Origin of the sequence: Spongiibacter pelagi (assembly GCF_014705705.1) — a bacterium.
Lineage (GTDB): Bacteria > Pseudomonadota > Gammaproteobacteria > Pseudomonadales > Spongiibacteraceae > Spongiibacter > Spongiibacter pelagi.
This window is the reverse complement of sequence record NZ_JACXLD010000006.1, coordinates 1-115343: the sequence shown is the minus strand read 5'-3', so window position 1 is coordinate 115343 and position 115343 is coordinate 1. Positions and strand designations below refer to the sequence as shown.

Below are 115343 nucleotides of genomic sequence, written 5' to 3'. Positions count from 1 at the left end.
TACCGGAACCCGCACGTTTTCAAATACCAATTCTGCGTGGCCGATAGGCGCATCGTCATAACCCATCGTGGTCAGCGGGCGAATAATTTTCAGACCGGCGGTATCTTTCGGCACCAAAACCTGAGTCTGTTGTAGGTGGCGGCTTTCGTTATTGGGGTCAGACTTACCCATAACGATGAAAATTTTAGTGCGCTCATTCATCGCGCCAGTGATAAACCACTTGCGACCATTCAGCACCCACTCATCGCCTTCCTGCACAATACTCAATTGCACATTGGTGGCATCGGAGCTGGCAACCTGTGGCTCAGTCATCGCATAAGACGAGCGAATCTCACCATTGAGCAAGGGCTTCAGCCATTTTTCTTTTTGCTCCTTGGTGCCGAAGTTCATAAACACTTCCATATTGCCGGTGTCTGGCGCGTTACAGTTAAACACCTCGGGCGACCACAATACTCGACCCATCAGTTCACAGATTGGCGCGTAATCCAAAAAGCTCAGACCACCGTGCTCGCAATACTCGGCGTGGTCTTCCTGCACAAACAGATTCCACAGACCGGCGGCCTTGGCCTTGTCTTTCAACTCATCCATCAACGGCATCACCGCAAAACGGTTTTCTGCGTGATGCAGTTGTTCCGCATAGGCTTGCTCATTGGGGTAAATATGCTCGTCAAAAAACACCTGCAGTTTGGCGAGAATTTCCTGGCCCTTGGGCGAAGTAGTCAGATCCATGGCAATTTCCTTTGTTCTATTCAGTGAAAAAATAACTTATGTGTAGGTGATCAAATTACGATACTGCGGGTTATCCAAATGAGACACCGTATTAAAACTATTGAGTTTAAAGCGGCCATTTTTACAAAAGTAATAGCTCACGGCGGTATTGCGGGCCTGTAAATTCAACTCAATCATGGTCGCCACATCCACGCCTAATACCGTGCGCAAAATCGCGCTACTGGCACCGCCAGACGTTACCACTAGCACTCGCCCCTGCGGCTCAGCAATGGCGGAAAGCGTGCTTTGTACGCGCTGCTCAAAGCTGTCCCAGCTTTCTGGAATATCGCTCAGCTCACCGCGACTCCAGGCCAACATCGCTTGGCGCAAGGCCTGATAAAAGATACGCGGATCGCGCTGATCAATGATTTCACCCACTAGCCGGCCGTAGCTGGACACCATGGTATGAAAATCATATTCGTTCAGACCCGGCAACTCGGTCGCTACCGGCAATTCAGCAAAGGATTCAGAGATGCCCGATAAGGTCTCGCGGTGACGGCGCATATCGCCGGTAAAACAAGCATCAAATTGATACCCCGCCTCGGCCAGAAACGCGCCTAAAACACGAGACTGCTGCCAGCCAGTTTCAGAAAGGCGGTCGTAGTCATCGGTGCCAAACGAAGCCTGACCGTGACGAACAATCAAAATTTCCGACATGGAACATCCTTTATCACCGCCCCGAACACGCTTAATAACGTGCGAGACGTATTAAAAACAGCGCCCATGCTAGCGCGGGCCAAAGCATTATTAAAATTTATTATTTCAATATACAATTATCACTCAAACTTATTATTTTGATTGCGCACTATGAGCAAAGTTGACCTCAATTTATTCGCGGTATTTAACGCTATTTATAGCCAGCATAACCTGACTCGGGCCGCAGAAATATTACATGTAAGCCAACCCGCCGTTAGCAATGCACTGGCGCGGCTGCGAGACCTATTTGACGATCCCTTATTTGTACGCAGCCCCGGTGGCGTTAGCCCCACCCCGTTGGCCCGACAATTGATTAACCCGGTAAGACAGGCGCTAGAAACACTGGACGACTGTGTTAAGGCTCGCCTGGATTTTGACCCCGCCACCAGCAATGAAACGATACGCCTGCACGCCGCCGAACAGGCCAGCGCCCTGCTGCTGCCTAAATTACTGCCTAAATTGATTGAACAAGCGCCGCACCTGCGACTGGAGATTCAGTTTCAAAACCGTAGAGATGTGCCACTGGCACTGGCTGCGGGCGATTTGCAGCTCGGTATTGATGCGCCGCTGCTAAGCAGCAACGAATTACTGTCACAACCCTTAGCGCAAGAAGATTATGTTTGTGTGATGCGCCGGGATCACCCGCTGTCGAAACAGCCGATTAGTCTTGAGGATTTTCTGGCCGCACCCCATATTCAGGTTTCCAGCCGGGCTCGGGGCGCAACCCCGATCGATATTGCCCTGCGCTCGCTGGGCCAGCAGCGGGAAATTGCACTGCGTATTCCGCACTACAGCCTACTGCCCCAAGTGATTGCCTCAACTGATTATCTTGCTGCCGTGCCTCGTATAATGGTGAGCGGCTGGCAGTTGCACCACTGCCCGCTGCCGTTCCCGGTGCCGCCCCTGGAAATGCACCTGTTTTGGCATAAGAACAGTGATCACGATCCGCTCAATCAGTGGCTGAGAGAACTCATCACAAATCTCTTAAAAATCTAGGCGCAGTAATTAATCTCCTCAAATATGTAGAACGTCTCGATAACCGGCTACTGACACACAATAGTCCTTTTTGCATAGGTATTCGCGCTGAGCCTCCAGCGCTTCGGCCTCGCCGTGCACCAGATGAATTTGGGTGTTTTTATCCACCTCAGACTGATCTAACCACTGACCAATCTCTTCATAATCCGCATGGCCAGACAGGCCATGTAAGACTTCTACCGAGGCTTTAAGTCGATACCATTCACCGTGAATTTTGACCGCATCTACGCCCTGCTGCATTTTTGCACCACGGGTACCACCCGCCTGATAACCGGTGAATAAAACCACGGTATTGGGTTTGCCGAGTAAACGTTTGAAGTGATGCAAAATTCGCCCGCCGGTAGCCATACCGCTGCCGGCGATAATGATGTGGGGGAATTGAATTTCTGACAGCGCCTTTGATTCATCGACTTCGCGAGTCTGGGTGGCAACCCCGTTCATGCGCTGGCATTGGTTTTGGTCGAGCCGGTGATTATCGGTAAAGCGACAGTAAATTTCTGAAACATCAATCGCCATCGGGCTATCTAGGTACACCGGCAAATTGGGGATACGTCCTTGATCCATTAAATCCCGCAGCAACAACTGTATGGTTTGCGTGCGCCCCACTGCGAACGCAGGAATCAGCAAGACGCCGCCACTTTTCGCCACTCGGGTGACAATCTCCTCAAGTTGCTCGTGGCTGTCGCCCTGGTGATGCCGGCGATTACCGTATGTAGATTCCAGCAGTAGATGATCGAGTTTCGGCAGCGCTTTCGGCGCCAAATTAATCTCATCATTCAGGCGACCAACATCCCCGGAGAAGCCAATGGTTTTACCATCCACTTCTGCAATCACGCTGCTGGCACCCAGAATATGGCCTGCGGCTTGTAAGCGGAAATGGATATCGCCCACGGACCAGCGCTGTTCAAACTCTACCGTTTTAAACAGCGACAGCGATTTCTCGGCGGTATGGCGATCGTAAAGTGGCTCAGGATTTTGGTGTTTACCGATTTTATGGCGGGCGTAAAATCGAGCGTCTTCTTCCTGAATATGGCCGCTATCGGTGAGCAATACCTGACACAGTGCTTTGGTAGCAGGATGGCAGTATACCGGGCCGCGATAACCGCGCTTGTACAAGACTGGCACATAACCGGAATGATCGAGATGGGCGTGGGTCAAGATCACCGCATCAAGGGAATCCATATCCAATGGCAGGGTTTGCCAATTGCGCTCCCGCAGCCATTTATAGCCCTGATATAAGCCGCAATCGATCAATACACGGGTGGTATCGGTTTCCAATAAGTATTTGGAGCCGGTGACCGTTTCCGTACCACCCAGAAATATCAGCTTTGCCATTTTAATTATCCTTTTCTTCCATCATCTGCTCTGCAAATCTTAGTCGAACTGGGCAGCAATGGGCGATAGGGATTTTATGCAAGCGCCTCTACTTGTACGGGTACACCACTCATAAAGGCCTGATTACTGAGCTTTTCATAACTGCCGGGGCCGGTTGGTAGTAACTGGTTTACGTTGACGCCGGGATATTGCTGGGCAACCGACAAACCAAAGGAGCGCTGATTTCCCCAGCCGTGGGTCATCGCCACCGCACCGGTATGCAGGCTGTCATCAAGCTTAATTTCAGCGGTGATTTCACCCCATTGATTGCTGACTTTCACCGTCTGCTCATCCGATAAATTCAAACGCTCGGCATCGGCTGGTGAGATATGTAAAGGGTTACGCTGATGCGCGGGGCGCTTCAATTTCTGCACATTTTGGAACCAACTATTGTGCATATAAGGCGTTCGTAAATTGATTAGGCGGAGCTGCGTGTCCGCCGTGGATTCCTCAAAAATTTTGCGCGCCTCGTCAAACGCAGGCTCAAACAAGGCCGGCGCGCAATCCACTCGCTGATCGGCAAACTGCAGCCCCTCGCTAAATAATAATTCCGGTGCGGGCACATCGCAGACTTGAGTCTGGGCCGATTTCTCCAGCAAGGTTTGACGAGTCAAACCCGCCATAGCCAATAGCCCATCGATTTTACGCAGGGGTTGTGGCTCGTCAGCATCCAATAGCGAAGGCAGGCCCATGGCTTGATTAATGGCTGCCAGAATCCACCACTCGGGTTTACGCTGATCGCGGGCGGCAACCACGGCTTCTGTGTAATGAACGAAGGGCTGCGACTGCATACCGACCCCAGTCATATTAATATCTTCGCGCTCAAGCCAATCGGTTGCGGGCAACAGATAATCGGCATATTCCGCCGTGGCGCTGCGATAAATATCAATCACCACCAGCAATTCCAGCTTTGGAAACGCCTCGCGCAGGCGCACTTCTCCGCCCACCGACAATAGCGGATTACCGCCGACGACAATCAGCGCTCGAATCGGCTGCTGCTCATCGTGAATATAATCGGCCAGCAAATTACCGGGCAGATTGCCGGCCACCTCGCGAAATTCACCCTGCGCACTCTGCTGCCAGGGATTAAACCCCTCGCTATTGCGCAGCGCACCAAACTGGGTGGACGGATAAAAACCCCGGCTATAAATATTGCCGCCCTCTCGCCCCAAGTTACCGGTAACAAAGCTCAGCATTTGCACCAGCCAATAGCACAGGCTGCCCTGCCGCCCCATATTCACACCGGTAGACATATGCACCGATGCCCGAGGCGCGGCCATCCAATCCTGTGCAATTTGGCGAATTTGCGCCGCCGGAATGGCGGTAAGTTCGGCTACGGCTTCAGCAGTGTAAGGCTGAATAAAGCGGCGCAGGCCCTCAATATTTTTGCCGTGACGGGCGATCACCTGCTCATCAAAGCCGCCAGCGGCATCGATGGTATTGAGCAAGGCGGCGAGAAAATACAGATCGGAATCCGGGCGGATTGGCTGCCATTCACCGGTGGCTGGACTGACCGATTCAATCTTGCGCGGATTCACATAAATCACTCGGCCGCCGCGACTGATAACACCACGCAACAGGCTGATGGGATCGGCCACCGAATAAAAACTCATATGGGAAACGCGGGGGTTTTCTCCCAAACACAGGAAGTAATCGGTGTTATCCAAATCCGGAACCGGATGCAAATTGCCGCTGCCGTAAATCACTTCGCTGGCGGCTAGCTTATTGGCGCAATCCTGTGTCAACGCGCTGAAAAAGCGGCCATTCAGACCTTTGAAAAAACCGGGAATTTCCAACTGGCCAGTGCTGTTAAAAGCCATGGGATTACCCATATATCCGGCGATGGATTTATCGCCATAGCGTCCACGAATCGCGGTCAGTTTGCTGGCAATTTCACCAATAGCACTATCCCAATCGGTTTGCGCAAAGCTCGCAGGCAATTCCGCACGGGAATTTTGGCGCTTTAGCGGAAAGCCCAAACGGTCTGGATCGTTGTGAACATCGAGAAAATTAATGCCCTTGTGACAGGCAAACCCCTTGGTAACGGGATGCGCTTTGTTAGGCCGGAGTCGGGTGACGGCTCCATTTTCTACATCGGCCAGAAGACCACAAGAAGGTTCACAGATACGGCAAAAGGTCGGCACGGATTGCGTCATTATTATTTTCCCCAAACTCGAAAAATGCTTGCGCCCAGTATGGCACAAGCATCATTTCAGAATTTGCCCGAGGCGTCACCGAAATGACAAACCCCGCCACAAACAATGCCGGTTTATGAGCCCTTACAGATAATGACTGGCGTACTCTTCACGCAGAGGCACTTTCAGCAATTTACCGGTAGCCGTATGTGGCAGCCCGTCACGGAAGACCACATCATCGGGCATCCAGAATTTGGCTAACTGAGGCTCAAGGAAAGACAGAATATCTTCCTTACTCGCTTCAGCGCCATCTTTCAGTACCACCAAGAGCAGCGGGCGTTCCTGCCACTTTTCATGTGGAATACCAATAACACAGGCTTCGGCTACCGCAGGATGGCCCACGGCAATGTTTTCCAAATCGATAGAGCTGATCCACTCGCCGCCGGACTTAATGACGTCCTTGCTGCGATCCACAATCTGCATATAGTTGTCAGGGTCGATGGTCGCCACATCACCGGTATCGAACCAACCGTCTTCCAAGGCAGTTTTACCGGCTTTGTAATAGCTCTCGATAATCCACGGACCGCGTACCATCAAGCGACCAAAGGCTTTGCCATCGCGGGGCTGTTCATTGCCCTCATCGTCAATAATTTTCAGTTCCACACCGAAAATGGGACGGCCCTGCTTGGTTTGCAGCTTGTAACGTTCTTCCTTGGGCATGGCCATGACTTTCTTAGTCGGCACATTGGCGGTACCCAGCGGCGACATTTCAGTCATACCCCAGCCCTGACACACAAAAGCGCCGTGCTTTTCATCAAAGGCACGAATCATCGACAGCGGCGTAGCCGAACCGCCGATCACCACGGTTTCCACCGAATCCATACGCGCGCCAATGCTATCCAAATGCTGAAGCAGCCCCAGCCACACGGTTGGCACACCGGCGATAAAATCTGGCTTCTCTTCATCGATCAATTGCCACAGGCTGGCACCATCCATGCCCGCACCGGGGAAAATCAATTTCGCGCCGGTCACTGCCACTGAGTACGGCAGGCCCCAACAATTCACATGAAACATTGGCACCACAGGCAAAATGGCGGAATCGCGGCTCAAGGAGAAACCCTGCGCGTGCAGCGTGCCCATGGCGTGCAATACGCTGGAACGGTGGGTGTACATCACCCCCTTGGGGTTACCGGTGGTGCCCGAGGTATAACACAGCGAGCAACCGCTGGTTTCCGGCACTTCTGGCCACTGAAACTCCTCGCTTTCAGCGCTCAACAATTCTTCATAGCACAGCAGATTTTTGAAACCGGACTCGGCGGGCATATGCGCCCGGTCGGTCATCACGATCACGGTTTCCAGCAAAGGCAGCTTGTCTTTCAGGCTTTCCAGAATCGGCACAAGGTTGAGATCGACAAAACAAATACGATCTTCGGCGTGGTTAAAAATGTATTCCAGCTGTTCAGGAAACAGACGCGGATTGACCGTGTGACAGACCGCGCCACTGCCGGCAACCGCAAAGTAAATTTCATAATGGCGCCAGGTATTCCACGCCAGCGTGGCGACGTTTTCGCCCAGCTTCACATTCATTTTTGCCAGCGCATTGGCCAGTTGCTTGCTACGCTTGGCGGCGTCTAATTGGGTATAACGGTGGATTTCGCCATCTTCTACCCGGCGGCTAACAATCTCCGCCTCTGGGTGGTCGCGCAGACCAAACTCCAGCATGTCTGAAATTAATAGGGGGCGTTCCATCATTGTTGGAATCATTAGGGTCTCCGCATCAATCAAGGTTATTTTTATTTCAGAACAGGGCTTTTGCGAATGTATTAACCAACATTCAAAGCACTGCTGACAAAGATTCTCAGAGTGAAGTTAACCCGGATTCAGGAAAAAATCACCTAACTAAAGATCGGCTAAAAAAGCCTAAAAAAATGTGCTCCTTCTTATTTATGAGCTGCAAGATTATGAGCGCAGTAGCTAATATTGATTCTTTTTAGTTCGTGCAGTGGGTATTGCCTCTAGCGGATCATCCGGCCACGGATGCTTGGGATACCGACCCTTCATTTCTTTTTTCACTTGTTCGTAACTCCCCCGCCAGAAACCGGCCAGATCTTGAGTAATCTGCAAGGGCCGCCGAGCGGGTGACAGCAAATGAATCATTAGCGGCAACCGGCCACCGGCAAGTTGAGGGCTTTGTTCGCAGCCAAACATTTCCTGCAGTTTCACCGCCAATACCGGCGGATTTTGCCGGTAGTCTATTCGCACCGATGATCCAGAGGGGACGGTAATACGCAGTGGCAATTCACTGTCCAAGTGTTGTTGCTGCGACCACTCAAGGCGATTTTTTAAATAATCGTGAATCGGCAATTTCTGCAGCGCGGACAAACTGTTTACCGGCCCCAGATACGGCCCCAGCCAATCTTCAAGCGTATCCAGCAATGCCGTATCCGACCAGTCGGGCCAATGTTCACTCCCCTCTAGCGCTCTCATCACCGCTACCCGTGCGCGCAGCTCTTCACTCTCATCGAGTGGCAACACTGACAAACCCCGGCGACGAATTAAGGCAGTTAAAGCCTGGCTTTTGTCCGCCTCGGGAATGGCGGGCAAGGCCTTACTGCTGAGTAGTAATTCACCGACCATACATCGCTGTTCTGCCACAAAGCGCTCGCGACTATCGTCCCAATCGCAGAACATTTTCTCTGCCACCAAGGCTTGTAGGCGCTGCTGAAATTCACTGGGATTAAGCGCTGCGGCGCGATAAATACGATCTCGATTGCGGCCCTGCTGCCCCCCCAACTCGGCCACCAGCAGCCACTCGGTTCCCGCCAAATTATCTGCCTCGTCTAACACTACCCGGCGGCCATTGGCCAATTGATAATCACCACGCGCCTTACCGCATTTAGCAATTCGATCTGGATAAGCCAGCCCGAGCAAAGCCGCAATCGGCAATTCGCTGATATTTTCCGGCTGAATTTTCGGCGCGTTCATCAATTGCAAAAATTGGCGAGTTTGTTTTTTCAGGCGATCCAATACCCCGCGCTGAGCTTGGCTTATTCGGTATTGGCCGCGCAGTGCCATCAGTCGCAACTCGATATCTGCACCGTGCCCCAGTAAAAAATCACGTTCAGATAAAAGTGCCGCCAATTCACAGGCAAGGTACAAACTACCCGGCAAGTCGGCGTCCCACTGCTGGGCACGGAGCAACATATTCGCCAGCCGTGGATGAACCGGCACATCGGCCATGGCCTCGCCATGCTTATTGAGCTTGTGTTCGGCGCTCACCGCACCCAGTCGTGCTAACAAATCCAGCGCCTGCTGGTAATGCGCGGCGGGAGGCGCATCTAACCAAGAAAGCAGAGTGGGATCAGCCACACCCCAGCGCAATAATTGCAGGGCCATTGGCGCCAAATCGGCCTGCAGTATTTCCGGCTCACTGAATTCGGCCAAGCCAAGTTGTTCGGTTTCATTCCACAGCCGATAACAATGGCCGGCCTCTAAACGACCAGCCCGACCGGCGCGCTGGGTAGCCGAGGCCTTTGAAATAGGCTTGGTTTGCAATCGGCTCATGGCGGTGTTGGGGTCGAATACACTCTGCCGCTGCAGACCGCTATCGACCACTACCGAGACGCCCTCAATGGTTAAACTGCTCTCCGCCAATGTGGTTGCCAGTACCAGTTTACGCTGCCCCGGCGCAGGCGGCTGAACTGCCAACCGTTGCTGATCCAAACTGAGATTGCCGTAAAGCGGATAAATGAGAATCTGAACTTCTGAAGAGTCTTGGTATAGCTTCTCGCGCAACAGACTTTCACAGCGCAGTATTTCTCCCTGCCCCGGTAAAAAGGCCAAAACACTGCCGCTGTGCTGCGTCCAAATCTGCAGCAAGTTTTCAGCCATTCGCTCGGCAATAGGCCGTGGATCTCGAAGCGAGCCGGTGTAGTGAATATCTACCGGATATTGCCGCCCCTCACTACGCAACACCCCTTCAGTATTCAATAGACCCGCGATTCGTCCGCCATCCAGCGTTGCCGACATTACCAGAATTTTCAGCGGTGCTTCGCGCAAGTCAGAAAACAAGGCGCGGGACTCCAACGCGAGGGCCAGCCCCACATCCGCATCCAAACTGCGTTCATGAAATTCATCGAAAATCAGCAGGCCGACATCCTCTAGCGCAGGGTCGTCTTGCAATATGCGGCCGAGAATACCTTCGGTAATCACTTCGATGCGAGTATGTTTTGAAACCTTGCTTTCCAGCCTTACCCGATAACCCACTCGCTCACCCAGTGGTTCACCCAAGAGATCGGCCATGCGTTGGGCCGCCCCTCGAGCAGCCAAACGCCGAGGTTCCAACATCAGAATTTTTTTATCGCCCAACCAGTCGCTATCCAGCAGAGACAGGGGCACTAGGGTGGTTTTACCGGCACCGGGCGGCGCCTCCAAAACCAGCTCGTCATGATCATGCAACCACGCCGCAATCTCCGGCAGAAGATCACAGATAGGCAAATTGATTGAATCTTGAGGGTTTTGACTTGGCATGGAGCAGCATTTTACCCGATGCCAATATAGAAGCGTTTAAATTCCGTGGGAGCGCAGCCATTGCTGAAATTGTGCCGGCGGCAAGGCCCCACTTTGCTGCGCGACAGCCTGCCCGTTTTTGAAAATCATGAGCGTGGGGATACTGCGAATTTGCCATTGCTGTGCAGTGGCAACGGCGCGTTCGGTATCGAGTTTTACAAATCGAGCACGTGTCGACAAATCCGCCGCGGCTTGTGCAAACACTGGCGCGAAGCTGCGACAGGGCCCACACCAGCTAGCCCAGAAATCTACCACCACCGGCAATTGCTCTTTTTGAATAAAACGCGAAAACTCCGCATCACCAAGCTCAATCGTTTGACCGGGAAGCAAGGGCTGATGACAGCGGCCGCAGTTTGGCGCTTCTTTCAATCGCGTTGAATCAATCCGATTTACCGCCGCACAATGTGGACACACAGACTGAATTTTTTGTGCCTCTGCCATAGCTTGCCCCTGAAAAATGACGAAGAATTAATTTCTAACTTAAACCCAGATATGGCGGCGCTTTGCCATTATTCAAGCCACTTCAAGCTAGGTACTTATCTCTACCGGCTGGGAACTTGGCTTTACAGCCCATGTTTCCAGCGATTACATTCAGGCACTAGACACATAACCGTAACGGTTAAAAAAACCGTGGAGAGGTTTCATGAGCAGCTTTAACGATAATCTTGCATCCGTTCAGAAAAATTCTGATACGGATTTTTCAGTGACCATTCCCGAGGATTGGTTGCAAGGCCGCACCGCCTTTGGTGGCTTGAGTAGTGCCGTGATTGTTGAGGCGATGCAAAAAGTCGTTTCCGCCGATCGCCAACTGCGCAGTATGGCGGTGAGCTTTGTTGGCCCAGCGACACCGGGTGAGCAAAAAATTGCGCTGCGTTTACTGCGCGATGGCGGCTCCGTTACTCATATTCAAGGTGAGCTAGTTTGCGATGGCCAAGTTGCCACAGCGGTTAACGCCGCCTTTGGTAAGGCCGTAGCCAATCCTGCCAAGGTAGTCGCCGCCTCTATCCCCAAGGACCTTCCCGCGCCGGAAAGCTGTCCATCGGTTCCCTATGTCGAGGGCTTCACCCCCGCCTTTACCCAGCATTTTGAAATGAAATTTGTCTACGGCCAACCACCCTTGGCTGAAGCCGACAATGCGGATTACGGGGTATGGTTGCGCTTTAAACAGCCCACGGAAATTAGTACCTCATCACTGATCGCCATTGGCGATATGCCACCGCTACCGGGATTCAATTTGGCTAAATTTCCGGCGCTTGGCAGCTCGCTGACCTGGTATCTGGAATTTCCTACTGAATTAACAGACATCGACCCGGAAGGCTGGTGGTATTACGACTATCGCTGTCAGGCGGCAGGCGATGGCTACTTCAATAATTTTGGCACCATCTGGGCCCCCGATGGCCGCGCCGCAATGTTCACCCGCCAAGTGGCCATGGTTTTTCAAAAATAAGGGTCTTCCAAAAGTAGGGGTTTTCCAAAAGTAGGGGTTTTCCCAAAATAAGAGAATAGCCTTTGATTAATGTAGTGAGTGCAGCAAGGCTGCAAACTCACTAATTAATCACCGCCGGTTAGCTGAAACGCCGCCCAAGATACCGGATGCGGATATTTTTTAATGGCGGCAATTTGCGCCGCCTGCATCGCCGAACGAATGTCCATGCTATTCAAGTTTTGATAGAGACTGATCATCAAATCTTTCGTTGGCTCATCGGGCACTTCCCACAGGCTCCCCACAATCGCCTTGGCACCGGCATACAGAAAACCTCGGTTCAATCCCACCACATCATCGCCATTGGTGACATCACCCAAGGCGGTTTGGCAGGCTGACAGCACCACCATGTCGGCATTCAATTGCAGATCATAGATTTCAGGCACGGTTAGATAACCGTCATTTTCGCTATCGGCCGATAGCAACATTCGCGAGTTCAGCGGATTTTGCGAATCAAACTGGCCGTGGGAGGCAAGATGCAAATACTTAAATGCACTTGCTGAATTTTTAATCACTGTCTCAGAAGCAAATTGGCGAAGCACCACTTTACTGTCAGGCCACAACGCCGATATGGCACGGGCTTCCTCTTGTGCACCGGGTAGGTCTAAGGCGCTGTCATTCAGGTCAGGATTTCCCAGCACCAATAAATTTTGACTTGGCGCTGTGCCCTTGTTGAGAAACTTCATCACCGAGGCAGATGGCAACATGCGCACAGTATGCTGCTCGATTAAAAATTGATTATTCGCCGCTCGTAAAACATTGAAGGGTAAGTAGTGAAGCGCGCCGTGGGGCACAATGGTCAGATGGGTTTTTCCGGTCAGGCTTTTTGATAGCGGTTCAATCAAACGCTGATACAGTGCCAAAGCGCCATCCTGCCAAGCCTCCCCTTCGCTATTGGCGATCGCTTGACGAAGTTCTCTCACCTCGCCGTCAAGCCCCTTGGCATTCAGTGACACCGCTTGTATCTGCCCCGGTGTCACGACAAAAGCAAAAAGCTGCTCGGCCTCTCCCCGCTCAGGGCTGTGATAAAAATATTCAATAATGGCTTCGTCGTTGCGCAGTAGCTGCTGAATTTCTGAAGGGTTCTCAGTGCTCACCGAAACTAGCGAAGCGACCTCCGGTGCCTCCTGCTGCAGGGTTTGCTGTATCCGTTTAAGGCCGCGCTTTTCTGCCCCCACTGCGCCTGCGTCTACTGGCGCAGATTCAAGACTGGCAAGCTGAAGTTGATCCAGTTCCGCCAGTGCCTGATTCACCTCGGCGCTGTTACGGCCAGCAAAGGATTTCTTCGACGCCAGCAAATCAACCAGCGCTCGCGCCTTGCCCCGTTCGGCATATTCAAAGGCTCTTGCCGCTTGGCCTGATGTCACCAAGGCCGACACGAGATCTCGATACACCGCCTGTTTGTCACCAACAAAACCTATTTTTGCGGCTTCGGTATTAATGGTAGAGCGCGCTGACTCCAGCGCATCAACCGCCTGTTCAAAATAGTTAATCGCGCTTTCGATATCGCCCTCTTGCTGACTGATCAAACCAAGGTGATGATAAACATGGAAGTTGAAGTTTTTTTGCTGGTTAAAAATGGGCGATTTAAGCAGCTCGAGATACTGTTCTTTAGCAATGCTGTTTCTACCGGTTTTAAACGCTGAGTAGGCGCTGAGGTTGGCAACATTAAAGCGCTCGTTATCGTATTCGCCCGTTGCTTCATACAGCAGGGTGCCTCCGGTGAGCATACCGGCGGCTTGAACAATGCTGCCAATGCCAAATTGATAGCCCCGGGTAATTTCCTCATAGGCTTTTTCGTAATCATTTTGCGCAACCGCCAAGCGCGCCAGCAGGGTTTTCATCTGCATATTGACGTCACTCATGCCCGCCGCCCAGCGTTGATTTCGCCTAATTTTGGCTTCTAAGTTTTTCGACAACAGCAGTGCATTATCAAATTCCTTGTGCTTACCAGAAAGCTTGGCCGCAACCAGAACAGGCATAATCGCCTCGAAGGCGTTGACATTTTGGGCCCCTAATTCACCCCAATTTGCAGTAAAAGCACCAAGGAGATTTCCGGCAAGGCTTGCGCCGTTTTCAATATTGCGCTGGTAAATATCGAAGAGCAGATCATAGGCCTCGGCGTAGCGCCCGATTGCAATCAGGTACTCGCCGTACATGATATTGATGGCGTCGCGCCGGAAAACGTAGTCTTTTAGCTCGCTCTGCGTCACGCTCATAAACTGATCGCGGCAGGTTAAAAACTGGGAGAAATTGCGTAATTTATTATGGGCCCGGCAAATATAGTAAGTCTGACCGGGATAACCCTGCGCAAATTGCGCAATAGGCATACTTGAGCTGCTAAAGACATCCAGATTGCTCTGGAACTTCAGATTATAGTCTCGAGTATAGAATTTGTTTTCGTCGTAGGGCGATGCGGCACAGCCCGAGAGTAATATCGCCGCTATAAACACCAGTGATCTAGAGCGCAATAAGCGATGAGCCGCCGTGAAGATCCTTTTGAAGTGAGCTAACTGTCTCATATCTCTCCCTAAGCACGTAACGGTCTGCTGTTCTTCTGAAGTAAAAGCCGTGACAAATAGCATACTGAATTGAGTTCACAATTCCAGTCGCTATTGGCATTAAGAGAGTAGAGAGATTTATAAGGAACCTCTGATTAATAGTGCGAATGCAGGAAGTAATCAAAGGTTCTTTAAGTAACGATTTAGTCGCGTTTTAGCAAAGTTCGATAGCCACTGCCGTGGCTTCACCACCGCCAATACACAGGCTGGCGATACCGCGCTTCAAACCCCGTGCTTGCAGGGCGTGAATCAAGGTCACCAAGATACGTGCACCCGAGCAGCCCAAAGGATGGCCCAAGGCACAAGCGCCGCCATTCACATTGATTTTTTCCAGCGGCACACCCATCAGTTTATGCGGCAATAGTGCTACCAAGGCAAAAGCTTCATTCAATTCATACAGATCAACGCTATCTGCTGACCAATCCAGATTTTCCAACAGCTTCTTAACCGCATGAACCGGCGCAACAGGAAATTGCTCCGGCGCACCGGCGTAACGCACACAGCCTTTAATCTCAGCCAGTGGTTCAACCCCCAGCCCCGCCGCCCCGATTAATAAAGCGGCGGCACCATCAGAGATCGAGGAGCTGTTCGCCGGCGTTAATACCCCATCTGCCGCAAAAGCAGGTTTTAATTGACGAATTTTTTCAGGGCGAGCATTGCCGGGTTGCTCGTCTTTAGCAATACCATCAACCGCTACAATCTCATTATCAAACGCGCCTGACTCCTGCGCTGCCAGCGCCCGCTCTAATGACAACAGCGCGTAATCATCTAGCTCTTCGCGGGTAAAGTTGTATTCAGAGGCTACCTGTTCCGCGACCTGCCCCATCAGCTTGCCGGAATACGCATCTTCCAAACCATCGACAAACATGGCATCGCGCACTTGCTTGTGGCCAATGCGATAGCCCCCGCGAGCACCATCCAGCAGGTAAGGCGCGTTGGACATACTTTCCATACCGCCGGCAACCACAAGCTGACTGCTGCCAGCTTTAATCTGGTCTACTGCGGTAATCACCGCCTGCATACCCGAGCCACAAACTTTGCTAATGGTTACCGTGGGGGTGTTTTCACTTAGGCCCGCCCCCAGAGTCGCTTGTCTGGCTGGTGCTTGACCCACACCGGCGGAAATTACATTGCCCATCAGCACTTCATCAGGGGCGATATTTAAGCCCACTTCGCAGGCCGCACGAATGGCTGCAGCGCCCAGCTCGGGGGCAGAAAGTTTGGCAAAACCGCCATTAAGACCGGCCAGTGCGGTACGTTTTGCTGAGTAAATAAATGCCATTTTGATTCTCCTAAAAGGATTAAACCGATAATTTGTTGCGCGCGATAATCAGCCGCTGAATTTCGCTGGTGCCTTCGTAAATCGAGGTAATTCGTACATCGCGGGCAAAGCGTTCCAGCGGGTATTCGCGGTTGTAACCATGCCCACCCAAAATTTGCTGTCCGGAATAGCAGGCGCGGTTGGCCGCTTCAGTCGCAAACAATTTAGCCATAGACGCTTGCATGGCAAAGTCCTTGCCGTTTTCTTTCAAGCTCGCCGCCTGCATCAATAATAAGCGGGCCGCCTCCAGCTCGGTGTACGCATCAGCCAACATCCACTGCAGGGCTTGGAAATTAGAAATCGCCTGACCAAACTGCTCGCGTTCCAAGGCGTAATCGCGGGCATAATCCGTGGCCGCCAAACCCACGCCCAAGGCCAATGAGCCGATACCAATGCGACCACCGGCCAATTCGCCCAGCGCCACTTGATAACCGCGATTAAGCTCCCCCATCAACGCCGAAGCGGGAATCCGACAATTATCAAAATATACCGGATTAGTCGCTGAGCCTTTCTGACCCATTTTGTGTTCTGCTGGGCCAACTTCCAGCCCTGCCGTTTCACGCTCGACCAAGAAACAGGAAATGCCTTTACCGCGTTTGGCATCTTTATCAGTCACTGCCCACACTACAAATACGCCGGCAAATTCGCCGCTGGTGATATAGGCTTTGGAGCCATTCAACACCCACTCATCGCCATCTTTCACTGCGCTAGTACGCATTCCCGAAGGGTCTGACCCTGCACCTGGCTCGGTTAAACAAAATCCCGCCGCCGGATATTCACCGCTGCAGATTTTTGGCAGGTAATAGCTTTTTTGCTCTTCCGAAGCGACCGCTTGAATGACCTCTGCCACCATATTGGTCACTGAAGTCGTTACCGCCGTGGAGGCACAGGCGCGGGCAATTTCAGTAATCGCCAGACTAAACGCGACCGTACCCACGCCGCTACCGCCGTAGCGCGGGTCAATATTCAGGCCCATAAAGCCCAGCTCGGCCAGTGCATTTAAATTGGTAAAAAACGCATCCTGTCCTTCACCGCAATCCAGTGCGGCAGCATTAGCAGCCAGTTCGCGCTTGGCAAAATCAGCGGCGGTATCACGAATAAGTTGCTGCTCTTCGGTCAATTCAAAATTCATGGGGTATTACCCTCTACTTGGTTTTATCTAAGATTATTTTGCCGGATTGCGCCGAAAATCCCATGATGCGCCTAACGCTTTTTTTGACATTTTGTTATAGTCATTAAAGTCAAAAACAACCAAATCCGCATGAATAAATCCTCGCCCAATTACTTTGCCCTTGCGGCCTTAAAACATCTGCCGCCCCGCTTAAAAGAAGCCGTGCTGATGCAGAACGGGCTTAGCGAGCAGGGATTACAAGATGATGCAAAAGCACTGGATGGCCGTCTGCATGCCAACCTGGTGCGAGACATTATGTTGGCCTGTGATGATGAGCAGATCGGCTATGGACAGGAACCCCAACCGCTTGGCAGCTGGGCAACCATGACCCAGCTCTGTCTAAGCGCGGAAAATCTTGGCGAAGCCCTGCGCCGACTGGCCCGCTTTTATCGACTGGTACCTTGGGGAATAGAAACTCGATTGGAGACCGGCGAGCGCGAAACTCGCTTTATAATGCGCCCGGTAAAAAATACCGCCTTTGAGCCTTATTTATATGAGTCGTTTTTGTTTTATGTCTATCGATTCAGCAACTGGCTAATTAACCGGCAGATTCCGCTAAGCAAGGTGGAGTTCAACTTTCCCGTCCCGCCACAGCGCAATCAGTATCGCTATTTATTTCATATCAGCCGCTTTGAATTTGATCAGCCACAGAGCCAATTCAGCTTTCCCAATAGCTATTTCAAAGAACCGATAAGGCAAGATGCACAAAGCCTGAAACGATTTTTGATGCATACCAATCTGCATATGATTGTGCAGGATTTCAGCCACAATAGCTGGCAATACCGAGTGCAACAAAGCTTGAGTAAAAACCTTGCCGACAACCCCGGTATTGAACAGATCGCGGCTAGCTTGGGCGTGCATCCGCACACGCTGCGCCAACGACTGCAATCGGAAAGCAGCCAGTTTCACGAGATTAAACAGAATCTGCGCAGCGAGCTGGCCTGTGACCTACTGCGCAACAGCAAACAAACAATAGAAGCGATTGCCTGCCAACTTGGCTTCTCAGAAACTAGCGCCTTTAGCCGCGCATTCAAAAGCTGGACTGGCAGCTCTCCCCTGCGATATCGGCAAGCCAACTCAATTTAAAGCTACTCAATTAGCGACTTATAAAGGCTCTTCTTGGGCGCTGCCATCACCCGGCGCACCATCGGTTCAAATAACGACAGTGACAGTTTCGGCTTGGAGGTATCAAAAGCGGGGTTGTCATATAGCGAGACAAAACGCGCAGTGCGCTGGAAATGCTCCGAGTCGGCAAACTGATCGCGCATATTACGATCCATACCGATATGGTGGAAAAAATTATAGCCCTGAAAAATCGCGTGATGCTTGATCATCCAGTGATTGGCCTCAGAAACGAAAGGCTCAAGAATGACCGCCGCCACATCGGCGTGATTAAAACTGCCAAGCGTGTCGCCAATATCATGCAGCAGAGCGCAGACAATATACTCCTCGTCTTCACCCCCTTCTGCGGCTAACTCGGCAGTCTGTAAGCAGTGCTGCAATCGGTCGATGGGAAAGCCACCGAAGTCACTGCCCAGCAGCTCCATATGCTGCAAAATCCGGTCGGGCAAGCCGGACATAAACTGCATTTGCTCACCAACGATAACTTTCCAATCGTCCGGCGTGCTTTCAACCATGGATTTAAATTCGGTTTTCATTATTGTTGTCCTCGCGATTAAATTACCGAGAAGTTACCGCTTTTATCTGCGGCAAACTGTCACCCAGACGACAGTTTTATTTTGGGGGAATGGCGTAAGTCCCCGTTGCATGAGCGACAGGCTCATCATTGCCCACCGAGTAAATCGTCACTTCGCCAATCGCCAGTAATTTACCGAGTTTAATCAAACGGCAATCGGCAATAATGTCCTTGTCGGCCGAGGGCTTGCGGAGAAAGTTAATATTCAAATTGGTGGTTACCGCGAGGGCAACCGGCCCCAGCTCTGACAATATCGCGGCATACAGGGCGGCATCGGCCATCTCCATCATCACCGGCCCCGAGACCGTTCCACCGGGGCGCAAATGGCGTTCATCAATGGGCTTACGCAGGCGCACAAAACCACCGCCCGCCTGCTCAATCAACACTTCCGCCTGAGGAAATTCTTGTTTAAAAAATACCGCGAGTTGCTCGGCATTCATCGGTGATCGCGCATTACTCATTATTATCATCCAATATTGCTTGGGCGCAGCCGATCAATCCGGCGTGTTGCCGCTGGGTAATGGCCAGCGGAATTTGCTCACAAATAGGTCGGTAGCGCCCTTTACTTTCAAATCGTTGTCGCAGCAGCTTAACATCAATTAAGCCCTGCATTTTTTCCAACATTCCTCCCGACAAAAACACGCCACTATAGGCGCCCATCATCAGAGCAACATCGCCCGCCGCTGAACCCAATATGCCAGTAAAATCTTGAACAGCCTGCAAGGCAATGGGGTCACCACCACGTGCTTTTTGCGTGATTTCTGGGGGCGTGAGTTGTTGTTCTTGCTTGCACAACACACTGTTTGCCCAGTACAAATTCGACAAACCCATGCCCGAGAGTACACGCTCTATCGACACTCGCTCATAGTGCTGCCAAAGTAAATTAAGCAGTGCATATTCATGCTCATTTACCGGCGCAAAACTGATATGCCCACCTTCGGAGACCAGTACCGAACCATTGGCCAATAGACCCGCCACACCCAAGCCGGTACCCGGCCCTAAAATGGCTTTCGTGTTTCCCGCAGGTACGCTTGGGCTTTCCACAAAGGGATTTCGGCTACCTAGCAACTGGCAGTCCTGAGCGCTAATCGACTTAAGCGACAAAGCCTGCGCATTGAAATCATTGATTAATTTAATGGGAAAGCCCAACGCCGCTTCGAGTTCAGCCGCGCCGAAACGCCAGCCTCGGTTGGGCATATGGAATTGCTCACCAACAAGAGGCGCGGCAATGGCAAAGCAGGCTGAAATTGGCGATTCGTCTAACTGATCGAGATAGGCTTTGATTAAATCAATAAGTGATGAAAATTCGGCACAGGAAAAATCATGCGACTCAGAGAGCGCCAAGCTACCCGGCGACACGCGGGCAAAGCGACCATGAGTGCCGCCAATATCGGCAACGATATGCAGAGGTTTAACCGTGGGTACTTTCATTGTAAAAACAGCATTGTAGGAACGGCATTATTTGAATTGCATAATGGGAACCACATAAAAATCAGCGCTAGCTTTTCAGCGCTGCGGCCTCGCTGGCCAGTTTTTCGATAAGCCCCCAATCCTTACTGGCAATGGCTTTTGCATCTAACATCCAACTGCCACCGACACAGGCGACATTGCTCAGTGCCATATAAGATTTAGCATTACTCAAATTAATACCGCCGGTTGGGCAAAAACGCAGTTGCGGCAGAGGTCCACCAATCGATTTCAACATCGCCACACCGCCCGCGGCTTCTGCGGGGAAAAATTTTAAATGGCGCTGACCTTTTTCCAATAAGGCCATCGCTTCACTCGGTGAATTAACCCCCGGCAGAAAAGGCATTTGTTCGGCCATTGCCGAATCAAACAGTGCCGGAGTACAACCCGGACTCACCAAAAACTCCGCGCCAGCGGCTTTGGAACGAACGACATCATCGCCGCTTATCACCGTTCCAGCGCCAATAATGGCATCGGGTAAGGCACTGCGCATTTCGGTAATTGCGGCCAAGCCCTGCTCGGTTCTCAAGGTCACTTCCAGCACCTGCAAACCACCTTGATACAACGCCCGCGCAAGGGGCACGGCATCGGCAATATCCTCAATCACAATGACCGGAATCACCGGGCTGCGGGTCAAGATTTGTTCAACATCACGCACGGGCGTTATCCTAATTTTAGCAATGGGTTAATACGTTCAGGGCGACCAATACACATTCAGCTGCACTTCGGAAGATTGTAGAAAGGCGCGAATGGGCATGTCTTCTATCGGCCCAGCTTGCAATGCCGCAGTATAGGCTTGTCGTTTCTGCTCGCCATTAATCAGCAGAAAGCTATGTTTCGCTTTGCTCAGATACGAAAAATTCAAGCTCATTCTTTCGGTGAACTTCCCAGTCACCTCTGAGCGCTGTGCACAAATAGCGACACAACGCTTGGGACTTTGGTTTTCTAAACCAGCACTCAAGCCCTGCGCATAGGGAAACAGGGATGCCGTGTGACCATCATTGCCCATGCCGAGCAAACAAACATCGGGCTCAGCAGGTAGCGTTTGCAGTATCTTTTCACAACTTGCCTGCCCTTCTTTGGCCGTCGCTGCCGCATTTTTTAAGCCGATGAAACGCGTATTCTCTGCGTTGTTTTTCAGCAAATGTTGCGAGATAAACGCCGCGTTACTGGCGGGGTGATCCAAACTAACCCAACGCTCATCCACCAACACCACAATAATTTTATCCCAGGCCAGCGGCATGTCAGAAAGTCGTTCATAAACCGGTTTAGGACTACTCCCGCCAGAGACTAAGAACACCGCCTGACCATGAGCCTCGACAGCCAAGCGCAATTGTTCGGCGATACGCTCAACCAAGGCATCAAGCAATAACGAAGTTTCTGGAAAAAAATGCTCACTCACCATTTTGAGCATTCCTTAAATGGTGTGTCATTCATAGGCAATCACCGAAGCCCCCGCCTCGGCATCGCTGACCAGCTTGCGAAAGCCGGAAAATAATTCTCGTCCGGTGCCCTGCTCATGCCCACCTTGATAGCTCGCCGCATCACGCACTAAGGCGGCATCATTCAACACCCGTAACGTGCCCTGCTCCGCATCCAACTCCAGCATATCGCCATCTTGTAAGCGCGAAATTGGCCCAGCCTCTAAGGCTTCGGGAATCAAGTGAATAGCTGCGGGGACTTTGCCTGAAGCACCAGACATGCGCCCATCGGTGACGAGCGCCACTTTAAAACCGCGATCCTGCAATACCCCCAACACTGGCGTCAGCTTGTGTAACTCGGGCATCCCATTGGCTTTTGGCCCCTGAAAACGCAGTACCGCAATAAAATCTCGATCTAACTCCCCCGCATCAAAGCGGGTTTTGATTTCATCCTGCTCTTCAAAAATAATCGCCGGCGCACAAACAACACGATGCTCGGGTTTTACCGCCGAGGTTTTAATTACCGCACGCCCTAAGTTACCCGTCAGCAAACGCAGGCCGCCCTCAGCACTGAACGCCTGCGCGACCGAGCTAAGCACGGCGGGATCTAAACTTTGCTCTGGCGCAGCACGCCATTCGATTTTTCCTTCAGGATTCAAAAACGGTTCTTCACAATAGCGACGCAAACCACCCTCGCCCATAACCGTAGCAACGTCATCGTGTAAAAGGCCGTTATCCAGCAGCTCACGAATCAACAACGCCATACCGCCAGCAGCCTGAAAATGATTCACATCGGCCTGACCGTTAGGATAAATCCGACACAGTAAAGGCACCACCGATGAGAGATCGGCCATATCCTGCCAGTTGATCAAAATGCCCGCAGCGCGAGCAATCGCGATTAAATGAATAGTGTGATTGGTCGAGCCGCCGGTCGCTAATAAGCCAACAATGCCATTAACAATACTCTTCTCGTCGATCATCTCGCCCAGCGGCATAAAGCCATTACTGAGGGGGGACAGTTCATCGAGGCGCTTCACCGCCGCCTGTGTTAAAGCCGCTCGCAGGGGCGTATTGGGATGCACAAAAGCACTGCCCGCCAATTGCATCCCCATAATTTCCATCAGCATTTGATTGCTGTTGGCCGTACCGTAAAAGGTGCAAGTGCCGGCGCTGTGATAGGACGCACTTTCCGCTTTTAATAGCTCTTCTCTACCGACTTTGCCCTCGGCATAGAGCTGCCGAATCCGCCCTTTTTCTGCATTCGCCAAGCCGGATGCCATCGGCCCAGCAGGCACAAAAACGCAAGGCAAATGCCCAAAAGCCAGCGCGCCAATAGCCAGCCCCGGTACAATTTTGTCGCAGATACCCAGACAGAACACACCATCAAACATATCGTGGGAAAGCGCCACACCAGTGGCCATGGCAATATTGTCGCGGCTGAATAACGATAGCTCCATGCCATCTCGACCCTGAGTCACGCCATCGCACATGGCGGGAACACCACCAGCAAATTGCACCACCGCGCCCAACTCCCGGGCAGCCGATTTAATTTGCTCGGGATAGGTGGCATAGGGCTGGTGTGCAGAGAGCATATCGTTGTAAGCAGAAACAATTGCGTAATTGGCAACCCGATCGACCGCTAACAGGGGTTTGTCGTGGGCATCACTTGCCGCAAAACCGTGGGCTAAATTGCCACAGGACAAGCGACCACGGGCTGGCCCATTGTGATGGGCGCTGCGGATTTTATTCAGATAGTGTTCACGCGCAGATTGGCTGCGCTCGATAATACGCTGGGTGACTTCGGCAACTCGGTGATGCAAGGTGGAGCCTCCTTAATTCAGCAGGAATGCGACTCGCGGGTGCAAATGGCCCGACAAATTCGTGGGCATAAGCCTGTAGAAACACTATACGAGACTAGCCAAATGAATTTCTACCCTTATGACCGCATTAGGCTGTTTAATCCATTTCAATCCTTAGCCTCAGGTTTTATAGTGACTGAAAAATAAGGACCTGTTCATGCAATCTCCCGCTAAAATTCCCGTTATCGTCGGCGTTGGCGAAGTTATCGACCGCCCAGCTCAAATTAGTGATGCGCTAGAGCCTGTTGCCTTAATGGCCCAAGCTTTGCGAAACGCAGCGGAGGATGCAGGCAATACCGCCTTGCTTGAAGATGCAGATTCACTCGACCTTATCGGCCTGTTTAGCTGGAGCTATAAAAACCCGGTAGGCACTCTGAGCGAGATGCTGGGGATTTATCCCAAGCGACAGGTCAATGTCAGCATGGGCGGTGAAAACCCCACCAAGCTGATTCATGAAGCCGCCCTGCGTATTTTGCAAGGCCAAGGCTGCACCGCGCTTATTGCCGGCGGTGAAGCACTCAGCTCACTCAACAAAATTATGAAAACCGGGGAGATGCCACCGTGGACAGCTCCAGCAAGTACCGAAGAAACCTTTCCTTTTGCTAACGCAAAAATCTGTCTGAGCCCTATTGCCGAGAAACTGGGAAGTATCGATCCCGCCCAGCTCTATCCGTTTTACGAAGTGGCCTTTCAGGCCGAGCAAAATATCACTCCCGAGCAGGGCTTAATCGACAATGCCCAACTTTGGGAGCGCTATGCCGATGTTGCTGCAGACAATGAAATGGCATGGATTCGCAACAAGCCCCGCGCCGCGGAGATCGCCACTATAACCGAGCACAATCGCATGGTGAGCTGGCCCTATCCCAAATTAATGATGGCCAATCCCGCCGTTAATCAGGGCGCCGCCGTCATCGTCACCAGCCTAGAAAAAGCCCGCGCACTGGGCATTGCAGAAGATAAATTGATTTACATCTGGGGCGGCGGTCATGCCATTGAAGCTGACGATTTTCTGCACCGGGACAATTATATTCACAGCAGCGCACAGGAAGCGGTACTCGACAAAGCACTAGCGCTAGTGGGCAATGATGCCTCGCGCTTTGATTTTATGGAGCTGTATAGCTGCTTCCCTATTGTGCCCAAAATGGCTCGCGCCTACCTCGGTCTAGAGAATAGTGCGCAATCGCCAACAGTGGCTGGAGGTCTGACATTCTTCGGCGGGCCGATTAATAATTATATGAGCCATGCCTGCAGCGCCATGGTGCAAAAGCTCCGCGCCCAGCCCGGCAGCATTGGCCTGCTTTATGGTCAAGGCGGTTTTGTGAATAAACATCACAGCCTCGTACTGAGCAACCATGCGCCTGAGGCAGAATTTACCGCAGACTTTTCTTTGCAAGATGAGGCGAATAAACGACTCGCCCCTATTCCCGAACGACTTGAAGAAAACTATAACGGCCCGGCGCAAATCGAAACCTATACCGTAATCTTTAATCGTGATGGCAGCCCAAAACAGGGTGTAGTGGTATTTCTCAGCCCGGCAGGAAAACGGGGAATGGCCAAGGTTTCTCTCGAAAATCAAGCTGCCTTGGAGCGGCTATTAGATGCCAAGCAAACCGCTGTTGGTTTACAGGGTAACATTACCCTTGCCGATGACGGCCTGCCGGAATGGCATTACCAATAACCCTATTTCTTTGCCGCTTCCTGCTGGCGGCGAACCGCTGAAAGCGCCGAAGCAACAATACCGGTGGGCACGGCAATTAAGCCAAGCCCAACCATCAACACCATAAAAGTAAAGAAGCGACCGCCGGTGGTTATCGGATAAATATCGCCATAACCTACGGTAGTTAACGTAGACACCGCCCACCACAAGCAATCAAAAATCGAGCGAAATACTTCGGGCTGGGCCGCGTGTTCAAAGTGGTAAATTCCCACCGCCGCCAGATACAACACCACAAAACTGGCCATGGTAAAAATAATCAGCTCTTCCTTGGCTAAGTACAGTGCCGTAGTAAAACGTTGAAGCGCTTTATTGTATCTAGCCAATTTTAGAATACGCGCCAGCCGCAACAACCTGAGCAAACGCAGTGTGCGTAGATCTACTGCAAAAGCTAAATAGAACGGCAGAATCGCCAATAGGTCGATTAGTCCGTAAAAACTGAACACAAACTTCAGGCGCTTTTTCGTTAGCGCCAAGCGGATCAGATATTCCAGCGTAAATAACACCACCACAACCATCTCAGCGTATTTGAGAAAGGCCGTCATGGCCGGACTTAAATCAGGGAGTGTCTCCAGCGAAAAGCACAATACTGAAAACAGAATCAGCGCTGAAATGCCCCAGGCAAATACCGGCTTATCCAGAAAAATCTTATTGTTGGAAGAATGACTCATCGGCGAGTACCCACCTGAAAATACTGGGGAGAGAATAATTCAGGCGCGTACTCTAGCTCAGGAAACCCACTTTGAAAATGCACTACAGCATCATATGCACTTGCAGCTCACCAATAATGAAACCCAGCACGGCCCCCGCCAGCACCACCACTTTCTCATTTTCTTTAAATGCCGGGCGCAACATCCCTTCAAATTCTTCGGGAGTTAATAAATCCATGCGCTGCACCACGGTATTATTAATATCCAGCGCATCTTCGGCGTAGTCGCCAATTTTATCGCTGACTTCCGGCATCCACTCGACCACACGCTCGATCAGGTAATCGCGCATTTCATCGTATTTTTTCGAGCCCATGGCCAATTTAACCAATGGATGCGCCACACCGAGCTGCTCTTTTCCGGCTTTTTCTACCTGCTCTTCAACCAACTGAATCAGGCGATCTGAGCTGGGGCCACGCAGCACTTCTAACAGAATATTTTCCGGGGTCATCAACTCTTTGGCGATCAACTCAGCATAATCACGCGCCACCTCTTTCTGGCGGGCAATAAATTTACCCTGAATGGTAAATCCCAAAATTTTGGTCGGCAGCAACGGACGAAACAGCATTTGCAGCGCGATCCAGTCACTGAACAGGCCGACAAATCCACCAAACACTGGCAGCAACCACGCCTTATGCCAAACCAGCCAGCAAGCTAACTGGATAAAACCTAGAGCAAAACCAAACCAGAAACCGGCATTGCGGAAGAAGACAAATTCCTTGGCGCCAATGTTCTTGAAAATCTCATTGAGCAAACGTTTGTCTTTAACGAGGTTGGACACCAGCATGTGTTTTACATCGAGGTATTCCGAGGGGTTCTTGCGAATCTCATCCCACAGCTCTTCCATTACACCGGGTAGTTTTTTCTGGATGCGCTTTACGACCTGATGCTTGACGATATTGGGCAGCGGCGTCCAGTAGTTGAACATATAGCGACTGCCCACCTCATTGACGAGCTGCTCACTCACCTCTTTGATTGGGTATTCCAGCTCTTTAACCATGCGCTTGGGATCGAGCCGCCCCATCAATTCCTCAAGGGTAAACAAACGCCCCACCAACAGGTCTGTTGCCCGCCCGGCCATCTTGCCAGCCGTTGCCGGAATAATGCCCTGCCAGCCAAGGTACGGCGGCTTAATACCGACAAACTCTAGCGGTTTAAACATCATTTCTAGGGCTAATACCTTGGTGATATAACCGACAAAACCGGCCACCAGCGGCATTAATAGGTAATGGGGATTCTGGAGAAGATCCTGAAAAATACTCTCTAACATTGGGTGCTCGAATTCCTTTTTAGTTATTCTTGTCTTTCACACACGAGAAATAGTGAAGCATAAGTGAGCCTTTTCAGTAAACGATTAAGATTGATGGATCACAACATACCGGCGCTCGCGCTCGGTATCTTGTCCGCCATCATCGCGCTACTCATTGCTCTGCAATGTTTATTCTCAACCGAACAACTCGCCTACCAAAATCCAATCAACGGCGAATACTGGCGCTGGCTCAGCGGACATTTTATTCATAACAATAGTGCGCATTTGGCGATGAATAGTGCTGCCTTGATCTTACTTTTTTGGCTGGGCCACCGTCTTGCACAAATAGGACAACTTTTGTTTTCTTTGCTGCCCTTATCCTTGTTATCCAGCCTAATACTGACCTTGGGCTATCCACAATTGCATTGGTATGTGGGCTTATCCGATGCCCTACACGGGCTCACGGTATTAATTGCAATAGGCTTGGTACGATCTGGCGATCAAACCGGCAGCGCACTGTTGATTGGCGTGTTGGGAAAAGTGTTGTGGGAACAAAGCCACTGGTACAACAGCGAAAATGTGGCCGAGCTTATTGGGGTTAGAGTTGCCACCGAAGCACATCTGGCCGGGGTACTCGCCGCCGGCATTTTACTGCTATACCGGTATTTTATTGAGCTAACTATGACTCACAAGAAATATTGAGCAAGCAGCAACACGGCAAGTGTTATACCCAATTTTCTAATTTTAATTCAGACACTCGCTCAAACTCTTTGATGTTATTGCTTACTAAAGTATGCCCAAGAGCCTTGGCATGAGCGGCAATCCAAAGATCATTGTTGCCTATCGGCGTCCCTTTGGCTTCTAAACCCGCTCTAATACTGGCGTACGCTTTTGCCACATCCACTCCAACAGGCAACACCGGAATATAATTGCTCAATTCCTCGAGCACATTCAGGGCTTTTTCAGAGTTATTGCTTTTCAGGGCCCCGTACTCCAACTCCCCATAAGTCACCAATGACATCACCACAGAACCAATGGGTAAGCTTTCAAACTTTTGTAAAACTGAGGGCGGCTGTTTCTTAATTATGTAGATGCAAATATTGGTATCCAACATGTACATAACTAAAACGATTCTCTTTCTTGAGGAAGAGAATCTACTCGACCACCTTCCATAAAATCGCTGGGCATTTCCCCCAAAAGCTTGAACGCCGCACCCAAGTTTTTAGGCTTGGGTTTAAGAATTACTTCATCGCCTCGCTTGAAAATTTCAACTTCCGAAACATCAAACCGAAATTCTTTTGGGATGCGTATCGCTTGACTATTTCCCGACTGAAAAATTTTTGCGTCCATTCTTTAGGCCCCTCAAATATGTATATACAACAAAGTATATACCTAAATACAGGAAAGTATAGCCCAGTAAAAACACCCCTTATGCAGGCTCAATCTCAATCAGAATTTCACCGGGAGTGACGCGATCACCTTTGCTAACGTGTACATCCACAACATTACCGGCAATCGGTGCCTGCACTTCGGCTTCCATTTTCATCGCTTCTGTAATCAACACCGGCTGACCGGCTTTAACGGTATCGCCCACCGCCACCAAGACCTCGACAATATTGCCAGGCATATTGGTGGTGACATGGCCCGGCTTGCTGGCCTGTTTGCGCCCCGCGCCGCCTTCAGACTGGTATTCATTGAGGGCTTCAAATACAACTTCCTCGGGCATACCGTCCAAGGTCATATAGACATGGCGTTTACCCGCGCCTTTAATCCCCACTCCGGTAATCGCAACCTGATAACTCTCGCCGTGAACATCAATAACGAATTCGGTGGGCACGCCGCCTTCGGACGCTGGACGTGCCGCACTGCCGATGGGCTCAAGCACTTCTGGCACCAAGGTGCCATCGCGACGCTGTTCAAGATAGCTGCGTCCCAGATCCGGGAACATAGCAAAGGTCAGTACATCTTCCTCACACAAGGCCAGGTCGCCGATATCTGCCCGCAATTTATTCAGCTCTGCAGGCAATAAATCCGCCGGGCGCACATCAATAATGGCCTCTGAGCCAATCGCTTTGGCTTGCAGCTCTTTATTAATTTCACCCAGAGCGGCCCCGTAATGCCCTTGTAGATAACGCTTCACTTCATTGGTGATGGTGGCATAGCGGGTGCTGCCCAGAATATTCATTACCGCTTGGGTGCCAACAATCTGCGAGGTCGGCGTAACCAAGGGCGGATAACCCAAGTCTTTGCGCACCGCCGGAATTTCGGCAAACACTTCTTCGATCCGATTCAGCGCGCCCTGCTCTTTGAGCTGATTAGCGAGGTTCGACATCATGCCGCCCGGCACCTGATTGATTTGCACGCTCACATCTTCGCGCGTGAATTCGCTTTCAAACTGGTGGTATTTCTTGCGGACTTGCCACAGTTTTTTAGCGATAGGTTCCAGCGCCGCCAAATCAATTCCGCTATCGCGTTCGGTGCCTTTGAAGGCGGCTACCATCGCCTCGGTTGCCGGGTGACTGGTGCCATTAGCAAAGGCTGAAATAGCGGTATCAATAATATCGACCCCGGCTTCCACCGCTTTCAGCTGACACAAACCCGCCAAACCAGAGGTGGAATGAGAGTGCAGCGCCACTGGCAGAGAAAACTCGGCCTTTAAGGCTTTAACCAACTCCTCGGTTGCGCTCGGAGTCAGCAAGCCCGCCATATCTTTTATGGCAATGGAGTCGATGCCCATATTAGCCATATCACGCGCCTGCTGAACAAAAGTAGCGGTGCTGTGAACCGGGCTGGTGGTATAGCAGATGGTGCCCTGTGCATGCTTGCCGGCCTTTTTGACTGCGGCAATGGCGCATTCGAGATTGCGCACATCGTTCATCGCATCGAACACCCGGAACACATCCATGCCGTTTTCGGCTGACTTCATCACAAAGGCTTCCACTACATCATCGGCATAGTGACGATAGCCCAAGAGATTTTGGCCACGCAGCAACATTTGCAGCGGCGTGTTGGGCAGGGCTTCCTTGAGTAAACGCAGCCGCTCCCAAGGATCTTCCTTTAGAAAGCGCACACAGGCATCAAAGGTCGCGCCGCCCCAAACCTCCAATGACCAGTAACCGATGGCATCAAGTTCGGCACACACCGGCAGCATATCTTCAGTGCGCAGGCGAGTTGCGATCAGCGATTGATGGCCGTCGCGCAAAGCCACATCAGTAATTTTAATAGCGTGAGGGGATGTCATTCTGGATTCCTCTTTAAAATCTTATAGGCCAGCGTGAGCGGCAATTGCCACTGCCACGGCCATAGCAATATCTTCTGGGCGACTTTTATCCGAGTAACGGGTCAATTCGGGGTGGCTTTCAACAAAGCTGGTATTGAATTCTGCCCGGCGAAAATCCGGGTGTTTAAGAATTTGCTGGTAATACGGCGCCGTGGTTTTCACCCCTTGCAGGCGCATATCGTTAAGCGCGCGTGCGCCACGATTTAAGGTTTCCTCCCAAGTCAGTCCCCAGACAATCAGCTTGAGACACATGGAGTCGAAATACGGCGGAATGGTGTAACCGGTGTAAATCGCAGTATCGGTTCGCACCCCCGGCCCACCCGGCGCGTAATAGCGACTGATGCGGCCAAAACTGGGCAGAAAATCATTTTTGGGGTCTTCCGCATTCACCCGAAACTGCAGGGCATAACCGCGAATGGAAATATCATCCTGCCGGTAAGACAGCGGCAAACCCGAGGCGATACGAATCTGCTCGCGCACAATATCCACCCCGGTAATTTGCTCGGTAATGGTGTGCTCAACCTGCACCCGAGTATTCATTTCCATAAAGTAAATTTGGTTATCGGCTAGCAGAAACTCTACGGTGCCCGCATTTTCATAGCCCACCGCCTCTGCGGCGCGCACCGCCAACTCGCCGATATAGGCGCGCTGCTCCGGAGTCAGTTGCGGAGACGGAGCAATCTCGATCAGTTTTTGATTGCGGCGCTGAATAGAACAATCGCGCTCGAACAGGTGAATCACATTGCCCTGACTATCTGCCAGCACCTGCGACTCGATGTGCTTGGGATTCACAATGCATTTTTCCATAAACACATCAGCGCGACCGAAAGCCTTGCTGGCCTCCGACACCACCCGATCGTATTGGCGGCGCAGATCGACTTCATCATCACAGCGGCGAATACCGCGACCGCCACCGCCAGAAGTCGCTTTAAGCATGACCGGATAACCAATATCCGTGGCCAGTTTAACGGCCTCTTCAACATTGGCCAGATTGTCTTGGGTGCCGGGAATTACAGGAACACCCGCCGCCATCATCGCCCGGCGGGCTTCAGTTTTATCGCCCATACGGCGAATCACCTCGGCACTGGGGCCAATAAAAGTAATGCCGCGCTCGGCGCAGATTTGGGCTAATTCTTCATTCTCGGACAAAAAGCCGTAACCGGGATGGAGGCCATCGCAGCCGGTCTCTACCGCCAGCGCCACTAATTTGCGGGGATTCAAATAGCCTTCTAGCGGTTCGGCGCCCACGTTATAGGCCTCATCAGCCCTTTTCACATGAAGAGAAAAGCGATCTGGCTCGGTATAGATCGCAGCAGAGCGAATACCCATCTCGGCACAGGCGCGCACTATGCGCACTGCAATTTCTCCGCGATTGGCGATCAGAATTTTTTTCAGCACAAGGCAGCCCCTCGATTTCGCGCCATTGTTTACAGGGCCAACACTAGCGAACTTAAATTGATATAAAAAATTAATATTTATTTTTATATCTATAAGTAATTGCTTATAGTTGAAATTCAAACGCCACTAAATCTCAAAAAAACTATCGCAAAAACCCCATATCGCAAAAATCATGAAACTTAGCCATCTAAATCGCCTAACTTTGCGCCAACTGGATGTCTTTCTTGCTGTTTGCCAGCAGCGCAGCTATTCAAGGGCCGCTGAACAACTTGCCCTAACCCAGCCCGCTGTCAGCGCCCAGATCCGCAGTCTTGAAACTCTGATTCAGCAGCCGCTATTCGATTACATCGGCAAACAGCTGTTTTTGACCAAGGCAGGGGAATTAGTGGAACGCGCAGCAAGAGACTTAAAGCAGCGATTAATCAACCTGGAAATTGAGCTCAATGAATTACATGGCCGCCTTGCTGGGCGGCTTAATCTGGCCATAGAAACCAGCGCCGAACAGCTACTGCCCCGCTATATTCAGCGCTTTTCTGAGCGCCATCCCGAGGTTGAAATTGTGCTTCAGGTAGAGAACCATCAAGGCCTATTGCGCCGACTCAGTGACAACCTCGACGACCTTGCGGTACTGACCCGAGTACCCGGCGACCGAGGGCTAAACTTCACCCCTTTTGCTGAGCATCAGCTATTGGCCGTGGCCTGCCCAAACCATCCCCTCACCCAGCGCAGCGATGTGTCTTTAATGGAGGTACTGGGCTACACCCTGCTAGCACGGGAATCCGGCTCGGGCTCAGCACAAATATTTGAGGATTTCTGCCAACAGCAAAGCTGTGTGATTAAACGGCGGCGACAACTAGGCAGCAATCAAGCCATTCTGCACAGCCTGCTGGCACAGAGTCACACCGACGATCACCACTATGCAATTTTGCCCAAGCTATTAGTGGAAGAAGAGATAAGGATGGGACGGCTAAAAACCATTGAAGTAAACAGCATGCCGATACGGCGAAGCTGGTGTAGCGCCTACCCCCGAGGCAAACACCTCAACCCTGTTGCTGAGGCGTTTTTAAAAAACCTGCATATGCCGCTATAAACCTTGTTATCGCTAAGCGGCGCTGTGTTCGCCTAAATACAAGTTCACCCGACTGAATTCATCAGACTCATCTAAATCCGGCACGGTGGTCGCACGGTGAAACGACAAATGACGATAACCGGGAACCGAAAAATCCTTCACCCGCGAATCCGCCACCAACACGTTATCAGCCCGTTGCAAAAACACATCCAGCAGCGGCAGATTGGCCCGGTCGTACAAAACATCGGCAACTAAAATGACATCCCAGTACTGCTCATCACCAAAGAAATCATCGGAATATCCCAATTCCACATGATTCAAAGCAGCATTTTCGCGACTTGAAAGCAGCGCATCTGGATCGAGGTCACAGGCCACTACCTCAGCTGCCCCAGCCATTGCTGCGGCGATCGCCGCCACGCCAGAACCGGCGCCAAAATCGATAACCCGTTTATTTTTTACCAGCTCGGGGTTATCCAGAATATAGCGCGCCATCACCTGCCCACTCGCCCAGCAAAAACACCAATAGGCCGGATAATTCATAATCTTCTCAAGCTGTTCGGCGCTCAGCTCATACTGTGGATAGGCTTCACTGAGAAGGTAAAGCGACAGTTCTGGCGCTAGGGGTAGCGGCGTTGGCAGAACCTCGGCCTGGGGTAAAATATCCCCTAGCAAGCCAGCGAGTATTGCGTGGTTTGTGCGCTTCATTGTCGCTGACGATACTCCGTTTTTTCCGTTAAAATTCTACTTTTGCCCAATGACAAAACGACCACCGGCTTATGCCCAACTCTGAATTTATTGTGCCGCTCTGCTCTGAGGAAATTGCGATCCATTATCAGGACGATGCACTTATGGTGGTGGACAAACCCGCTGGCTTGCTTTCGGTTCCTGGCCGTCACCCACAAAACAAAGATTGCCTGATAAGTCGCTTGCAGGCCGATAAGCCAGAGGCGCGCATTGTACATCGCCTAGACATGGCCACCTCCGGTTTAATGATTATCGCACTCTCGGCCGAGAGCCACCGTCAATTAAGCCGTCAATTTGAGCAACGAAAAATCGGTAAACGCTACCTCGCCAAGGTCGATGGCAAAGTCGAAGCGGAAAGTGGTTTTATCGACCTGCCCTTGGCCTGCGACTGGCCCAACCGCCCCAAGCAGCATATTAATTTTGACTGGGGCAAATCCGCACAAACCCACTACCGCCGTATTGCCTTTAACGATACCGACTCCGTGCTTGAGCTGGAGCCCATCACGGGTCGCTCACACCAATTACGCGTGCATTGTGCCAGCATCGGCCACCCGATTTTGGGCTGCGAATTCTACGCTACAGATGCGGCACGTTCAGCCTCGCCACGCCTGCTATTACACGCCAGCCAGTTGAACTTCCGGCATCCACAAAGCAACGAAATTATGGACTTTGCTAGCCCCGCGCCTTTTCTAAATTTATAAAAAGCGCTAAAACCGACACACATGACGACACCAAACTACGGTGCTACTATCAATGCCATATGGGCCTTGAGGCGTTTGCACCATGGTGACCTGTGATATCCAACAGCAACTTGCACAGATTATTCTCAAACCCAACTGTTCCGCAGACTGGTCGAGCAATCGACGCGTTATTGCTGGCATTGCCGCAATTAATACGCTCTTTGCCACTGGCTTTATCGCTATTGGCGCTTGGATGATTTTGCCGTTTATGGGGCTGGAATTGTTTCTGCTGTGGTGGCTACTGCGCCGAGTTTTTAGCCAACTTCAATACCGGCAAGTGCTAAAGCTGGATGAACGACGAATACGCATCGAAAGCGGCTTCCATCAGCCAAGCCAAATATGGGACTGGCCCAGAGAACAGGCAACGGTGCTAGTCAAAACCCAGCGTCACGCACTTGAACCACTCAAAATTAGCGTTAGCCATCGTGGAGAGGAAGTCGCGCTGGGGCATTTTTTGAATAAAGACGACTGCCAAAATTTACTCGACGCCCTGCGAAAATCCGGGCTGATTATTCGACAATTCAGCGATAGCGGCGAACTGACGGCATAAGCCAGCTTAAACACCGAATATAAATGAGCATTTCGAGCACCGCCGACGGCCAAGATTGCAAACGCAGTAATTAATCAGAAGTTCCTTAGGATTAATTTCCAGCCTCGACTAGCAGCTGAATTCGCCCGGCAAACTCACCAAAGCAACGAAAATCGGCCACATACTCCTGCGGAGCTAAGGCCTGCATTCCACCCAACGCTCCAGAAAGCAGCCATTGATCCGTCGTAATTTCCCAGCCCTGGGCAATGCGGTTATTAATAAGGTTCAGCAGTACCATCCAAACCCCACCTTCTAGCTCCGTCACCGAAGCGCTTTTTTGCAATTGCCCGTTGTGCCACAGGCGAGCCTGAATAGTTTCAATGCACTGCGCATTCACATTCATCGCTCGCCCGACAACAAAACTATGGGCGGCAACATTGGCCTCAACAATATCGAAAGGACTCGGTGGGCGCTTTTTTAACAAGCCCAGATCGGGAAGTTCAAAGGCTGGAGCCACAGCGGCGATCAGCGGCAAGAGATCATCAACACGACTAATGGGCTTTGTAACAACTTGGTTCAGCCTAAACGCCAACTCCATCTCTAACATTGGCTTCACATAGCCCGCCACCGACACCGTGCCGCCTTCAGGTAGCTGGCGATAAAGATTACCGGCCAGCGCCCGGTCACTGCCAAACTGCTCGCGCGAGGCAGCCGAAGTCAAACCGGCTTTATAGCCCTTGGGCTGCCCCTCAGCGGACAAGGCGTGAGTTTGTCGCTGATAGCTTGAGTACCAGCGTGACTCTTGTTCGTTCTCAGCAGGACTCGCACAGGCACTCAGCAGCAGAGCAAACGCACAAGAAAATGATAGAAATGGAAATTTCACGATACTTTCGACGTCCCTAACCGATCTCCCTATCAGATTTCCCTGCCGAACTTCCTGTTCGGCTTACTAACGACTTTTTCGCCAACCGAAAAGTGATCCAGCAAATCTAATTTGAGGCAATAAGCACTAATTTACTGCGCTAATAGACTGAACAAGCGCAGGTTCAACACCCACTTTACCCAGCACATTGCCTAAGCTCGCCACCACATCTTGAGAAGACAAGCTCACACCCGACTCGATCAAATAGGTTTCAGTGACCAGATCGCGGCTCATGCCTTTTCTCGAAAGTGAAAAGCGAATTTTGTGTTTTACCGGCTCTTCACCGCCGATATAGTCCTGCGCAGCAACATCAATCTGCAGGTGATAACGCGATTGACGATTTGTGGTTTGCACCACGCTTTCAGGCATCATCTCAAAAGCCGCCTGCTTTAAGGCCAGCAACTCTTGTTTAATTTCATCGCTTGCGCGGGATTTGGCCAGCGGCTTCAACACCCGTGAACCAAAACCATAGCCCTGCGGCCCCGGTGCGCTATACGCCAAGCTAACGGAAACCGTCTCGCCATCGAGCAAACTTGAATTTTCATTCAAGGCTGCCGCCAATGGGGCTTCTGCCCAGCTTGTTGAAGATTCAGCCACTGCATTAACGCTGGTGACAGCGGCAATGACACAAACGGTAGCGAAAAGAGAGGAAAGCATTTTTTTCATAGCGATGTCCATTTCAAATCCAAATCCGTGTTCAAACCGAGAACTACGTGGAAGAGTAAACAAAAAAGCAGCCCACCAATAGCTTTTGACAAAGCCGAAAAGTGCGCCATTGGAAGAAACGGGCGCTTTTTAACCCAAATAAACTTGAAAGATCAACCTAGAGTGCTCGTAAAAACCAGAAACCCCAGAAAGCCAATTGGGATTGAACATGCTAAAATCGCCGCCTCTTCACCCACAGGTTTTCCATCCATGAGTCAGTCCCCCAGCAAAGCCCCCGCCAAAAAAGTCGGCATGGTCAGCCTCGGTTGTCCAAAAGCCTTGGTGGACTCTGAACGCATCCTCACTCAGCTGCGCATGGAAGGCTATGACGTGGTTCCCAGCTATGAAGACGCCGATGTGGTCGTGGTGAATACCTGCGGTTTTATCGACAGCGCCAAGCAGGAATCCCTCGACGCCATTGGCGAAGCCCTAAAAGAAAACGGCAAAGTCATCGTCACTGGCTGTATGGGCGACGACAGCAAAATCCGCGAAGTTCACCCAGATGTGCTCGCGGTAAGTGGCCCCGCGGCCTATGAAGAAGTGGTCAGCGCCGTGCATGAATGGGCGCCGCAAGAAAGCCAGCACGATCCCTTTGTCGATCTTGTGCCACCACAAGGCATCAAATTAACACCTCGCCATTACGCTTATTTGAAAATTTCAGAAGGTTGCAATCACCGCTGTAGCTTCTGCATTATTCCTTCCATGCGTGGCGACTTGGTTAGCCGCCCAGTGGGCGATGTACTTGAAGAAGCGCAGCGACTGGTCAATGCCGGCGTGCGCGAACTACTGGTCATCTCTCAAGACACCAGCGCCTACGGCGTAGATATTAAATACCGCACCGGCTTCTGGAATGGCCGCCCGGTTAAAAGCCGCATGTTAGAACTTTGCGAGGCGCTCGGCGAAATGGGCGTTTGGGTGCGACTACACTACGTGTACCCCTACCCCCATGTCGACAATGTGATTCCGCTGATGGCCGAAGGCAAAATCCTGCCCTATCTGGATATTCCCTTTCAGCACGCCAGCCCCAAAATTCTCAAAGCAATGAAGCGCCCGGCGCATCAGGAAAAAACCCTTGAGCGCATCAAAGCGTGGCGTGAACAGTGCCCCGATCTGGTGATTCGCTCCACCTTTATTGTCGGCTTCCCCGGCGAAACCGAAGAAGATTTCCAAATGCTTTTGGATTGGCTGCAGGAAGCGCAATTGGATCGGGTTGGCTGTTTCGAATACTCCCCGGTTGACGGCGCCACCGCCAACGATCTGCCCGATCAGGTGCCAGACGAGATTAAACGCGAGCGCTGGGAACGCTTTATGGCTGTCGCTCAAGAAATTTCCGCACAACGCTTACAGCAACGGATCGGCAATCAGGAAGAAATCCTGATTGATTATGTTGATGAAGAAGGCGCTATCGGTCGCAGCATTGCCGATGCCCCAGAAATTGACGGCAAGGTCTATCTAGACGGTGTAACCGATGTACAGCCCGGCGATGCCTTGGTGGTAAATATCATCGGTGCCGACGACTACGACCTGTGGGCCGAACCGGCGTAATTTTTTGCTAGCTGGCTATTCCCAACGATGAATGTGATTTTGCTAAACCCTGAAGATTTTATTCAGGAAAATACGGTTCAAATCAACGACCACCGCGCAAAACACATTCGAGAAGTGCTCAAGGCTCAAGTCGGTGACACACTGAAATGCGGGCTGCTAGGTGGCAAGTTAGGCAGCGCAGAGACTGTATCCATAAGCGATAAAATTGAACTGCGCGTCAGCCTCAATGCAATGCCACCCGCCAAACTCCCGCTCACTTTATTACTGGCGCTGCCGCGCCCCAAAGCGGCTCGTCGAATTCTACGCAGCGCAACAGAACTAGGCGTAAAACACATAATTTTGCTTAACAGCTACCGCGTAGAAAAAAGTTATTGGCAAAGCCCACTGGTCGATGATGCCCACTTACACGCAGCAATGATCGAAGGACTTGAGCAATCCGGCGACACGATTTTACCCACGCTGGAAAGAGCCAAACTCTTTAAACCCTTTGCGGAAGATCAACTACCGGATCGACTTAAAAACACCAAGGGCTGGCTCGCCCATCCCTATGCGTCTCTGTCGCTTTCTGAATATCCAGAAAGAAATTTAAAGGAATCTCAATTACTCGCCATCGGCCCCGAAGGCGGATTTATTCCCTACGAGGTTGAAAAATTAATGGCCGCCGGCTGTGAGGCCTTTAGCTTTGGCTCGCGCATATTAAAAGTCGAGACTGCTGTCCCCGCCCTGATATCAAAGCTTTTTCTTTAAGTATTCAAGCCACTATCGCCAGTTGACCCTACTCGTAGCAGTGGCATACTGAGTCGGAATCTCACAACAGGTTGCCGACATGAAAATAAACGTAGAAGTCGACATTGAACCCGAAGAGCTGCGCCGCCTAATTGGCCTGCCCGATATGCAGCCATTATGGGAAGCGGTATATACCCGCGTCAGCGATGGCGACACCGAGCTCATCCAGTCCCTTGCTAAATCCGCGTTAAATGAAGGTATGAAAACACTGGATGTTACCTCGCGCTTTTTAAAAGGCTTTGTTAAAAAAGACAAAGAAGCGGAGAAAAAGTCGCCGATAAAAACCACCGCTGAGGCCGCCGCCGCTGCAGCAAAAGCGGCAACCGGCACACGTCGCCGCAGCAGCAGTAGCACTAAAGAAAAGGAATAGTCGCTAGAGAGTACACGACACCCCGGTGCCGCCTAGACCACAATAGCCACCGGGGTTTTTCGCCAGATATTGCTGGTGATAATCTTCCGCGTAATAAAACGGCCCCGCCATTTGCACCTCGGTGGTAATTTCCGGCAAACCCGCTGTGGCCAAATCTTGCTGATATTGACTCAGCGACTCCGCTGCCATCTCACATTGCTGTGGCGTAGAACAATAAATCCCCGAGCGATACTGTGTGCCAATATCATTGCCCTGCCGCATGCCTTGAGTTGGATTGTGACTCTCCCAAAACACTTTAAGCAGAGACTTAAAACTAAGCACCTCAGGATCAAAAACCACCAATACCACTTCATTGTGGCCAGTCATCCCCGAGCACACTTCCTCATAAGTGGGATTCGGCGTTACCCCTGCGCTATACCCCACCGCCGTGGTGTACACACCGGGCTGAGTCCAGAATTTGCGTTCCGCTCCCCAAAAACAGCCAAGACCAACTAACACCTGTTCATACTCTGCTGGAAAAGGTTCTGTCATTGGCGAGTTCAACACCACGTGTCGTTCAGCCACCGGCATAGCACGCTCACGACCGGGCAGGGCCTGTTCTTTTGTTGGCAGGGTCATGGGCTTTTTATAGCGGTCAAAAATGTTCATTTTTCGTCCAGTTTTATCGCGTCAGCAATGCAGAATAGCACTGCTATAAGGGTCTGTAAGCCACACGCTGTTCAATTTCCCGAATCCCGCAGGGCATAGAAAAAACTCCCTTTTCTTTCAATAGATTAGCATTGGCAAACCGTTCAAAAAACCACCGTTTTTTATTGCAATTAGAGAAAAAAACAGGTTAAATCCCCGTCCCTTTCACCCCTGCGGAGGATTTATGCTAAATGAAAAGCTTGGATCTTATGCCTTCTATGGAGGCCGGCGCTGCCACTTGTAAGCCGATTACTAAATCGGACGAAAACCTCGACCATTTCATCGTTCGCGACGGCGTACACTACGCTGGCACGCACCTGATCATCGATTTATGGGGCGCTTCCCACCTCGATGATATTCCCCGTATGGAACAAGCCTTTTTGGACTGTGTAAGAGAATGTGGCGCGACCCTGCTGCACATTCACATGCACCACTTTACGCCCAATGGCGGTATTTCCGGTGTTGCGGTTCTGGCGGAATCTCATATCAGTGTTCACACATGGCCAGAGCGCGACTACGCCGCTTTTGACGTATTCATGTGTGGCGATGCCAAGCCTGAATTAGCCGTTGAAATTCTTCAGGCCGCTTTTAATCCATCTCGGGTCGAAGTGGGTGAAAACCTGCGCGGCAGAATGGACTAATGGCAGACTGGCTCAACGAAACACTGCACCAAGGTTATCATCAGGGCTTCGAAATTCGCGAAGTCCTGTTTGAAAACAAAACCGACCACCAACACCTGATTATTTTTGAGTCAGGCAGTTTTGGGCGAGTTATGGCCTTGGATGGCATTATCCAAACCACTGAGCGCGACGAATTCATCTACCACGAAATGCTGTCTCACGTTCCCCTGTTTGCCCACGGGCAAGCCAAAGACGTGTTGATTATTGGTGGCGGTGACGGCGGACTGCTGCGCGAAGTACTAAAACACCCAGAAGTTGAACGGGTCGTTCAAGTAGAAATCGATCAAGCCGTGATTGATATGTGCGTTAAATACCTGCCCAATCACTCTGCCGGCGCGTATCAAAATCCGCGCGCAGAAATTGTGATTGGCGACGGCATTGATTACGTTCGCAATACCGATCGCAAGTTTGATGTCGTTCTATCTGACAGTACCGATCCTATCGGCCCCGGCGAAGTGCTGTTTACCTCTCCTTTCTATGAAGGGATTAAACGCAGCTTAAAACCCGGCGGCATTTTTGCTGCGCAGAACGGCGTGGCATTTATGCAACCCGAAGAAGTCAGCACTACCAGTAAGCGATTGTCGCCTCTGTTTGCCGACACGGCGTTTTATACTGCGGCGGTGCCCACCTATGTTGGCGGCATTATGACCTTTGCTTGGGCCTCTGAGTCTTCAGCGCCAAGAGAGCTGGACTTGCCAACCCTGCAACAACGCTTCAAGCAATCTGGCATTAAAACGCGTTACTACAATCCTGCGCTGCACATGGGCTCGTTTGCCCTGCCTCAGTATTTGGTCGACAGTCTCGGTCAATAAATCGAGTCCCATAAACCAAACGCGGCACACTTCCCCACAAGTACATGCCCCACAAGCACATGCCCCTCAAACACATGCCCCTCAAACACATGCCCCGTTAAGCCAACGCTTAAGCAGGGCATTTTTTTATCTTCAATATTCCTCTCAAACCAGCAGCAACTTTTTTTAAAAACACCTTCAATCGCTGGCTTAGAAAACACCCTCAGCCACGGATTAAATCATTCTCAAACTCATCTTGAGCAATATATTTGCCCCAACAAAAGACAAGCGCTTGCTTGGTTTTAAGCTGAAATAAACGTTACAAATTAGGCACTTCGAGTCATACAACTAAAAATTATTAGCGACATTTTTGTCTACCGAGATTTAAGTCATAAAAAAACCTAAATTTATCCACAAAAATATCAGTAAAGACTTCTAACGCTATAACTTTTCTGTAATATATACGTAGTTACACTTAGCAAGGACGCTAAGCATTTTTGAACAACTGCACCTGTTCAATACCAAGCAAGCGCTAGGGAAAGCCAGTTTTCCACGGACCGGAGCACCTCTCCAGATCCATGTCCTTGTCAGGAGTACGACATGAAATCCCTGAAACAGCACGCAATAGCTTTGGCTATTTCAGCAATCACTACCGGCGGGCTGTTAACTGCCCCAGCACCTGCTCAGGCGGCTCCGCCACTGGCCATATTAAGCTCTATTCTTAGCCATAGAGGTTTCGAACCCGAGCTATCGCCACTGGCTCCCATTACCGGCCCACTTGGCCGTGGAATCAGCCCACTGGTTCAATCTATCAATAAGGGGCTAGACCCCCTTACCGATCCTATTGATGACATGCTGCTGGAACCCATACTCGAAGGGCTTTCTCCACTGACAACCCCGGTTTTGTCTTTAGTTGAACCGGTAACAGACCCTGTTGACGGTTTGCTTTTCGACCTTACCGGCGGCTCTCTGGAAGATGCGCTAACCAATATTGATGACAACACTGCCGATGGCAATGGCGCAGTAAATGACCTATTGAGTGGCCCCACGAACTCTGCAAGTGGCACAGAAGCAGGCGAAGCTTCTGCCCTAGCCCCTATCACTGGCCCTCTTGGTGAAAGTCTGGCTCCACTTATCGACTGGCTGGATGTCACCCTTGATCCACTGACCGATGCGGTTGATGACAATCTCGGCGTTGCCCTGTTGGATGCCCTATCACCACTGACTGAAGAATTGCTGGCTGTACTGGAGCCGGTTACTGATCCCGTTGATGGCATTCTTGCCGATGTTACCGGCGGTTCACTGGAAGATGCGCTGACCAATAACGACGACAATGCCAGCGATGGTGATGGCATTGTTAATGACCTGCTCGGCGGCGACCAAGTTGCGGGCAGCGGCACCGAAGCTGGTGAGAAATCTCTACTGCCATTCCTGACTCAACCGCTGGGTGAAGGTCTGGCGCCACTGGTCGATTTTCTGGATGTTTCGCTGGACACCCTCACTGACCCCGTCGATAGCGAGCTTCTCCACGCGCTGCTGGATGCGCTGTCGCCATTGACCGAAGAACTGCTGGCCCAGATCGAACCCATCACTGATCCCGTTGATGGCACGCTGGCCGATATCACTGGCGGCTCACTGGAAGACGCCTTAACCAATAACGATGACAACACCGCCGATGGCGATGGCACCGTTAATGACACTTTGGGCGGCGATACCTACCCTAATAGCGGTCAAGAAGCTGGTGAAGTATCCAGCCTGGGTGAAACTGGCCAAATCTTGGCTGATTCATTGGCTGCGGTAGTAGATGGCTTAGACATGGGCCTAAATCCCATTACCGATGTCATTGACGATCAACTGCTGGAACCCATTCTGGATGCAGCTGCTCCCCTAACCGAGCCCCTGCTGGATGTACTTGAACCCGTAACCGACCCCGTTGACGGTCTGGTTGGCCAATTAACCGGCGGTTCTGTAGAAGATGCGTTGACCAATAACGACGACAACACCGCTGATGGCAACGGTGCGGTTAACGATATTCTCGGCGGCGGCCCCAGCACAACTTCAACAGCGGAAGGCAGCTCACCGCTGGCGGTGATTGTGGCCCCACTCGGTGAAGGTCTGTCACCGATTGTTGACGCTCTTGATCTGGGCCTCGACCCACTGACCGACAGCGTAGACACCACGCTTGAGGAACTGGCGATTGGCACCCTTGAGCCAGTAACCACGCCTCTGGTAGACGCACTGGCCCCGCTCACTACGCCACTTGATCTGACGGTTAATGATCTTACCGGCGGCAGCCTGACCGACGCACTGACTACCAATGACCAAAACACCGCCGATGGCAGTGGTACGGTTAATGACATTCTCGGTGGTGGCGCCAACGGTAACGGCGGCAATGGCAACGGCAACGGCCGCGATGACGACCAACAAGGTCTGCTAGCCCTGCTCGACCCCAATATGATTGATGTTGGCAGCTGCGCCGACGGTGATGGCGATGGCGTTTGCGACAGCAAAGACAGCTGTCTCGATACCCCGGCAGGTGCCGCTGTATTGCCAAACGGCTGCTCACTTGAATTAGCCACTGGCGCCCTGCGTTTGGAAGGCGTGTTTTTCGAAACCGACAGCGATATGTTGAAACCAGAATCTATCGTCACCTTGGATGCCGCCGTTAATGTCATCAATACTTCTGAAGCGAAGAAGATTGAAATTGCTGGGCATACAGACTCCCGCGCCTCAGATGAGTACAATCAGGTGCTTTCGGACAAACGCGCCAAGGCGGTTTACGACTACCTGACCGCAAAAGGTGTTGAGCCTGACCGCATCAGCGCACAGGGTTACGGTGAAAGCCAACCCGTTGCTGAAAACACAACAGATGAAGGCATGGCACGCAACCGCCGTGTTGAATTGCGCGTTCTGGACCAATGATGTAGAACAAGCCCTTATTAAAAGCGGCTCTCCCATGTGGAACGGCCGCTTTATTACATTAAACGAACCGCCGATTATTTGAATTTAGGAGAAACAACATGGCGATTGATTTGCCACCGGTCATCCCACCCGCCCAGCTGAACCAAGCCGAAACTCAGGCAATTTTGGCCAGCTCCCCTGCGGCAATTTCCGCTAAAACGGGCGAGACCACACTCCGAGTCTACGGCAATAGTCACCTGACCGACTCCGCGGTTACCGAGATCATCACTTCGGCGAAAAACCCTTCCGAAGCGGTTCTGAATTTGACTCGCCGCTATTACGAAGAAGGTCACCTGCTGGTCACCGTTAATTACTATCGTTCACTTGACGCCATTCTGGTTTTTGTCGACCAGAAAGTGCTGGCAGAAGTGAAAGGCGACGAGCGTGCCGTTGCCCACTTCAAACACCTTGAAGGCGATGCCGACCTCACCATTCCCGAATACGACACTCCCCGCGTGCTGGCTGACCTGCAAGCACAGCGCGGCGGCTACGACTACAGCATTTCCTATGAAGAGCTGGGCGACGGCAAAGTGGCGATGGTATTCACCTCAGAAAAAGTCGAAGACTACGACGCTACCGACTTTATTCTTGAAACCAATAACAAAGGCAGCCGCTTCTTAGGCCGCTACTTCGGCATGGCCGGCATCAAACACCGCACCGAAGACGGCACTCAAATCAGCGCAGCGGTGCAAACCGCCTTTGCTGACCTCGGCGAATCCCGCGATGGCGACGAACTCAATCAACTGAGCGTCAGTATCGACCGCCCCTTCGCCTTCGGCCTTTACGGCGTAGATGCTAGTTACACCGAATACACCCGCGATCCACAAGTTACCACTACCAGCGCTAGCGGTGGCCTTGGCGGTGCGGTTTGTACCTTGACCGACACCCTCGGTCTCGGCGTTATCGGCAATACGCTGGTTGGCTGTGACCCTACTAGCAGCAGCACTCGGGTCAATCTGGATGCGGAAATTCTGCAAGTGGCGCTGCGCGGCGAACAAGTGCTGTACAGCACCCCTTGGACCCGCATTCTGCTGAATGAAAAAGTGTCGCACATCGACTCCAGCATTGAGCAATCCGGCGTTAACGGCAAGATTCTGGATGAGGTTTACCAAACCCTGGAAGTCGGCGGTAAATACATTAAAACCACCTACAACACTCCAGACAGCTCTGCCTCACAACTGACCTTGGGCCTGAGCCTGAAAACCGGCATGGGCGACGGCGGCACACTGGATGACTACCCCAGCTTTGCACAAGCTTATTTTGCCGCCTACCCAACGGCTACTGATGCGCCAGACGTGGTACCACAAGCGCGCACAGCGGAGTTTGTTGCGCTGATTCCGACCGCCAACTACCAGTTGCGTCTCGGTGAAAACGGCGCCCTGAAAATCAACGCCAAAGCACAATACTCTGACGAGCAAGTGCCACAGCAGCAACAGTTTGTTCTCGGCGGCATGAACACCCTGAGCGCTTACCTGCCAGGCGTACTCATTGGTGACTCCGGTTACTTTGGCTATGCCGCTTACGAGCGCACTTACCAAATGGGCGACTTCAAACTGGTGCCAAGCCTGTTTGCTGAATACGGCGCCGCTTGGTTCGAAAACGCCAGCTCGCCAGAAGGTGACGAGCAAAGCGTGGCCGATGCTGGCTTGGGCTTGCAGCTGAACTACCGTGACCAACTCTACAGTGAAGTCGTGGTGGCTCGCCCACTGACCGATGATGTTCAAGACGAAGATTATCTGGAATCACTGGAAGCTGACTTCTACTGGCGCGTTCGCCTGACTTTCTAAGGTCATTGCCAGCTCATATTAAAAGCCCTCGGCCTTGGTCGGGGGCTTTTTTTATGGGCGATTAATTATTCCGAGAGTGTTTCAGCGCTGACGTGGAAACGGTAATATCCTTGCTCTCAGTGACTTGAGTCAAAAACTGCAATGATCAGGCACTAAAATCAGGCAGGCTTTAATGGTAGGGTTTCCTACTCAAGTCGCTAAACATTTCTCACTAAGAGTCTCAGGCATGAAATTTCGCTTTCCGGTAGTCGTCATTGATGAAGATTTTCGCTCAGAAAATATCTCCGGTTCAGGTATCCGCGACCTCGCCGATGCCATCAGCAAAGAAGGCATGGAAGTTATCGGCTTTACCAGTTACGGTGATTTGACCGCCTTTGCCCAGCAGGCCAGCCGCGCCTCTTGTTTCATTCTCTCCATCGACGATGAAGAATTTGAAGAAAGCCTAGAGGAAGACGACAACAACTACAGCAGCCAAACGCTCGCGTCCATCGGCGAATTTATGCGCGCCGTGCGTCAGCGCAACAACGATATTCCGGTATTTCTCTACGGCGAAACTCGCACCTCACAACATATTCCCAATGAAATTCTGCGCGAGCTGCACGGTTTCATTCATATGTTCGAAGACACTCCCGAATTTGTGGCCCGCCATATCATCCGCGAAGCCAATAAATATCTAGACTCACTAGCGCCCCCATTTTTTAGTGCGTTAATGAACTACGCCAGCGACAGTTCCTACTCTTGGCACTGCCCCGGCCACTCCGGTGGTGTCGCGTTTTTGAAAAGCCCGGTCGGGCAAATGTTTCACCAGTTCTTTGGCGAAAACCTGTTGCGCGCCGACGTGTGTAATGCGGTAGAAGAACTGGGCCAATTGCTAGACCACACCGGCCCAGTGAGCGCCAGTGAAGAAAACGCCGCCCGTATTTTTGGCTGCGACCATTTGTTCTTTGTGACCAATGGCACCTCAACCTCCAACAAAGTCGTTTGGCATTCGGTGGTCGCACCCGGCGATATCGTGGTAGTTGACCGCAACTGTCACAAATCCATTCTGCACAGCATTATCATGACCGGCGCGATTCCGGTATTCCTCATGCCGACCCGTAACCACTACGGCATTATCGGCCCTATTCCCAAATCGGAATTTGACCCGGAAGCCATTCGCGCCAAAATTGAAGCCCACCCCTTCGCCAAACATGTCGAGAATAAACAGCCACGCATTTTGACCATTACCCAAAGCACCTACGACGGTGTGGTCTATAACGTGGAAGAAATTAAAGCCACACTCGGCAATACCATCGACACCCTGCACTTTGACGAAGCTTGGTTGCCCCACGCGGCCTTCCATCCCTTCTACAAAGATATGCACGCCATTGCTAACGACCGTCCCCGCTCGGATAAGAGCTTGGTGTTTGCCACCCAGTCGACCCACAAATTACTGGCGGGCCTGTCTCAAGCCTCACAAATTCTGGTGCAAGACAGCCGCGAGCGGAAACTGGACACCCACCGCTTCAATGAATCCTATTTGATGCACGCCTCTACCTCACCGCAGTACGCCATTATTGCGTCTTGCGACGTGGCCGCAGCCATGATGGAACCTCCGGGTGGACACGCACTGGTTGAAGAATCAATTTTGGAAGCCATCGATTTCCGCCGCGCTATGCGCAAAGTCGATAATGAATACGGCGACGATTGGTGGTTCAAAGTGTGGGGGCCGGATCAAATTTCCGATTCAGGTATTGGCGATCGCGACGACTGGGTAATTCACGCCGACGACCACTGGCACGGTTTTGGTGATATCGAGTCTGGCTTTAATATGCTCGATCCGATCAAAGCCACCATTATCACCCCCGGCCTCGATGTGCAGGGCAAATTTGACGATCAGGGTATTCCCGCCGCGATTGTCAGCAAATATCTGGCCGAGCACGGCATTATCATCGAGAAAACGGGGCTGTATTCCTTCTTTATCATGTTCACCATCGGTATCACCAAAGGCCGCTGGAACTCCATGGTGACCGAACTACAGCAGTTCAAAGATGACTACGACCAGAACCTGCCACTGTGGCGGGTTATGCCGCAGTTTGCCGCCAAGAATCCACGCTACGACAAAGTCGGCCTGCGCGACCTGTGTAACGATATTCACAGCGTTTACAAGGAATATGATCTGGCGCGGATTACCACCGAGATGTATTTGTCGAACATCGAGCCCACCATGGTGCCGGCCGATGCTTGGTCAAAAATGTCGCACCGTCAGGTTGAGCGCGTGTCTATCGACGAACTGGAAGGCCGCACTACCGCCATGCTGGTCACCCCTTACCCGCCCGGTATTCCACTGCTGATTCCCGGTGAGCGCTTCAATGCCACCATCGTTCGCTACCTGCAGTTTGTACGCGACTTCAATGCCCGCTTCCCCGGCTTTGAAACCGACTGCCACGGCCTAGTGAAAGAAAAAGTGAACGGCGTTGATCACTACTTTGTCGACGCGGTAATCGAATAAGCTCGCTTACCATGCAGGCCGCCTACCCCAATCTGCTGATCAGTATTCAGAGCCCGGTACTCACCGTGACCCTGAATCGCCCCGAGGTCCGCAATGCGGTAGACGGCCCAACCGCACGCGCGCTGGCGCAAGTTTTCCAAGACTTTGATGCCGATGATTCTCTGGCGGTGGCAATACTCACCGGCGGTCCCGATGTTTTTTGTGCCGGCGCCGATCTCAAAGCCTTCGCCGGCGAACCCGAGCGGCGCAACCCTCTGAACACCGAGGGTGACGGCCCCATGGGCCCCAGCCGCTTGCAATTAAGCAAACCCGTTATTGCCGCCGTTTCCGGCCACTGCGTTGCCGGCGGCTTGGAACTGGCCTGCTGGTGTGATTTACGGGTGGCGGATCAAAGCGCCATCTTTGGCGTATTCTGTCGGCGCTTTGGCGTGCCACTCATTGATGGCGGCACCGTGCGCCTACCGCGCTTAATTGGTATGAGTCGCGCTATGGATATGATTCTGACCGGCCGCGCGGTCAATGCCGAAGAAGCCTTTAAAATCGGCCTCGCCAACCGCTTAGTCGAAAGTGGACAAGCCCTCCGCACCGCCCAAGAGCTGGCCCTGCAACTGAGTAAATTACCGCAGACCTGTATGCGCAATGACCGTCTGAGTGCCTACCAGCAATGGGGAATGGACGAAGCCGAGGCCATACAGGAAGAATTTCGCCTTGGCCTAGAGACCCTCGCCTCGGGTGAAACCTTGGACGGCGCCAGCCGCTTTACCCAGGGTGCAGGCCGTCACGGCCGTGCAGAATAAGCGCATACCTAGTATTTCCCGCCTTTAAAACTTCCTGATTTTGTCATCAGATTGACATCTAATTCCGTAACTATGTGCGAGCTAGCTAAGAACAGAGAGCACTGGCCTGAAATAGAGCAGCCAGAAACATAGAGGAAATAAGATGAATATCAATCAACAGAATGCAACATCACCAAGCACATTATCACCAAACATGGTTAAAAATCTGTGCAGCCGTAAACTGCTGGACATGCTGAAAAATTCCGAATGGCAAAATGACGTTGAACGTCTAGCAATTGAATCTGAGTTATATGGTCGCAAGCACTACATCGAAGAGCTGCACCAACTTAAGGCCAGCGAAACCCTGCACTAACCCCCTGCGAAACATACACCTTATAATCCGGGGCAAGTCTGACCCCGGACGGTTCCCCCGGAAATTTTCTCACCTTATACTGTCGGTTCGATTTACGGACAGTTCTCAATGATCATTCGCCTTGCCTTTGCCGCCCTTATTCTTTATGCACTGTATCGCTTTGTCACTGTGGTTCAACAAAAGCCGCCCGAACAACGCCGCTCCTATTATCTGAGCCTGATTATTGGCTTGGCGGCCGCAGGATTGGTGGTGATGTCGCTAACCGGGCGAGTTCACTGGATCGCCGGCCTTATCGGCGGTGCCCTGCCCTTTGTGCGCCAATACATTCTCAACCACGTTTATCACCGACTTAACCAACAGCGCGGCGATAATGAGCAAAGCGGCAAAAATGGACAAAGCGCCAATCACACACCGCCACCGACTAGCAGCAACGGCAATATGAGCCGTAATGAAGCATTGGCAATTCTCGGCTTAAAGGAAACCGCAAGCGAAGACGACATCATTCAGGCCCACCGCCAGTTGATGCAAAAACTGCATCCAGATCGCGGCGGCAATGACTATCTCGCCAGCCAGCTCAACGCCGCCAAGGAAACCCTGCTGAAACGCTGATTTACCTCGCTTTCAGCCAGCAGGCAAACCCGCTACACTCAGCCCGCAAACGTAACCGAAGTAGAACCATGAGCAGTATTTTTGTTATCCAAAATCAAGACGGCCACTACCTGAGCAAACAACAGGAATGGGTAGACGGCCGCGATCGGCGAATCCTGTTTCGCACCGCCCACCGCGACGAAGCCGTAAATATCGTGTTCGAACACAGCAGCAAAGATATCTACCTGCGCGCCCAGCCCCTGTTATGCGATATGGACGACTCTGGCCAACCCACAGTGGAAGCCGGGCCAGAAATTCTGAAACCGCTAGCCGAAAATCAAGAGCTTCTTACAGCGGAAAATGAACAACACGCTGACGACGACGTCCAATCATTACCGGATGATGAAATTTCTCCCTGAGCGCCCGGAATAACTTGAAAGCCGAGGCGCTCAGCCCCAGATTATCTGGCAGAACTTACTTACAAGGATGGCTTCGCCCATGATGCGCATTTTTCTGTTTCTCGCCACAAACTTAGCGGTGGTACTGGTAGCCAGTATCACTTTGAGTCTGCTCGGTGTTCAAAGCTATATGGACGCCAATGGTGTAGACCTTAACCTCGGCGCCCTACTGGTGTTTTGTGCCGTGTTTGGTATGAGCGGCTCGATTATTTCGCTGCTGATGTCCAAATGGATGGCCAAGCGCAGTACCCGCACCCAGATCATTGAACAACCGCGCACCGCCAATGAGCGCTGGCTGATGGAAACTGTGGCCGAGCTGTCGCAAAAAGCCGGTATTGCCATGCCAGAAGTGGGTATCTTTCCCTCGCCGGCCGCCAATGCGTTTGCGACTGGCTGGAACCGCAATAAGGCCCTCGTTGCCGTATCAGAAGGCTTGATGCAGCAAATGCGCCCCAATGAAATTCGCGCGGTACTGGGCCATGAAATCGGCCACGTTGCCAATGGCGATATGATTACCCTGACCCTGATTCAGGGCGTGGTGAATACCTTCGTGATGTTCTTCGCCCGTATTATCGGTCACACCGTCGATCGCGTGGTATTTAAAACCGAGCGCGGTCACGGCATCGGCTTTTACATCACCACCTTTATTGCCGAAATGATCCTAGGGATTCTGGCCTCAATTATTGTTATGTGGTTCTCGCGCTGGCGCGAATTCCGTGCCGACCACGCCGGTGCGAGTTTAGCGGGCCGCCAAGATATGATCGACGCCCTGCGCCGCCTGCAACAACAGCAAGGCCTGCCCAGTGATCTGCCCGGCGAAATGACCGCCTTTGGCATTAGCAGTCAGGCCAAACAAGATTTGATGGCTCTGTTCAGCTCACACCCACCGCTGGAACGTCGTATTCAAGCACTTAAACAAGGCGCCTGAGTTCACCCTAGCCATGAGCGACACCGAACGAAAACGGCAACTGGTTGATGCCCTACACAAAATGTATGTCGCCGGGATCAGTCCCGGCGCCAGCGGCAATGCCTCGGTGCGAACCGAAGACGGTATGTGGATCAGCGCCAGCGGTTTAAGTGCAGGTGAAGCCAGTTTAAGTAATTTGGCGTTTATTGCTGATGAAGGCAAACCCGCCATCGACGGTATTCGCCCTTCCAGCGAATGGCACTTACATCAGCAGATTTATCGCGACCATCCACGCTGCCAAGCCATTGTCCACTGCCATTCCAGACACGCTACCGCGCTAGCCTGTTTAAGACGCCCTATTCCGGCCTTTCACTATATGGTTGCCGTTGCTGGCGCTGCGGAAATTCCCTGTACGGAATACGCTGAATTTGGCACTGAAACACTGGCCAATAGCGTCAGCAAAAATCTGTATGACGTGAATGCCTGCCTCATGGCCAACCACGGCCAAATAGCGCTGGGCGATTCACCGCTGACTGCGCTAGCGCTTGCGCAGGAAGTGGAAGAGTTAGCCGCCATGTACCTGCTCAGCCTGCAAAGTGGCGAGCCGGTATTACTAAGCCAAGCGGAGATGGAAGCCGTGCTAAAACGCTTTGCCTCCGGCTATGGTCAGGGCACTTCAACAATTTTCAACGTATTGGTGTGATTGCCCACACCGATTTGATCGCCCTTGGTAATCAAAATCAAATCGCCTTTCTCCACATAACCACGCTTGGTTAGCTCTGCCAAACAAGCCTCAGTGGCCGGCTCTGCGGTTTCACTCGGCACCGCAAATACACCGCGATACAGGCTCACCCGGTTACAGGTTTCCGCATTGCGGCTAAAAGCAAAAATAGGAATACCCGAGGTCAGGCGGGACATTAGCAAAGTGGTACGACCGGTTTCTGTGAGCGACACAATCGCCTTCACACCTTGCTGATGGTTAGCGGCATAGACCGCACTCATCGCCAAGGTTTCTTCCACAGAATCGAAGGTGCGCTCCATTCGGTAACTGGATTTACGCGCAGAAGGATAACGCTCGGCGCCCTCACAATTTCGTGCCATTGCAGCAACCGTTTCCACCGGGTAATCACCGGTAGCGGTTTCTGCCGAGAGCATCACCGCATCGGTGCCATCCAGCACGGCATTGGCCACATCAAACACTTCGGCGCGGGTCGGCACCGGATTGTGAATCATGGATTCCATCATCTGGGTGGCAGTAATCACCGGGCGATTCAATACCCGCGCGCGTTTGATAATGTGCTTCTGCAAACCAATCAGGGCCGCATCACCAATCTCAACACCGAGATCACCGCGCGCCACCATAACACCGTCACAGGCGCGAATCAGATCATCTAAATGATCATCTTCCGCCACCGCCTCGGCGCGTTCGATCTTGCCGATGATCTGAGCAAAGCAACCGGCAGCCTCTAACCGAGTGCGCGCATCGTTTATGCAGCTTGCGGAGCTAGGAAAAGAAACCGCGACAAAGTCCAAGCCCATTTCAGAGGCGTGAACAATATCGGCCAAATCTTTTTCGGTTAGCGCTGGCGCAGACAAGCCACCGCCGAGTCGGTTAATCCCCTTACGAGAGTAGAGCTTGCCGCTGCTTTCAGAAATACAGAACACTTGCTCGCCGAGCACTTTATCTACGGTCAGGCGCAGGCGGCCATCGTCCAACAGCAAGGTATCACCGGCGGCGACAGAGCGCGCCAGCGGTTCGTAGTCGACACCGATATGGGTTTCTGTACCCTCGCCATCGGCCAGTTGGGTATCCAGAATCAATGGCAAACCGGGAGACAGTTGAACGTAGTCCACCGCCAATTTACGCAGACGAATTTTGGGCCCCTGCAAATCACCCAGCAGACCCACATAGCGCTGTTCTTCGGTAGCCACCGCCCGAATATCCAAAGCGCGCTGACGATGCTCATCGGCACTACCGTGAGAGAAATTCAGCCGGAATACATTGACTCCAGCGCGGATCATTTTGCGGATCTGTTCGGGGGAATCACAAGCCGGGCCGACCGTGGCCACTATTTTGGTGCGGCGCATAACAACCTTCTTACCACTGAAAAAATCGGGGTATTGTAACAATCACAATAGAAATAGCAGCATCACTGAAATCTATTTTTATTTCAAGCTAGCACGCTGAAATGAATAGCAGATGACAACCCGGTATGCCTTACCAAGTAAAAGCAAAAACAAAAACGCCCGGCAGTACCGGGCGTTGGTATACCTAAAGTTAAAGGCTTACACAAAGAAATCCATATTCTCCATGCCCAAGGCGACACCGCCGAGGTTACGGGCAAACCCTGTTGGGTTATTCGCCACGTGGGCGCGGGCGGTATGCACATCGCGGAAACGTTGCTGGATTTCACTATTGGTAAACACCGAGTGGCCACCCGCCACTTCAAACAGTGAATCCACAATGCCGATACTTTTGCTGATGACCATTGAAGCCTGATAGCGATACAGCACCCGATCTTCAATGGAGATGTCTTCACCGGCTTCTACCTGCGCCATCATACGATCAAAGTTGCGGAATAGAATCGCTTCCATTTCATCAATGCCATTCAAAGCGGCAGCAATGCGCTCCACCACTTGGGTATCACCGGCAAGTTTAGTCGGGTCGCCGCTGGCCTTGTTCAGAACCGCGTGTTTATAGAGATCAACTGTCGCTTTACAAGCACCGATCGCGGGCGTGGACACCACACGAATAAAACTCTGCGCCCAAGGCAGTTTATACAGCGGCGCATCGTTTACCGCCAAACCGGGGTTTGTACCGGCAAAACCATCGCTCTGTTTGTGAGTCATATAATCCGGCACAAAACAGCCTGCGATCACAATGTCATTGGAACCGGTGCCCTCCAAACCCATGGAATGCCAGGTGTCTACCAACTCGTAATCACCACGCGGCACCAGGAAAGTGCGGTAGCCCTCGCCGGGCACAATGGCGCCCACTAAAACCCAAGTACAGTGATCGCCACCGCTAGACCAGCCCCAGCGACCACTCAGTTTAAAACCACCATCAACCACTTCCACTTTACCCAGCGGGGCGTAAGAGGAAGAAACCCGCGTATGAATAGATTCACCCCACACCGCCTGCTGTGCACGGTCATCCATCATCGCCACTTGCAGTGCGTGGATAGCAATAATGCCTCCGGCCCAAGCAGTAGACATACACGCCTCTGCCAGAGCAATCTGCATTTTAAAAAACTCCTGTGGCGACATTTCCAAACCGCCATAACGCTTTGGCTGCAGTGCGAGGAAAAAACCCATTTCTTGAAGGGCATCAATACTTTCCTGTGGCACCTTACGCAGCTCACGGGTTTGCGGTACGCGTTCCCGAAGCAAGGGTTTTAGTTCTTCAATTGCCGCCATCATGCTGGTGAAGTTCATCTATTATTGTTCTCCTGTACGACCTTGAGCCCGATCTCAGGCTCTCAGATTATGCTGTTATTTATGTGTTTGCCGAGTACACTTTTTGCCGAATACAACTCTTACTTGTACAAATCAGCCATCGGGCATTTGGAATTTATGTCCCCAAAGGCTAGGCAACGTAGTTACCGTCGGCGTGAAGTGTTCCCAATCCAATTGCAGGCCGCCAGTGCCAAATTCCAAGGCAAAGCCACCCGGTGTTGCCATATAGAACGACAACATACGGTCGTTGGTATGACGACCCAAGGTAGAAACAATGGGAATACCCGCCGCTTCTACCCGATCAAGGCAATAGCCCACTTCGTCGGTTTCTAGGGTTTCCACCATCAGGTGCACACAGCCCACGGGGTTTTGCGTATCTTCATACAAGGCTAGGCTGTGATGCCGTGGATTATTGCAGTGCATAAAGTGCAATCCCTGCCCCGGATCAGCCGGATCGGGATTGAACTTGAAGTGCATATAATCGCTGTCGCCAAAGCCCAGCACATCAGTATAAAAGGCATGAGTTTCTTTCAGCTTGGCTGCTGGTAATACCGCGTGACCAAAGCCCATATCACCATTCAAACCGGTTTCAAAACCACTGATTCCTTTGGGCGAAATAAACTTACCGAAGTCCAATTCCGCTCCCCAGTACAGTTCCAAATTATTGCCTGAAGGATCAGCCAGACTCATGATTCCTTTCACTTTACGAGCTTGAGCCAGTTCATCAGACTCTACTGTAAACGGCACACCAGCGGCTTTTAATTCCAGCTTGGCGTCTTCAAAATCGTCTTGGCTGCGCAGCTCTAAACCGGAACACAACAGACGATCTTGCTCGCCTTTCACAATGGCGAAGCGAAACGGACGCTCATCCATTTTCAAGTAGACATTGCCATCCTGCGGCATGGCTGGCGCCACCATCAGGCCGATAATGTCAGTTCCAAATTCCAGCCACTTCTGCGGATCAGTTGATTCGATGACCACATAACCCAGACTGCGAACGTCCATGCGTTTTCCTTATTTTCGTGGGTTTTCGTTTAGTTATTAAGATCAGAGATTACGCAGCGCGTAGTCCACCACATACTCTTTGCGTTCATTAAATGATTCCGGCACCTCGGCAGCATCCACATAGAACTGGGCATACCACTGACGCAAGCGATGCAGCGGGCCATCGCCGTCACACAACACCGGATTATCAACACGGGTTTTGGTGTGCCAAATATCCACATCCTGGAAAAACGCCGTGCGGTTTTGCTCAACGTACTGTTTGGCCATTTCATCGTTTTGTTCGTCGGTGAGGCCGGGCATCTTTTTCACCGCCACACCAAAACGCAGATCAAAACTATTGTGATTGATCGGCACATGGGTCACTAGCAAACGTGACTCCACGTCCACACCGTCAAACTGACCCGTCATATAAGTATTCATATAAGCCGGGCCGTAATAGGTGGCGACCGAAGTGAGCTTGCCATCCTCGGCCAGCAATTCAGAACCGCCGATCAATACTTGCTGATACGTGTGCTTGTGCACCACATTGCGGAATTCGGTTACCGGCGCACCGTGCACCGGGCCAAAATGCGCCACATCGGCCATGTTATCCACCAGCTCTCGCGAGTTGGTATTAATGGTCATCAGATCCATATGCCAGATGGTCCAAGTGGGATCAAACAAATCATCGATCCTCGGTGGACGCTGTTCTTCAATCGGCGGATTCCCTTCTGGGTCGTACCATACAAACAGCAAATGGTTTTCTTCCAAGGTGGGGTAGGAACGAATTACCGCCTTGGGTGGAATGCGCTTGGCATAGGGAATGTCATCGCAGACGCCATCACTGCCCCAGCGCCAGCTATGAAACGGGCAGCGAATGGAATTACCTTCCACACAGCCCTCACTCAAATCGGCCCCCATATGCGGGCAGTAGCCGTCAAGAATATGCATTTGATTATCTTCGCCGCGATAGGCAACCAAACGCGTACCAAAATAATTCAGTTTCACCGGCTCAGCGCCGTATTCACTTGCAAGGCCGAGGCAATACCAACCTCGCGCGTAACGATCTGGCACTTCGGCCGCTTCAATAATATGGGGCTTGCGGGGAAGCTCCGCTGGCTGGCTCATCATTATTCTCCCGTGTAAAAACCACTTTTTCGCAGTATGGAAAAATTCTCACACAGCCCACTCGGCCCTTCTATCCCCCATTCAGACTAGCGATAAAATACGATAAGCAACTGTTTTTACAGGATTTTATTTAACCACCAATAATAGAAAATAAAACTAAAAAATACATTTTGTCACCACTTACCAGACATTGCGCAATAAACGGGTCGAGTTACCGGCAGCGATCTCATAGCATAATGGCTGTCTTTTATTAGTAGGCCCGCGCCAACGTGACCAGCGACTACCAACGCATCAGTACCGCCATAGACTATTTGATCGCGCACAGCACTGAACAACCCGACCTGGAAACCGTTGCCCGGCAGGTTCATCTCAGCCCCCACCATTTTCAGCGGCTGTTTAGTCGCTGGACCGGCGTTAGCCCAAAGCGCTTTTTACAAATACTGACCGTGGATGAAGCCAAACGGCGCCTTACCAATAGTGAAAACCTTATAGAGGTGAGCCATCAGCTCGGGCTCAGTGGCAGCTCACGGCTGCACGACCACTTTGTCAGCCTTGAGGCAATGACACCCGGTGAATACGCCAAGGGCGCGGAAGGATTAGATCTATATTGGGATATCGGCGACACCCCTTTTGGTACAGCTCTGCTTGCCAGCACAGATCGAGGTATTTGTAAGCTGGTATTCATAGACAGCGAAACGGATCAGGCAGAAGAGCTAAAAGCACTACAAAGCCAGTGGCCAAACGCCAAAATTCAACACAACCCTCAACTCGCCGAGCCGATATTACGCACTATTTTCAGCGCCCCAGAACCGTTACGCCAACCGCTTTCCCTCTATGTAAAAGGCACTAATTTTCAGGTGCAGGTATGGCGTATGTTGCTGGCGATCCAGCCCGGCAACTTCACCAGCTACGGCGAAATGGCCAAAGCCATTGGCCACTCCGGCGCCGCCCGTGCGGTGGGCACCGCCGTTGGCAGCAACCCGATTGCCCTGCTGATTCCCTGTCACCGTGTTATTCGGCAAAGTGGCGAACTTGGCGGTTATCGATGGGGCGAATCCAGAAAACGGGCTCTGTTTAGCTGGGAAGTGGCGCGGCTGTAAGCCCACGCTACAACCCACATAATCCAAACCATGCATTTGGATTATGTTTGGCCCGCAGCCCCATTGATTAATATTTAGCCTGAATCTCTAAAATAAAAATAATTTGGGAAAAATATGAAGCGCTTCTCCTTGGTGGTAACCCCGCTGCTCGCGGGCCTGTTGAGCAGTACCCTACACGCACAAACCGTAGAACCTGTTGCAATAAAAACCAAGCCCAAGGGCGGGCAAATAGAAGAGGTCGTGGTTACTGCTCGTAAGCGGGAAGAAAACATTCAGGAAACCCCGGTTGCCATCACCGCGCTCAGCGGCGACGCCCTACGTGAACTCGGCATTACCACTACCGCCGATTTGAGCAAAACCGTTCCCAGTCTACAAATTAACGACAGTACCTCGGCGCAGATTTACATCCGCGGCATCGGCCAGCGCGCACCCATGGCACGCTTCGACCCCTCTGTTAGTGTCTATCTTGACGGTATTTTTATTCCCCGCGCAGATGGGCAATTACTCGACACTATCGACATCGCCAGTGTGCAGGTATTGCGCGGCCCCCAAGGTACGCTATTTGGTAAAAACAATACCGGTGGCGCACTGGTGTTCACCCTGCAAAAACCCGGCGATGAAGTCAGCGGCTATATTGAAGGCGCACTGGGTAATTATGCTGATCAACGCCTGCGCGCGGGTATTGATCTTCCGGTGAATGAGAGTTTTTCAACTCGACTGGCAGTGAACTACCAGCGCCGAGACGGTTTTTTGGATGATCTCTCAACGCCCCGCAACCAATCGCGGGACCGACAATCACTGACCTTACAAACCCGCTGGTTAATCAATGATGATTGGAGCATGGACAGCTTTGGTTTCTTTGGCCGGGTGCGTGAACGTTATCCGTCTTATCACTGTAAAATCACCAGCGAAGACGCACTATTTGTAAATGGTCTTGGCCTGCTCTGGCCCGGTGACACTGACCCCAGTAACCCCAGTGCCTACCGCGAAAACTGTGAAGCCAATAATCGCGATGCGCTCCCCGATCTAGTCACAAATCAAGGTCCAAGCCAGCAACAAAACAAAGCCTCTGACACAATTATGTTAGGCGCGACATTTGATTGGGAAATTAACGACATCACCAGCGCCAAATTTATTTTTGGTGTGCGCGATGCCGTTAAAATTGGCCCACAAAGCGCAGCGGATGAAGGCGGCCCACAACCCTTCTTGCGCGGCCTAACCCTTGGCGATAACGCCCAAGATTCCTACACCTTTGAAATGCAGCTTAACGGCAGCTTTGGCGAAGGTGCGGTGGATTACACCGCCGGATTTTTCTTTCAGGATGAATACAAATCCGAGCGTTTCCTAACAAGCAGCCCACTAACCGGCGCAGAACTTGCCACACTAGGGGTATTACTGGCGGGACAAAGTGGCGTTGATCTCGGCGCACTAGAATCCTTAATTGGCAGCCTCGGCAGTGTACCCGGCGGCACCGTGCCGTTAATTCTCTCTGCAGCGCCTTTGAGCCTAGTGCAAGACTTCGATATTTCCGGACAAACCTACGCCCTCTTTTCTCAAGCCACATGGCATATCACAGAAAATATTGAAATGACCGTGGGTGGACGCTACACCGAAGAATACCGAACCTCTGACCTCATCTCTCGTAATGCCGATCTCGGCGCGGTTCTCTCAACCATTAGCAGCGCCGACCCACGTTTTGTCCCCGCCTATGAAGACATGGGCGTGATGGCCTATTTAGGGCCTTGGGCAGACGACCCAATTGCCCTAGCCAATGATATTCTCACCAGCGCCTATCCAGATATTATTGGCGCGCCACTGGGCGAAGCCAGCTACGACGATAAAGATAGCGTGTTCCGCCAATTTACCCCGATGGTGTCCGCCGCATGGGTGATGCCAGAAGAATGGTTTAACGACAGCCTGTTTGACTCCACAATGATTTACGCCACATGGAGTAACGGTTTTAAATCCGGCTTTCATGAACCCGCTGGCGTAGATGGCTTGGTTGAAATTCAACCTGAAGAATTAGAGAACCAAGAGCTGGGTATCAAACTCGATGCACTGGATCGCACCCTGCGCATCAACCTTGCCCTGTACTCCATGACATTCAAGAACATGCAGCTCATTACCGTGAATGTCGATTCCGCAAACGGCCTAATTATCACCTCTCAAAATGCCGGTGAATCCATCATTGAAGGCGGCGAAGTGGAAATGACCTGGCTCCCAAGTGAAAACTGGATGGTGAACTTCAGCTATAGCAACAACAACTACAAATACGAAGAGTTCATGGACAACGACCTCTACTCACTGGCCGCCAAAGCCCAGTTTGTTCCGGTTGATCGCTCCCAAGAAGATTTTGCCGTCTCGCCCAAGCAAACTGCCGCATTTGGCGTGCAATACACCGCACTTACCCCGCTGGGCGTATTTATTCCTCGCATCGATGTGAGCTACAAAGACAAAGCCTATATGGGCCTAGATCCAGTCTCATGGGAAGTGGCTCAAACCAATCCGGATGTCATTTATGCGCCAGCTTACACACTGGTCGATGCGCGCCTAACTTGGGTGAATCCAGATAGCGGTTTGAATATCGCCGGCTATATCAAAAACCTGACTGACGAGCGCTACGATATTGGCGCAGTAGCGACCAGTGACTCGCTGGGCACCTATTCTCAGGTACTTGGTGATCCGCGTACATTTGGTATTGAACTACGGCAGGAGTTTTAGACCGGATCGCCTACAAAATCAGAAAATACTGCTTAGATTGTTAAGCAAAATCCCCGTCAATTACGACTCGCCCAATTTGACAGCGTTGCGCAACACGCCACAATTGGGCGATGATCAAGTCTTTCAAGCATAAAGGCCTTCAAATCTTCTTTGAGACTGGCTCCCAAAAGGGTATTCAATCCAAGCACTCAAATAAACTTCGAATGCAATTGACTACCTTAGATACCGCGCACGTTATTGAAGATATTGATATTCCTGGTTACAGACTTCATCAGCTCAAAGGCCAACGGAAGGCGATCTGGTCAATTACCGTAAACGGAAATTGGCGCATTACATTTGAGTTTGAAAATGGCAATGCTTACATCGTCAACTATGAGGATTATCACTGATGAAAATGCACAACCCGCCGCATCCAGGCGAGTTTATCCATGCAACATACATGGAACCCTATGGCCTGAGCTGCCGGCAGCTTGCCAGACATTTGGATGTGGCGGCGTCAACCTTGAATCGCGTACTTAAAATGCAAAGTGGGGTAAGTCCCGAAATGGCTTTGCGCCTTTCCAGTGTATTGGGGCGCACCCCCGAAAGTTGGCTTGCCATGCAAAACAATTACGACCTTTGGCAAGCCAAAAAAACCTTAAAACTCGGCAAGCTTCATAAACTAGATTTGAATGCCGCCTAACGGCCACAATCACTACCGCAACAGTGCCTGCCCACCATCAATGGGCAGTGAATGCCCGGTGATGTAAGACGCTTCCGGGCTGCACAAAAAGCTCACCACTTTGCCAATATCACTTTCGCAGTCGCCCACTCTGCCCAGCGGAATCGAGCCGATAAATTCTTCTACATCCGGGCCGCCCATACCCATCCAATATTCCATACCCGGCGAGTTTGCCAATGGCAGTATGCAATTGACGCGGATATTGTCTCGCCCCCACTCGCAGGCGGCTGCACGGCTCAGGGCGCGAATGGCTTCTTTGACCGCGGCATAGGCGCCGTAACCGGAGCTGTCGTTACGCATGGCCGCAGAGGATGCTAGATTGATTACGCAGCCGTCATCGCGCAGGTAGGGATAGCAGGCGCGCATAAAGCGAAAACAGGCTAAGGGGCCGGAGTCGAGGCCGAGGATAAAGTCGTCTTCACTGACTTCGAGGATATTACCCAGCGGAACAATTTGGGCGTTGTTGACCAAAATATCGATGCCGCCAAATTCATCAATGACTTCTTGAATCGCATCGTCGATATCTTCGGGATCGGTCACATCGCAGACAAAAGGAGCGGCTTCTCCGCCCCGGCGATGAATCTCGGCACAGGTCGCTTCTAACGTTACCATGGTTCGGCCCAGCACGGCTACCGTGGCGCCATCATCAGCGAGTGCAAGGGCAATGCCCTGCCCCACACCTTGACCACCCCCGGTCACTAGCGCGACTTTGTCTTTTAGTTTGGCCATCTCACAGTACCCCTATCCAGTGATTGATCGAGTTTATAACTGTGTCAGTTTTAATTATTTTTTGCGCTTATTCCGCCAGTTGGGCCACGCTTTTCAAAATCAGACGAACCAACAGGGTTTGGCGACTTACACCGGTTTTGGAGAAGATCGAGCGTAGGTGAGTACGCGCGGTATTGCGACTCATGCCCAAGGCTTCTGAGGCTTCATCCAAACTAAGACCATCTGCCAGCAACAGGGAAAGCTGGGCTTCGGTCGGGGTAAATCCAAACAGCTGAATAATAATTTTTACTGGCGCTTCAGCACCGTATTCCGGATCGCTGATAAACACGGCAACCGTCGGCACCGCCGTTCCCTCAGACCATTCACTGGCGGGAACCGGGCGAGCAATAACGCCGAGATCAGCAAAATCTCCTTCGCGACTGACACGCAGCGCTTCCACCACCGCCGGTTCTTCGCTACCTCGAGAGGCCAGCAGATTATCCACCATGCTTTGCAGTTTTTTAGTGGTCGCTAAATCACCAAGGATGAGCTGACCGTCTTCAATACGCACTTCCGGTTCGCGAATAATCAACTGCTCCGCCATACGGTTGCAGTTAAGTACCTTGCCGTTTTCATCCAGAATAATGGTGGCCAGCGACAGGCTTTCCACCGCACCGGCGTAAAGATCACGCTCAGATTCGGTTTTATTGAACCGAACGTGAATACGCAGCGCCCGCTCCAAGTGAGGCATTAAGGCCCGCAGTAAATCTTTGTCTTGCTCGTCGAAGGGTTTGGAATCCGGCCCGCGACTCACCCGCAAACCGGCATTCATTTCACCGGGAACGACAATATCCAGCCCCATGGAATCGTGCAGTCCCACCGGCTTCATGCACAGATTGTAGAGTTCAGAATTAATCCACTCATCCGGCGGAATCATTTCCAGCAAGCTACGCACTTCACCAGGACGCAGTGAGCGAAACGGGTCCATGGCAAACAGGCGTTCCTGATAGTGATCCATACTGTCGACTTTGCGACCACCGACCACACGCAAAACACCTCGGCCTTTTTCCGATGGCGGATTGAGCACCAGCGTGACGGTCACAGCATGCATCTGCTCGTAAAGCTCCGCCAGAAAACCTTGCCAAGGCTCATCTTCTAGCGGGCCTTGGTAAATACAGGTGAGCAGACGCTCGAACGCAGAATCAATCAACATAGGTAAGTAGCCACACCGGGTCTCATTATTTGAGACGCAGTATAGCGAAGCCCCCCCGCTTTGGGCAGGGGCTTTAACCGGCTGAAACTGTCAGAAACGCCTTAATTTATTGTTATTTCAGATCAAGCCCCGCTCTTTGGCCATATCCAGCGCCAAGTCTTCGATCATATCTTCCTGACCACCCACGGTGCGACGGCGGCCCAGTTCCACCAAAATATCTCGCGAGGGCACGCCATATTTCTGCTGAGCGCGCTTGGCGAATAACAGGAAAGAAGAATAAACACCGGCGTAACCCAGTGTTAGCGCATCGCGATCAATACGAATTGGCTGATCCATAATCGGCGTGACCAGATCTTCCGCCACATCCATAATTTTGTAGAGGTCGATGCCGTGATCAACGTCCATGCGATCCATAACCGCAACCAGAACTTCCAGTGGCGTATTACCCGCACCGGCACCCAAGCCCGCCGCCGAACCATCAATACGGTTCGCTCCCGCCTCAATTGCCACCAGCGAGTTCATTACGCCAAGGCTGAGATTGTGGTGAGCGTGAAAACCGAGTTCAGTTTCTGGATTTAATTCCTGCCGCAACATGGCAATGCGGTCTTTAACCTGATCAGGCAGCAGATAACCGGCAGAGTCGGTACAGTAAATACAGTTAGCGCCGTAAGACTCCATCAGTTTGGCCTGCTCAACAATCTGGGCGGGCTCAATCATATGGGTCATCATCAAAAAGCCCACAGTATCCAGACCCATTTTACGGGCCATGCCGATATGCTGCTCAGACACATCCGCCTCAGTACAGTGGGTAGCGACACGGATAGTTTTTACCCCGAGTTCCGCCGCCATTTTCAGATGATCAACAGTGCCAATACCGGGCAATAGCAATGCAGAAATGCGCGCATTTTTTACCGCGCCCACCACCGCTTCCAAATATTCTTCGTCAGTATGCGCGGGGAAACCGTAGTTCACCGAGGCACCGCCAAGGCCATCACCGTGGGTAACTTCAATCAACGGCATTCCCGCTTCATCCAAGCCCTTGGCAATGGCCACCATTTCATCAAGGCTGATCAGGTGGCGTTTGGCGTGCATGCCGTCGCGCAGGCACATATCGTGTAGAGTGACTTTTTTTCCAGCAATATTCATTTGTCTAACCTCAGGCGGCGGAAGGATTAAAGCGTCCCGCCAGAATTTCTTCGGCGAACATTTCTGCGGTGCGCAAACCCGCAGCAGTCATAATGTCGAGATTACCCGCGTATTTCGGCAGAAAATCCCCCAACCCTTCCACTTCCATAAACATGGAAACCCGGTTGCCATCAAAAACCGGCCCATTTTTAAGGCGATAACCCGGCACGTATTTTTGCACCTCGGCCACCATGGCATGTACGGATTCTGTAATCGCCGCTTGGTCGGGCTCAGACTCCGTTAGGCAGTGAATGGTGTCGCGCATAATCAGTGGCGGCTCTGCCGGGTTGATTACAATAATCGCTTTACCCTGTTTGGCACCGCCAACGCGCTCTACCGCACCGGCTGTAGTACGGGTGAATTCATCAATATTTTTACGGGTGCCGGGGCCTACCGATTTGGAACTTACCGTGGCCACAATTTCGCCATAGCTAACCGGCTGAACTCGCGATACCGCCGCCACCATAGGAATGGTTGCCTGCCCACCGCAGGTCACCATATTCACATTCATACTTTTGGCATCCAGCGCCTGTTTGAGATTGACCGGCGGAATACAGTAGGGGCCAATTGCCGCAGGGGTGAGGTCAATCATCAGCGCGCCCTGCTCATTCACCTTGCGCGAATTCTCCGCATGCACATAGGCCGAGGTGGCATCAAAGCAAATTTGCACACCGTCTTCGCGCATGGTTGCCAGCATACCGTCCACACCTTCAGACGTAGTTTTCAAACCCATCTCAGCCGCACGGGCCAGCCCCGGAGAATCGGGATCAACACCGACCATCCACACCGGTTCGATCAGCGCCGAGCGCTGGGCCTTCATCAATAGGTCGGTGCCAATATTGCCGGGGCCGATAATCGCCGCCTTGATTTTTTGACTCATAGTTTTAACTCTTATACAAAATGGACTTCAGCCGTGCCGATACCGTGCAATTCCATTTTCATGGAATCCCCCGCCACCACCGGCTCCAAAGGCACCACAGAACCAGAGAGAATCACCTCCCCCGCTTTGAAGGGTATGCCAAAAGCACCCAAGGTATTTGCCAACCAAGCGACTGCCGTAAGCGGATTACCCTGCACCGCACTACCCTTACCCTCGCTCAATAGTTCACCATTTTTCCAAACGGTCACCGCGAGATTAGGGAGGTCGAAATCGCGAGGATCAACTTCCGCCTCACCCAGCACGTACACCCCGCAGGATGCGTTATCCGCCACGGTGTCTTGAATCTTTATTTTCCAGTTATCTATGCGTGAATCGACAATCTCAAAACACGGCATAATGCATTCGGTAGCCGCCAGCACATCCGCCTCGGTTACGCCGGGCCCTTGCAAATCGGCCTTTAAACGAAAGCCAATTTCCGCCTCGGCGCGGGGCTGAATCAAATTACCGGCAACCGGCACTTCAGCACCGTTGGCGTAAACCATAGCATCGGTAAGAAAACCAAAATCCGGCTGATGAACGCCGAGCATGTCCTGCACGACTTTGCTGGTGACGCCGATTTTTTTGCCGACAATGTTCTCGCCATCGTTTTCCTGACGACGCTTCAGCATTTGCAGAGAGATGTAATAGGCATCTTCAATGGTGATATCCGGCTCGCGCTCGGTAAACGGCACAATGGTCTCGCCACTGCGCAAAGCGCGGTAAAGCTCGTCACCTAGTTGTTCTATTTTTTGCTTATCCACTTAACACTTATCCATGCTTAAGAAAGTCGAGCGTCGTGCGATTAAACATCTCGCGGTGCTCTACCATCACCCAATGGCCACACTCGGAAACCAGCACCATGCGGTTGTGAGGAAGGCCTTTGGCTAGGGTCATAATTCCGGTTTCCGGCATCATTTGCTCATTCATGCCCCAAAAGCTCAGCACCGGACACTGAATTTCCGGCAGGCGATGGGCGATATTCGGCACCTTCATGGTGTTGATCACTTGGGCGTTTTGCTGCTGAAAAATACCCCAACGCTCGGCGATCAATTGCGCATCGACCACACTGTCGTTGTAGACCAAGCCGCGACGAATAAAGGTTTCCAGTTTGGCCGGTTCCATCGGGCCAGAGGTAAATACCTCTTTCATCACCTGCATACCAGGCATATGAAAATAGTCGGCTTGCTCTTCAATACCGCCCGGTGCCATCAACACCATTTTTTCCACTGCATTGGGATAATCCAAGCAATAGCGCAGCGTAATAGCGCCGCCGAGAGAGTTACCCACCAGGGTGTAGCGCTCAAGACCAATGGCTTGCAGTGTTTGATGCACACACTCAACAAAGAACTCGATGGGGTATTCAACATCATCTGGCTTGTCGGAATAACCGTAGCCAATCAGGTCGGGCACAATGACCCGATATCCCTGCTCAGCCAACCAGGAATAGTTATATTTGAAATTGCTGTGACCACTGGCGCCACTGCCGCTGCCGTGAAGAAATACCACCGCAGGGCCGCTGCCCTGATCCAAATAATGAATGCGATAGCCATTTTCAAGCTGGGCATACTGCCCCTCTGGCAAGCCCTCTACTAATACCGTCATGCTGGTTCCCAGTGTTTTTATTATGTTAATTCTAGCGATAGAACGGAGCCGACCTAATCGTTCATCTGGATGACTAAAAACACTGGGTCACGCAATAATGGCTGGATTGAACTCGGTGGGATCGCCCAACATACCCCTGGGAGAATAGCGCTGCTCACCACCAATATCGCTAATGCCATATTCCTCAGCTAATTCAGCGGTGTAGGCCACCTTGCCACTACGCCCCATTAATTCCGGATCTTTGGCCAGTGCTGCAATCACCCGCCCCGGAAACTCAGGCGATTCAGCCATTGCCGCCGCCTCGGCATACAGCTCAGGCTGAGCAGCAAACACTTGCAAGCTGCGCTCAGTACTGAGCAAGCCCATCCACAGCGGAATAACAGCAATATTATGATCCTTAAAATCCACCGCCATATCGTGGGCCATTTTATCCACCGCCGCCTTACCCGCTCCGTAGGCCGGGCCGTGCATATAACAGCGACCACCGGCAGAAGAGGTATTCACAATCAAGCCTGAACCCGCTTTCAACAACAGTGGCGCGGCGTAATAACTGGCGACATAACTGGAGCGCAGGCCGACATTAAACAGCTCCTGCAAGCCAAGCGGCTTTTCCCAAAATGGCCCCTCTTGCGTTAAACCCTCAGGCACACACAAGGCGTTATTCACCAGAATATCCAAGTGACCATGATCGCGCTCGATCTGGGCAAACAGCGCTTTTACCTGAGCATCGTCGCGGTGATCGCAGGCTACCGGAATACCTTTGCCGTCGCGCTTATCAACCAATTCTGCCGTTTCAAAAATAGTGCCGGGCAGTGGCGAATCACCAGAGCGTTGACTTCGACCGGTGATATACACCGTAGCGCCAAGCTGCTCTGCTAAGGCCAAGGCAATGCCCTTACCCGCACCACGACTGGCGCCGGTAACTAGGACGATGGGATTTTGGGAAATTGTCATACGCACCTCCGAACCCGGAGAATAACGACAGATGTGCAAAGGCCACATCCCCTATTCGGAGTGTGACCTAAGATTCAATAGAAGATGGAAAGGCTTAGGGATTGCGCTCAACATCCACGGCAACGCTGAGCACTTGATCGCTACCACCACCGAACACCACACCTTTAAGCGGTGTCACATCGGAGTAATCACGCCCCCACGCGGTGGTAATGTGCTGATCTGCTGGCACCATATCGTTGGTGGGGTCGAAGTCATTCCAGCCGTCGCCCGGCACATAGACCGAAAACCATGCGTGAGAGGCATCCGCCCCTTGCAGTTTTTCCTGTCCCGGAGGCGGTAGAGTTTCCAGATAGCCGCTGACATAGCGCGCCGCCAAACCTTGGCTGCGCAATACACCAATAGCGAGTTGAGCAAAGTCCTGACAAACACCGCGTTTTTTCTCCAACACTTCGCTCAGCGGCGTGGCCACCGAAGAGAAGGTTGGATCGTATTTAAACTCGGAAAATATCCGGCTGTTTAACTCGTGCACCGCTTCCATAAAGGGACGGTCATCGGCAAACAGGTCATGCCCAAACTCGCGCAATTCCTTGGCGGATTTAATCATCGGTGAGTCGTAGAGAAACTCAACTGCCCGCACTTCCTCGGCGGTTGTGCAAAGCTGCAGCGCCTGCCGCACTTCACCACAGGTAATCCCGCTAGCGAGCAAGGGTTTTTCTGTTGGGGCGATTTCAATTTCGCTATCGACCGTCACTTCCAGGCTGTTGTGAGGCTTTTCCACATTGAAATACACCACCACATTACCGAAGTAATCTTCCCGCTGACTGCGACTGGCAGCCGAGGGAGAAATAGTGATATTGCTACGCAATACGCGTTGGCCACGGCAATCGCGCGGCAGTAAATAGGCCACACTGTAGCCTTGGCTAACTTGGTCGCTGTAGTCGTAACGTGTGGTATGGCGTACGTGATATTTCACAGCATGCGCTCTCCCATATCGATAGACTGCGGGCCCGAGGCGTGATCAAAAAAGCGATCGGAAATGGCCTGAGCACAAGCGAGAAGATTGCTTTCCAGATCATCAAACAATTGCTTGAGATTCGGGTATTGCCCAGTGTCCTGATCTAAACGACACAGCTCCGACATATTACTCAGCAACAAGTGATTACTGGTTTGCAGAATAAAGCGCAGCTCATCGGGAATACGCACAGCCTTAGAGCCGCTCCCCACCTCTTCAAGGTGCTGCTGTAACGCATCCAATTGGAAACGAATAGAGCGCGGGTTTTCACGATCGTACAGCAGTAGTTCCAAAGCCTTGTCGAGGTAATAACCACTGCGATAATAGCGTTTGTAAACAATACGTGACTCTAAGCTCGCCAACACGGGCTTAACCAGCGATACCGTACTACTAGCATGACAGTGGAACACCAAGGTTTGACGCAGCAGTTCAAGGGTTTGCATAGCCCGTTCGATACGCCGCCCCAATTCCATAAAGCGCCAAGCGCGGCCGCGCACCATACTCTCTTGGCTTAAACCCGACAGCGCTAGCAAGGTGGTAATTAGCGGATCGAACATTTCTTCCGGCGCAGAATACATCTTGCGCGAGAAGTTATTCATTAGGTGGTTCATACCGTCGCGAATATCGTTGGTCAGGCGCAACATATCGATGGAGAACAGTTCTTTAACGCCACCCGACGAATGCAGAATTGATTCCAGCGAATGGGCGATACTGCCAAGGCGAGCGCGGTTGCTTACCAGATCCAGCAGCTCTTTTTCTGGCTTGCGCAAATCCACCTCGGGATCGGTAAATCCCGGCAACGTTCCAGTGACATGAGAAAGCGCCTGCAACAGGCGATGCTGCATTTCTTCCGGCAACGGCTCAATGCTGTTTAATTCTTCAAAAACCGTGCGCACCAAACGCAAACTCGACTCAGCCCGCTCGGCATAGCGACCAAACCAAAACAGGTTTTCTACTACCCGGCTGGGCATGCTAAAGCTGCGCTCCGCCGTTGGCGGGCTCAGGGCGCTGTGCAACACACTGACCTGAGCTTCCGGCTCAGAATCCAGAATCCAGGTATCCTTACTGCCGCCACTCAATTGGCTGACAATATGCTGGGTATCTTGTTGGGCGCCGACACGGGTCAAACCGCCGGGCATCACGCTGTAAGAGCTACCCGACGCTACGGTAAACCCACGCATCACCAATGGCCGACTAACTAATCCACGGCTTTGTAAAACCGGCGTTTGCGAAGGTTTAATGGCACTTTGCGCCACATAATTCATTGGCTGGGCCAGCACTTTGGCGAGGAGCTGTTCACGCTGCTTGCTATCGAGCTCACTGACAAACAGGCTGTGCCCGCCCTCGGCCCGACAGGTATGACGAATCAATAAATTATCAAAATTAGCGCGCACATAAGCTAGGTCTTCCGGCTCGCCGCACCACCAAGTGGGCACCGAGTTCAGACGCAGTTCGCGACCTAAAAAGTGCTTGGCAATTTGCGGCATATATCTGGCCAGAGCCGGATTTTCCAGCACGCCACTGCCCAGCGGATTGGCCACTTTTACGCCGCCACTGCGCACCACTTCGGCCAGCCCCGGCACACCCAAGCCCGAGGCCTGACGAGAAATCACCGGGTCAGCTTGCAGATCATCAATCTGCCGCAGAATCACATCTACACGGCGCAAACCATCCAACGCCTTCAGCCAGACCGCGCCTTTACGCACGGTAAGGTCACGACTTTGCACCAGCGGATAGCCGAGATAATTGGCGAGATACGCATCTTCAAAAGAGCTTTCCTGGAAGGCTCCAGAGGTCAGATACACAATCAGCGGTGCATCTTTGCCGGGCACCAGTTCAACCAGCTTTTTACGCCATTTCAGAAAGAAGTTGGACAGGCGGTGAACATGGGCATCCCGGAAAAGGCTGGGCATTACCTTGCGCAGCACCGTGCGGTTTTCCAGCGCGTAACCCGTACCAGAAGGGGATTGGGTGCGGTCGCCAATCACCAACCAGTTGCCGCCTTCATCACGCACCAGATCAGCCGCGTGAAAAATTAGTTGATGCTCGCCCGGTAATTTGACGCCATCACAGGCACGCAAAAAGCCGCTGTGACCAAACACCACACCCGGCGGAATCACTTTGTTGTAAATCAGTGTACGGGGACCGTAGAGATCGCTAAGAATCAGGTTGAGCAACTCGGCGCGTTCGCGCAGGGCATTTTCCACCCCTTCCCACTCATTGCTAGACAAAATGAGCGGCAATAAATCCAAGTGCCAAGTGTGGCTAATATTAAGCTGGTCGCCGGGGCTATAGCTGGCCCCATCATCACGCAGAATCCGTTCAGCGTTGTGCTGCCGCTCCAGCAAAGCCTCCAACCCCATGCCTTCCAACACTTGCATGGAATATTGCCAGTGGCTGCGAATCTGGCCGCCCTCGCCGACCACTTCATCGTATTGATCGTGGCGCGGGCTGTAAGCCAGATTGGCTGGCTGAATAATTTGAGATTGTTTCTGCATGGAGTAACCGGGCCAGCCGGAGTCTTATCGGGAGACGGAGCCTACCGCAATACTGCCCGGCAGGTAAACCTCTCCCCCATGAAGATTAATGGGCATGAAACCAGGTCTCCGCAATACATCCATGCATGTGACCCAAATCCCGCTGCAGAACATCAAAATGCTTGAGCAATGCTGCGGGATCGCTGTAATCCACGCCCTTCTCGATTTTGGCCAAAACGGAATCCAGCCCCGGACAGCCCTCGGGTGAGCCTGGAATTTTCTGCCCGGATTCCATCATCTGATTTAAACAGCACATCACCGAACGGGGAAACAGCGTGTCTTCCAATAGAAACTGAGCAGCATCTTCCCCATTCAAGGCAACTCGCATAGTACGGCGGAAAGGCATCATGGCATCGAGGGTACGCAGCACGCTGCTCCAAACCACATCACCGGCATGGAGTGAATCGTCCTCAATAAAATCACCCAGCATCCAGGCACCGGCTTCCAAGGTGCGCAGCGTCATATCGGCGCGTTCAAGATACCGACCCAAACGCAGAAAGTGATAGGCGGTGTCGCGGCGCATGGTGTCGGCCATCAGTCCGTTGATCTGCTGACACTTGCCAATCACCTCATCGAGAAAGGCGTGGCGGTTACGGCGATTAATCCCCAAGTGGACATTTTCCGAGACGAAGTAACGAAATTCGTTAACCATCTCCCAAGTTTCGGGCGGCAACACATCGCGAGTGGTACGGATATTTTCCTTCACCATGCGCAGTGAAGACATCATCGAACCGGGATTAGATAAATCTTCCAGCAAAAACCGCACAACCCGCTTTTCATCCTGCACGGTAAAGCGGCGCTCAAACTCGGCACGGCTGCCGCTGGCAATAACCAGATTGTGCCAACTGATACCGCTATCGCGGGGCAGATCAGACAACATCTTGGTATACACCTGAATCAGTCGCGCCATACTCTCTACCCGCTCAAGATAGCGGGCAAACCAATAGATCCGTTCAGCAACACGAGACAGCATTATTTCGCTCCTCCCTTGCCGGTGGTTTTAGCGGTCACTTTTTTTGGCGCTCCGACAATCCAAGTGTCTTTACTCCCCCCTCCCTGAGAGGAGTTGACCACCAAAGAGCCTTTCTTCAAGGCCACCCTAGTGAGGCCACCGGTAGTTACATCCAATTTGCTGCCTTGCAGTACAAAGGGGCGCAAATCCAAATGGCGCGGCTCCGCACTGCCGGGGCCAGTGATGACCGGCGTAGTCGACAAGGCCAGCGTGGGCTGGGCGATGTAATTGCGGGGGTTTTCCTGCACTAATTTGCGGAATGCTTCATGATCTTTCTTGCTGGCATGAGGGCCAACCAGCATGCCGTAGCCGCCGGACTCATTAGCCGGCTTCACCACTAGCTCGGCAATATGCTCAAGCACATATTCGCGCTGCTTGGGGTCCTCACAGAGATAGGTTTTTACATTGGGCAGAATCGCCTTCTCGCCCAGATAGTATTCCACCATTTGCGGCACATAGGCGTAGATCACCTTGTCATCTGCCACCCCGGCACCGGGCGCGTTCACCAGCGCAACATTGCCTGCTTGCCAAGCGCGCATCAGCCCCTTGGCACCCAATACCGAATCTTCGATAAACACTTCGGGGTCGAGGAATAAATCATCGATGCGACGATAAATCACATCCACCCGCTCCAGACCGCCGATGGTTTTCATGTAAACGCAGTCGTCGGTATCCACAAACAAGTCGGAGCCTTCCACCAACTCAATACCCAATTGCTGGGCAAGGAAGGCGTGCTCAAAATAGGCCGAGTTATAAATCCCCGGCGTTAGCAGCACAATAACCGGCTGGCGGGTTTCTCGCGGCGAAACCGAGATCAAGGTTTCCAGTAATTTTCTAGGGTATGTATCAACGGGAAGGATATTGTTCGTTTCAAAAAATTCCGGCAAAACCCGCTTGCTGACTTCGCGGTTTTCTAGCATATACGCCACGCCGGAAGGCACCCGCAAATTGTCTTCCAGCACGTAGAACTTACCGTCACTGTCGCGCACCAAATCGCAACCGCAGATATGCGCCCACACGCCTTGTGGAGGATTTACCCCAACACATTCGGGCCGAAAATTTTTGGATTCTTTAATCAGGTATTCGGGCAGCAAGCCATCTTTAATGATTTTTTGCTCGTGATAAACATCATCAATGAAACAATTTAGTGCACGAAGGCGCTGCTTAAGCCCTGTTGCGGTGCGCTCCCATTCGTCGGCATCAATCACTCTGGGGATTAAATCAAAGGGCCAAACCCGGTCGATATTCTCACCATCACTGTAAACAGTGAAGCTAACGCCCATATCCCTTACGGTATTTTCAGCGGCGATACGCCGGGCTTCCAACTCTTCACCACTTAAGCTGGCGATGTGTTTGGCAATGGCTTTACAGGCCTTCCGAGGATTGCCCTTAGGGGTGATCATTTCATCATAGAACGCCCCCGCCGAATACTGAGACCAATCAATACTTCCGCTTTCCTTAACGCTCATGGGCTACTCTTTCTATCAACAAAATCGTGCGTAAGCATTCTCAGGGCGGCCTAAACTGTAGACCGATTTCACGCAATTACCCGCACTAGCAGCGCCGCACCAATAGAATACAAAAACTCCTATAGTACGCACCCGAATAAGGCGTGATGATGACAAAGAGGCTGAAATCTCTGTTTTGATCCTACCTAAAAGCGCCGAACCAAACACCTGTTTTCAACTCATCAATTTACCAGCTTAGGCACTGCTCCCCGAGATAGTGCAATGTTTCTTCATTTCTTTAGCAGATGACTAGCAAGGCTTAGGCCAAAATGGCGCACAGCGCCCTATTTTTGAAGAACTGAGGACGCTAAAGAGTTTAGCGGCGAGAGGAGGAAAGCCCGAATTAGACTTTGGTCTGTATTAGAAAAGCAGGAGGCCGGAGCCGGCCCCCACCCCTTGGAGAGGGTTTATTGTTTTAGAAACGCGTGCCGATCGAGACCGACAGATTCTTAACTTCGTGATCTACCGAGACGCCCTGATACTCCATATCCATTTTAGTAATCGTGTAATCAATTGAAGAGAACACTTTTTCATTCAGATTAAAGCGCATACCCACGCCGTAATAGAAGTCGGTTCCAGAATCATCGGCTTTGAACACTTGCCCAGGGGCAGAGGAGTCCGTCGCCTCAAAATCATAATCCCACTTAGACAAACCCACTCGGGCTAGAAGCCCAAAATCGTCATTTAAGGGAGCGTAAGCAGCAACCCCCGCTTTAAACGCCGAGGATTCCATTGTCTCACTGATCGAATCACCAAAAGAATCAACATAGTTGTTTTCGGCTTCACCATATTGGCTATAGCCCAACTCCAATAGAACGTTCTCCGTCACCGAATAGCTCAAACGGAAACCCAACGACGTATCGTCACCGGAAGACTTAGCCCCCTGAACTTTGGTTTCTTGATCGGCTAAGCCCAACATGACCTCACCGGAAAAACCGCCGGCTTGGCTATCTGCAAAAGCGGGTAACGCAGAAGAGACAAGGAGAATTGAGAGAATTTTTTTCATATGAAATGTCCTTTTTCATTATTGGATACACGTTCCTGTGTATGTGACATTCGCCACAGCCCGAAGACTGCATAAAAACCGAGCAGATAGCAATAAATATTCGAAAGAGCGGTATTACGCACTAGGCGCAGGTATCACACCGTTGATGGCAAAGTCATTGCGATTAAAAGTATAGCGCGGGCTATTTTTAGAAGGGCTAAAATAAACAGCCTGATCCGGGCTTTGCTTTACATGCCACTGCGTCAGCTTGCTGGGATTCCCCTTGATGGTATCAATGTGAAACACACCGATATTCACCCCATCTGAGCAACGCGCCGACGGATAACTAAACGATTCAACGCCGGATGTGCGTAAAGTACGGCCAAGCTGCTGAGTAAAACCGTAAAAGCTTTTATCTCGAAGTTTATTTTGCAGCGCGTCGTCATCCACCCCTGCCAAATCTGCATGCTGTTTAGCATCAACGTTAACCGCGAAAGAGGTCTTTTCTATCATTACGCTACCTGGGTAAGGCGTCAGGCTTCGACTATCTAAGTAGAAACCATAAAACGCAGATTCAAACAATGCGCTTCTCAACGTCAGACCCGCGTAAAAAATAGAAGGCTCAAAACGGGAGCCGAATCGAGAACCATGCCGAAGGGGTGGATAGCGAAATGGCGTATGGATTAAATAATGCCGCCCCATTCCATGTTCAATTATCGGCTTGGAGTCTTCAATGAGTTCCTCAAGCGCAGATTGCTCCTCAAGGGTATCAACCAAACTCATGGTCGCCACTTCCTCTTGAGACTCCACAACACGATAAGCAAGTCCGCGAAAAGGCATTACGCCCCAAAATGGCTCCATTAACCATGCCCACGCATAGCATCTAAATACTGAACAACATCAACCAGGCCCACCCAGCGTTTCATCACGTTTAGGGGAGCCTCTTCGTTGAAATCAAGATTTGGGGTATTTAACCAATGCTTCATCGCGTCCACGTTTCCGCCACGAAGTGCATAAAGCGAACGGTAAATACGAATAAGGAGTACAGCAGCCTCTAAGGATTTGTTGTCCGCCATATCTCCTCGGCGAGCGATGCGCGATACCGTACTCGCATCAGCCCCGATAATTTGACCGATAATTTCACCGCTGAGCCCCAAGGCCTCTTTAGCATTAATTAAGGCCTTAGCAGCAACGGCGGTGCGCTCTAATTGAGTGTTCGCGACCGTACTCATCTCGCCCTCCTACTCGTTTTTTACGCTTCAAGCATAGATAACGATTAATGCAAATGCAATTTTTATAAACTAATAATGTAAATGCAATTATTGAAACTACTTCCGCCAGACACAAAAAAGCCGCCTTGCGGCGGCTTTAAGTAAAGCTATAAATCGGAAAAGTTAGGCTTCCATAATGGCCGTCACGCCTTGACCGCCCGCCGCGCAAATAGAGATCAAACCGCGACCGCCCTTGTTCTCTTCCAGCATTTTCGCCAGTGTTGACACAATCCGGCCACCGGTGGCGGCAAAGGGGTGGCCTGCGGCCAGTGAGCTGCCATTAACATTCAGCTTGCTGCGATCGATGCTGCCCAACGCTTTGTCCAGCCCAAGCTTTTCGCGACAGAAGGTTTCGTCTTCCCAGGCTTTCAGCGTGGCCAATACCTGTGCGGCAAAGGCTTCGTGAATCTCGTAGAAATCGAAATCCTGCAGGCTTAAGCCCTGCTTGGCCAGCATACGGGGAACAGCATAGGCAGGCGCCAACAACAGACCTTCTTTTTCGGTCGCACCGTCTTTACCGAAGAAATCCACTGAGGCGGTTTCAACACAGGTCAGGTAAGCGCGAATAGGCAGGCCGCGTTCTTTGGCCCACTCTTCGCTGGCCAACAAGACGCAAGAAGCGCCATCGGTTAGCGTAGACGAGTTACCCGCGGTCAGCGTGCCTTGGCCGCTTTGCTTATCAAACGCGGGGCCTAATGTGGCTAGTTTTTCCACGGTGGAATTTGGACGCAGAATATTATCCACTTTCACACCATTAAACTCAGACACCAGATCGCTAAAGAAACCGCGATCATAGGCTGCCGCCAGATTTTTATGGCTAGCTGCCGCCAGTTCGTCTTGTGCTTCGCGGGCAATTTCCCAGGCTTTAGCAGTAATTTCGGTGTGCTCACCCATAGACATGCCGGTGCGCGGCTCAGAGTTCACAGGAATATTGATACCAATATCTTTAGGACGCAGTTGCAGGAAAGGCTTTACGCGCTCGCCGAGGGATTTCGCTTTATTGACTTGTAACAGGATTTTACGCAGACCTTCGCTCACACCAATCGGCGCGTCGGAAGTGGTATCCACACCACCGGCAATACCTGCCTCGATTTGACCCAGTGCGATTTTATTCGCTACCAAATTAATGGCTTGCAACCCGGTGCCACAAGCTTGCTGAATATCATAGGCAGGCGTGCTTGGCGCCAAAGATGTACTGAGCACACACTCGCGAGTCAGGTTAAAGTCACGGCTGTGCTTCATTACCGCACCGGCAACCACATCGCCAAGTTGCACGCCCTGTAGATCATAACGCTGTACCAAGCCCTCAATCGCGGCGGTCAACATTTGCTGGTTGCTCACACCAAAATAGGCGGTGTTGGAACGCACAAAGGGAATACGGTTGCCGCCGATTACCGCGACTCTACGAATGCTTTGGGCCATGATTAGTGTCCTCTGATCATACAATTCGGCCGGATGCCGATTTACAGGCTGCGCAGTGTAACAAGCCAAATTTCACTCGCATTGGCTCAGGCGACAGGCCCATAGTGGTGAAACTGTCAATTTTTATGCACGCTGGGCACAGTAGAATGCCGCTCAAATTGAAAAACCGTCATTCCAGAATAGTATTCCTATTTACTAAAAACTATTCACCAATAACTTAAGGAGCCCAGTATGAGCGACCGTGTTGAAGATTTTATTAACTCAAACGCCGGCAAGAAAATTCTCGGCGCACTGGGCATTTCCACCCCAACCGAGCTGAGCCGCGATAGCGCATCCGCTAATTACTTTTCGGGCAGCCTGTTGCTCGGCGCCAGCGAGAACGCACAGTTAACCAGCAGCATTGAAGCCGTGCTCGGCCAGAGCAATGGCAATATTGTTAGCGCCCCCGCAGAATTATTGAACACCCCCAAATCAGATTCCGATGTGCTCGGCGATGCTCGTTACGATGCACTGGTATTCGACGGCAGCGGCTTCAAAGACGCCACCGAGCTGGTTCAAGCCTATCGCTTCTTTAACGGTGCTATTCGTAAACTAAACCGCAATGGCCGCGTTGTAATTCTGGGTCGCCCCCACCGCCAAACCGACAGCGCTGAAGCCGCTGCCAGCCAGCGCGCACTGGAAGGTCTTAGTCGCTCACTAGGTAAAGAAGTTGGCGGCAAGGGCGCTACCGCACAATTGATTACCGTTGAACAAGGTGCCGAAGCTAATCTAAGCAGCGCCCTGCGCTTTGTACTTTCGCCCCGCTCTGCCTTTGTAAGCGGACAAGTGATTCGCGTCGAAAACGCCAAAGCCACTGCCGACAGCAATTGGGAAAAGCCCCTGGAAAATAAAGTAGCGCTAGTGACTGGTGCTTCACGCGGTATTGGTCAAGCCATTGCCGAAACTCTGGCTCGCCAAGGTGCCACTGTTCTTGGCATTGATGTGCCGCCGATGGAAGCGGAATTGAACAGTGTGATGGCCGCCATTAATGGCAAGGCCTTGGTTGCCGACATTACCGCCGCCGACGCCCCCGCCAAAATCAGCGAAACCCTGAAAGAAATGGGCGGAGTTGATCTGGTAGTACACAATGCTGGCGTCACCCGCGACAAAACCATTGCCAATATGAATGAGCAATGGTGGCAAATGACCTTGGATATCAACTTGGCTGCGGCCCAGCGTATTAATCGCGCCCTTCTGGAAACCGGCGCACTGAACGATGGCGGCAGCATTGTCGGCGTATCGTCCATGAACGGCATTGGCGGTCAACGTGGCCAAACCAACTACGCCGCATCCAAAGCTGGGGTGATTGGTTATGTGGACACCATGAGCCAAGATCCCGCCCTGAAAGCCAAGGGTATTACTGTAAATGCGGTAGCGCCCGGATTTATCGAAACCGCAATGACCGCCGCGATTCCGTTCTTTACCCGCATGGTCGGTCGCCGCTTGAACTCATTGTCACAGGGCGGACAGCCGGTAGATGTGGCTGAGACGATAGCGTTTTTTGGCTATCCGGAATCTCGAGGCGTGAATGGCAATATTGTCCGAGTTTGTGGACAGAACTGGCTCGGCGCCTAAGGACAATCGCCCAAAGCGCCGACTGTTGGCATGTTCTAATTAAAGGCGACTAGGAGTCGCCTTCTGATTCCTGCGTAGCCTGAGCCGGCAATTCGCCCGTGCGCTTATAGTGCCGATACTCCACCGGGGTGAGTCCGGTCCAGCGTTTGAATGCTCGATAGAAGGTGCTGGGTTCAGAAAAGCCGGTGAGATAAACCACATCGGCAATGCTTTCTTCAGTGCGGGATAATAAACGCTTGGCAAGAATGCAGCGGTAATCTGCCAGCACTTGGTTAAAGCTGGTATTAGCATCGGAAAGGCGCGACCGCAAAACCCGCTCGTTCATCCCCAAACGCTCAGAAACCGACTCCAAGCTGGGCTGCCCCAGCTCCAGCATTTCGGCAATCACGCGTTTAACATCGCTAACCATATCCTGCTTGCTCAGGCGCTCGAGCTGTTTGCTGGCGACCTTTTCATGCAGTTTCAGCAAATCCGGTTCGGCGTGAATGGATGGCGTTTTCAGAATTTCGCTAGCGAATACCAAGCTCTCTTCTTCCTGCCCAAAATTGACCGGGCAACCAAAGACCCGCTCATATTCTGCGACATCACTGGCAGGCGGTTGCGAATTCAGATTGACTTCGGTGGCGGTAAACTCGCCATCGGTCACCGCCTGAAAATAACGGATCAAAAAGCGGGCATAACATTCATTGCGATGACGCAAGCTGGGTTCATCACCACCGGCAAATTCCAAGGTTACACGTGAAATCTCATCGCCAATATGCGCAATAAATTGCACAGCATCGGTCACCAGACGCTGATAATTTTGAGCGCGGCGTAAACCCTCACCAAAATTGGCGCTACTCAGAAACAGATATTCCACCACCTGCCCACGATACACCGGCAAGGCATCCGCCAGATGCAGGCCAATCAAAGAATCGCCACTCAATTCTTCCAAGACTCGCCAAAACTGCACCTGCGCCGCATGGGGAAAGCGCGCCGAGCGATCCTTTAGTAATGTGGGAGAAATTTTGCATTCGGTCACAATGCGCTCGACATCCAGCCCCATGCTGACCATGGCCGGATAGACTAGTTGTACCAGAAAGCTGGAATCACTCAGATCGGAATGATGGTTGTCGAGGTTGTCGCTCATAGTCCTCGCCAAATTGGCTGTAGTGCCGCTGCCATGCCGACAGCTGGGCTAATTTTTATTCCTGACGAATTTTCTATAATCCGTCGGTTAATTTAAGGGATAGAGTACCATGACAAACGCTCAGGAAATAACACTAAAGCAACTCCCAAGTTTGCCACCGCTGTTATTAAAGGCTGCTATCAGTCGTCGCAAGCCCGGCCCCAAGCCCGTATTTCCTACTAATATCCTGCGTGTTGATGGCATCAGCATCAGCCAGAAGGATGTCAGCCGCTACGCTGCCGCTTGTGATTTCAACGTCCCGGCTGGGCAACTCCCGCCCAGTTATCTGCATATTCTCGCCTTCAGATTACAAATGCGGATGATGACCCAGAAAGATTTTCCGGTTTCCGCGATGGGCGCTATCCACCTACGCAATCGTATTCGCCAGTTTCGGGCTATCAATATCAGCGAGTCATTATCACTGACCTGTAAAATCGCCGAATCCAGCGTGACCGAACGCGGCATCGAATTCGTGTTTCTTTGTCAGGCGCTAACCACCTCCGGCGAGTGTGTATGGGAAGATGTCAGCCGCTATCTCTCAAGAATGAAAACTGGCAAAACGGGCGCTAAAAAAAGCACCGAACAGCGCCCTCCTGCACGAGAGTTTGCCGAGCAACAAGCGCTATCAATTAGTCGCCAAACCGCCCGTCAATATGCCCGCGCCTCCGGCGACTTCAACCCGATTCATCTGCACGATATCAGCGCCAAAGTTTTGGGCTTTCGCAAAATGATTGTGCATGGCATGTGGAGCAAGGCTTATTGCCTCGCTAAATTGTATCCGCTGATGGGCACCGAGAATTTTGACTGCGAAGTCGAATTTAAAACGCCGGTATTCCTGCCCTCTGAATCCATTATGCTGTTTGAGAAAAATAATGACGGCATTGATTTTGAGCTGCGCGACAAGAAAGGCCGCCCACATTTAGTTGGCGAAATTCGGGCCTAGCCATAAGGCCAGAAATAACTCTAGAATGCTCGGCACTTTTCTAACAATGATTTGGAGACGACCATGTTTAGCCACGTAATGATCGGTGCTAACGATATTGAAGCATCTAAAAAATTCTACGACGCCATCTTGGGCGCGCTGGGCCACGCCCCCGGTGTCATCGACGAAAAAGGACGCTGCTTTTACTTCACCGAAACCGGTATTTTTGCCCTGACCACGCCGATTAACGGCGAACCCGCGAGCTGCGGCAACGGCACCACGGTCGGCTTTGCCGCGAAGAACCCAGAAGAAGCTAATGCCTGGCATGCCGCTGGCGTTGCCAACGGTGGCACCAGCTGTGAAGATGCTCCCGGCCTCCGCCCTGCCGTAGGTCTGTATCTGGCCTATCTGCGTGACCCTTCTGGCAACAAAGTCTGCGCCCTGCACCGCCCAGCAGCGTAATGCGTTATCTGGCCCATTCAAACAGGGTGGGCCAAACTCCTTAAAACAATAAAAAACACATAAGAATTATGGCCAAAATCGATATCAAAATTGAAAAACCTTTCGACGTAGATGCATCCGTAGAAGCCGCCTGGGACTATCTCTGTCAAACCCAGAAAACCATTGCCCATTACCCTAAACTGGAATCATTGAGCGCCATCGGCGAACACCAATGGTTATGGAAGCTGGAAAAAATCGGCATTCGCAATTTTAGCCACCAAATTGTCTACGCGGTGCAATACCACTTTGACGAAGCAGAAAACCGCATCGGCTGGGAGCCGCTTAAAGAGCATGGCAATAGCATTATTCGCGGCGCCTTCGATATCAGTGAAACCGACACTGGCTGCCGCGTGGTACTCAGCACCACGGGCAAGCTAGATATTCCCGTACCCACACTATTGAAATCGATGGCCGCGCCTTTTGTGGAGAAAGAATTCAATAGTCACATCGAACAATTTGCCCAAAACCTGCAACGGGCGATTGCTTGATCCGAATCTGAAAATGCGGCATCGTGCGGCTCGACCCAATCCCCAAAACGGTTGAGAACGCAGTATGAGCAGCATCAAATTTGACTATAAAGACAACACCGTTTTAGTCACTGGCGGCAGCCAAGGCATTGGTTACGCCATTGCTAAAGCCTTTACCGAGGCAGGCGCCGATGTGCATATCACTGGCACCCGAGCAGCGGCCAGCGATTATCAGGATGATCTCTCCGCCTTCACTTACCACTCGGTAAAATTGCAAGATCGCGAAGCCCGGCGGGCACTGATTGAACGTTTCACATCCCTGGATGTACTGGTCAATAACGCGGCACTGGCCGGTGAAAACGAATACGACTACGAAGAGTACCTGCAAACCATAGAGGTCAACCTCAATGCGGTGACCGACCTCTGTTATGGCTTTAAACCCCTGCTGGAAAAGAGCCGTGGCGCCATTGTGACCGTTGGCTCCTCGGCCAGCTTTATCGCCCTGAGAAAGCAACCAGCCTACACCGCCAGTAAAGCCGGCATTTTGGGATTCAGTCGCGCCATTGCCGATCAGTGGGCAACCTTGGGCATCCGCGTCAATGTGGTGGCACCGGGCTATATCGACACCCGAATTATCAGCCACGTTTCCCAAGATGAGGCGATGAGCAAAGCCATACTCCGCACCATCCCTGCCAAACGCTGGGGCCAACCAGAAGAAGTCGCCAAGGCCGTGCTCTTTCTAGCCTGCGCAGAAGTGGGCTATATCAACGGCCAAAGCCTAATTGTGGATGGCGGCCTAATGCTGCGTTAAACAAGCACAATTATTAATAATAAAAAATCTCCGAGGAATCGACCATGCCTTTTACCGAACAAGACCTGAAAGACCAAACCGGCAAAAATTTTGTGATTACCGGCGCCAATACCGGCCTCGGCTTTGAAACCGCCCGCGCCCTCGCCGCGAAAAACGCCCATGTTTGGCTGGCCTGTCGCTCAGAAGAAAAAGCCCAGCGCGCCATTGCCCAAATCAAGCAACAAGTCCCCGGTGCCAAATTAGATTTTATTGCACTGGATCTTGGCGATCTAAACCAAATTGGCGAAGCCGTAGAGCAGATTAAAATGCTAGGCAAGCTCGACTGTCTTATCAATAATGCGGGCCTGATGACCCCGCCTCTCGGCCATACCACGCAGGGATTTGAAAGCCAAATGGGAGTGAACCACCTAGGGCACTTTGCCCTGGTTGGCCAACTGATCGATAAAATTATCGCGGATGGTACCCGTGTCGTGGTGGTCGCCAGCCTCGCCCATAAAGGCGGCCAGATCGACTGGGATGATCTACACGCAGCCAACGGCTACAACGCCATGAAACGTTATCAGGCCAGCAAACTGGCTAACCTACTGTTTGGCATGGAGCTGGAGCGCCGCCTGAGAACCCAAAATACCGAGGCAAAATGCGTATTCAGCCACCCCGGCGTTGCCGCCACGGAGCTGATGCGGCATATGCCCAAGGCTCTGCAAGTGATCGCCACTCCCGCTGTAAGCACTATTTTTAATTCACCTGCCCAAGGCGCATGGCCGAGTCTGCTGGCCGCCACTGAAGATGTAGAGGGCGGCAGTTATTGGGGGCCGCAGGGCATTTTTGAGAGTCGCGGCAAAGCGGGGCCGGCCAAAATTGCGGGCCGTGCACTGAAAAAAGACGACGCCGAACGCCTCTGGGAATTGTCAATTAAGTTGACAGGAATTACACTCAATGTCTGATCCGTCATAACCCCGCCCTGCGGGAAAAAATAATAGGAAACAGACGTGCCTAAAACTATTCCCGCCCTGTTATCCGCGCTGCTGCTAAGCAGCGCCTGCGTAACTGCTTTCGCGGCCAGCGACATTGCTCTCGAAAAAAAGGCTCTCGAAAAAAAGGCTCTCGAAAGAAATGTCGCCGATCGCTTGAACACCCAAGCACTGAGCGAACAGGACGACAACAACTGGCTTGCCCACGGTAATACCTATTACGAGCAGCGCTACAGCGGCCTAGACTCGATCAACGACCAGAACGTCAACACCCTTGGCCTGAGCTGGTCCTTCGATACCGAATACAGTCGCGGCTTAGAAGGCACCCCCATCGTAGTCGACGGTGTCATGTTCGTCACCGGCAACTGGAATATGGTCTATGCACTGGATGCGGTGACCGGCAAACTACTCTGGAAATACGACCCCAAGGTTCCCCGCGAATGGGCCAAGATGGCCTGCTGCGATGTCATTAATCGCGGCGTTGCCGTGTATGAAGGTAAAGTCATTACCGCCACCTTGGATGCCAGACTGATCGCCCTCGATGCCAAAGACGGCCATCTATTGTGGGAAACTCAAACCGCTGACCTCAAGGAATACCCCTACTCCATCACCGGCGCACCTCGGGTTTACAAAGATAAAGTAGTAATTGGCAATAGCGGCGCCGAATACGGCGTGCGCGGTTTTGTCTCCGCCTTTGACGTTAACACCGGCAAACAAGTCTGGCGCTTTTATACCGTGCCGGGCAATCCCGCCGAAGGATTTGAAAGCCCCGCAATGGAAATGGCGGCAAAAACCTGGACTGGAGAATGGTGGAAATTCGGTGGCGGCGGAACCGCCTGGGATTCCATTGTATACGACCCCGATCTAGACCAACTCTATATCGGCGTGGGTAACGGCTCGCCGTGGAATCAGAAAATCCGCAGTCCCGGTGGCGGCGATAATTTATTCCTTTCATCCATTGTTGCGGTCAATCCAGATAGCGGCGAATACCTCTGGCACTATCAGGAAACCCCCGGCGAAACGTGGGATTTCACCGCCACCCAGCCTATTATGCTGGCGGATATGCAATGGCAGGGTAAAACCCGCAAAGTGATTTGGCACGCACCCAAGAACGGCTTCTTCTTCATTATCGACCGAGAAAATGGCGAGCTGCTCTCCGCCGAGCCCTTTGCCAAAGTTAACTGGGCAAGTCATTACGATATGGAAACCGGCCGCCCGGTTGAAACAGAATTTGCCCGCTACACCGAAAAGCCCGAACTGATTCTTCCCGGCTCATTTGGTGCGCATAACTGGCACCCCATGTCTTACAGCCCAAAAACTGGCTATGTGTATATCCCGGCAATGGAAACCGGTTTCACCTACGATGACACCGCCCCCTTTGAACACCATAAGGGCCACTGGAACCCCGGCGTCGCGATCGGGCAAGCCGGTGTCGACAGCCCTATTTTTCTGCAGCTACTCGTCGAAAAATTTCTTAACGGCTCCCTCATTGCCTGGGACCCCGTCAAACAACAAGCCGCATGGACACTGCCCCACGCCAAAGTCGGCAATAGCGGCGTAGTATCCACGGCGGGCAATCTGGTATTTCAAGGCACCGCTACGGGAAAATTCGAAGCCTACTCCGCAGACAAAGGCGAAGCACTGTGGAGTTTTGATGCCAAAACCGCCGTTATGGGCTCGCCCGTTACCTTTAGTGTGAATGGCGAACAATACGTAACGGTAATGGCCGGGCGCGGCGGCGCCTTTGGTTTACTGACCGGCGAAGAAGTCTTTACCGCACCACCACCAAGCCGAGTGCTAACCTTTAAACTCGGCGGCGATAAAGCCCTGCCAGAAAACCCCGCTTTGCCGCCCTTCAAAGCGCCGGCACCATCGCCCGATACCACCGAAGAAGATATTGCCAACGGCAGAACGCTGTACCATCAATTCTGTTCCGTGTGCCACGGCCCCGATGTCATTTCCGGCAGAGGCATTCCCGATCTGCGCGAATTACCGCCAGTGTTTTACGAAAATTTTGATGGTGTTGTACTCGAGGGCATGATGAGTAAAGCCGGTATGGTGGGCTTTTCTGATGTACTGGATAAAGCACAGGCCGACGATATTAAAGCCTATATCCTGAATGAGGCCGCCAAGAAACAAGCGCTAGAAAACACGCCCAAGTGGTGGCTTAACATCCAGACATGGTTTTATAGCCTACTAACCGAGTTGATTGGCTTGCTGGCAAAACTGGCTTAGTTCTCTGCAATAAAAAAACCGCCAAATCTGGCGGTTTTTATTTAATGATGCGTCTCTGTCGATTTTAATTCTCGAAGACTTCTTTCAAATCGACAGATTCATCTATCACCTTAGCCGGATCAGCAGTCTTACCTTCAGCGAGAAAGCGCTTGGCCATCATAAATTCCTTTGGCCGGTTAATTGCATCTACCGCCAACAGTTTATCGCCATTAAAATAGAACGCCGCAAAGCTGCGACCCTGCGTTGCATCACCGCGCAATACCACTTTGTCAAAGCCTGCGGAGAAGCCTGCAATTTGCAGTTTCAGATCGTACTGATCAGACCAGAACCACGGCAACGCACGGTAGGCTTCTAATGTTCCGCACAGGGTTTTCGCTGCGACTTTGGCTTGATCATTGGCATTCTGCACCGATTCCAAACGCAGTTGCGCGTCATAAATCGGGTTGTAGTGACGGGTACAATCACCGGCCGCCACAATATCGTGATCGCTGGTTCGGGCAAACTCATCCACCACAATACCGTTATCCACTTCCAAGCCCGCCGCTTCAGCCAACTCAGTCGCAGGCAGTACGCCGACACCAATAAGTACGATATTAGCTGGCAGAACTTGCCCGTCCGCTAATTTAACGCCGGTCACAAAATTGCCGCCCTCGATTTTTTCAATAGCAACATCGGTAAGAATCTTGGTGCCTTCCTCGGTGTGAACACGAGTATAGAAAGCGGAGATTTCAGGTGAAGTCACTCGCGCCAAAACCCGAGGCAGGGCTTCCAGCACGGTAACGTTCATTCCCATTTTGCGCATGGAGGCCGCCGCTTCAAGACCGATATAACCGCCACCAATCACAACCGCAGACTTGCCCGCGCCGAGGAATTTACGAATCTGATGGGCATCACCCAAATCGCGGAGATAACAAACCCCTTCCAACTCACTGCCCGGAATCGGAATCTTGCGCACACGTGCGCCAGTGGTCAGCGCCAGCTTGGTGTAAGCAATTTCAGCACCGTCGTGCAGAATCACTTTCTTGTTATCGCGGTCGATCTTGCTCACTTCACAACCGAGCACCAGATCAATATTGTTCTTCTCGTAAAATTCAGCCGGACGAATCAATAACTCACTATCGGTTTTCTCACCACTCAGCGCAGCTTTAGACAGTGGCGGGCGATGATATGGCGGCAGTGGATCAGCCCCCACAATCGAGATCATCCCTTCCCAGCCTTCTTGACGTAATGACGCCGCCAGCATCGCAGCAGCATGACTACCGCCGATAATCACGCAATGTTCTGTACTCATAATCAAACCTCTTGAACCCAAGGGAACACATCCCTTTATTTACTAATTATTTGCACCTGCTCGATGTTAGAGAAACCACCCACAAGCGTCGATAGACCTTTTTACTCTGCCTGAACACGGGCTTGTCCGGCTTAAACGCCAAGGAGACTTTTTATACCTGTATCTTTACGCCAAATCGAGACAGCAACTATTCCATTTCAGACAGGCACTGCATTTTAGACAAGCACCCCTAATCCGAATTATAGAGTGACAAATTCCGCCTGTTTGCTTTACTCTCTGCCACCACTATGTCGATGAAAAAAATATACCGCCCGCACTACTCCACTACGACCGATGCCCGTGTCTTGCAAACCCGGCAAGCGTTGCACACTGCGTTTCTTGGTTTGCTGGACGAAAAACCGCTGGATCAAATCACCATTCGTGAAATCACCAGCAAAGCCGGAATTGGTTACACCACCTTTTTCCGACACCATCCCAGCAAGGAAGAATTACTTGCCGAGATTGCCAATACCGAAATCGCCACACTGATTCAGCTCGCTCTACAGGCCTTTGGCTCCAACGACATCAAGGCTGCGGCCACGACCATGTGCCAATACATTTGGGATCACCGCAGCCTGTGGTCAACCCTACTCACCGGCGGTGCCGCCAACTACCTGCGCGAAGAGTTTATCCGCATCTGTCGCGAAATCGCTTCAGATTGGGAGCAGGACAAACAATGGCTGCCTGCGGATGCCGGTATTATTTTGGTCTCTAGCGGCACCATCGAATTGCTGGCTTGGTGGCTGCGTGAAGAGCAACCGATTCCCGTAAGTCAGCTCGCCGAAATCTATGAAAAAACTCTAATAAAGCCAGTAGCAGGATAGGTACCTTTCAGCCATAGCATAGAATAGACTGCACCGGGTTTCTTCCCAAATCCTGAATTTCCTTACCTACATCCTTCAAACCTAAACAACTCGTAATCGAAAATCGATTGTAGACCGACCAGTTGGTCTCTAAACTCATTCCATTATCAACAATACTAAAAATGAGATTTTCTGTGTCCTTCTCCTCCAGTCTGAACAATGCGTTCGGAAAAATGCCGGCAATAATGCGCGGTTACCGTTTACTTAGCTTACTGGCTGTTATCGCTATTACCGCCTTTTCTATTACCGGTATTCGCCAGCACTTCACCGTTGATATTTCCCCGGAGTCTTGGTTCCCAGAACGCGCAGGGCCGGTTGAAATGCGCGATGTATATAGACGCCAGTTCGGCAGCGATGAATCGGTATACCTCGTTTATCGACACAAATCCGGCGATGCCTTTTCTGCAGAGGCGCTAAAATCACTGGAGAAACTACACAAGGCAATCGAGCAGGCCAGCCTCCAGCCTGAACCCAATGAGCTTGCTCGCATTACCCAAGTAGACAGCCTATTTAATGCGCGCTATCAAATTGCTGAAGGCGATACTCTCATTGCCAAGAAATTAATTGGCGCGGACTTCCCCGCTACCGATGCAGAACGGGAGCAACGCCGCAATATTGCTGATAGCCAAAACAGTTTTGCCCGATTGTTTTACTCGCCGGATTATCAGTACGGCGCGCTAACACTAAAAACCAATATCGGCACCGTTCCAAAATTTACCGAAGCCGCCAGCGAATCCAACGCCGACAATTTATTACTAGATGATGGCTTTGGCCTCGATTTAGATACATCTCTCGAAGTCGACCCCAATGCCACGGTTGAAGATGTTCAGTTCAAAACCGTGCAGCTTGAGGAATATCACCTATTCATGAATGAGCTGCGGGCATTAATCGAAACACCGGAATACGCCGATTTCGACTTCTATTATGTCGGTAATCCGGTCACCTCCGACTTTGTCATGAATGGCATCATTGAAGCACTCGCCCTCATTCTCGCCATGGTTGGAATTGTGGTGGTATTGTTATGGGCACTGTTCCGCTCATTTAGCGCAGTCGTGTGGTCAATTTTAATTGTCGGCATTGCCAATATCTGGGCACTGGGGCTAGGCGCATGGATGGGGCTGGTGTTTTCCAGCATGTTGGTACTCACCTTTATGCTCACCCTTGCGGTAGGCATTGCCAGTTGTATTCACGTGCTCAGCTCTTACACGCATTTTAAACGCGAAGGTGAATCCCACGAGCAGGCATTGGCGCTGGCGTACAAAAAAACTGGCTACCCCATCTTGTTAACGTCCTTCACCACCATGGTCGGCATGTTCTCGCTCACCATGGCAGATATGCCGATTATCATCGTGTTTGGCACCACCTCAGCGCTGGCAATTGCGGTGTGCTTTGTGCTGATTTTGTGTGTACTGCCCATTCTGCTCGACTTTTGGCATCCCCATCTAAAACCCCTTTCCGCCACCAATAACAGCAAGGGCAAAAAACCACTGGTAGATATTCAACCCTTATTAAACTGGATTGCGGGCTATACCAAGCGTCGTTCAAAGGCCATTGTGATTGCATACTTGGGCGTATTTGCGTTTCTTATCATCGGCTCGATGAACATCAATATTGATAGCAATATTGCGGGACTCGCCCGAGAATCCGCGCCGCTGAAAAAAGCGATGAATATTGTCGACAAGGAAATGATGGGCGCATTGGGCTTAGAAATTTACATGGACTTTAATCAGGCCGATGCACTGCAGGACCCCGAGGTGCTTAAAGCTATCGACCAAATGCAGTCCCTGCTTGCCACGCAATATGGCGAGCGCGTAGTTAAAACCCTGTCGTTGGCGAATATTGTTAAAGACAGCAGCCAAGTGATGCATGGCGATGATCAGAGCTACCACCTCATTCCCGATGACCCACGGTTGAGCGCCCAGCTTCTGTATATGTTTAATAACGCCAATCCGGATGATCGCCGCGATGTGGTGAGCGACGACTACAGCAAAAGCCATATCACCCTGTTTATGAAAAACGGCGGCACCGACGAATACATCAGCTTTTTTGAATTGCTGGATAACGATGTCGAAACCGTTTTCAGCCCTCTGAAAACAAAATATCCCGAGATGGATGTGCAAGTGACCGGCACCTTCCACCTGATGTGGAAGCTAATGGACCACATTGCCTGGACGCAGTTTAAAAGCTTCAGTCTGGCATTTGGCATTATCGCCCTGCTGATGATGGTCGCGCTGGGTTCTTATCAAGCGGGGCTTATCTCCATGATCCCCAATATGCTGCCCGCCATTTTCACCTTTGGCGTGATGGGTTGGTTGGATATTTCACTGGATACCGACACGCTAATTGTCGCTCCTATCATCATTGGCATTGCCGTGGATGACACCATTCATTTCCTCACCCACTACCGGCAATCCTGGCTGGAACATGGCGATGTTGATCTTGCGGTTTCACAAACCTTACGTGAAGTAGGCCAAGCCGTGGCCTTCACCAGTCTGATTCTCGGCTTGGGTTTTGGTGTACTGGGTTTTGCCGGCTATCTCGGCATTGCTAAACCCGGCTTGTTTGGCGCGGCAGCAATTTTTGTTGCCCTGTTATCTGACCTGCTCTTCCTGCCCGCACTGATGTACTGGCTAAAACCCAAGCTCGGTCGCCAAAGACATGCAAAACAGGTCGAGCCCGCAATTTAAACGCTGAACACAATTCGAATAATGGTGATGTTATGCAAGTAAAACCCTATTTCACCGCCGCCTTAGTGGCGGCCTTTTTGGTAGCACCGCTACAGGCAGAAACCCTGTCTGCACAGGGCATTATGGAAAAAATGGATGCCCAGCAGCGGGATATTGCCGACGGTAATCTGTCTCGCTCACAACTCTCCACCTGTAAATTTGGCACCAGTAATAAACAGATTAGCTGTGCGGAAACGCCACGTGTAAAAGTGCTGGAAAGTGTTTCTAAGCAATACGGCCCCAACAAAAAAGACAGCAAAGGAATTTCTATTTTGCTTGAGCCCGCCAGTGAGCGCGGCATCGGCATGCTGACCTATAACTACGACGACCCCAGCCGTGACACCGAATCTTGGCTGTATCTCAGCGCGCTGGGCAATGTAAAACGCATGGCCAGCGGCACCGGTGAAGATCGCGAGCCCGTTTCCGTATTCGGCTCGGAATTCACCACCGAGGATATGGAAAATGGCAATGTCGATGAGTACAGCTACAAAATCTTACAGGAAGGCCCCTTTAATGACCGCGAAGTGTGGGTGATTGAAGCCCTGCCAAAACCAGAGCGCTTAATGAAAACCGACTACAGCAAGCTACTGTACTGGGTAGATAAAGAGCGCTTTACCCTGCTCAAAGCGCAAACCTACGACAAGCGCGGCAAGCCCTTTAAACAAATTCTGTTTAAAGATATTGAGAACCTAAATGGCTTTTGGATTGCGCGGGATGTCACTCTGATCAATATTCAGTCCCAGCGCTTATCCAATATGAAAACCGAGGCGGTCGCCTTGAATGTCACGGTTGAAGACGAGTTTCTCACCCAGCGAACCCTGACGGATTTTGCCTACCGCGAAAAAACCCTTGAAGCGCTGCGACAGTATTTTCAGTAATGAATACGTACAAAACAACACTGCTGGTCGCGGCACTCGCACTGCAATCCAGCGTTATTACTGCCGAGGATTTTCTCGGTGGCGGCGACTTTGATTTTGATTCCTCAGAAATCGAAACCCAAGCGCCCCACTGGACCGATGGATTTAAAACCACCCTCGCCCACAATCACACACAAGTGCCCGGCGATATCAACCGAGAGCAAAGTAGCCTGCAAATTGAATTTGAACGCAATTTAGCCGAAGGCTGGTATCTGCAACTCGACAGTCGCTACCGCTATTTTTGGCATGAAGATGACTTTGCCGAGAATCGCGGCGACGCTTATCACAATATCAAATGGCAGCGCGCATCGATTCAATACAGCCAGGGTGCTTGCACCGCCACCCTCGGACGACAAGGTTTGATTTGGGGCAGTGTTGAAGGCACCTTTGTTACCGATATTGTCACGCCGTTTGATTACACCGAACAGCTATTAACCGACTACGGCACCGTGCGCCTGCACCAAGATATGCTAGTGGGCGAGTGTTTTTCGGGTAAGGCGCAGTTACAGGCGTTTTACACACCAGAAGCCAAAAACGATATTTATCAGCACCACCCACTACAAATCACCTTAGCTCCGGGCGCACCACCACTCACACTTGACGCTGATCCCGATGAGGAATTCGGCCTGCGCTTTAAATGGCACGGCAGCGGGTTTGACCTTAGCCTGATGGCCGCGCGGCTATTTGATAATACGCCCACGCCAGTTTTTCTCGGCCCGACAAGCGGATTTGAAGCACAGCTCGCCCAGTTTAATATGCTTGGCGCCGCCAGCTCGGTGGCAGTGGGTCGATTGCTGATCAAGGCGGAAGCGGCCTATCGCAGCCAACAAATCACACCTATTAGCGGCGACAAAGATTCACGAGCCGATGTCGCATTGGGTTTTGAATTCACCACCCGCACTAACCATATGCTTAATGGCGGTATCTGGGCGGCGCGTTTCCAAGACCAACAAGCCAAACAACAAGACTTTGAAGTGCTCACCGTAGGCTGGCGAAAAACGTATTTGAATGACGATTTAACGATGAGCTTATTGGGCAATCGCTCTTCCGAGCCTAAATTTTCAATGGTGACCGTGCTGGCCGACTATCAATGGAATGATTATTTAAGCACCTCCTTTGCCTTAACCCTTGCCGACTTGAACAGCACAACCCCGATTCCCATTGCACCTGCAGAGGAATCCGCCACGCTGAGTATCAAGTATGAATTCTGATTTACCCCGCCAAAAAATCATCGATGGCGCTATTACCGTGCTACTGGAAAAAGGCGTAGCCGGCAGCCGGATGAACGATTTTGTTGAGGCCTCTGGCCTGAGCAAGGGCGGCGTTTATCACCACTTCGCCAGCAAAGAAGAACTGCTTATCGGCGTGTTAAGCAGCTTTACCGACAGCATTATCAGCCGCATTAATATGGAAGCCGACCCCAAGCAATCGGCGACAAAACAATTACAAGCCCTGCTGGAAAACCATCAGGAAGTGCTGATTGATATGGGCCAGTACAATCAGCTGTTCTTGGATTTTTTTGCCCAAGCACGGTTTTTACCCCGGTTTCACGCGCTGATGCGCGAACAGTACGATCTATTCCACAAACAGCTCGCCGAGCTTATTACTCTGGGAATCAAGCAAAAAGAATTTCACCCCAAGACCGATGCCGATGCGATCGCTTCTGGTATTCGTGGTGTGTTTGACGGAATTGGAATTGCGCTGAGTATTGTGCCGGAAAAAATCGATTTCCCTCGTTACGCCATCGACAGCGCCATGACCCTGCTTAAAGGTATTGCGCGCTAAAACTTTTATTTTAAGTGTTGTCAGAATTCATTATTTTATTCACGATGGCCGCTTAACTTAACGGAAAGATTTACCAAGATTTCACGATGACATCATTCCAGCTAAAAATCATTGCGCTCCTAAGCATGATCATCGATCACATCGGACTTTTTTTCTTCCCCCAGTTCGAAATATTCCGCATAGTTGGCCGCTTGGCTTTTCCATTGTTTGCCTGGCTTGTCGCCAATGGAGCTCAGCACACACGCGACCTCAAACAATACGTCTTCCGTTTAGCCTTACTGGCACTGGTAGCCCAACCCCCATTCTGGTTTGCTAACAAGGCCATTGGTGCTCCCAACCTGATACTCAATACGGTGTTCACCCTGTGCCTCGGCCTGCTAGTAATTGGAGCAATAAAGCGATTCAAAAACCGCTGGATCTGGCTGGCTATGGCAGTCGCCTGCTCAAGTCTCGCCGCGATTTTTAATACAGATTATGGGATTGCCGGTGTTCTTTCTGTGGCGGCGTTTTATATTTTTCGCAACCATTTCAAAGTCATGCTCGCTGCTCAAGGTTTGCTTCTCGGTGTGGCGCCACTGCTAATCCACCTCCTCCAAACCAAGCATTCTGTTGATTTATCTCGCTTCTATTTTAGCTCGCCTATCGAATTTTGGAGCTTGGCCGCATTAGTTTTGATTTATTTCAGGAATAAAAATGGGAGCCCACATCTCAAATATTTGTTTTATATTATCTATCCGCTTCAGTACGTAATAATTTTGCTGGTGTATACATTTTTGGTTTATGGAAACCCTTATTACCCCATTCTTCGCACTGCCATAACCCCAAACTTCTCCTTGCTTTACATTGGCACGCCAGTGAGAAGTCTCGATCAGTGTCAGGCGATCAACCTTACAATTGAAAATGAGGTGAAATCCTCCTGTCCAACATGTGAAATTACTTCGTCGATTTGTCCAAGAAATCTCGAACCTGAGCTTGAGGCCACGGTTGATGGAAAATCCGAGGATTACTGGGTTGTACGTACCGAGACTCACCACATTCGGATTGAAGGTGATAACACGAAATCAGAAGTCGTTTGCTCTGAAATAGCAAAGCAAATTAATGCTCAGACAGACCAAAAGGCTCAATGCCTAATGCCTCAACAAAAAGTAAGAAAATAAAAAAACCCTGCAGTACTTAAATACTGCAGGGTTTTTCATTACTCATTGTTTAGAAGAAAAAATCAGCCTTCTTCGGCAGGTTCAAACCCCAGAATACCCTTAATTTCTAGATATTCGTGAAAACCAAACTCGCCCCACTCACGCCCATTTCCACTCTTTTTATAACCACCGAAAGGGCAGTTAAAATCGAAACCGTCATTGATTGACACCCAACCGGTACGCATACGGCGGGCAACGTTGCGGCAGGTTTCCAGATCTAAGCCGTACACACCGCCAGCCAGACCAAAGTCGCTATCGTTGGCAATGGCAATGGCATCGTCCAAATCGTCGTAACCCAAAATAGTTTGCACCGGGCCAAAGATTTCTTCGCGGGCAATCACCATGTCATTGGTGACATTGGCAAATACGGTGGGCTTAACATACCAGCCTTTGTTTAAACCTTCAGGGCGACCGGGGCCACCGGTTACCAGCGTTGCGCCTTCGGCAATACCCTTTTCAATATATTGCTGAATCGAATTAAACTGGCTTTTTGATACCACCGGGCCCATTGCCACGCCGCTGTTTGGATCACCTACGGTTACGCTCTCTGCACCGGCTTTGGCCGCTGCCATTGCTTCTTCCATACGCGCTTTTGGCACTAATAAACGGGTAGTTGCGCTACAGGTTTGACCGGAGTTCATCATCATTCCGGCCACGCCCTTGGTAACGTTTTCCGCTAGCTGCTCGTCATCCAGAACGATCAAGGCGCTCTTGCCACCCAGTTCTTGAGTCACTCGCTTAACGGTATCCGCCGCATTTTTAGCCACTTCAATACCGGCAGATTCAGAGCCAGTAATCGACACCATATCCACACCGGGATGACGCGACAGCTCGGCACCCACCACCGAGCCACGACCTTGAATCAGGTTAAATACACCGGCTGGCACACCGGCAGCTTCCATGATTTCAGCAAAAATTTGCGCGGAGAAATGGGCTTCTTGTGAAGGCTTCAGTACCACGGTGCAGCCTGCGGCAATAGCCGGAAACACTTTTACCGCAATCTGGTTAATGGGCCAGTTCCACGGGGTAATCATGCCAACCACACCGATAGGTTCATAGCGAACCATGGTCGCGCCCATCTTCTGCTCAAACTCAAACGTTTTCAGGCTTTCAATGGCGGTGCCGAGGTGACCCGCACCCAAGGCCACGTGAAAACCTCCGGCCAGTTCTGCGGGCGCGCCCATCTCTTCGGTAATCGCCAAGCCGAGGTCGGCCATGCGCTTTTCGTATTCCGCGTTTATCTTGTCCAGCAAGGCCAAACGGGTTTCGCGACTGGTTTGCGACCAACTATCAAAGGCTTTGCGTGCCGCTTTAACCGCGCGATCCACATCGCTCACACCGCCCAGCGCAATTTTGCCAGACACTTCTTCAGTGGCGGGGTTAATGGTTTCAGTGCTGCCCGCCTCAAGCGGATCAACCCACTGACCGTCTACATAGAACTTCAGGTATTCGCGCATCTTTTTATCCTTCTAGCAAAATAAAATTCTTGAATAGCGAAGTCGCCATTCCCCTTAATAAGCAACGTCGGCAGCATCCGCGCCGTAGCCCGGTTTAAAGTCGGTATACCAAGACTTAAATTCTTCGTAGTTTGGCGCATCCATGGCATTCGCCACTGGATCAATCGGCACGTGAATCACGGTAACTTTACCGCTGGCAATTGCCGCCTCAACCGCTGGGGCAATATCGTTTTCATTATTCACGTACACGCCTTCTGCGCCGAAGCCTTTGGCGATAGTGTCGAAACGCACCCCTTTACCCCAGTGCGCTTCCGTTTCAGGAGAGTCCATGGCCACTTGCTTGCGCCAGCAACCCACTTCCAGCCCCCACGCATTATCCACACCTACAAGTACCACAACCGGCAGATTTTTGCGCACGGCAGTTTCCAGTTCTGCGATATGGAACATAAAAGAGGAGTCACCGGGCGATGCCAATACTTTTGGTCTGCTGCTGGGTGCCTTCGGTATTGGTGCAGTCTGCGCCATTTTTATCTTGCAGCCCTTGCGCAATCGCTTCGGTAATGAAAACACCATCAAGCTGTGTACCGTCACCGTGGCATTGAGCTTGGTCGCGCTGGCGCAGAGCCGGCTATTATTTCTTGATCTGTTTATTCTGCTTATTTCCGGCGCAGCATGGATGATGATCACCACCACCATCAGCGTGATGGTGCAATTATTTGTACCCCGCTGGGTAATGGGCCGCGCCATTGCCACCTCCACCGCAGCCATTACCCTCGGCGTAGCCTTTGGCTCTTGGGGTTGGGGGTTGATAGCCAAACATGAAGGGCTGGCAATGACCTTCTACTATGCCGCCGCTGCCTTAATTGGCTCATTATTGCTAAGCCGGATCTTCCCCATTGCCGATAGAGATGCCTCTACCGAATTGGATGAACGGGTACTGGATGACCCCGATGTGCAGCTAGGCATTAGTGGCCGCAGCGGGCCAATCAGTATTGAATTGCTGTATCGAGTCGATGCGGATCAAGCGCGGGATTTTTATAATTTAATGCGGGAACAGCAAAAAGCGCGCAGCCGTAATGGTGCTTATGAGTGGTCGCTGTCGCGCAATCTCAGCGACCCGGAACAATGGGTAGAGCGGTTTAACTGCCCGACCTGGCATGATTATTTGCGCTTGAGAAATCGTCGCACGCTGGACGACACCGAATTGCAGAAAAGAGTGGTCGCCTTATTGAAGGCTCCGATTCAGGTCAATCGCTGGTTGGATCGACCTGCCGGTTCGGTACGTTTGAGTGATGCGGTGCCGGATCACGGCAACGAACCACTCAACCCACTTTAAAAACCACCGAAGCTAGGTGCCATCCACCCTGTTCCAGAATTGATGGGCGTGGCTGGCATGGCTTCACCACCGTAGATCACTTCACCCTGATCATTGCCGTATTTCATCCACGGAATGGCGCCTTGGGCAGACACACCGGGCTGGCTGAAATCGCAAACGCCGTCTGGGAAGATCGCTTTGATCTCATCCAACTGACCGGGCAGCAATAGCGGAATCACGCCACCCAGGGTGTAATCGCTTTCGTCTACCGGCTTGAGCTGACATTTATTGGTATCTGTGGCGATGGAGTCACCAGCCACCGTACGCGGTGTGCCATATACCGTGAGCACAGCTTCAGGGCAGCCCGCCGGTGCAGGCGCAGGTGACAAACCTAAGCCGTCATAACAGGAATCCACGGCTTCTGCCGGTTTGTTAGCAGTCAGCTTTTCGGCAAGTGACAGGGCAGAATCATCAGCCTCTACGGCTTGCAACCAAGTATCCATTACTTTCAAGCTATTAATGGCACATGCCGCATCACCAATAATCGGTGTCGGGCCGCCCCAGATAACCTGATTGTCGTGATTGCCGTGCTCACGATCCAAACGCGCACGCATAGCAAAGGCGCGGTAAGCATCGTGAAACAGGCCGGGATCAGGGCCACGGCAATCGATAATCGCGGTTTGATTCAGATTATTGGCGGTATTAATCATGCCGCTGCGGTAAGCATTGGCCAGTGCCGGTTGTGAAGCCGGTGTACGATCAACGGTCGCCTTGGTATCAATATCTAGGCCGCCAATATCGCGGTTAAGCGCGATGAATTGAATAGCCGTAATTTTGCCTTGCTGCAGCGCACTCAAGCCGTATTGCACGCCTTCATTATCAAGAGGAAAACCGGCAAAACCGCGACCGATATCCACCTCTGGGGCAATCCAATCTGCCTCCGCCCTAGGCGCAAAAACATTAATCGAGGCATCGACAATCGAGCAGCGAATCCCTTCAGGGTTCGTCTCAGCGTTGTAAAGGGTCTCGTCATTGACGCCGCCACAACCGCTGCGATCATCCGGTATCGCGACATTAAACTGAGCCTGCTCACTGACATGGGCATTGATCACTGTAACGTGCCCCATCACATCCGCCATGCTTTGTAGCGTCCAACCCTCAAGGGTGCGCTCAAGACTTGGCTGAAAGGGGTAATCGCTGGGGTCAAAATTGTCTTTAAATTCCTGCGGCGCCCATTCCTGATATTGCTCAGTAAAGAACAAATCACCAAAGAAATACTGCAGCATCAGGTGGTAATCCACAAACTGAGTCGCGGTGCTCCAAGTATCCGGGAAGGAGCAAGTAGGCAAAATGCCCTGATAAATACCGGGATAGGCATTGGCCACCCACTGCGCGGCCAGTGAGCCACCTGAACAACCCGCACCAATGGTGTACTTCAGTGTGCCGTACTGCTCGATCAAACGCTCTTTTGCCATCACCATCGACTCGGCTTGCAAGGGCAAATCGCAGTTATGGCCAGAGTTATTCAGCGCCGTAGACATGACCGCAAAACCGCGCCCCAGCGCGTATATCGCACTATCTTCACTCAGGGCCGGAAGGCTGGAGCCAGTGATGGGGTCTTCAATTCCGGCAAAATCCAGTGGATTATATTTGAGCACATTGGGCGCGCCGCCGGTCTCGTAATCCACGCCACAGCTAGCGCCGTGGGTAATCATCAACTTGCCGTTAAATTGCGGCTGCGGTGCCTTTGCCGTCCACGCCATATTGGGCTGATACAGCACGGCAATTTTGTACTGATCGCGATCCTGATAACCCAATTCTTGGCGCACGATAAATGGCAGAGTTAAACCGTTCTCGGTAGTGACCATTGCCACATCCGTTTGCGGGTTCGCCGTGTCATAAGGCACTAGCGCCTCACCGCCCTCGGGCAGGTAATACCAGCTGTATTCCGTAGGCTGATTACACTGCTCATCAACGGCGCCGGCATTGCGGCAGTTCCAAGGCTTTAATTGTGGGCCAGCAAATACCGGCCCGCCCTTGGGATGATTGCGCAATATCACACTGGATTGATGATCACCCACTGTTACCGTAAAGGTGTTTTCGCCTAGGTCCAGTGTTTCCAGCAGCCCCATAAAACGATTGTCTGCGCTAAGGGTAAACAGCTCAGAGACATTGTCGCCATTCAAGGTCAGCACCAGTGCGTCAACCGCTATGCCTTCTGGCGCAATCACTTCGATCAGCACATCGCCGGAGTTAATCAGATCGCTGCGGTTCGACAACACCTTAATAGTAGGAACATCGGCCAGCGACTGACACACATCACCGATGCCATCCAGATTGGTATCTAACTGATTCGGGTTGGCGATGCTGGGGCAGTTATCGTCAAGATCGAAAATACCGTCGCCGTCGGTATCGGCCTCACAGGCATCGCCGATGCCGTTGTCATTGGAATCCAACTGATCTGGATTCGCCGTATCCGGGCAGTTATCACCCTCGGAAATACCATCACCATCGATATCTAAATCATCAATAGTATCGCAGGCGTCACCCAGACCATCGCCGTCTTTATCTGACTGATTGGCATTGGCCACAGTGCGGCAGTTATCTTTGCTATCCACAATACCGTCTTGATCGGTATCGACTGCGGTAGGTGTAGAACGGCTCGAGCTAGAACCGCCACAGGCGGCAAGCACGCCGAAAAGCATGACAACAAGAACGAGTTTTAACTTATTAGTATTCATAGTGTCTCCAGACATCAGGGACAGTGTTCCCACGATTAAGCGTAGACCAAAAATGGGAAACAAGCGGAGACGAAAGAGTAAACAGAGCGGGAGCTAGGAGCAATATGACACACTAGCTCAATTTTGGCACTTTTGAATAAATGGCAATGGACTTAGGCATTCTTCAGCCCTATTTCTTGGGCTGAAGAATGCTCCGCATAAAGCAAAAAATAATATTTTTCCATTACCCCTAACCGCAAATCAAATTAAACCATGCCCACTCAATAGAAAGAGGACATTTAACTAAAACCTCAATAGCTTACTTATTTACATCAACTACAACGCGACCGCGCAGGGTGCCTTTCATGAGCTGATCAGCAACACCCACCGCATCGCTCAGGCTAATTTCATTGGCGATCAATTCCAGATGGCTCACATCCAGATCACGCGCCAGACGATCCCAAGCCGCCATACGAGGCGCTTTAGGTGCCATAACGCTATCCACACCCAGCAGCGCAACACCGCGCAGAATAAATGGCATTACCGTGGTGTTGAAGTCAGCGCCTTGCGCCAGACCACAAGCCGCAACCGCGCCGCCGTATTTGGTTTGCGCACAGGCATTGGCCAAGGTGAAGCTACCCGCGGTATCTACCACACCGGCCCAACGCTCTTTTTGCAGTGGGCGGCCTTTTTCTGCCAGCTCGGCACGATCCATCACCTCAGACGCGCCCAGTTGCTTCAGGTAATCGCCTTCACTGGTTTTACCGGTCAGCGCAACCACTTTGTAGCCCGCTTTAGCCAGCAGAGAAACAGCAACTGAACCCACACCACCGGTGGCGCCAGTCACAAGAATTTCGCCTTTGTCTGGCGTGATGCCGTGATTAACCAGCGCATCCACACACAGTGCGGCAGTGTAACCCGCGGTGCCAATTGCCATGGCCTGACGAGAATCGAAAGCGCTTGGCAATTTAACCAGCCAGTCACCATTCAAACGGGCTTTTTGAGCCAGACCACCCCAGTGACCTTCACCCACGCCCCAGCCGTTCAGAACCACTTTGTCGCCGGCCTTATACTCTGGGTGGCTGCTCTCACTTACCACACCAGCCAAGTCGATACCCGGAACCATTGGAAATGAACGCACTACTGGCGAGCTGCCAGTAATGGCCAAACCGTCTTTGAAGTTCATGCTGGAGTATTCAACATCGATAGTGACATTGCCCTCTGGCAGTTGTGACTCGTCGAGTTGGGCTACTTCAACGGTTTGGCCGTTATCGTCTTTATTGATCAGAATTGCAGAAAACATAGTCAGCTCTCTCAGTTTTGTTTATTAAAAATATTTCGCCACACAAACTTCACAGTGCCCGTTGCAACTGGGCGTTAATCAAGGCTTCTGCAGCGGCCTCTAGATAGATAATTACACCAACACATAATATCAGGCGCTTTGTATAAATTTCTTTAAGATGAAATCTTAAGTTTCCAAATTTGATATCGCGTTAACGTATCGTACTCCGGACATGGTTTCCTATGAAAACCCGACCATTAAATAACCATTGACCTTTCCCCCGATTTTAAAACCACATCACCGTCAGACTACGTACTGGAATATATATTTTCGATATAGGTGTTCCTATGGACCTTCGGCATCTCGCTTTTGCAACGCTAAAACCCATTTTAGCTGTGATATTGCTCTTCCTATCGGGCTGTTCTGCTCAGTCAACTACTGCTCAACAAATTACCGCTCCCCCCATAGTCTTAGGCCCCTTTAACTACAGTCCCACGGTAAGAAGCGAGCTAACCCAGTACACCGTCAGTCGCCCGGCAACCCAGAAGAAACTTGCCGCCGTTTTGCTTATTCACGGCGGCGGCTGGTCGGGCGGCGAACCAGAGCAAATGCAGCGTTATGTTGCCCATGTTTTGGATTCTGGCTGGGTCGCCATTAATGCGGGCTATCGTTTAACACCAGAGGCAAAATGGCCCGCCCAACGGGATGATCTGCATGCACTGATGGCCGATATATCCGAGCGCGCGAAAGAGATTGGCGTCGATCCAGAACGCATTGCTATTTTGGGGTATTCTGCGGGTGCACATCTTGGCTTGGTCGCCGCAACACAAGCCAATTTGGCGGTTCCTCGACCAGCCGCCTTGGTACTTGGCGCAGGCCCCTATGACTTACGCCGCTACCCTAACTCAACGCTAGTGAAAGACTTACTCGGCGGCAATCCTGCTACCGTGGGCAGTGAAATTTTCGCGGATGCCTCACCACTTCTGCATGTCGATAAGCAAACCCCACCCACTTATTTATGGCACGGCAGTTGGGATTTAACAGTGGGAATTGATCAGTCTCGCGCGCTGGCCGAGGCACTGGAAAATGCAGATGTTCCTGTAGAGCTTAAAGAGCGCTTTGCCTACGGCCATATTGGCAACTTCTTTCTTGGCAAGAAATCATGGCAATCCATTGACGCTTTCCTGCGCCAATGGCTAGAGCCGAATCCTCAGCTGTAAAAAGAACTGGGCCCCCTAGCTTCGCGTATCCATTCAAATCAATTACAGTAACGGAATCAATAACTAAGGCGCCCACTGAGCATTCAAGCCAATCATAATAACCATAAGCGGATATCAGCATGAATAACACCATCACTCGACCGGCTTACTATACGCTGGGGGTTTTAACCCTCGTTTATAGTTTTAACTTTATTGATCGGCAATTACTGGCGATTTTGCAGGAGTCGATTAAAGCCGATCTCGGCTTAAAAGACGCCCACCTTGGTTTACTAACCGGTTTTGCCTTTGCCGCCTTCTATGTCACTGCGGGCATTCCCATCGCCCGCTGGGCAGACCGATCAAACCGGCGCAATATCGTTTCGCTGGCGGTCTTCACCTGGAGTTTTATGACCAGCATCAGCGGTATGGCGCAGAACTTTGTGCAATTACTGCTGGCCCGAATTGGGGTTGGCGTAGGCGAAGCGGGTGGCAGCCCACCGTCTCATTCCATTATTTCAGATCTATACCCACCCGAAAAACGCGGTACGGCAATGGGGTTCTATTCCACCGGCGTCAATATCGGCATTCTCTTTGGATTTTTGTTGGGCGGCTGGTTGAATGAATTCTTCGGTTGGCGACTCGCTTTCGTTGTCGTTGGTATCCCCGGAATTTTGTTAGCCATACTCGTTCGTTACACCGTAGCCGAACCACCACGTACCGCAAGTAGCAATCCGCAAGGCGAACCACTGAAAGACGTATTGACCCTTCTCTGGAGCCGAAAATCCTTTCGCTTTATGGCCGGCGCCGCCGCGCTAAACGCCTTTGCTGGCTATGCCATCGCCAACTGGACCGCCTCATTTATGATCCGCAGTCACGGCATGGAAACCGGCGAGCTGGGAACCTGGCTTGCGCTCATTCTCGGTGTAGCCGGTGCGGTGGGCGTACTCAGCGGTGGTTATTTATCAGACCGGTTTGGTAAAAATGACCCACGCTGGTATATCTGGTTTCCCATCATTTTTCTGTTCATCAGTGCGCCACTTTCCGGCTTTGCCTTTTCTGTCGACAACCCATACCTCGCATTGAGCTTACTGATTTTACCGGGCACTTTTTTAAACGCCTATCTCGGTAATGTTATTGCAGTGACCCACGGTTTGGTCGGGCAAAACATGCGCGCTACCGCCTCTGCGATTTTGTTTTTTATTCTCAATATTATCGGGCTCGGCCTCGGCCCTTGGAGCGTTGGTATTTTAAGTGATGTACTCTACCCAAGCCTTGGCGATGCTTCTCTCGGCGTTGCCTTAACCACTATCGTTCCGACGGCAATGATATTAGCGGCCATGGGATTTTTCGCCGCCGCTCGCCACCTTAGAAAGGATCTGTTGCAGGCAAGCTGAAATTGCTTGCGCTTGAGTAATGAAATTTAGGAGTCAATATGTCAGTCAACTTTGAAGGCCAAGTCGCTATTGTTACCGGCGCAGGAAACGGTTTGGGCAAGTCCCACGCTCTCGCTCTTGCCAAGCGTGGCGCCAAGGTCGTGGTCAACGATTTAGGCGGCGCTCGAGATGGCGTAGGCGCATCTGCCAGTGCCGCACAGCAGGTCCTGGATGAAATTATTTCTCAGGGTGGTGACGCCATCGCCCACGGCGCTAATGTGGCGATTTATGCTGAAGTTGAGGACATGGTTAATCAGGCAATGGCGCGCTGGGGCCGGGTCGATATTTTGATTAATAACGCCGGCATACTGCGCGATAAATCTTTCGCCAAAATGCCTCTCGACGATTTTAAATTAGTGATGGATGTTCACGTCATGGGCACCGTGAATGCCTGTAAAGCCGTGTGGGGAATCATGCAGGAGCAAGGTTACGGTCGCATTATGGTCACCACGTCCTCGAGCGGTCTGTATGGCAATTTTGGCCAAGCAAACTACGGCGCGGCAAAAATGGCGGTGATTGGCTTAATGAATACGCTTGGAATCGAAGGCGAAAAATACAATATTCGCGTTAATGCCTTAGCCCCCGCCGCAGCAACAAGAATGACAGAAGATTTACTGCCCGCAGAGATCTTGGAAAAGATGACCCCCGAAGCGGTTACCGCTGGCGCCTTAACCCTTTGCCATGAAGCGGCTCCAAGCCGGATGATTTTATGTGCGGGTGCCGGTGGTTATTCGAGTGCAAAGATGTTTGAGACCGACGGCATTTATCTTTCTCCAGAGCAGCAAACACCAGAAGAGGTTGTTGCGAACTGGCAGGCGCTATCAAACGAGGAAAATCAGCGCGCGCTCGAAAGCGGTTTTAAGCAAAGTGAAAAATTTCTGAAAAAAGCACAGCAGTATTTTTCTAGTTAGGCGATTTGGATCGCACTATTTGATCAGCCCCGCTATCCGTTAAAACTCAATCTTAGCTAACCCTGCTCGCTACCCATTATGCGGTCTTAAAGATCGCGCAATAGGTTTAAACGCGACTAGTGTGCGTGAAGTGGTGAAATACAGTCAGACTCCAAGGGGCTCGGTTCAGCATCACTTTCCCGGCGGAAAGCAACAGTTGATTGAGGATGCCATGCTGGCATCAAAAGATATCGTGAGCCAAATGCTGTCTGCCGTTGTCACTGAACAAGGCGCAAAATCAGGCCTACAAGGATTCATTGATTATTGGATACACACGCTAAGCCAGAATGAGTTTGAGGTCGGCTGCCCTATTCTGGCGGTGACGGTAGAGCAATATATCAGCGAGGATGGTACGCCCAATACGCCCGTTCAAGACAGATTCCTAGACATTGCCAAGACTGCATTTGAGGAATGGCAGGCGCAGGTAGACGACGCCGGAGATTATGAGCTGATCAAGGTATAAGGTTCAGCCAGCCTGCAGAGAACCGGCTGAAAGGTGTCAGCAAGGGGCCTGACTGTTATCATCGGGGTTTAATAATAACGAGCCCCGTTAATGCGGAATAAGCCCCAAAAACACTGGACCACCATTGGCTACTACAAGCCGGTGTTTGACTATTTGCGCACCGTGGGCCAATCCAACGAGCCTGCCCTCAAACTATTGGGACTGCGCGAAAGCGATTTATCCAACCCCGATCTCCGTATCGACAATGGCCAGTTTGGTCAACTTTTTGAGTTGGCAGAACAGCAATGCAACGACCCCCATATTGGCCTGCACGCAGGCCTGACCATGCAAGTTCAACATGTCGGTATTGTCGGGCTGCTCGCCATGAGCTGCCAATATGCCCGCGAGGTGTTTGAGCTGCACGCTCGCTACCAAAGTCTGGTCGGCAACGGCTTTGTCACCCGCTACCACATCGATGACCAAACCATTTGCATGGAAGCCGAACTCGCCGAAGGTCATCGGCCATTAAGCCGGCACGAATACGAATACAATCTGGCAGGCTGGTATCGCCTTAAATCCCTGTTAATCGGCGGCCAGAATGTCTTTGAGCGCATCGAGCTGCCCTACGAACGCAGCGATCCACCCAGCCTGATTGAAACCTTAATCACTGCGCCGGTCAGCTACGGCCACAAAGCGATTCGCGCCTATATTCCGCGTTCAGAATACGATGCCAAACTGCTGGGCACCGACCCGCAGATCAAACAAATTCTGGAAGTTCAGGCACAAAAACGCCTGTTGGAATTGCGTGGTGAACAAGCCGACACCGACGAAGAATTAGCCCAAGTACGACGTCTAATTGCGGAAAAACTGGCCTATGGTTTAGCCAGCTTAGAAGCCATCGCCGCCAGTCTGGATATTTCCGTTCGCACCCTGCAACGCCGCTTAGATCAGCGCAACACCAGCTTCACCCAAGTGGTCGACGAAGTGCGCCGGGAACTGGCCCACAAATACATTCACAACAATGAATTGAGCCTGTTGGAAATTGCCATGATGCTGGGTTTTGCCGAGCAGAGCAGCTTTAATCGGGCATTCAAACGCTGGTTTGGCAACTCACCCGGTGCTTATCGACAGGGCGGTGATTAATCAAAGTTCCCCAAGAAACTCTCGGTAGATCGAGGCGCTTTCAGCCGGCGCTTCCACCATCGGCATATGGCCGTAACCTTTCATTACTTCTACTTTCATCGCTGGCACTTCCCGCGTCCAAACTGCAACCGCACTCACATCAATCAAGCGATCCTGATCGCCCCAAATCAGCAAGCTGGGCGCCTGCAATTTATGCAGACGATCGGTCAGCCGTGGCTCAGTGTGAATATCGTTGCCGATACGGGCGTAGCGCTCACGGCGTTGCATATATTCTTCGGCTTTGGCATCCAACACAATTTTGGGTAGGAAGGGTGGCTGCGCCATGGTCATCGGATAGAAATTTTTAAAATCTTCAAATGAGCTAATTTCAAAAGCGTTTTCACCCTTTGCCAGCAATTTATCCATCTCGCTTGGGGTCGGCGAAATCACCCCGGCGGGGTCAACCATTGCCGCAGAGAGTGTGCGCTCAGGATAGGCAATCGCAAAATAGGCGCTAATATAACCGCCCATGGAATTACCAATGAGATGCACTTTTTCAATACCCAAACGATCCAGCAAAGCCGCGATACGTTCAGCCTGTGCCTGCTGGGTATAACTTAAAGAAGGGTCGTATGGCGTTTCGCCGTGACCGGCCAAGTCGGGAATAATGACGTCGTAATCATCGGTAAAATACTTGGCGAAACGTGCCCAAACCGTTCTGTCTGAGGTGTAACCATGAATCATCACAATCACAGGCGCGCCCTGCTTTCCGCCACGGTAATAGCTCATGGAAACATCGCCGACATCCTGCTGCTGAGTGCTCAAGCCATAGATGCTCGACTCCAGTGAGGCGACCGTTTCAAACAACCACTGCCCGACCCTTGGGTAGGTCATCACCGTGGTCGCAGTGAAAATGCAGAGCAAAATCACCACCAGCAACACTAATTTTTTCATCATCTCTCCCCCATTATTTTTTCTAATCTTTATGCAATCTGTGACGCTTTAGCGGGCTGCGTGCTAGATTTTCGACTCAAGGCGGCAATAAAGCGATGGTGCTTTGCCTTAAAAGCCGAGGCCATACGGCGGTAAGTAAAGGAAAAGCCGGGGAACATGGCAATCACATGGCCGCTTTTACTTTGATACCAGCTATTACAACCACCGGACTTCCACACGGTTTTTTCCATTTCGGAGTGAATCATCTGGGTGTAGTTTTCTTCAGCCTGCTCGGTGACTTCTATGGCACGATGACCACCGCTGACCACGCTTTTAATCGCCTTTGCAATGTAATTAAGCTGCGCTTCAATCACAAAAATTGCCGAGGTGTGGCCGATACCGGTATTGGGGCCAGTGATAATAAACAGGTTGGGAAAACCGGGCAGGCTAGTACCCAAATATGCCCTTGGAAACTCTGCCCACTGCTGGGCGATGGTGCGTCCCTCACGCCCTTCCACGGGGTATGAAATCACCCCATCGGTGGCGCAATAGCCGGTGGCATAGACGATCAGATCCACATCCACTTGATGACCCTGCGTGGTGAGAATGCCGCTCTCATTGATTTCAGCAATGCCATCTTCCTTGGTATGTACGTGGATATTATCTTGATCTAAGGCCGGGTAGAGGGTGCTGGAAAGAATGATGCGCTTGCAGCCAATGGTGAAGTCAGGCGTAAGCGCCTTTTGCAATTGCGGATCGCGAATCGTCTTTTTAATAAAGCGCTCCGCTTTGCGCTGGGCCACGAGTTTGAGCATGGTTTTGGAATATTTAAACCCCAGTACCCGGTATTCCAATGTCCAATAAATGAGCGATCGCAATAGCTTGTACATGGGCTTCTTACCCAGCAGCCAGCGTGCAAACTTGCCAAATTTGCGATCAGGTCTTGGCAAAACCCAATGCGGGCTGCGCTGAAAAACATGCATTTCAGCCACATCGCCTGCCATAGCGGGAATCGCCTGTGCCGCACTGGCACCACTGCCAATGACCGCCACCCGCTTGCCCTTGTAATCGTAGTTCCAATCCCAGTTATTGGTATGGAACGAGGTACCTGCAAAGTTATCCCGACCGTTAAAATTCGGAATCATCGGCGTACTCAAAGGGCCAGAGGCGTTAATCAAAAACTGAGCTGTAAATTCACCGGCATTGCTACTCACCACCCACTGCTGACCGACCTCATCCCAATGAACGCGCTCAACATTGGTATTGGTGCGCGTTTTGTCACGCAGGCCATGCTTGTCGATAACGTAGTTGGTGTATTGCTCAAGCTCGGCCTGCTCGGCAAACATCTGACTCCACTGATAGGGCTCAGCTTCAATCGAATACAAGGGAGATTGAACATCAACGGCGGCTCCGGGGTATGTGTTCTGGCACCAAGTTCCGCCCATAAAGTCGCGGCGCTCCAAAATGACGTAGTCCGTCAATCCCAGCTTGTTCAGCTTCATTGCGGCACACTGACCACCAAAGCCGCTGCCAATAATTATGGTTTGGAAATGATTCACTGCGGCCCCCTTAAAACGGCGCATTCAATAACGGGGGCATCATCCGCCTTGAGTGCTACTGAGTATTGACACGCTATGCCATGCTTAACTTAACGTGACATGCCTTACCCAAAAGGGGCCAGCTACCAGAGATACATACTGCATTGAGTCTGCATCACCTCCACGCTATAACGCTTTACACATGCCGTTTTCGCCACTCCGTAGCAAACATGCAGCGGCAGTAAATGTTCTTCTCGCGGATGGGAGTAACGACCACCCGGTGCGGATGACCAGTCGATCAGTTGCTGACGTCGCTCCGCTTCGGGCATTTCGGCATCCATACAAACCTGTTCCAACCAAGCTTCAAAGCGTTGATTGCTGCGATAGAACTCATCATCTGGCGTACGGAAAAAGGCGGGCAAGTTGTGAAAGGTAAAGCCCGAGCCGATCACCAGTAAATTGTCCCAATCAAGATTGGCAAGAGCTTCCCCCATCGCAATATGCGCTTCTGGATCAAGGGAGGATAGCAGCGACAATTGCACACAGGGAATATTCGCTTCTGGATACATAATTTTAAGGGGGACAAAGACCCCGTGATCCAAGCCGCGCTCAGATTCTAGCCGGGCGCTAACACCGGTCTGATTTAGCGCGATAGATATTGCTTTAGCGAGCGAAGGATGACCCGGACAGGGATATTCAATCGCATAGGACTCAGCGGGAAAACCATAGTAATCATAAAGTAAGTCAGGCTTGGCAGCGGCTGTCACACTGGCGATAGCTTCTTCCCAGTGGGCACTCAAAACCAATATCGCATCAGGGCGGGGAATCTCGGCGGCAATCTGCTGCAAGCACTTCACCAGTGCTTCGTGGGCAGGATCACCCAATAGAGGGAGTGGCCCTCCCCCGTGGGAAATAAAAATCGTGTTGTGTTTGGAACTCATGGTAAGGCCCGCATTGATACAGGCCTTTAGCATAGAAGCAGTACGCCTTAACTTAAAGCGCTTTCCAGTTGACGCTCCTCCAAGCGCTTGGCCAACTCCACGTGCTCCATAAGATCCATCATCACCTCATAGGTATCGGCCGGAACCAAATACGCCGCCGGCTTATTATGATTCAACACCGCAATCGGTGAACCACTGGCCTGAACCAATAAAGCGGAGGGATTTTTCTTTAGCTCAGAAATACTGACGGTATAGTCCGCCAACACCTGACGCATCGGACTTGCCGAAAAACGTGATTTATTCAATTCCATAATAAGACCGTATTTTTACGTTAATGAATTGCAGAGAAAGCGGGAATCGCAACAGGATTTGCGGAAATACGGAACGAATGGTGGAGACGCAGAAGATTCAAACATAAGTCACTATTTCCCTATAGTTACCCTCGAAATAAAACAAACCTTGGCCAGCGAGGGGGAGCTGACCGACCGACATCCATGTACGGCTAGTCAAAGAGTGACAAATAAATAGGGGAAGATCAAGGGCGCAATTCAGCGCCGTTGATAGCAAGAGGATAAATTCAGATTGCTCAGCGGAATATTAATTCATACCCTGACGACGAAACTGCTTTGGAGCCACTCCAGTCAAGACTTAAGGGAGTTGTTTCCGTACAGCGTCGGGAAGAGCCTTCACAAGATATTGCGATCTCCTCGACTATATTAAGTCAAGATCAGATCGTCATTGCCAACCTGACCAACTCCAGTGATATCGCCACCTATACTCCGGGCCTCACGAACAATACCCGGCTTGGTAACGAAAACACCTCATTCGCGATTAGTGGCTTTACTCAATCACAGCACACCACGCATCGGTTGTCACCCACGCCACTAAAGTAGTAGCACCGCGTGGCCAAACCTCGCAAACCTCATGTTATGGCACCAGCCCCAACACCATGTACGACCGGCAAAACCTGCGGCATTTAAAGGGCCACAGGGCACCTTGTTCGACCAAAATACCAGAGCTAGTGCAATCATGCTGGTGCTCAATACACTCTCTGAAGAATCTTTAGGTTATGTGGAAGACTCTACCAGAGACTTCAATAGTAATCGCCAGTAAGCGTCATCAATATTTCAGCAAGCGAAGGCTTTAAACTGCGCATGGGCATTGACCGCCATAAGTGCAAAGGCCACACCATCCGAACACACCGCTGCTATCGCCGCTGGGCGCCCCCTGCTCAGAGCCACCATGGGCGGTGCTGACCGCGGTCGATATGGTGAAGAAAGAAATCGTCTGGGAAATTCCACTGGGCGATGTCGGTGCCATGATGGGCTCACCCTTCTCCATGATGCTGGGCACACCCGGTGCTGGCGGCCCGCTGGCAACAGCGGGTGGCTTGGTGTTTATCGGCTACTCACTGGATGACACTTTGCGCGCCTTCGACATTAAAACCGGCGAAGTCTTGTGGAGCGATAAACTCCCCGCCGGCGGTAATGCGGTTCCCGTCAGTTATGAAATTGATGGCGAGCAATATATTTTCTTCACTGCCGGCGGCCACAGCATGTATCAATCCACTCCGGGTGATTCCGTGCTGGCCTATAAGCTCAAGAAATAGTTTCCCTGTAAGACGTTTTGCGCCTTCGGGCGCTTTTTTTTGCCTGAAGAAATTGCCGACCTAGAGAAAATTTACATTCTTAGCAATCACAATTTTATCCCCGCCAAAACCCTCATAAAACTGCTGATGCGCCTTTAACGAAAAAGTATCGTCGCGCTCGGGATACTGAGCAATCCAGTCGAGCAGCATCATCAGATTGGCATCCTGCGCCGCCTTACTCTCGTACTTGTGTGGTTCCCAAGGCCGCCGCTTGGCATTGGCGATGCAATCCTCTACCGATAAATTCATAAAAATTATTTCGCTGGCGTGGCTTGCCAGTAACTCCAGCAAATCGGTATAGCAGCCCTCAATCACCCAGCCAGAATGATCATTAATAAACGGCGCTAGCTGCTGCCAAGACTCTTGCAATGGCATTCGCTCGGGTGGCCTTTGCGTTTGCGAAGAACTGGGCTCTAGCTCAGAGCTGGTCTTCCAAGCCACCGTATCTAAATCCAAATGCGCCAGCCCCTGCTCATTGGCAAGCCTTTTAGCCAAGGTCGATTTTCCAGAACCGGAATTGCCAAAGATGAGTATTTTTCTCAAACCAACATCCTTTTTGTTTGAAAATAAAACCAACTGCTTAGGGCTGATCCACCTGCCACGCCTGAATTACTTCATTAGCCGCACGGAACGCCTCAATACCCGCAGGCATACCGCAATACACTGCCGAGTGCAGCAAGACTTCCTGAATTTCCTCAACGCTACAGCCATTGCGCAATGCGCCGCGAACATGGCCCTTTAACTCTGTTGGGGCTTTCAATGCGGCCAAGGTAGCAATGGTAATCAGACTGCGCGTTTTACGCGGCAATCCCTCTCGACCCCAGATTTCACCCCAGGCATGGGCCGTAACGAGTTCCTGTAACGGCATAGTAAAGTCTGTAGCGCCATTAAACGCCCGCTCAACAAAGTCTTCGCCCATCACTTCGCGACGAATGGCTAAACCTTCTTCAAATTTTTCAGTCATTTTTGTGTTCCATAAATTGCAAAATCTTCAGCTATAGTTTGTCGAAAATCACTGGCTATTACGACTTTCCTTATCCAAATCCTCTAAAAAACCAGAAATCAGAATTATCCCAACACCAACAAGCACAACCAGCACTCCCGTAGCTAAGCCCGTAGTTTTTAGAAAGCTGAATTTCTTTTCGTCCACCCCTTCAAGCTCGGAGAATAGATGAAAGTGTCCAGCCGCATCAGCAAAACCGCTTTCTTCAAGCTCAACAATTTTTGCCTTCTCACTCAATCCATCTAAAAAACGGACTTGATATGTCTCACCAACTTTTAAAGGTTCTGACAGATCATCACTGGATGAATACGTTTTTGTCACAGAGCAGGCTGCTATACAGACAATACAAATGACACAGATTGAACGAAAAAAATATCCTGTGAATTTTTTCACTTGAGCTCCTTCTCTAAGGTGAAATTGTTAGGGAGATTTAAACCAAATATCAGGCGTAGCGTGAGAACTTTTACGACACGCCGCTTTTGCTCGCTCAAGTACGGGCAAAATCTGCCATTACCCTATTAAGGGTAGCAGGAACTGCATGGAATGGCGTCTAATGATGAAAGTAAATGCGGGCGCTGCGACTTTAAACAAAAAACGCGGCCTCAGCCGCGTTCCATAATCGTTATAAAAATAGCTTAATCACACGCCATCTTAATCACAAGCCACGATGGCATTGCGCAGCTCGTAGCCGTGAACCATATCATTCCATATAATGTCCGGTTCACGTTCCATGCGAATACCGGGCACCGCGAGGAAGTGGGTGAGGAAGATACGGGTTTCGTGTAGTGCCACCTGCCAACCGGGGCAACCGTGTGGGCCGTCGCCAAAGCTATAAAAACGACCGGTATCTTTTTGCTTGGTCGCCCGCTCAGGATCAATTGCAAACGGACATTCGCCAACAAAGTTTTCGTCGATATTGATGTTACGGATATCAATATCGTATTTTTCACCGGCAGGCAGTGTCTGTTCAGATAGGCCTTCAACCGGCTCATCCAATTTGCGTAACACCTTATTGGCAATCGGCTCCAAACGCAGAATTTCCATTAAGATGGCGAGCTGGGTTTTATCATCACCAGCAAGAAATTGAGCTCTGAGGTTTTCGTCTTCCAACATATACCAAGAGCACATAATGATGAATTCACGGGTGGTCAGCATCCCAGCCGAGCCGTAGGTCAGGCACTCAATAATAATGGCGGTATTGCTATAACCTTCTTGCAGGTAGGTAGAAATTGCATCGTCTTTCGGTTGCAGCTTACGGGCTTTGATTGCCGGACGAACGTCGTACCAGAAGAAAATACCGGTGTGTACCACGCGACGGAAATTCAGCCAAAATTTAGACAGCAGGGTGTTTTTAGCTTTGGAGATACTCGCATTCAAGACATTATAAATGCGGCGGATTTTGCCCTGCTGATCACTCTCGGTGATGCCGAGAATTTCCCCTACCACTTCCACGGCAAGCTGAAAGCTGATGTCTTCCAGCTGACCTTTCCCCAGAGTTAGTACCACAGCTCTGATGAGATTTTCCAAAATTTATGCCGCCTGTTTTGCAAAAGCAACAGGTGGCAAATAGCCCAGAGAACTGTGTGGTCGAACGTGGTTGTAG

Annotated in this window: 105 protein-coding genes (1 of these 105 running past the window's edge); 46 read left to right on the top strand and 59 right to left on the bottom strand. The window is 51.5% G+C overall.

Annotation, left to right across the window (positions count from 1 at the left end; genetic code table 11):
* Together IB286_RS11420 and IB286_RS11415 are read right to left on the bottom strand one after the other, a co-directional pair.
* Positions 1-729, bottom strand: partial view of an acyl-CoA dehydrogenase family protein gene (locus IB286_RS11420; protein ID WP_190765643.1) — the 5' portion only. The gene continues 495 nt to the left of window position 1, outside the view; only the first 729 of its 1224 coding nucleotides appear in the window; its start codon is at positions 727-729; the stop codon falls past the left edge of the window.
* Between the two features lie 36 nt (positions 730-765).
* On the bottom strand, positions 766-1425 hold the full coding sequence (locus tag IB286_RS11415) for a histidine phosphatase family protein (RefSeq protein ID WP_190765641.1): 660 nt from the start codon (positions 1423-1425) through the stop codon (positions 766-768).
* Positions 1426-1575: 150 nt separating this feature from the next.
* On the opposite strand from IB286_RS11415, the gene IB286_RS11410 reads away from it, so the two are divergent.
* Positions 1576-2460, top strand: coding sequence for a LysR family transcriptional regulator (locus IB286_RS11410; protein WP_190765639.1), 885 nt, complete (start codon positions 1576-1578; stop codon positions 2458-2460).
* A gap of 18 nt (positions 2461-2478) precedes the next feature.
* Here IB286_RS11410 and IB286_RS11405 read toward each other — a convergent pair whose 3' ends face one another.
* From IB286_RS11405 to trxC, 5 genes are all read right to left on the bottom strand, one after another.
* Positions 2479-3834 (bottom strand): MBL fold metallo-hydrolase, encoded by a 1356-nt coding sequence (locus IB286_RS11405; protein WP_190765637.1) that lies wholly within the window; start codon positions 3832-3834, stop codon positions 2479-2481.
* 74 nt (positions 3835-3908) lie between these two features.
* Positions 3909-6029, bottom strand: coding sequence for a molybdopterin-containing oxidoreductase family protein (locus IB286_RS11400; RefSeq protein WP_190765635.1), 2121 nt, complete (start codon positions 6027-6029; stop codon positions 3909-3911).
* 123 nt (positions 6030-6152) lie between these two features.
* Positions 6153-7772: a long-chain-fatty-acid--CoA ligase gene (locus IB286_RS11395; RefSeq protein WP_190765633.1), complete on the bottom strand. Its 1620-nt coding sequence runs from the start codon at positions 7770-7772 to the stop codon at positions 6153-6155.
* 210 nt (positions 7773-7982) lie between these two features.
* Positions 7983-10538, bottom strand: a complete 2556-nt coding sequence (hrpB, locus tag IB286_RS11390; protein WP_190765631.1) for an ATP-dependent helicase HrpB — start codon at positions 10536-10538, stop codon at positions 7983-7985.
* 36 nt (positions 10539-10574) lie between these two features.
* Positions 10575-11018 carry a thioredoxin TrxC gene (gene trxC / locus IB286_RS11385; protein ID WP_190765629.1) on the bottom strand — a complete coding sequence of 148 codons (444 nt, stop codon included), beginning with the start codon at positions 11016-11018 and terminating at the stop codon, positions 10575-10577.
* A 202-nt stretch (positions 11019-11220) separates the two neighbouring features.
* On the opposite strand from trxC, the gene IB286_RS11380 reads away from it, so the two are divergent.
* Positions 11221-12024: an acyl-CoA thioesterase gene (locus tag IB286_RS11380; RefSeq protein ID WP_190765627.1), complete on the top strand. Its 804-nt coding sequence runs from the start codon at positions 11221-11223 to the stop codon at positions 12022-12024.
* 104 nt (positions 12025-12128) lie between these two features.
* Here IB286_RS11380 and IB286_RS11375 read toward each other — a convergent pair whose 3' ends face one another.
* The 3 genes from IB286_RS11375 to IB286_RS11365 all read right to left on the bottom strand — a co-directional run bounded on the left by IB286_RS11375 (position 12129) and on the right by IB286_RS11365 (position 17074).
* The gene (locus IB286_RS11375) at positions 12129-14582 is read right to left on the bottom strand and encodes a CHAT domain-containing protein (RefSeq protein WP_190765625.1); all 2454 of its coding nucleotides are present in this window, start codon (positions 14580-14582) and stop codon (positions 12129-12131) included.
* Between the two features lie 193 nt (positions 14583-14775).
* A complete protein-coding gene (locus tag IB286_RS11370) occupies positions 14776-15903 on the bottom strand; it encodes a thiolase family protein (protein ID WP_190765623.1) in 1128 nt (375 codons plus the stop codon).
* Between the two features lie 19 nt (positions 15904-15922).
* On the bottom strand, positions 15923-17074 hold the full coding sequence (locus IB286_RS11365) for an acyl-CoA dehydrogenase family protein (RefSeq protein WP_190765621.1): 1152 nt from the start codon (positions 17072-17074) through the stop codon (positions 15923-15925).
* A gap of 129 nt (positions 17075-17203) precedes the next feature.
* Between IB286_RS11365 and IB286_RS11360 the strand changes: the two genes are divergently transcribed.
* Positions 17204-18199: an AraC family transcriptional regulator gene (locus IB286_RS11360; protein ID WP_190765619.1), complete on the top strand. Its 996-nt coding sequence runs from the start codon at positions 17204-17206 to the stop codon at positions 18197-18199.
* A gap of 2 nt (positions 18200-18201) precedes the next feature.
* Here the strand turns inward: IB286_RS11360 and IB286_RS11355 are convergent, their stop codons facing one another.
* The 6 genes from IB286_RS11355 to edd form a co-directional block, all read right to left on the bottom strand.
* Entirely contained in the window at positions 18202-18771 is a 570-nt protein-coding gene (locus IB286_RS11355; protein ID WP_190765617.1) for an HD domain-containing protein, read from the bottom strand.
* 76 nt (positions 18772-18847) lie between these two features.
* Positions 18848-19270 (bottom strand): PaaI family thioesterase, encoded by a 423-nt coding sequence (locus IB286_RS11350; RefSeq protein ID WP_223826330.1) that lies wholly within the window; start codon positions 19268-19270, stop codon positions 18848-18850.
* Positions 19263-20240 carry a glucokinase gene (glk, locus tag IB286_RS11345; protein WP_190765615.1) on the bottom strand — a complete coding sequence of 326 codons (978 nt, stop codon included), beginning with the start codon at positions 20238-20240 and terminating at the stop codon, positions 19263-19265. Before glk ends, IB286_RS11350 begins: the two co-directional genes overlap by 8 nt.
* Positions 20241-20307: 67 nt before the next feature.
* Positions 20308-20934 carry a bifunctional 4-hydroxy-2-oxoglutarate aldolase/2-dehydro-3-deoxy-phosphogluconate aldolase gene (locus IB286_RS11340; protein ID WP_190765613.1) on the bottom strand — a complete coding sequence of 209 codons (627 nt, stop codon included), beginning with the start codon at positions 20932-20934 and terminating at the stop codon, positions 20308-20310.
* A 36-nt stretch (positions 20935-20970) separates the two neighbouring features.
* A complete protein-coding gene (gene pgl / locus IB286_RS11335) occupies positions 20971-21681 on the bottom strand; it encodes a 6-phosphogluconolactonase (RefSeq protein WP_190765611.1) in 711 nt (236 codons plus the stop codon).
* Between the two features lie 24 nt (positions 21682-21705).
* Positions 21706-23517, bottom strand: coding sequence for a phosphogluconate dehydratase (gene edd / locus IB286_RS11330; RefSeq protein ID WP_190765609.1), 1812 nt, complete (start codon positions 23515-23517; stop codon positions 21706-21708).
* A 196-nt stretch (positions 23518-23713) separates the two neighbouring features.
* On the opposite strand from edd, the gene IB286_RS11325 reads away from it, so the two are divergent.
* A complete protein-coding gene (locus tag IB286_RS11325; RefSeq protein WP_190765607.1) occupies positions 23714-25234 on the top strand; it encodes an acetyl-CoA acetyltransferase in 1521 nt (506 codons plus the stop codon).
* A gap of 2 nt (positions 25235-25236) precedes the next feature.
* On the opposite strand, the gene IB286_RS11320 is transcribed toward IB286_RS11325, so the two are convergent.
* Positions 25237-25941 (bottom strand): ion transporter, encoded by a 705-nt coding sequence (locus tag IB286_RS11320; RefSeq protein WP_190765605.1) that lies wholly within the window; start codon positions 25939-25941, stop codon positions 25237-25239.
* Between the two features lie 82 nt (positions 25942-26023).
* Positions 26024-27247 (bottom strand): DUF445 domain-containing protein, encoded by a 1224-nt coding sequence (locus tag IB286_RS11315; protein ID WP_190765604.1) that lies wholly within the window; start codon positions 27245-27247, stop codon positions 26024-26026.
* Between the two features lie 93 nt (positions 27248-27340).
* Here IB286_RS11315 and rrtA point away from each other — a divergent pair, with 93 nt between their 5' ends.
* Positions 27341-27928 carry a rhombosortase gene (gene rrtA / locus IB286_RS11310; protein ID WP_190765602.1) on the top strand — a complete coding sequence of 196 codons (588 nt, stop codon included), beginning with the start codon at positions 27341-27343 and terminating at the stop codon, positions 27926-27928.
* Between the two features lie 22 nt (positions 27929-27950).
* Here rrtA and vapC read toward each other — a convergent pair whose 3' ends face one another.
* The 4 genes from vapC to IB286_RS11290 form a co-directional block, all read right to left on the bottom strand.
* Entirely contained in the window at positions 27951-28340 is a 390-nt protein-coding gene (gene vapC / locus IB286_RS11305) for a type II toxin-antitoxin system tRNA(fMet)-specific endonuclease VapC (protein WP_223826329.1), read from the bottom strand.
* An 8-nt stretch (positions 28341-28348) separates the two neighbouring features.
* A complete protein-coding gene (locus IB286_RS11300) occupies positions 28349-28576 on the bottom strand; it encodes an antitoxin (protein ID WP_190765599.1) in 228 nt (75 codons plus the stop codon).
* Between the two features lie 79 nt (positions 28577-28655).
* On the bottom strand, positions 28656-30467 hold the full coding sequence (oadA, locus tag IB286_RS11295; RefSeq protein WP_190765597.1) for a sodium-extruding oxaloacetate decarboxylase subunit alpha: 1812 nt from the start codon (positions 30465-30467) through the stop codon (positions 28656-28658).
* A gap of 21 nt (positions 30468-30488) precedes the next feature.
* Positions 30489-31904, bottom strand: coding sequence for an acetyl-CoA carboxylase biotin carboxylase subunit (locus IB286_RS11290; RefSeq protein WP_190765594.1), 1416 nt, complete (start codon positions 31902-31904; stop codon positions 30489-30491).
* Between the two features lie 172 nt (positions 31905-32076).
* Here IB286_RS11290 and IB286_RS11285 point away from each other — a divergent pair, with 172 nt between their 5' ends.
* Positions 32077-32994: a LysR family transcriptional regulator gene (locus IB286_RS11285; protein ID WP_190765593.1), complete on the top strand. Its 918-nt coding sequence runs from the start codon at positions 32077-32079 to the stop codon at positions 32992-32994.
* Between the two features lie 12 nt (positions 32995-33006).
* On the opposite strand, the gene IB286_RS11280 is transcribed toward IB286_RS11285, so the two are convergent.
* Positions 33007-33678: a class I SAM-dependent methyltransferase gene (locus IB286_RS11280; RefSeq protein WP_190765591.1), complete on the bottom strand. Its 672-nt coding sequence runs from the start codon at positions 33676-33678 to the stop codon at positions 33007-33009.
* 71 nt (positions 33679-33749) lie between these two features.
* Here IB286_RS11280 and IB286_RS11275 point away from each other — a divergent pair, with 71 nt between their 5' ends.
* Both IB286_RS11275 and IB286_RS11270 read left to right on the top strand, forming a co-directional pair.
* Positions 33750-34418, top strand: a complete 669-nt coding sequence (locus IB286_RS11275) for an RluA family pseudouridine synthase (protein ID WP_190765589.1) — start codon at positions 33750-33752, stop codon at positions 34416-34418.
* An 82-nt stretch (positions 34419-34500) separates the two neighbouring features.
* Positions 34501-35007: a DUF2244 domain-containing protein gene (locus IB286_RS11270; protein ID WP_190765587.1), complete on the top strand. Its 507-nt coding sequence runs from the start codon at positions 34501-34503 to the stop codon at positions 35005-35007.
* A gap of 91 nt (positions 35008-35098) precedes the next feature.
* Here the strand turns inward: IB286_RS11270 and IB286_RS11265 are convergent, their stop codons facing one another.
* Together IB286_RS11265 and IB286_RS11260 are read right to left on the bottom strand one after the other, a co-directional pair.
* The gene (locus tag IB286_RS11265) at positions 35099-35869 is read right to left on the bottom strand and encodes a hypothetical protein (protein WP_190765586.1); all 771 of its coding nucleotides are present in this window, start codon (positions 35867-35869) and stop codon (positions 35099-35101) included.
* 126 nt (positions 35870-35995) lie between these two features.
* Positions 35996-36574 (bottom strand): hypothetical protein, encoded by a 579-nt coding sequence (locus tag IB286_RS11260; RefSeq protein WP_190765584.1) that lies wholly within the window; start codon positions 36572-36574, stop codon positions 35996-35998.
* Between the two features lie 249 nt (positions 36575-36823).
* On the opposite strand from IB286_RS11260, the gene rimO reads away from it, so the two are divergent.
* The 3 genes from rimO (at position 36824) to IB286_RS11245 (ending at position 39314) form a co-directional block, all read left to right on the top strand.
* A complete protein-coding gene (gene rimO, locus IB286_RS11255; protein WP_190765582.1) occupies positions 36824-38158 on the top strand; it encodes a 30S ribosomal protein S12 methylthiotransferase RimO in 1335 nt (444 codons plus the stop codon).
* Between the two features lie 27 nt (positions 38159-38185).
* Positions 38186-38905, top strand: coding sequence for a 16S rRNA (uracil(1498)-N(3))-methyltransferase (locus IB286_RS11250; protein WP_190765580.1), 720 nt, complete (start codon positions 38186-38188; stop codon positions 38903-38905).
* Between the two features lie 79 nt (positions 38906-38984).
* The gene (locus tag IB286_RS11245; protein WP_190765578.1) at positions 38985-39314 is read left to right on the top strand and encodes a DUF6489 family protein; all 330 of its coding nucleotides are present in this window, start codon (positions 38985-38987) and stop codon (positions 39312-39314) included.
* A 3-nt stretch (positions 39315-39317) separates the two neighbouring features.
* Here the strand turns inward: IB286_RS11245 and msrA are convergent, their stop codons facing one another.
* Complete coding sequence (msrA, locus tag IB286_RS11240) at positions 39318-39962, bottom strand: peptide-methionine (S)-S-oxide reductase MsrA (RefSeq protein ID WP_190765576.1); 645 nt, start codon at positions 39960-39962, stop codon at positions 39318-39320.
* A 230-nt stretch (positions 39963-40192) separates the two neighbouring features.
* Here msrA and speD point away from each other — a divergent pair, with 230 nt between their 5' ends.
* The 11 genes from speD (at position 40193) to IB286_RS11185 (ending at position 52516) form a co-directional block, all read left to right on the top strand.
* Entirely contained in the window at positions 40193-40642 is a 450-nt protein-coding gene (speD, locus tag IB286_RS11235; protein ID WP_190765574.1) for an adenosylmethionine decarboxylase, read from the top strand.
* Positions 40642-41493, top strand: coding sequence for a polyamine aminopropyltransferase (gene speE, locus IB286_RS11230; RefSeq protein WP_190765572.1), 852 nt, complete (start codon positions 40642-40644; stop codon positions 41491-41493). The genes speD and speE overlap by 1 nt, the downstream gene beginning before the upstream one ends.
* A 579-nt stretch (positions 41494-42072) precedes the next feature.
* Positions 42073-44394, top strand: coding sequence for an OmpA family protein (locus IB286_RS15735; protein ID WP_317889746.1), 2322 nt, complete (start codon positions 42073-42075; stop codon positions 44392-44394).
* A gap of 98 nt (positions 44395-44492) precedes the next feature.
* Positions 44493-46220 (top strand): ShlB/FhaC/HecB family hemolysin secretion/activation protein, encoded by a 1728-nt coding sequence (locus IB286_RS11220; protein WP_190765570.1) that lies wholly within the window; start codon positions 44493-44495, stop codon positions 46218-46220.
* A gap of 226 nt (positions 46221-46446) precedes the next feature.
* The gene (locus tag IB286_RS11215) at positions 46447-48711 is read left to right on the top strand and encodes an arginine/lysine/ornithine decarboxylase (RefSeq protein ID WP_190765568.1); all 2265 of its coding nucleotides are present in this window, start codon (positions 46447-46449) and stop codon (positions 48709-48711) included.
* Positions 48712-48722: 11 nt separating this feature from the next.
* On the top strand, positions 48723-49508 hold the full coding sequence (locus tag IB286_RS11210) for a crotonase/enoyl-CoA hydratase family protein (protein WP_190765566.1): 786 nt from the start codon (positions 48723-48725) through the stop codon (positions 49506-49508).
* A 142-nt stretch (positions 49509-49650) separates the two neighbouring features.
* Positions 49651-49860 (top strand): hypothetical protein, encoded by a 210-nt coding sequence (locus IB286_RS11205; protein ID WP_190765564.1) that lies wholly within the window; start codon positions 49651-49653, stop codon positions 49858-49860.
* Positions 49861-49968: 108 nt separating this feature from the next.
* Positions 49969-50469: a DnaJ domain-containing protein gene (locus tag IB286_RS11200; protein ID WP_223826328.1), complete on the top strand. Its 501-nt coding sequence runs from the start codon at positions 49969-49971 to the stop codon at positions 50467-50469.
* Positions 50470-50537: 68 nt separating this feature from the next.
* A complete protein-coding gene (locus tag IB286_RS11195; protein ID WP_190765562.1) occupies positions 50538-50867 on the top strand; it encodes a hypothetical protein in 330 nt (109 codons plus the stop codon).
* Positions 50868-50946: 79 nt separating this feature from the next.
* Positions 50947-51834: a protease HtpX gene (htpX, locus tag IB286_RS11190; RefSeq protein WP_190765559.1), complete on the top strand. Its 888-nt coding sequence runs from the start codon at positions 50947-50949 to the stop codon at positions 51832-51834.
* Positions 51835-51847: 13 nt separating this feature from the next.
* On the top strand, positions 51848-52516 hold the full coding sequence (locus IB286_RS11185) for a class II aldolase/adducin family protein (protein WP_190765557.1): 669 nt from the start codon (positions 51848-51850) through the stop codon (positions 52514-52516).
* On the opposite strand, the gene pyk is transcribed toward IB286_RS11185, so the two are convergent.
* The 4 genes from pyk to IB286_RS11165 form a co-directional block, all read right to left on the bottom strand.
* The gene (pyk, locus tag IB286_RS11180) at positions 52480-53901 is read right to left on the bottom strand and encodes a pyruvate kinase (RefSeq protein ID WP_190765555.1); all 1422 of its coding nucleotides are present in this window, start codon (positions 53899-53901) and stop codon (positions 52480-52482) included. The two genes, IB286_RS11185 and pyk, sit on opposite strands and share 37 nt — an antisense overlap.
* 198 nt (positions 53902-54099) lie before the next feature.
* Positions 54100-55248: an acyl-CoA dehydrogenase family protein gene (locus IB286_RS11175; RefSeq protein ID WP_190765553.1), complete on the bottom strand. Its 1149-nt coding sequence runs from the start codon at positions 55246-55248 to the stop codon at positions 54100-54102.
* A 114-nt stretch (positions 55249-55362) separates the two neighbouring features.
* Complete coding sequence (locus IB286_RS11170) at positions 55363-56274, bottom strand: VOC family protein (protein WP_190765551.1); 912 nt, start codon at positions 56272-56274, stop codon at positions 55363-55365.
* A gap of 42 nt (positions 56275-56316) precedes the next feature.
* A complete protein-coding gene (locus IB286_RS11165) occupies positions 56317-57381 on the bottom strand; it encodes a Rieske 2Fe-2S domain-containing protein (protein WP_190765548.1) in 1065 nt (354 codons plus the stop codon).
* Positions 57382-57650: 269 nt separating this feature from the next.
* On the opposite strand from IB286_RS11165, the gene IB286_RS11160 reads away from it, so the two are divergent.
* The 4 genes from IB286_RS11160 (at position 57651) to IB286_RS11145 (ending at position 61884) form a co-directional block, all read left to right on the top strand.
* A complete protein-coding gene (locus tag IB286_RS11160) occupies positions 57651-58481 on the top strand; it encodes a bifunctional transcriptional activator/DNA repair enzyme AdaA (RefSeq protein WP_190765546.1) in 831 nt (276 codons plus the stop codon).
* A 114-nt stretch (positions 58482-58595) separates the two neighbouring features.
* Positions 58596-61202, top strand: a complete 2607-nt coding sequence (locus IB286_RS11155; RefSeq protein ID WP_190765544.1) for a TonB-dependent receptor — start codon at positions 58596-58598, stop codon at positions 61200-61202.
* A gap of 110 nt (positions 61203-61312) precedes the next feature.
* A complete protein-coding gene (locus IB286_RS11150) occupies positions 61313-61591 on the top strand; it encodes a type II toxin-antitoxin system RelE/ParE family toxin (RefSeq protein WP_190765542.1) in 279 nt (92 codons plus the stop codon).
* The gene (locus IB286_RS11145) at positions 61591-61884 is read left to right on the top strand and encodes a HigA family addiction module antitoxin (protein ID WP_190765540.1); all 294 of its coding nucleotides are present in this window, start codon (positions 61591-61593) and stop codon (positions 61882-61884) included. Before IB286_RS11150 ends, IB286_RS11145 begins: the two co-directional genes overlap by 1 nt.
* 12 nt (positions 61885-61896) lie before the next feature.
* Here IB286_RS11145 and IB286_RS11140 read toward each other — a convergent pair whose 3' ends face one another.
* The 15 genes from IB286_RS11140 to IB286_RS11070 form a co-directional block, all read right to left on the bottom strand.
* Positions 61897-62652 (bottom strand): SDR family NAD(P)-dependent oxidoreductase, encoded by a 756-nt coding sequence (locus tag IB286_RS11140; RefSeq protein ID WP_190765538.1) that lies wholly within the window; start codon positions 62650-62652, stop codon positions 61897-61899.
* A 67-nt stretch (positions 62653-62719) separates the two neighbouring features.
* Positions 62720-63844: a helix-turn-helix transcriptional regulator gene (locus IB286_RS11135; protein WP_190765536.1), complete on the bottom strand. Its 1125-nt coding sequence runs from the start codon at positions 63842-63844 to the stop codon at positions 62720-62722.
* 117 nt (positions 63845-63961) lie between these two features.
* Positions 63962-64990: a 4-hydroxy-2-oxovalerate aldolase gene (gene dmpG, locus IB286_RS11130; RefSeq protein ID WP_190765534.1), complete on the bottom strand. Its 1029-nt coding sequence runs from the start codon at positions 64988-64990 to the stop codon at positions 63962-63964.
* A 10-nt stretch (positions 64991-65000) separates the two neighbouring features.
* Complete coding sequence (locus IB286_RS11125) at positions 65001-65909, bottom strand: acetaldehyde dehydrogenase (acetylating) (protein WP_190765532.1); 909 nt, start codon at positions 65907-65909, stop codon at positions 65001-65003.
* Positions 65910-65920: 11 nt separating this feature from the next.
* Positions 65921-66709, bottom strand: coding sequence for a fumarylacetoacetate hydrolase family protein (locus IB286_RS11120; RefSeq protein ID WP_190765530.1), 789 nt, complete (start codon positions 66707-66709; stop codon positions 65921-65923).
* Between the two features lie 7 nt (positions 66710-66716).
* A complete protein-coding gene (locus IB286_RS11115; protein WP_190765528.1) occupies positions 66717-67550 on the bottom strand; it encodes an alpha/beta fold hydrolase in 834 nt (277 codons plus the stop codon).
* A gap of 87 nt (positions 67551-67637) precedes the next feature.
* Entirely contained in the window at positions 67638-68504 is an 867-nt protein-coding gene (locus IB286_RS11110; protein WP_190765526.1) for an SDR family NAD(P)-dependent oxidoreductase, read from the bottom strand.
* A 94-nt stretch (positions 68505-68598) separates the two neighbouring features.
* Positions 68599-69477 (bottom strand): transglutaminase family protein, encoded by an 879-nt coding sequence (locus tag IB286_RS15730; protein ID WP_190765524.1) that lies wholly within the window; start codon positions 69475-69477, stop codon positions 68599-68601.
* Positions 69474-72014, bottom strand: coding sequence for a circularly permuted type 2 ATP-grasp protein (locus IB286_RS11100; protein WP_190765522.1), 2541 nt, complete (start codon positions 72012-72014; stop codon positions 69474-69476). The genes IB286_RS15730 and IB286_RS11100 overlap by 4 nt, the downstream gene beginning before the upstream one ends.
* A gap of 85 nt (positions 72015-72099) precedes the next feature.
* The gene (locus tag IB286_RS11095) at positions 72100-73026 is read right to left on the bottom strand and encodes an alpha-E domain-containing protein (RefSeq protein WP_190765520.1); all 927 of its coding nucleotides are present in this window, start codon (positions 73024-73026) and stop codon (positions 72100-72102) included.
* A complete protein-coding gene (locus IB286_RS11090) occupies positions 73026-74534 on the bottom strand; it encodes a circularly permuted type 2 ATP-grasp protein (protein WP_190765518.1) in 1509 nt (502 codons plus the stop codon). Before IB286_RS11090 ends, IB286_RS11095 begins: the two co-directional genes overlap by 1 nt.
* A 454-nt stretch (positions 74535-74988) precedes the next feature.
* The gene (locus IB286_RS11085; RefSeq protein WP_190765516.1) at positions 74989-75579 is read right to left on the bottom strand and encodes a porin family protein; all 591 of its coding nucleotides are present in this window, start codon (positions 75577-75579) and stop codon (positions 74989-74991) included.
* Positions 75580-75693: 114 nt separating this feature from the next.
* The gene (locus IB286_RS11080; protein WP_190765514.1) at positions 75694-76419 is read right to left on the bottom strand and encodes an RES family NAD+ phosphorylase; all 726 of its coding nucleotides are present in this window, start codon (positions 76417-76419) and stop codon (positions 75694-75696) included.
* Complete coding sequence (locus IB286_RS11075) at positions 76419-76790, bottom strand: MbcA/ParS/Xre antitoxin family protein (protein WP_190765512.1); 372 nt, start codon at positions 76788-76790, stop codon at positions 76419-76421. Before IB286_RS11075 ends, IB286_RS11080 begins: the two co-directional genes overlap by 1 nt.
* A gap of 162 nt (positions 76791-76952) precedes the next feature.
* Positions 76953-78251 (bottom strand): acetyl-CoA C-acetyltransferase, encoded by a 1299-nt coding sequence (locus tag IB286_RS11070; RefSeq protein WP_190765510.1) that lies wholly within the window; start codon positions 78249-78251, stop codon positions 76953-76955.
* A 231-nt stretch (positions 78252-78482) separates the two neighbouring features.
* Here IB286_RS11070 and IB286_RS11065 point away from each other — a divergent pair, with 231 nt between their 5' ends.
* Positions 78483-79865 carry a 3-oxoacyl-ACP reductase gene (locus IB286_RS11065; RefSeq protein ID WP_190765508.1) on the top strand — a complete coding sequence of 461 codons (1383 nt, stop codon included), beginning with the start codon at positions 78483-78485 and terminating at the stop codon, positions 79863-79865.
* 49 nt (positions 79866-79914) lie between these two features.
* Here the strand turns inward: IB286_RS11065 and IB286_RS11060 are convergent, their stop codons facing one another.
* Positions 79915-80994, bottom strand: a complete 1080-nt coding sequence (locus IB286_RS11060; protein ID WP_190765506.1) for an AraC family transcriptional regulator — start codon at positions 80992-80994, stop codon at positions 79915-79917.
* Between the two features lie 109 nt (positions 80995-81103).
* Between IB286_RS11060 and IB286_RS11055 the strand changes: the two genes are divergently transcribed.
* From IB286_RS11055 to IB286_RS11030, 6 genes are all read left to right on the top strand, one after another.
* Positions 81104-81976, top strand: coding sequence for a MaoC family dehydratase (locus IB286_RS11055; RefSeq protein WP_190765504.1), 873 nt, complete (start codon positions 81104-81106; stop codon positions 81974-81976).
* A gap of 63 nt (positions 81977-82039) precedes the next feature.
* The gene (locus IB286_RS11050) at positions 82040-82417 is read left to right on the top strand and encodes a VOC family protein (RefSeq protein WP_190765502.1); all 378 of its coding nucleotides are present in this window, start codon (positions 82040-82042) and stop codon (positions 82415-82417) included.
* Positions 82418-82485: 68 nt separating this feature from the next.
* Complete coding sequence (locus IB286_RS11045) at positions 82486-82944, top strand: SRPBCC family protein (protein WP_190765499.1); 459 nt, start codon at positions 82486-82488, stop codon at positions 82942-82944.
* A gap of 64 nt (positions 82945-83008) precedes the next feature.
* Positions 83009-83734, top strand: coding sequence for an SDR family NAD(P)-dependent oxidoreductase (locus IB286_RS11040; RefSeq protein ID WP_190765497.1), 726 nt, complete (start codon positions 83009-83011; stop codon positions 83732-83734).
* 44 nt (positions 83735-83778) lie between these two features.
* Positions 83779-84678, top strand: a complete 900-nt coding sequence (locus IB286_RS11035) for an oxidoreductase (RefSeq protein ID WP_190765495.1) — start codon at positions 83779-83781, stop codon at positions 84676-84678.
* 45 nt (positions 84679-84723) lie between these two features.
* On the top strand, positions 84724-86940 hold the full coding sequence (locus IB286_RS11030; RefSeq protein WP_317889745.1) for a PQQ-dependent dehydrogenase, methanol/ethanol family: 2217 nt from the start codon (positions 84724-84726) through the stop codon (positions 86938-86940).
* 64 nt (positions 86941-87004) lie between these two features.
* Here the strand turns inward: IB286_RS11030 and IB286_RS11025 are convergent, their stop codons facing one another.
* Entirely contained in the window at positions 87005-88231 is a 1227-nt protein-coding gene (locus IB286_RS11025) for an NAD(P)/FAD-dependent oxidoreductase (RefSeq protein ID WP_190765493.1), read from the bottom strand.
* Positions 88232-88524: 293 nt separating this feature from the next.
* Here IB286_RS11025 and IB286_RS11020 point away from each other — a divergent pair, with 293 nt between their 5' ends.
* The 6 genes from IB286_RS11020 (at position 88525) to IB286_RS10995 (ending at position 95718) form a co-directional block, all read left to right on the top strand.
* Positions 88525-89094, top strand: a complete 570-nt coding sequence (locus IB286_RS11020; RefSeq protein ID WP_190765491.1) for a TetR/AcrR family transcriptional regulator — start codon at positions 88525-88527, stop codon at positions 89092-89094.
* 173 nt (positions 89095-89267) lie between these two features.
* On the top strand, positions 89268-91820 hold the full coding sequence (locus IB286_RS11015) for an efflux RND transporter permease subunit (RefSeq protein WP_190765489.1): 2553 nt from the start codon (positions 89268-89270) through the stop codon (positions 91818-91820).
* Positions 91821-91852: 32 nt separating this feature from the next.
* Positions 91853-92737, top strand: coding sequence for an outer membrane lipoprotein-sorting protein (locus tag IB286_RS11010; protein ID WP_190765487.1), 885 nt, complete (start codon positions 91853-91855; stop codon positions 92735-92737).
* Complete coding sequence (locus tag IB286_RS11005; RefSeq protein ID WP_190765485.1) at positions 92737-93987, top strand: hypothetical protein; 1251 nt, start codon at positions 92737-92739, stop codon at positions 93985-93987. The genes IB286_RS11010 and IB286_RS11005 overlap by 1 nt, the downstream gene beginning before the upstream one ends.
* Positions 93977-94561 carry a TetR/AcrR family transcriptional regulator gene (locus IB286_RS11000; protein ID WP_190765483.1) on the top strand — a complete coding sequence of 195 codons (585 nt, stop codon included), beginning with the start codon at positions 93977-93979 and terminating at the stop codon, positions 94559-94561. Before IB286_RS11005 ends, IB286_RS11000 begins: the two co-directional genes overlap by 11 nt.
* A gap of 86 nt (positions 94562-94647) precedes the next feature.
* Positions 94648-95718 (top strand): TraX family protein, encoded by a 1071-nt coding sequence (locus IB286_RS10995; protein ID WP_190765480.1) that lies wholly within the window; start codon positions 94648-94650, stop codon positions 95716-95718.
* 62 nt (positions 95719-95780) lie between these two features.
* Here the strand turns inward: IB286_RS10995 and IB286_RS10990 are convergent, their stop codons facing one another.
* Both IB286_RS10990 and IB286_RS10985 read right to left on the bottom strand, forming a co-directional pair.
* Complete coding sequence (locus tag IB286_RS10990; protein ID WP_190765478.1) at positions 95781-97214, bottom strand: aldehyde dehydrogenase family protein; 1434 nt, start codon at positions 97212-97214, stop codon at positions 95781-95783.
* A gap of 54 nt (positions 97215-97268) precedes the next feature.
* The gene (locus tag IB286_RS10985) at positions 97269-97661 is read right to left on the bottom strand and encodes a thiamine pyrophosphate-dependent enzyme (RefSeq protein WP_398285049.1); all 393 of its coding nucleotides are present in this window, start codon (positions 97659-97661) and stop codon (positions 97269-97271) included.
* On the opposite strand from IB286_RS10985, the gene IB286_RS10980 reads away from it, so the two are divergent.
* Positions 97624-98550: an MFS transporter gene (locus IB286_RS10980; RefSeq protein ID WP_223826326.1), complete on the top strand. Its 927-nt coding sequence runs from the start codon at positions 97624-97626 to the stop codon at positions 98548-98550. The genes IB286_RS10985 and IB286_RS10980 overlap by 38 nt on opposite strands.
* Here the strand turns inward: IB286_RS10980 and IB286_RS10975 are convergent.
* Both IB286_RS10975 and acuI read right to left on the bottom strand, forming a co-directional pair.
* On the bottom strand, positions 98547-101270 hold the full coding sequence (locus IB286_RS10975) for a DUF6351 family protein (protein ID WP_190765474.1): 2724 nt from the start codon (positions 101268-101270) through the stop codon (positions 98547-98549). The two genes, IB286_RS10980 and IB286_RS10975, sit on opposite strands and share 4 nt — an antisense overlap.
* A 298-nt stretch (positions 101271-101568) precedes the next feature.
* The gene (gene acuI, locus IB286_RS10970) at positions 101569-102552 is read right to left on the bottom strand and encodes an acrylyl-CoA reductase (NADPH) (RefSeq protein ID WP_190765473.1); all 984 of its coding nucleotides are present in this window, start codon (positions 102550-102552) and stop codon (positions 101569-101571) included.
* A gap of 326 nt (positions 102553-102878) precedes the next feature.
* On the opposite strand from acuI, the gene IB286_RS10965 reads away from it, so the two are divergent.
* The 5 genes from IB286_RS10965 to IB286_RS10945 all read left to right on the top strand — a co-directional run bounded on the left by IB286_RS10965 (position 102879) and on the right by IB286_RS10945 (position 107698).
* Entirely contained in the window at positions 102879-103751 is an 873-nt protein-coding gene (locus tag IB286_RS10965) for an alpha/beta hydrolase (protein ID WP_190765471.1), read from the top strand.
* 119 nt (positions 103752-103870) lie between these two features.
* Positions 103871-105124: a spinster family MFS transporter gene (locus tag IB286_RS10960; RefSeq protein ID WP_190765469.1), complete on the top strand. Its 1254-nt coding sequence runs from the start codon at positions 103871-103873 to the stop codon at positions 105122-105124.
* Between the two features lie 38 nt (positions 105125-105162).
* Entirely contained in the window at positions 105163-106074 is a 912-nt protein-coding gene (locus IB286_RS10955; protein WP_190765467.1) for an SDR family NAD(P)-dependent oxidoreductase, read from the top strand.
* A gap of 121 nt (positions 106075-106195) precedes the next feature.
* Positions 106196-106576: a TetR/AcrR family transcriptional regulator gene (locus IB286_RS10950; protein ID WP_190765465.1), complete on the top strand. Its 381-nt coding sequence runs from the start codon at positions 106196-106198 to the stop codon at positions 106574-106576.
* Positions 106577-106666: 90 nt separating this feature from the next.
* Complete coding sequence (locus IB286_RS10945) at positions 106667-107698, top strand: AraC family transcriptional regulator (RefSeq protein WP_190765463.1); 1032 nt, start codon at positions 106667-106669, stop codon at positions 107696-107698.
* Here IB286_RS10945 and IB286_RS10940 read toward each other — a convergent pair whose 3' ends face one another.
* From IB286_RS10940 to IB286_RS10925, 4 genes are all read right to left on the bottom strand, one after another.
* Entirely contained in the window at positions 107699-108634 is a 936-nt protein-coding gene (locus IB286_RS10940; RefSeq protein ID WP_190765461.1) for an alpha/beta fold hydrolase, read from the bottom strand.
* A gap of 26 nt (positions 108635-108660) precedes the next feature.
* Complete coding sequence (locus IB286_RS10935) at positions 108661-110169, bottom strand: flavin-containing monooxygenase (protein WP_190765459.1); 1509 nt, start codon at positions 110167-110169, stop codon at positions 108661-108663.
* Between the two features lie 122 nt (positions 110170-110291).
* Entirely contained in the window at positions 110292-111089 is a 798-nt protein-coding gene (locus tag IB286_RS10930; protein WP_190765457.1) for a DODA-type extradiol aromatic ring-opening family dioxygenase, read from the bottom strand.
* Between the two features lie 47 nt (positions 111090-111136).
* On the bottom strand, positions 111137-111400 hold the full coding sequence (locus IB286_RS10925) for a type II toxin-antitoxin system Phd/YefM family antitoxin (RefSeq protein WP_450097558.1): 264 nt from the start codon (positions 111398-111400) through the stop codon (positions 111137-111139).
* 863 nt (positions 111401-112263) lie between these two features.
* Here IB286_RS10925 and IB286_RS10920 point away from each other — a divergent pair.
* On the top strand, positions 112264-112698 hold the full coding sequence (locus IB286_RS10920; protein WP_190765455.1) for a PQQ-binding-like beta-propeller repeat protein: 435 nt from the start codon (positions 112264-112266) through the stop codon (positions 112696-112698).
* A 60-nt stretch (positions 112699-112758) separates the two neighbouring features.
* On the opposite strand, the gene IB286_RS10915 is transcribed toward IB286_RS10920, so the two are convergent.
* From IB286_RS10915 to IB286_RS15725, 4 genes are all read right to left on the bottom strand, one after another.
* A complete protein-coding gene (locus IB286_RS10915) occupies positions 112759-113280 on the bottom strand; it encodes an AAA family ATPase (RefSeq protein WP_190765453.1) in 522 nt (173 codons plus the stop codon).
* 37 nt (positions 113281-113317) lie between these two features.
* Positions 113318-113701 carry a carboxymuconolactone decarboxylase family protein gene (locus IB286_RS10910; protein ID WP_190765451.1) on the bottom strand — a complete coding sequence of 128 codons (384 nt, stop codon included), beginning with the start codon at positions 113699-113701 and terminating at the stop codon, positions 113318-113320.
* A gap of 48 nt (positions 113702-113749) precedes the next feature.
* Positions 113750-114133 (bottom strand): hypothetical protein, encoded by a 384-nt coding sequence (locus tag IB286_RS10905; protein WP_190765449.1) that lies wholly within the window; start codon positions 114131-114133, stop codon positions 113750-113752.
* A gap of 258 nt (positions 114134-114391) precedes the next feature.
* On the bottom strand, positions 114392-115246 hold the full coding sequence (locus IB286_RS15725) for a cytochrome P450 (RefSeq protein ID WP_190765447.1): 855 nt from the start codon (positions 115244-115246) through the stop codon (positions 114392-114394).
* Positions 115247-115343 lie beyond the last annotated feature (97 nt).

Excerpts from the sequence above, each read along its gene's own strand:
- IB286_RS11050 (WP_190765502.1), top strand. The coding sequence starts at position 82,040 with ATGTTTAGCCACGTAATGATCGGTGCTAACGATATTGAAGCATCTAAA.
- IB286_RS11215 (WP_190765568.1), top strand. The coding sequence starts at position 46,447 with ATGAAATTTCGCTTTCCGGTAGTCGTCATTGATGAAGATTTTCGCTCA.
- IB286_RS11090 (WP_190765518.1), bottom strand. The coding sequence starts at position 74,534 with ATGAGCGTTAAGGAAAGCGGAAGTATTGATTGGTCTCAGTATTCGGCG.
- IB286_RS11400 (WP_190765635.1), bottom strand. The coding sequence starts at position 6,029 with ATGACGCAATCCGTGCCGACCTTTTGCCGTATCTGTGAACCTTCTTGT.
- rrtA (WP_190765602.1), top strand. The coding sequence starts at position 27,341 with ATGGATCACAACATACCGGCGCTCGCGCTCGGTATCTTGTCCGCCATC.
- IB286_RS11100 (WP_190765522.1), bottom strand. The coding sequence starts at position 72,014 with ATGCAGAAACAATCTCAAATTATTCAGCCAGCCAATCTGGCTTACAGC.
- oadA (WP_190765597.1), bottom strand. The coding sequence starts at position 30,467 with ATGACATCCCCTCACGCTATTAAAATTACTGATGTGGCTTTGCGCGAC.
- IB286_RS11110 (WP_190765526.1), bottom strand. The coding sequence starts at position 68,504 with ATGACAATTTCCCAAAATCCCATCGTCCTAGTTACCGGCGCCAGTCGT.
- IB286_RS11320 (WP_190765605.1), bottom strand. The coding sequence starts at position 25,941 with ATGAGTCATTCTTCCAACAATAAGATTTTTCTGGATAAGCCGGTATTT.
- IB286_RS10930 (WP_190765457.1), bottom strand. The coding sequence starts at position 111,089 with ATGAGTTCCAAACACAACACGATTTTTATTTCCCACGGGGGAGGGCCA.
- IB286_RS11035 (WP_190765495.1), top strand. The coding sequence starts at position 83,779 with ATGCCTTTTACCGAACAAGACCTGAAAGACCAAACCGGCAAAAATTTT.
- IB286_RS11275 (WP_190765589.1), top strand. The coding sequence starts at position 33,750 with ATGCCCAACTCTGAATTTATTGTGCCGCTCTGCTCTGAGGAAATTGCG.
- IB286_RS11060 (WP_190765506.1), bottom strand. The coding sequence starts at position 80,994 with ATGAGCGACAACCTCGACAACCATCATTCCGATCTGAGTGATTCCAGC.
- IB286_RS11410 (WP_190765639.1), top strand. The coding sequence starts at position 1,576 with ATGAGCAAAGTTGACCTCAATTTATTCGCGGTATTTAACGCTATTTAT.
- IB286_RS11055 (WP_190765504.1), top strand. The coding sequence starts at position 81,104 with ATGACAAACGCTCAGGAAATAACACTAAAGCAACTCCCAAGTTTGCCA.
- IB286_RS11200 (WP_223826328.1), top strand. The coding sequence starts at position 49,969 with ATGATCATTCGCCTTGCCTTTGCCGCCCTTATTCTTTATGCACTGTAT.
- IB286_RS11360 (WP_190765619.1), top strand. The coding sequence starts at position 17,204 with ATGAATAAATCCTCGCCCAATTACTTTGCCCTTGCGGCCTTAAAACAT.
- IB286_RS11175 (WP_190765553.1), bottom strand. The coding sequence starts at position 55,248 with ATGAACTTCACCAGCATGATGGCGGCAATTGAAGAACTAAAACCCTTG.
- IB286_RS11185 (WP_190765557.1), top strand. The coding sequence starts at position 51,848 with ATGAGCGACACCGAACGAAAACGGCAACTGGTTGATGCCCTACACAAA.
- IB286_RS11025 (WP_190765493.1), bottom strand. The coding sequence starts at position 88,231 with ATGAGTACAGAACATTGCGTGATTATCGGCGGTAGTCATGCTGCTGCG.
- IB286_RS11140 (WP_190765538.1), bottom strand. The coding sequence starts at position 62,652 with ATGGCCAAACTAAAAGACAAAGTCGCGCTAGTGACCGGGGGTGGTCAA.
- IB286_RS11355 (WP_190765617.1), bottom strand. The coding sequence starts at position 18,771 with ATGAAAACCGAATTTAAATCCATGGTTGAAAGCACGCCGGACGATTGG.
- IB286_RS11315 (WP_190765604.1), bottom strand. The coding sequence starts at position 27,247 with ATGTTAGAGAGTATTTTTCAGGATCTTCTCCAGAATCCCCATTACCTA.
- IB286_RS10975 (WP_190765474.1), bottom strand. The coding sequence starts at position 101,270 with ATGAATACTAATAAGTTAAAACTCGTTCTTGTTGTCATGCTTTTCGGC.
- IB286_RS10965 (WP_190765471.1), top strand. The coding sequence starts at position 102,879 with ATGGACCTTCGGCATCTCGCTTTTGCAACGCTAAAACCCATTTTAGCT.
- IB286_RS11365 (WP_190765621.1), bottom strand. The coding sequence starts at position 17,074 with ATGAATTTTGAATTGACCGAAGAGCAGCAACTTATTCGTGATACCGCC.
- IB286_RS11000 (WP_190765483.1), top strand. The coding sequence starts at position 93,977 with ATGAATTCTGATTTACCCCGCCAAAAAATCATCGATGGCGCTATTACC.
- IB286_RS11370 (WP_190765623.1), bottom strand. The coding sequence starts at position 15,903 with ATGGCATTTATTTACTCAGCAAAACGTACCGCACTGGCCGGTCTTAAT.
- IB286_RS11040 (WP_190765497.1), top strand. The coding sequence starts at position 83,009 with ATGAGCAGCATCAAATTTGACTATAAAGACAACACCGTTTTAGTCACT.
- IB286_RS10995 (WP_190765480.1), top strand. The coding sequence starts at position 94,648 with ATGACATCATTCCAGCTAAAAATCATTGCGCTCCTAAGCATGATCATC.
- IB286_RS11205 (WP_190765564.1), top strand. The coding sequence starts at position 49,651 with ATGAATATCAATCAACAGAATGCAACATCACCAAGCACATTATCACCA.
- IB286_RS10925 (WP_450097558.1), bottom strand. The coding sequence starts at position 111,400 with ATGGAATTGAATAAATCACGTTTTTCGGCAAGTCCGATGCGTCAGGTG.
- IB286_RS11395 (WP_190765633.1), bottom strand. The coding sequence starts at position 7,772 with ATGATTCCAACAATGATGGAACGCCCCCTATTAATTTCAGACATGCTG.
- IB286_RS11165 (WP_190765548.1), bottom strand. The coding sequence starts at position 57,381 with ATGAGCCAGCCAGCGGAGCTTCCCCGCAAGCCCCATATTATTGAAGCG.
- IB286_RS15735 (WP_317889746.1), top strand. The coding sequence starts at position 42,073 with ATGAAATCCCTGAAACAGCACGCAATAGCTTTGGCTATTTCAGCAATC.
- IB286_RS10990 (WP_190765478.1), bottom strand. The coding sequence starts at position 97,214 with ATGCGCGAATACCTGAAGTTCTATGTAGACGGTCAGTGGGTTGATCCG.
- IB286_RS11260 (WP_190765584.1), bottom strand. The coding sequence starts at position 36,574 with ATGAAAAAAATGCTTTCCTCTCTTTTCGCTACCGTTTGTGTCATTGCC.
- IB286_RS11125 (WP_190765532.1), bottom strand. The coding sequence starts at position 65,909 with ATGAGTCAAAAAATCAAGGCGGCGATTATCGGCCCCGGCAATATTGGC.
- IB286_RS11325 (WP_190765607.1), top strand. The coding sequence starts at position 23,714 with ATGCAATCTCCCGCTAAAATTCCCGTTATCGTCGGCGTTGGCGAAGTT.
- IB286_RS11115 (WP_190765528.1), bottom strand. The coding sequence starts at position 67,550 with ATGACGGTATTAGTAGAGGGCTTGCCAGAGGGGCAGTATGCCCAGCTT.
- IB286_RS11280 (WP_190765591.1), bottom strand. The coding sequence starts at position 33,678 with ATGAAGCGCACAAACCACGCAATACTCGCTGGCTTGCTAGGGGATATT.
- IB286_RS10940 (WP_190765461.1), bottom strand. The coding sequence starts at position 108,634 with ATGATGAAAAAATTAGTGTTGCTGGTGGTGATTTTGCTCTGCATTTTC.
- glk (WP_190765615.1), bottom strand. The coding sequence starts at position 20,240 with ATGAAAGTACCCACGGTTAAACCTCTGCATATCGTTGCCGATATTGGC.
- IB286_RS11075 (WP_190765512.1), bottom strand. The coding sequence starts at position 76,790 with ATGAGTACGGTCGCGAACACTCAATTAGAGCGCACCGCCGTTGCTGCT.
- htpX (WP_190765559.1), top strand. The coding sequence starts at position 50,947 with ATGATGCGCATTTTTCTGTTTCTCGCCACAAACTTAGCGGTGGTACTG.
- IB286_RS11005 (WP_190765485.1), top strand. The coding sequence starts at position 92,737 with ATGAATACGTACAAAACAACACTGCTGGTCGCGGCACTCGCACTGCAA.
- IB286_RS11380 (WP_190765627.1), top strand. The coding sequence starts at position 11,221 with ATGAGCAGCTTTAACGATAATCTTGCATCCGTTCAGAAAAATTCTGAT.
- IB286_RS11300 (WP_190765599.1), bottom strand. The coding sequence starts at position 28,576 with ATGGACGCAAAAATTTTTCAGTCGGGAAATAGTCAAGCGATACGCATC.
- vapC (WP_223826329.1), bottom strand. The coding sequence starts at position 28,340 with ATGTTGGATACCAATATTTGCATCTACATAATTAAGAAACAGCCGCCC.
- speD (WP_190765574.1), top strand. The coding sequence starts at position 40,193 with ATGAAAAGCTTGGATCTTATGCCTTCTATGGAGGCCGGCGCTGCCACT.
- trxC (WP_190765629.1), bottom strand. The coding sequence starts at position 11,018 with ATGGCAGAGGCACAAAAAATTCAGTCTGTGTGTCCACATTGTGCGGCG.
- dmpG (WP_190765534.1), bottom strand. The coding sequence starts at position 64,990 with ATGAATATTGCTGGAAAAAAAGTCACTCTACACGATATGTGCCTGCGC.
- IB286_RS11010 (WP_190765487.1), top strand. The coding sequence starts at position 91,853 with ATGCAAGTAAAACCCTATTTCACCGCCGCCTTAGTGGCGGCCTTTTTG.
- IB286_RS10955 (WP_190765467.1), top strand. The coding sequence starts at position 105,163 with ATGTCAGTCAACTTTGAAGGCCAAGTCGCTATTGTTACCGGCGCAGGA.
- IB286_RS11080 (WP_190765514.1), bottom strand. The coding sequence starts at position 76,419 with ATGGAGCCATTTTGGGGCGTAATGCCTTTTCGCGGACTTGCTTATCGT.
- IB286_RS11155 (WP_190765544.1), top strand. The coding sequence starts at position 58,596 with ATGAAGCGCTTCTCCTTGGTGGTAACCCCGCTGCTCGCGGGCCTGTTG.
- hrpB (WP_190765631.1), bottom strand. The coding sequence starts at position 10,538 with ATGCCAAGTCAAAACCCTCAAGATTCAATCAATTTGCCTATCTGTGAT.
- IB286_RS11415 (WP_190765641.1), bottom strand. The coding sequence starts at position 1,425 with ATGTCGGAAATTTTGATTGTTCGTCACGGTCAGGCTTCGTTTGGCACC.
- IB286_RS11145 (WP_190765540.1), top strand. The coding sequence starts at position 61,591 with ATGAAAATGCACAACCCGCCGCATCCAGGCGAGTTTATCCATGCAACA.
- IB286_RS11135 (WP_190765536.1), bottom strand. The coding sequence starts at position 63,844 with ATGTTGATTGATTCTGCGTTCGAGCGTCTGCTCACCTGTATTTACCAA.
- speE (WP_190765572.1), top strand. The coding sequence starts at position 40,642 with ATGGCAGACTGGCTCAACGAAACACTGCACCAAGGTTATCATCAGGGC.
- pyk (WP_190765555.1), bottom strand. The coding sequence starts at position 53,901 with ATGCGCCGCACCAAAATAGTGGCCACGGTCGGCCCGGCTTGTGATTCC.
- rimO (WP_190765582.1), top strand. The coding sequence starts at position 36,824 with ATGAGTCAGTCCCCCAGCAAAGCCCCCGCCAAAAAAGTCGGCATGGTC.
- IB286_RS11250 (WP_190765580.1), top strand. The coding sequence starts at position 38,186 with ATGAATGTGATTTTGCTAAACCCTGAAGATTTTATTCAGGAAAATACG.
- IB286_RS11350 (WP_223826330.1), bottom strand. The coding sequence starts at position 19,270 with ATGAGTAATGCGCGATCACCGATGAATGCCGAGCAACTCGCGGTATTT.
- IB286_RS11195 (WP_190765562.1), top strand. The coding sequence starts at position 50,538 with ATGAGCAGTATTTTTGTTATCCAAAATCAAGACGGCCACTACCTGAGC.
- IB286_RS11150 (WP_190765542.1), top strand. The coding sequence starts at position 61,313 with ATGATCAAGTCTTTCAAGCATAAAGGCCTTCAAATCTTCTTTGAGACT.
- IB286_RS11405 (WP_190765637.1), bottom strand. The coding sequence starts at position 3,834 with ATGGCAAAGCTGATATTTCTGGGTGGTACGGAAACGGTCACCGGCTCC.
- IB286_RS11085 (WP_190765516.1), bottom strand. The coding sequence starts at position 75,579 with ATGAAAAAAATTCTCTCAATTCTCCTTGTCTCTTCTGCGTTACCCGCT.
- IB286_RS10985 (WP_398285049.1), bottom strand. The coding sequence starts at position 97,661 with ATGTTCCATATCGCAGAACTGGAAACTGCCGTGCGCAAAAATCTGCCG.
- IB286_RS11210 (WP_190765566.1), top strand. The coding sequence starts at position 48,723 with ATGCAGGCCGCCTACCCCAATCTGCTGATCAGTATTCAGAGCCCGGTA.
- IB286_RS11220 (WP_190765570.1), top strand. The coding sequence starts at position 44,493 with ATGGCGATTGATTTGCCACCGGTCATCCCACCCGCCCAGCTGAACCAA.
- pgl (WP_190765611.1), bottom strand. The coding sequence starts at position 21,681 with ATGGTGAGTGAGCATTTTTTTCCAGAAACTTCGTTATTGCTTGATGCC.
- IB286_RS10945 (WP_190765463.1), top strand. The coding sequence starts at position 106,667 with ATGCGGAATAAGCCCCAAAAACACTGGACCACCATTGGCTACTACAAG.
- IB286_RS11170 (WP_190765551.1), bottom strand. The coding sequence starts at position 56,274 with ATGGACGTTCGCAGTCTGGGTTATGTGGTCATCGAATCAACTGATCCG.
- IB286_RS11065 (WP_190765508.1), top strand. The coding sequence starts at position 78,483 with ATGAGCGACCGTGTTGAAGATTTTATTAACTCAAACGCCGGCAAGAAA.
- IB286_RS11245 (WP_190765578.1), top strand. The coding sequence starts at position 38,985 with ATGAAAATAAACGTAGAAGTCGACATTGAACCCGAAGAGCTGCGCCGC.
- IB286_RS11095 (WP_190765520.1), bottom strand. The coding sequence starts at position 73,026 with ATGCTGTCTCGTGTTGCTGAACGGATCTATTGGTTTGCCCGCTATCTT.
- IB286_RS11375 (WP_190765625.1), bottom strand. The coding sequence starts at position 14,582 with ATGAGACAGTTAGCTCACTTCAAAAGGATCTTCACGGCGGCTCATCGC.
- IB286_RS10960 (WP_190765469.1), top strand. The coding sequence starts at position 103,871 with ATGAATAACACCATCACTCGACCGGCTTACTATACGCTGGGGGTTTTA.
- IB286_RS10910 (WP_190765451.1), bottom strand. The coding sequence starts at position 113,701 with ATGACTGAAAAATTTGAAGAAGGTTTAGCCATTCGTCGCGAAGTGATG.
- IB286_RS11020 (WP_190765491.1), top strand. The coding sequence starts at position 88,525 with ATGAAAAAAATATACCGCCCGCACTACTCCACTACGACCGATGCCCGT.
- IB286_RS11270 (WP_190765587.1), top strand. The coding sequence starts at position 34,501 with ATGGTGACCTGTGATATCCAACAGCAACTTGCACAGATTATTCTCAAA.
- acuI (WP_190765473.1), bottom strand. The coding sequence starts at position 102,552 with ATGTTTTCTGCAATTCTGATCAATAAAGACGATAACGGCCAAACCGTT.
- IB286_RS11285 (WP_190765593.1), top strand. The coding sequence starts at position 32,077 with ATGAAACTTAGCCATCTAAATCGCCTAACTTTGCGCCAACTGGATGTC.
- IB286_RS11070 (WP_190765510.1), bottom strand. The coding sequence starts at position 78,251 with ATGGCCCAAAGCATTCGTAGAGTCGCGGTAATCGGCGGCAACCGTATT.
- msrA (WP_190765576.1), bottom strand. The coding sequence starts at position 39,962 with ATGAACATTTTTGACCGCTATAAAAAGCCCATGACCCTGCCAACAAAA.
- IB286_RS11045 (WP_190765499.1), top strand. The coding sequence starts at position 82,486 with ATGGCCAAAATCGATATCAAAATTGAAAAACCTTTCGACGTAGATGCA.